This window comes from Acinetobacter sp. ABJ_C4_1, from assembly GCF_044538495.1.
Taxonomy (GTDB): Bacteria; Pseudomonadota; Gammaproteobacteria; order Pseudomonadales; family Moraxellaceae; genus Acinetobacter; species Acinetobacter nosocomialis_A.
This window is the reverse complement of record NZ_JBIUCQ010000003.1, coordinates 230,687-340,709: the sequence shown is the minus strand read 5'-3', so window position 1 is coordinate 340,709 and position 110,023 is coordinate 230,687. Positions and strand designations below refer to the sequence as shown.

The following is a 110,023-nucleotide window of genomic DNA, read 5'->3' as shown; positions in this document are numbered from 1 at the left end:
AAATTACTCTGTATAACTTGAGTGAGATATAACTCGGTTTAACTTAAACTTTCTTTTTGAATTCGAAATTAGAATAAAAGCTAATTTTTATCACAACACATATTCTTTATTTTTTTGCTATTTATCTTAGCAAAACTATTAAAAAATTATGTAAAACAAGAAAGAATATGGATTATAAATTTTCTTGTATGTGTCGGTACTTTTAGTACAGGTGTTTATTAGCTTCTGGTTTTTTTACTATTGTTTTATAGTGGGGATAGTTGTGATTTATAAACTTAAAATGTGGATCTCTAGGGAAGTGGTTGATCCATTTTTTTCATTATATTCGTATATTTATAAAAATTTTGTTCTTGTCCTTTCCTTAAGTTTGTGTGTGATTGTACTGCTTTGTGCTCTTAACCCAAGTATAGTTTTTACTCCTAGAAAAGAGAGTTTTGTTGTTTATGAGCCTGAATTTCATTTTAAAAATAGACGTATAAGGTCGTTAGTCGTAGAAAGAGATAATAAAAATTTTCTTATTAATTGTGCATATTTTAGAAATAAAAATGGTTCATTTTGTGACTTATATAAACCTAGAAGATTGCTTAAATTAGAAGGAAGTTTTTTTCCTTATCCTTCAATATTCCTTGATGGTAATAAAATTGTAGCTAGTAATGTTCGTTTTGAAGATGAAAAGGGGAGAGTAATTAATTTTTCAACAAGTGACGAGGAAGTTGCTTCTTGGTGGATTTAGGTTATGTTCCCCACCTTATTGATGAGGTATTTAATTTTAATTTGGTTAGTGGTGGTTGTTTCAATATTATGTTTAAAATTAGTTAAGCATAAGAAATAAACCTAATTTTATTTAAAAATAGTTTTACCTTTATATCGAGTTGAGAGATAGATATGAAAAAGGGCTGCTATTAGCAACCCTTTTGATCTAAGTAATATATTGTGGATTACTGAAACTGCTCTAAAGCCTCTTTTGCGGGTTCATATCCATTATCAGCAGCTTTTTTGAACCAAAATTTTGCATTTTCATAATCTGAGTAAACATTAGCATACATATAAGCTAGATTGTTCTGAGCCGCAGGTATACCTTTCTCAGCTACTTTTGTGTATAGCTCCAGAGCTTTTTTATTATCTTGTTTAACTAAGCTACCATCTGAATAAATATTTGCTAAGTTATATTGAGCTTCTGAAAGATTTTGATCCGCAGCTTTTTTATACAACTCTAAAGCTAAATTAATATCTTTTTGTACGCCATTTCCCGAAAGATAAGCATTTGCCAAATTATATTGAGCTTTAGCATAACCTTGGTGAGCTGCTAATTTGTAAAACTCTAAGGCTTTAGATCTGTTTTTGCTTACATAATAGCCATTATCATACATGAGCCCCATATTATATTGGGCCTCCGGAAAGTCATTTTTCGCAGCTTTCTCATACCAATAGTAAGCTTTTTCTTCACTTTTTTGCGTCCCGATTCCCTTAAGGTACATTCCTGCTAAATCATTTTGTGCAATGGGCAGTCCTTTTTCGGCTGCCTTTTTAAAATATGAAAAAGCTTTTGAATAATCCTTAGGTACTTCTTTACCTAAGAAGTATTTCCCGCCTTGCTCATATATTTTACTTAATTCACTTTGAGTATTATTTTGTGGTGAAAGTGGTTTTGAGCAACATATAGTACTTAAAGTCGATAAACTTATGACGCTAGAAATTATTAAATATCTTATATTCATAATGTATCTCTTATAAATTAATCTACTGCAATTCATACTAATAGTTATCTTAAATAAATATAAAAAATCCGACATATAGTCGGATTTTTTATAGCCTCAAATTACATTGAGGAAGAATGCTTAAACTTACCAGCTTAACGCACCACCAGTTTGGTAGTCAGTTACGCGAGTTTCAAAGAAGTTCTTCTCTTTACGTAAGTCCATCATCTCAGACATCCACGCAAATGGATTCGTTACACCAGCAAATTGCTCTGGTAAACCTAACTGAGATAAACGACGGTTACAGATGAATTTCAAATATTCTTCCATCATGCTTGCATTCATACCCAATACACCACGTGGCATTGTGTCACGAGCATATTCGATTTCAAGCATAGTACCTTCAAGAATCATTTGAATGACTTCTTGTTGGAACTCGGCAGTCCAAAGGTGAGGGTTCTCAATCTTGATTTGGTTAATCATGTCGATACCAAAGTTCAAGTGCATAGACTCATCACGCAAGATGTATTGGAACTGCTCAGCAACACCGTTCATCTTGTTACGACGGCCCATACTCAAAATTTGAGTAAAGCCACAGTAGAAGAAGATCCCTTCAAGTACGCAGTAGAATGCGATCAAGTTACGAAGTAAACGTTGGTCGTTTTCAGGAGTACCAGTGTGGAAAGTAGGGTCACTTAAAGATTGAGTGTACTTAAGGCCCCAAGATGCTTTACGCGCAACAGAAGGAATCTCGCGGTACATGTTGAAGACTTCGCCTTCGTCCATACCTAAAGATTCGATACAGTATTGGTAAGCGTGAGTGTGAATCGCTTCTTCAAACGCTTGACGCAAGATGTACTGACGGCATTCAGGGTTAGTAATGTGACGGTAAATCGCCAATACCAAGTTGTTTGCAACCAAAGAGTCTGCAGTCGAGAAGAAACCTAAAGAACGCATAACAATAGTACGCTCATCTTCGGTTAAGCCATTTTCAGACTTCCAAAGTGCGATGTCATGGTTCATGTTCACTTCTTGCGGCATCCAGTGGTTTGCACACCCGTCAAGATACTTCTGCCAAGCCCATTCGTATTTAAATGGCACAAGCTGGTTCAAGTCAGCGCGACAGTTAATCATGGCTTTGTCGTCAACCTGAACGCGTTGCGCGCCCATTTCTAACTCTTCAAGGCCAGGAGCAACATCCAAATGTTCTAAGGCTGCAGATGCTCGAGCCATTGAATCGGTTGGATTTGTTGATCGCACGGAATGGGTTCCAGCGGATTGTGGAGCTGCCACGCTCTGCGATGATGGCTGCGCAGCAGATACATTCTGCGAATCAGACGTTTTTTCCGGTTGGATGGGCGCAGACTTGTGTTCAGGTGCAGCCGGTTTTTGCGAATCATCTTCAAAATCGTCCCAACTAAGGATAGACATTGTTGTTCTCTCTTCGTTGTATATATCTATGTTCGACATCTCTAAACGAAGATGTCACTACTATACGCTTATAATGTGTAAACAAAATTAAGTTTTATCGATGTATGACCAAATTTTGGGCCTTTGGTCCATCATCCCTACAACTTATTTTGCTTACGCTTTTGTTCACGGATTTTAAAAAAGGCGTAAACCATAGGCGTATAAAAGAAAATAAAGGCAAAGATTAAGATTCCAACACCAAGCATATAGTTATGGCTGAGATGAAAAAACATAATCTTTACCTCATTTAAAGTTGCTCTTTTGTTTAAAGAGCAACTTTATTGAATGTTATTGGCAAGCTTCGCAATCTGGGTTGTCGATTGAACAAGCCATAGGAACCGGAGCTGCTTGAGTGAAGCCGTCTTCTTCAACTGCTTCAGGTTTTTTCGCTTCTACGACCGGAGCCGCTGCAGGGGCTGCTGCTTCTACAGTTGCAGGTTTAACCGCGTTTAACGCACCTGTGTTAATTGTAGATTTTTCAGCAGAAGTTGCACCTAAAGCTCGGAGGTAATAAGTCGTCTTAAGACCACGTAACCATGCCATCTTATAAGTGATGTCAAGTTTCTTACCATTTGCACCAGAGATGTAAAGGTTAAGAGACTGTGCTTGATCAATCCATTTTTGACGGCGTGATGCAGCATCAACAATCCAGCGTGGCTCAACTTCAAACGCAGTAGCAAATATTGCTTTTAATTCTTCAGGAATACGAGCAATTTTTTGTACTGAACCTTCAAAGTGTTTAAGATCGTTAACCATTACTGTGTCCCAAAGACCACGGTCTTTCAATGCACGAACAAGGTAAGGGTTAATAACAGTGAACTCACCAGACAAGTTAGATTTCACATATAAGTTTTGGAATGTTGGCTCAATAGACTGAGAAACACCACAAATGTTCGAAATGGTTGCAGTTGGAGCAATCGCCATTACGTTTGAGTTACGCATACCGTCTTTTTGAACTTTGGCACGTAAACTGTCCCAGTCTAAACGTTGAGTACGGTCAACTTCGAACATACGTTCTGGACGAGATTTAGCAACAATTTCAATAGAATCGATTGGAAGGATACCTTGATCCCACAATGAACCTTTGAATGTTGAGTAAGCACCACGTTCAACAGCCAAGTCGCTTGAAGTTTGGATTGCATAGTAGCTAATCACTTCCATTGACTCGTCAGCAAAGTTCACAGCTTCATCAGAACCGTAAGCCATACCCATTTCGTAAAGCGCATCTTGGAAGCCCATGATACCCATACCAACAGGACGGTGTTTCAAGTTAGAGTTTTTCGCTTGTGGTACAGCATAGTAGTTAATGTCGATAACGTTATCGAGCATACGAACTGCTGTTTTAACCGTACGCGCTAACTTTTCACGGTCTAATACGCCGCCTTTAACGTGTTGAACAAGGTTGATTGAACCTAGGTTACATACTGCAATTTCGTCTTGGTTTGTGTTTAACGTAATTTCAGTACATAGGTTAGATGAGTGAACTACGCCAACGTGTTGTTGTGGTGAACGTAAGTTACATACATCTTTAAACGTGATCCAAGGGTGACCAGTTTCGAACAACATAGAAAGCATTTTGCGCCATAAGTCTTTAGCACGTACTTTCTTGTGCAACATGTTCTGTTCTTTCGCAACAGACTCATAGTATGCATAGCGTTCAGCAAACTCAGCACCAGTTAAATCGTGTAGGTCTGGAGTTTCAGACGGCGTAAATAGTGTCCAATCGCCATCTTCAAATACACGTTGCATAAATAGGTCAGGAACCCAGTTTGCAGTGTTCATGTCGTGAGTACGACGACGGTCATCACCCGTGTTTTTACGAAGTTCTAAGAATTCTTCGATGTCTAAGTGCCAAGTTTCTAAGTACGCACATACCGCACCTTTACGCTTACCACCTTGGTTTACTGCAACGGCTGTATCGTTCGCAACTTTAAGGAACGGAACAACACCCTGAGATTTACCGTTTGTACCTTTAATATAAGAGTTCAAGGCACGTACAGGAGTCCAGTCATTACCTAAACCACCTGCCCATTTAGAGAGCATCGCGTTGTCACGCATTGCACCATAAATGTCATAAAGGTCATCACCAATCGTTGTTAAGTAACAACTTGAAAGCTGTGGACGTAATGTACCTGAGTTAAACAGGGTAGGCGTAGACGCCATGTAGTCAAAGCTAGACAACAGGTTATAGAACTCGATTGCACGCTCTTCTTTATCTTGCTCATTAAGTGCAAGACCCATAGACACACGCATGAAGAATAATTGTGGTAATTCGAAGCGAACGCCATTTGAGTGAATGAAGTAACGGTCAAATAGAGTCTGTAAACCTAAGTAGGTAAACTGGTTAGAACGTTCAGGCTGAATTGCTGCAGCTAGTTTTTCTAAATCGAACTTAAGCAAGTCTGGTGAAAGCAAATCAAGCTCTACACCTTTTTTCAAGAATGCTTCAAGTGCATTGTTTTCAGCTGTATCTGCCGGTAAACCTAAGAATGCTAGACCAGTGCTGACCAACTCATCACGAAGCAAACGCGCAGTTACGTATGTATAGTTAGGTTCTTGTTCGATACGCGTACGTGTTGCCATCATCATGGTGGTAGCAATATCGCTTTCTTTTACGCCGTTATATAAGTTTTTAACGGTCTCATCGATAATTGCTTGAACCTCAATACCTTCTAAGCCTTCAGCAGCTCTATTTACAGTGGCTTGTAACGCACTTAAATCAAGTGGTTGAAGCTGACCGTTTGCATCAGTAACTTGCAAGGTAGGGTGGTGGTTTGAATTTGTTTGCTGACGAGCGCTAGCACGTTGTTCGCGGTAAATTACATAAGCGCGGGCAACTTTTTGTTCCCCAGTACGCATTAAAGCAAGTTCTACTTGATCTTGAATTTCTTCAATATGGATCGTACCGCCCGATGGTAAACGGCGAGTAAAAGTATTTAATACCATTTCCGTCAACTGGGTAATACGGTCATGAATACGGCTTGAATCCGAACTCTGTTGACCTTCCACAGCAAGAAAAGCTTTACCAATCGCAACAGAAATTTTCTCTGCATCAAATGCAGCAACATCTCCAGTACGCTTAATCACCTGAATTTGACCAGGAGTCGAAGTAATTACGCTCATGCCAGCATAGCTCCATTGTCACTTTTGTTATGTTCATAGACCGTTTGAACCGAGCAAAAAACATGCCACGATATTTGAGGGATAAACACAAGACTTAGTAGTTAAAGTTTATTTTCAACACAAGATACGGGATTTTTTAAGCTAGATCAATCTTGACTTTTTAGTAATTTTTTATCTGTATGATTTGTCGGGAGATAGCATACCAAAGCTATGAAAAAACACTTATAGATAACTTTGTGGATAACTCAAAAAACAAGCACTTGAGTGAATTTAAATTCATCAAAGAAATAATTTGTTTAATATTCATACATAGGAAATATGAATAGATTATGACATATAAGAATAATAAACAGATATCAAAAACACTTGAAAATTCAAAGGTTAATAAAATGCAACAAAACATGGTTGTCATGTATCAGTTTGGTGAACGCCTACTTGTTTACAATGTAAACGTGTGTATATTGCAAATGATAAACGAATGTATCTGCAAGATTTTTAAGATGCATGTAATGAGATTTATAGGGGCAATGATATGAGCCAAGAAGAAAAGTTACCAAAGATTCTGATCGTTGAAGACGACGAGCGTTTAGCGCGATTAACTCAAGAGTATTTAATCCGCAACGGTTTGGAAGTTGGTGTAGAAACTGATGGTAACCGTGCAATTCGTCGTATTATTAGTGAGCAACCAGATCTTGTGGTCTTGGATGTCATGTTGCCGGGTGCAGATGGTTTAACCGTTTGTCGTGAAGTTCGCCCACACTACCATCAACCTATTTTGATGTTGACTGCGCGTACTGAAGACATGGACCAAGTACTTGGTCTAGAAATGGGTGCAGACGATTATGTCGCTAAACCAGTTCAACCACGTGTATTATTAGCGCGTATTCGTGCACTATTACGTCGCACAGATAAAACTGTTGAAGATGAAGTTGCTCAACGTATTGAGTTTGACGACCTTGTGATCGACAACGGTGGCCGCTCTGTAACCTTAAATGGTGAGCTTGTTGACTTTACAAGTGCTGAATATGACTTGTTATGGTTGCTTGCTTCAAACGCTGGTCGCATTTTATCGCGTGAAGATATCTTCGAACGTTTACGTGGTATCGAATACGATGGTCAAGACCGTTCAATCGACGTACGTATTTCACGTATTCGTCCAAAAATTGGCGATGATCCTGAAAATCCAAAACGTATTAAAACTGTACGTAGTAAAGGTTACTTGTTTGTTAAAGAAACCAATGGATTGTAAAATCTGATTAAACTTCCTATAAGGTTGGTCGAGTGTTTAAACACAGTATATTCCTGCGAATATATGCGGGGCTGGTAATTCTTGTTGTTTTGGTAGCTGTTTTTGGGTATTTACTGGTACAAATTATCAACTACCAACGCGCACAAGAATACCGAGAATCTTTAACTGATGGTATTTCTTATGTCATTAGTGAAGGGGTCGCTCGACAACCTGGGAAGCAGCAAAAGATAGATTGGATTTCTGACGCATCTGATTTGCTCGAACTTCCAATTTACTATACCGATGCAAGTAAGGTTGAATTGTCTCGAACTGAGAAAAAGCGGATCGAAGCACAAAAATCTGTTGTTCGTTACGATGCCAGTAATAGCATTGCATATGTGATTATTGGTTTGCGTGACGACCCACAACATTATCTATCTATAAAAGTCGACAAAATTAGTGAACGTCAAATGAAGGCTCTTCCTATTTTTGTACTCGACTATTTAATGTTTTATCCGGGGCAGGAACAAGAGTACCTTGCCAAGATACAAAAACATTTCTCATATCCAATCAATATTCAAAACATTCAAGATGTAAATCTGGACTCTGAACAGATTGGACGTTTACGCCAAGACCAAAGTGTCATGTTGTACAAAGATAGTGCAACAGTACGTGGTACAACCATTTCGATTGTTTCTCCAATCCCGAATCATCCTGCACAAGTGTTAGTGTTGGGTCCTGTTCCAATGTTTAACTGGATGCCTTTACAGCTTTCTGCGGGTATTACCTTATTTAGCCTATTCTTATTAAGTTTAGGTGTTTACGGTTTGATTTTGCCGTTAGAGCGCAAAATTCGACAAGTGCGTTATGCATTAAACCGTATGAAATCGGGTGATTTGTCATTGCGTGTTCCGATTGAAGGAAGTGACGAAATGGCAAACTTGGCTTCAAGTTATAACAATATGTCTGATCATATTCAGCGTTTGATTGAAGCTCAACGTGAGTTAATGAGAGCGGTATCTCATGAACTCAGAACGCCTGTGGCACGTATTCGCTTTGGTACAGAAATGTTAGCCGAAGAAGATGACTACAATCACCGTATGCATCAGGTCGACATGATTGATAAAGATATTGAAGCACTCAATACCTTAATTGATGAAATTATGACTTACGCAAAGCTAGAGCAGGGCACACCTTCGTTAGATTTTGCAGAAATTGTACTTTTTGAAGTGTTAGATCAGGTTGCTGTTGAAACCGAAGCTTTAAAAACACAGAAAGAAATTGAGCTCATTCCACCACCTTTATATGTCAAAGTGGATGCAGAGCGCCGTTACCTTCACCGTGTTGTACAAAACTTGGTAGGTAATGCTGTTCGCTATTGTGATAACAAAGTGCGTATCACAGGCGGTATTCACAGCGATGGTATGGCTTTTGTTTGTGTTGAAGATGATGGGCCGGGTATTCCTGAGCAAGACCGCAAACGCGTATTCGAAGCCTTTGCACGTTTAGATGATAGCCGTACACGTGCATCTGGCGGTTATGGTTTGGGGCTTTCCATTGTAAGTCGTATTGCTTACTGGTTTGGTGGTGAGATTAAAGTAGATGAAAGTCCAAGTTTGGGTGGGGCACGCTTTATTATGACGTGGCCAGCACATCGCTTTAAACAACCGCCATTAAAGGCAAATAAAAAAGCACCTGCATAAGGTGCTTTTTATTGGTTTATTTATAACTGAGTGGCATCAGGCTCTAAAATCGGTTTTCCACTTCTTAGACTGTTTAGCGCATCTATATTAAAGTCAATTAACAGCGAATTGTTTTTAGCATCGATTTGATATTTTTGAATAAGAGGTTGGTCTCCATTCAATGTTTCAACTCTATATGAATCCGCAATATGTAAAATGCCTTCTAGGTTTGTTGTGGTTGACGCGAAATCTTGTCTAAAAATTTCATAGACATCACGCAAGTCAAAAATGGCATTATCTGCATCTGGATGTTTTTGAATATAGCTTTCTATGTGTCGCACGAGTAATTGTGCAAACAAGTAATAGTCTGGTTTATGCGTATATTCTAGATTCATACATTTTTCTCCTTATTATCTGTTATTAGCATACATGGCAAAACAGAAGTTATTGTATAAAATTCATTACACTAGATGATGACTTGAAAATATTACAAAGAAATAAAAACTCGGTTACGTCCTTGGCGCTTTGCTTGATAGAGTGCGTCATCTGCTTCTTTAAACAAGCTTTCAATAGGGCGATGGTAGTTTGGAGAATATAAACTAATGCCAATACTGACCTGTACAAAAATAGGTAATTTGCCATAAACATAAATCGGTTGCTGACTAATTTTAATGCGTATTCTTTCAGCAAGTTCAAAAGCAGCTTCTTTAGTTGTGTCTGGAATAAAAATTGCGAATTCTTCACCTCCAAAACGGCCGAGTAAGTCATGAGGATGCAGAATATTTTGTATGGTGGTCACACAGGTTTGTAAGGCTCTATCACCAATCAAATGACCATAACTATCATTCACTTTTTTAAAGTGATCGACATCCAACATAAAAAATGCAGAGGTCTTATTTTCCTTTTGTACTTTTTCCTGGAGTAGACGAACTGATTGTAAAAATTGACGTCTGGTTAAACTCGAAGTGAGTTCATCATGGGCAATTGCATGTTGTAATTTTTGAATTAAATCAGAATGAAGCGCACTAATACTAGAGACTGTCAGCGGCGCAATGGTCATCATAATTAAGCCAATACGAAATGAAATGGTGTTATTAAAATACTCATTTGGGTACAGCATTAAATAATGACTAGAAACATGATAAATAATATATGCACTGGCAAAGGATGTAATGAGGGCAACAATAATCGGTTTGTAGCGAATAGCACACCAGATGAGTGCAGCAATCGGGTAGAGTAAAGAACCCGGACCCGAGTCATAACAACTAACCCCAATCGAAAGTAAAACTGCTAAAAATGGTAGCAAGTCAGCAGTTTTAATATGGTTAGGATTTCTCTTTAGGTAGTTTTTTATTTTAGGGTAGGGAGGAATATTTAAAATAATGGGTAATAACAGTAATGCATTTTGAAGCTCCGATGTTACCCAATAACCAAACTCCGCCCAAAAGTTTCCGACCATAAATTTGGTATTAAACATAGGCATAAACGTTGCTACGAAAAAAGCACCGATTATGCTGCCAACACCGCATAACGCAAATAAAAGTAAGTAAGAATAGCCTCGATAAGCAGCCTTTATGTGGCGACTAAACAACATTGCAAGTGCTAATGTCATTACGACATAAACAAAGTTTGAAGCAGTTAAAATCAGGGTAAGAAATAGAGGAGTGCCGTTAATTAAATCGGCAATCATATAACCGGTAAAAGCACCTGCAAAACTACCTATTTGTCGCGTTTGTGGAAATCGAATCAGTAGGCCTAAAAGCACAGAGTTAGCGGGCCAGAAAAATGCAAGAAAACTAAGGGGGCGAGATGCAATTCCAATAAAGCAAGATATTGAAATAATGAGGGTAAATAGTAGAAAAAACTTCAGGGAGGAAGAAAATGAAAATTCACGAAGTGAGTATGGCATCAGCTGCCCTTAATGATAAACACTCTTATCCAAGAGTAATAAAATATTAATGCATGATTAAACATTCATCATAATTCAGAGGGGAAGATGAATACAATAAAAAACCGCCTAATATTATAAAAAAGTAAGGTGTTTAATTTGACCGATTGAGCAATTGTGCAAATAATATTAAAAATCAAAAAATGAAAAAAATCATTACAAGTGCGAAAACTATCAAATAAACCGATTATAAGCGGTGAAACCCCCTCTACAAGACATAGATCAATACTTTTGATTGGAAAATCATCCAAAAGACTAAGACGCTTCAACTAGCATGCGAAATTAGAAATCAGGTACAATTGGCGGGATTAATTTTGTGTTTGGTGTATTCAAAGGCCAATACATACATTCTTTGTTAAATAATAGGCCTGCCAGGAGTTATCCCCGCATGAGTGCCATTACTCCATACGACTGGGCGATTATCGCCTTCGTGATCGGCGTTACATTTCTTTGCGTCTTTATGCTCACAGTTCCCTTACTCCTCGGGGGAAAATCGTGGGGACGTGCTAAGCAAGAGCAGTTTGAATCAGGTGTCGTGAGTGCTGGTGGCGCTCGCATTCGCTTGTCTGCAAAGTTCTATCTAGTTGCAATTTTCTTCGTTGTTTTCGACTTAGAGGCACTTTACCTCTATGCATGGTCTACTTCGGTGCGTGAAGTAGGGTGGTTGGGATATACCACTGTTGTGATCTTTGTCGTTGACCTGTTAATTGCGCTTGTTTACGCCTTCTCTGTAGGTGCCTTAAGTTGGTCACCGGCAGATCGTCGTAAATCAGCTGGTGAGAAGATTAAAGTCGGTTCACCATCAATGAACATTGCTGAAATCACACGCTTTAACTCTATTGAAGAGCTCGTAACTGACCCTACAGGCCAGATTCCAGCCCAATCATCAGGTCGTGTTAAGTCAAAAACTACACCTGCATTGTCATCTGAAAAGGAGTAAGTCGGGATGAAATATACTCTGACCCGCGCGAATCCGGATGCTGATCAATACCCATTGCAAGAACGTCAAATTGTGACTGATCCGCTAGAAGAGGAAGTGAATAAAAACGTATTCATGACTCGCTTAGAGGATGTCTTGCATACAGCAGTAAACTGGGGACGTAAAAACTCTTTGTGGCCATTTAACTTTGGTACATCATGTTGTTACGTTGAATATGCAACGACTTTAACAGGCGTGCATGACTTGTCCCGTTTCGGTGCAGAGGTTATTCGTGCTTCACCTCGTCAGGCTGACTTGATGATTGTTGCAGGTACCTGCTTTGTAAAAATGGCTCCGGTTATTCAACGTTTGTATGAACAAATGTTAGAACCTAAATGGGTTATTTCGATGGGTGCTTGTGCAAACTCTGGAGGTATGTACGACATCTATTCAGTAGTACAAGGTGTAGACAAAATTATTCCTGTTGACGTGTACGTCCCAGGTTGTCCGCCTCGTCCTGAAGCATTAATCCAAGCGTTAATGCTTTTGCAAGACCAGATTCAATTAGAGCGACGCCCGCTTTCTGCCGTGATCGGTGATGATCTTCAGCCAGTGTATAAGCCAAAGATGATGCCAGAACGTGATCGTAAGAATGCGCAGCGTATTGCCGTTAAAAACTTACGCTCTATGGATGAGATTAAATAATTTTTTGACGGTGTTTTGACATATCTAACCGATATGTTCATCGAGAAAATTGACAGAATTTGTATTAAATAGGAAGCCAAGCCAATGGCTGAAACTGACATTGCTATGCCAGAATCAACACCAGTTGATTCACGCCCAGCATTTGCAATCGTAGAAGAGCTCAAAACCAAGTTTGGTGAGAACTTCTATGTGCAGGCGACTTTTGAAGAGTTTCCAACAGTCTGGGTTGAGCGCGCACGCGTGCAAGAAGTCCTCATGTTCCTGCGTAAAGTGGAACGTCCTTATGTAATGCTGTTTGACTTATCAGCGATGGATGAGCGTTTACGTCAACATCGTGATGGTTTACCAGCATCTGACTTCACTGTGTTCTATCATTTATTATCGCTTGAGCGTAATAGTGACATTCGTATCAAGGTTGCCTTGAACGAAAATGATCTTAACCTCCCGACAGCGACAAATATCTGGCCAAATGCCAACTGGTATGAACGTGAAGCTTACGATATGTTCGGGATCAATTTCGAAGGGCATCCAATGCTCCGTCGTATCTTGTTGCCAACGTATTGGGAAGGTCACCCGCTTCGTAAAGAATATTCAGCACGTGCGACAGAATATACGCCGTATATGCAAGACAAAGCGAAGCAAGATTTCGAACAGGAACACTTACGCTTTGTGCCTGAAGATTGGGGTCTTAAGCGTGGTAACGCTGACGAAGACTTCATGTTCTTGAACTTGGGTCCTAACCATCCATCTGCACACGGTGCGTTCCGTGTTGTATTGCAGTTAGATGGCGAAGAAGTGAAGGACTGTGTGCCAGATATTGGTTATCACCACCGTGGTGTGGAAAAGATGGCTGAACGTCAGACATGGCATTCTTTCATTCCTTATACTGACCGCGTGGACTACTTAGGTGGTTGTGCTCAGAACATGCCTTATGTCATGGCTGTAGAGCAAATGGCAGGTATTAAAGTTCCTGAACGTGCACAAGTGATTCGTGTCATGTTGAACGAATTGTTCCGTATCAATAACCACTTGTTATTCTGTGGTACGGCAATTCAGGATGCTGGTGGTATGACACCTGTATTCTATATGTTCGCAGACCGTCAAAAAGTTTACGACATTGTTGAAGCAATCACGGGTTACCGTATGCACCCAGCATGGTTCCGTATTGGCGGTACAGCACATGACCTTCCAAACAACTGGCAAAAACTTGTTAAAGACTTGCTAGAGTGGATGCCAAAACGTTTGAACGAATACTACACAGCTGCACTTAAAAACTCTGTGTTTATTGGTCGTACACGTAATGTTGCTCAATACGATGCAAAATCTGCGCTTGCTTGGGGTGTAACTGGTACTGGTTTACGTGCAACAGGTATTGATTTTGACGTACGTAAATATCGTCCATACAGTGGTTATGAAAACTTCGATTTTGATGTGCCAGTTGAGTATGAAGGCGATGCATACGCTCGTGTGCTTGTTCACTTCCGTGAAATTACTGAGTCACTCAAAATTATCAAACAGTGTTTGGATAACATGCCTTCTGGTCCATATAAAGCGGATCACCCATTGGCTGTGCCACCACCAAAAGATAAGACGTTACAAGATATTGAAACCTTGATTACGCACTTCTTGAGCGTGTCATGGGGTCCTGTCATGCCTGCTGGTGAATCATCATTCATGACTGAAGTTGTGAAAGGTGCGAGTACTTACTACTTGACTTCAGATAAATCGACTATGAGTTATCGTACTCGTATTCGTACACCGACGTTTACTCACTTACAGCAAATGCCTTCAGTGATTAACGGCAGTTTGGTATCTGACTTAATCATTTATCTGGCGACCATTGACGTGGTTATGGCTGACGTGGATCGCTAAGGGGTAACGCAAAATGATGATTCTGACTGATAAAAAACCACGTGTGAATGTTGAAGGGATTTTGACTGCTGAAGAAATCCATGAAATTGAACATCACATTGGTCACTATCCATACCCACGTGCAGCTTCTTTAGATGCACTAAAGTGCGTACAGCGCCGTAATGGTTGGGTAGATGATGCTCAAATGAATGCCATCGCACAATTATTGACGATTAGTGTGGCAGATTTAGAGGGTGTAGCAACGTTCTACAACCGTATCTATCGCCAACCTGTAGGTCGTCACGTAATTTTGCTTTGTGACTCAATTGCTTGCTTCTTAATGGGTGCTGAAACACTAGCTGAAGCATTCCAGCGCGAATTAGGTATTCAGTTTGGTCAAACGACACAAGATGGTCGTTTTACACTGCTCCCAATTTGCTGCCTAGGCAACTGTGACAAAGGCCCAACGTTAATGATTGATGAAGATACTCACGGTTTAGTTGAAGTGACATCAGTCAAACAGTTATTGGAGAAGTATGTATGAATACTGAACCAAAACCAATTTATGGCGACGGTAATCCGGAAACTCATCCACTGACTTGGCGTTTAAGCAAACAAGAAGCAGTACGTAGCGCTGACGACTATGAAGCACTTGAAGGTTATGCAGGCTTTAAAAAAGCATTAGGCATGAAACCTGCTGAAGTGTTAGACGTCATTAAGGCTGCAACTGTAAAAGGTCGTGGTGGTGCAGGCTTCCCAGCAGGGATCAAATGGTCTCTTATGGCGCCAAATGATGGTGGTCCACGTTACTTAATCTGTAACGCCGATGAGATGGAACCAGGTACCTTTAAAGACCGTTTGTTGATGGAAAAACTTCCTCACCAATTGATCGAAGGTATGTTGATTGCAGGTTATACCCTAGAAGCAACTCAAGGTTATATCTTCATTCGTGGTGAATACATCGAGGCTGCTCAATACCTAAATGAAGCGCTTGAGCAAATTCGCGCTAAAGGTTACTTAGGTGACAACATTTTAGGTTCTGGCTGGAACTTCGAGTTGCACGTGCACACTGGTGCAGGTCGTTATATCTGCGGTGAAGAAACTGCATTGATTAACTCGCTTGAAGGTCGCCGTGCTAACCCACGTACTAAACCACCATTCCCGCAAGTTGCTGGTGCATGGGGTCGTCCTACGATTGTGAACAACGTTGAAACTTATAACAACTTGCCAGCAATCATGCTTCGTGGTCCAGAGTGGTATATCGGTTTATCAGCTGGTAAATCAAAAGATCCAGGCACTAAGATTTATGGTGCGTCAGGTAAAGTCAAATTCCCTGGTCTTTGGGAACTACCATTTGGTACGACTGCACGTGAAGTGATTGAAGATCATGCCGGTGGTATGCGTGAAGGCTTAAAGCTTAAAGCATGGTTACCAGGTGGTGCGTCAACTGACTTTTTACCTGCAGATACCATTGATTTACCAATGGATGCTGAAACCATTATGAAAGCAGGTTCTCGTTTAGGAACATGTTTATTGATGGTGGTAGACGAAACCCAATGTATGGTGTCGTTGACCCGTAATCTTGAAGAATTCTTTGCGCGTGAATCATGCGGTTTCTGTACACCGTGCCGTGATGGTTTGCCATGGGCTGTTAAAGCGCTTAAAGCACTTGAGACAGGTGAAGGTAAGAAAGAAGATATCGACCATTTACAAGAACTTACTCGTAAATTATGGATTGGTAAAACTTTCTGTGCCCACGCACCAGGTGCGATGGAGCCGCTTATGGGCGCACTCAAACATTTCCGTAGCGAGTTTGAAGCGAAAGTGACGAATCGTCCTGTCGTGCAAACTAGCAACGTAGAACAAGCTTAAGGGATTCGACTATGGCTACAATTCATGTCGATGGAAAATCGTACGAAGTCAATGGATCAGAAAACTTGCTACAAGCATGTTTATCCCTTGGCATTGATATTCCGTATTTTTGTTGGCACCCATCCTTAGGTTCTGTTGGTTCATGTCGTCAATGTGCCGTAACTCAGTATGCAAATCCTGAAGATACGCGTGGACGTCTTGTGATGTCATGTATGACACCAGCATCTGACAATACCTATATCTCGATTGAAGACAAAGAAGCAACGGATTTTCGTGAATCTATCGTTGAGTTCTTAATGACCAACCACCCACACGACTGTCCAGTGTGTGAAGAAGGTGGTCACTGTCATTTACAAGATATGACTGTAATGACTGGTCATGACCGTCGTCGCTACCGTTTTACGAAGCGTACACATTACAACCAAGAACTAGGCTCATTCATTGCGCATGAAATGAACCGTTGTATTGCTTGTTACCGTTGTGTTCGTTACTACAAAGACTATGCGGGCGGTACAGACTTTGGTGTGTTTGCCAATGCATCGCGTGTTTACTTTGGTCGTCCAGAATCAGGTACTTTAGAGTCTGAATTCTCTGGTAACTTGACTGAAGTATGTCCAACAGGTGTATTTACCGACAAGACTCATTCAGAGCGCTATAACCGTAAATGGGACATGCAATATGCACCAAGCGTGTGTCATGGCTGTTCTTCAGGTTGTAACATCTCTCCGGGTGAGCGTTATGGCGAAATCCGTCGTGTAGAAAACCGTTTCAATGGTTCGGTTAACCAATACTTCCTTTGTGACAAAGGCCGTTTTGGCACAGGTTATGTAAACCGTGCAGATCGTCCACGTCAACCTCAATTCCGTAATGGTGAAACAGTAGCAACTGTTTCTGTTGACCAAGCTTTAGATCAAGCAATTGCGAAACTTGAAGGTAAAAAAGTTTTAGGTATCGGTTCACCACGTGCAAGCTTAGAATCAAACTATGCATTACGTGAACTTGTAGGCCAAGCAAACTACTCAACAGGTGTTGCACAAAAAGAGCAAAGTCTTGTTGAACTTGCTGCTTCAATCATGCAAACAGAGGGTATTTACAACCCGAACATGCGTGAAATTGAAAGCTATGATGCAGTATTAATTTTGGGTGAAGATTTAACTCAAACTGCACCACGTATGGCTTTGTCAGTTCGTCAAGCTGCGAAAAACAAAGCTCGCGAAATGGCTGCAAAAACACGTACGCCAGATTGGTTGGCTGAGCCTGTACAACGTATTGGTCAGGAAGCGAAATCTCCGATCTATATTTTGGCTGCAACTCAAACTCGTCTTGCCGATGTTGCAACTGGTGAAGTTGTTGCATCTCCAAATGACATCGCGCGTTTAGGTTTTGCAGTTGCTGCGGCAGTTAAAGGTGAAACAGTTAATGGTTTAGATGACGATGCAAAAGCATTTGCTCAAACTATTGCAGACACTTTAAAAGCAGCAAACAAACCATTAATTATTGCGGGTACGAGCTTGCAAGATGCTTCAATTATGGAAGCGGCAGCAGAGTTAACGCAAAACCTTGGTTCAAAAGCTGGTTTAAGTCTTGTAGTTCCTGAAGTGAACTCTATGGGCTTAGCATTGTTTGGCGGTTTAAGCCTTGAACAAGCATTTGCTCAAGACTACGACACACTTGTTATTGTTGAAAATGACTTGTTCCGTCGTTTACCAGCTGCTCAAGTTAAAGCAGCACTTGATAAAGCTGAAACGGTAATCGTGCTTGATCACAGCGAAACAGAAACTGTGAAACAGGCTGATATTGTGCTTTCAGCAGCAAGCTTTGCCGAAGGTGATGGTACTGTTGTAAGCCAAGAAGGTCGTGCACAACGCTTCTATCAAGTTTACGATCCAAGCTACTACAAGCCTGAATACGCGATTAAAGAGTCTTGGCGCTGGTTGCATGCCATTGAAACTGGTCTTAAAGGTAAGCCAGTTGATTGGACATTGCTTGATGACGTGATTGAAACTATCGTTAAAAATGTTCCGGTACTTGAAGCAATTCAAGATGTTGCACCAGATGCAGGCTACCGTGTACATGGCTTGAAAATTGCGCGTGAACCACGTCGTTATTCTGGTCGTACAGCAATTCGTGCACCTTTATCGGTTCATGAACCTAAGCAACCAACAGATCCAGACTCAGCACTAACATTCTCTATGGAAGGTTATGTAGGTCCACAAAAAGCATCTTCACTTGTACCATTTGCGTGGGCTCCGGGTTGGAACTCTCCACAATCTTGGAACAAATACCAAGATGAAGTGGGCGGTCACTTAAAAGGTGGTGATTCAGGCGTTCGTTTATTCGATCGTTTAGCAAAACGTCCAGCACGTAGCTATGTGGCTCCAACTGCGGTAGTTGCAAACCCTGAAAGCTTCCGTCTTGTACCAATGCACCACATTTTTGGTTCTGGTGAATTCACGATTAAAACACCTGCAATGGAAACTCGTATTCCTGAAGCTGTATTTGCTGTGGGCGAACAAGATGCAACGCGTTTGAATCTACAAGAAGGCCAACGTATTACAGTTAAAGCAGGCGAAACTACAGTGAGCTTACCTGTGCAAGTAATTGAATATTTACCTACAGGTTATATCGGTTACCCAGTTGGTTTAGCGCCGACAGTATCCTTAGCTGAGCCTGTTTCAGTGGCATTAGGAGTGTAATTCATGAATCAAGAAATTATACGTCAAACGCCACTTTGGGCTGAGAACTGGCCAATTGCTTACGCAGTTGTTCAAGCAGTTGTGATTTTGCTTGTTGTAGTTTTAGTTGCAGCGTTGATGTCTTTTATTGAGCGTCGTTTGCTTGCATTGTGGCAAGACCGTTATGGTCCAAACCGTGTTGGTCCTGGTGGTATGTTCCAGATCGTTGCCGACATGCTTAAGATCATGTTCAAAGAAGACTGGACACCAAAATTTGCTGATAAATTAACTTTCCGTTTAGCTCCGGCAGTTGCGATGGCAACTGCGGTGCTTTCGTTCATGGTTATTCCTGTAAGTCCTGCATTGGGTGTTGCAGACATGAGCATCGGTCTGTTGTTCTTTATGGCAATGGCAGGTATTGCGGTTTATGCAGTGTTATTCGGTGGTTGGGCATCAAATAACAAATATTCATTACTCGGCGGTTTACGTTCAGCTGCTCAAACCATTTCTTATGAAGTGTTCTTGGGTATCTCATTAATGGGCGTGGTTGCAATTGCTGGTTCATTTAACCTTCGTGAAATTGTTGAAGCACAACGTGATGTTTGGTTTATCATTCCACAGTTCTTAGGTTTCTTGATTTTCGTTGTTGCAGGTGTTGCGGTAACTCACCGTCACCCATTTGACCAACCTGAAGCAGAACAAGAATTGGCTGAAGGTTACCATGTTGAATATGGCGGTATGAAATGGGGTATGTTCTTCGTTGCTGAATATGTAAACGTTGTACTTATCTCTGCATTAATCGTGACTTTATTCTTTGGTGGCTGGTTAGCGCCATTCAATTTAGAAATTCCATTTATTCCACCAGTATTCTGGTTCGTGATTAAAACAGCATTCTTCGTAATGATGTTTGTATTGGCACGTGGTTCTTTAATGCGTCCACGTTATGACCAAGTCATGAACTTTGGTTGGAAAATTTGTTTGCCATTGGCGTTGGTCAACTTGTTAGTGACTGGTGCTGTGATTCTGATGAATCAGGCCTAGGACAGCAGGGAGTACAAAATGTATAAATTTCTAGCTGGATTCGGATCGATTGTACGTTCGTTGTTTATGGTATTTAGCCATGCAACGCGTAAACGTGACACGATTTTATATCCAGAAGTACCGGCTGAACAGATTGTGCCACCACGCTTTCGTGGTCGTATTGTGTTGACGCGTGACCCAGATGGGGAAGAGCGTTGTGTGGCATGTAACCTTTGTGCGGTTGCATGTCCAGTTGGCTGTATTTCATTACAAAAAGCTGAAAAAGAAGATGGTCGTTGGTATCCGGAGTTTTTCCGTATCAACTTCTCTCGTTGTATTTTCTGCGGTATGTGTGAAGAAGCATGTCCAACCACAGCGATTCAAATGACTCCAGATTTCGAGTTAGGCGAATACGTACGTCAAGACCTTGTTTATGAGAAAGAAAACTTACTCATTTCAGGTCCAGGTAAATACCCAGACTACAACTTCTACCGCGTAACCGGTATGGCAATTAACGGTAAAGAGAAAGGTCAAGCACAAAAAGAAAGTGCACCAATCGATGTACGGAGTCTATTACCATGATGTGGCCGTTTTATTTGATGGCGCTCGTGGCCATCGTTTCTACGGTTCGTGTAGTGACTAACACGAACCCTGTACATGCATTGCTTAGTCTGATTGTTTCATTACTTGCTGTTGCTGGTATTTTCATGATCGTAGGTGCGCCGTTTGCCGGCGCCCTCGAAATCATTGTTTATGCTGGTGCAATTATGGTCTTGTTCGTATTCGTTGTGATGATGCTTAACTTAGGGCAACACACTGTAGAACAAGAGCGTAAATGGCTTTCTTCAGATGCTTGGGCATATCCGGCACTCATGAGCTTTTTACTTGGCTTACTTTTAGTTTGGATGCTCGGTGGTGAATATACAACCATCTCTGCACCACTTGGAGCACAAGTAATTGGACCAAAAGTTGTTGGTCAAGCGCTCTTTACACACTACTTATTATTGGTTGAAGTTGCCGCGATGTTATTGCTAGCAGCCCTTGTTGCAGCATATCACTTAGGTAAACGTGAACCAGGTGCAGAAGAGGAAAAAGAATAATGGGCCAGATCCCTTTAGAACATGGTTTGATTGTTGCAACCATTCTTTTTGCACTCGGTTTTTACGGTGTAATGGTGCGACGCAACCTTTTATTTATGTTAATGAGCCTTGAGATCATGATGAATGCTGCAGCGTTAGCATTCGTTCTTGCGGGTAGCGTATGGGCACAACCAGATGGACAAGTCATGTTCATTCTGATTTTAACCCTTGCTGCTGCAGAGGCGTGTATCGGTCTTGCGATTGTCCTTCAGTTCTATCATCGCTTCCATCATTTGGATGTGGATGCTGCTAGTGAGATGCGCGGATGAGTTATTTATATCTAACAGTATTATTTCCGCTAATCGGTTTTATTTTATTGGCGGCAGGGCGTGATAAGCTCTCTGAAAATGTTGCAGCAATTATTGGTGTAGGTTCTGTAGGTTTATCTGCATTATTTGCATTGATTGCTGGTATGGCATTTACCAATAGCGGTCAGCAGGTTTTTATTCAAAACCTTTGGACATGGTTCAATGTTGGTGGTTTCGCTCCTGGCATTAGCTTACATTTAGATGGCTTATCTTTACTCATGATGGGCATGATCACTGGTGTTGGTTTCCTAATCCACATCTTTGCATCATGGTACATGCGTGGTGAAGAAGGTTATGCGCGTTTCTTCTCTTATTTCAACCTATTCGTTGCAAGCATGCTTGTGCTTGTATTGGGTGACAACTTAGCGTTGTTATTCTTAGGTTGGGAAGGCGTAGGTCTTTGCTCTTACTTGCTCATCGGTTTCTACTATGCAAACCCTGCAAATGGTTGGGCAGCGATCAAAGCATTTACAGTTACCCGCGTAGGTGACGTATTTTTACTTATCGCTTTATTCTTGCTTTACCAACAATTTGGTACGCTGAATACTCAGTACATCGTTGAACACGCAGCAGAAGTAATGACGAAGAGCTCGTCACTTACCATCTGGACTGCATTAATGTTGTTCTTGGGTGCTGCTGGTAAATCTGCTCAAATTCCATTGCAAACATGGTTGGCAGATGCGATGGCTGGTCCAACACCTGTTTCTGCATTAATCCACGCAGCAACAATGGTAACGGCTGGTGTGTACTTATGCTGCCGTCTATTTAGCGTATTTGAGCTTGCACCTGAAGTGATGCAATTCATTTCAGTAACAGGTGCTGTAACTTTATTAGTTGCAGGCTTTGCTGCTCTTGTGCAAACAGACATCAAACGTATTTTGGCTTACTCAACAATGAGTCAGCTCGGTTATATGTTTATGGCTGTCGGTGCAGAAGCGTATCAAGCTGGCTTGTTCCACATGTTGGCTCACGCATTCTTCAAAGCATTATTATTCTTGTCTTCTGGTGCGGTTATTCTTGCTTACCATCACGAACAAAATATTTTCAAAATGGGTGGTTTGTTCTACAAAAACAAATTCCTATTTGCATGTTTCGCGATTGGTGGTGGTGCATTAGCAGCGATTCCATTCTTAACAATCGGCTTCTTCTCAAAAGATGCGATTCTTGGTGAAGTTTGGGTACAAGGTCAATCAATTGCTCTATACCACACCTTATATTGGGCTGGTGTAGCAGGTGCGTTCCTGACTTCAATTTATACCTTCCGTTTAATCTGGGTTGTATTCTTCGGTAAAGAAAATACACATTACCATGAGATTAAAGGTGCAACTTACTGGGCTCCATTAGGTATTTTAGCTGTATTGTCTACTTTTGTAGGCGCTGCACTAAAAGGTCCGGTCGCTGGTATTTTAAATACAGCAAAAATTCCTGAATTCCATGTTGCTGAACAATTTGTAGAAGGCATGCATGGGGCAGAGCATTTAGCAGTAGGTATCGCGCTTGCTGGTTTAGCAGTTGGTATTGGTCTGTTTGCATTTGCTTACGGTGCAGTGAAGTCGTTTGCTCAAACAAGTCTTGGTGCTGGCTTAGCTCATATTTGTCGTACTGCATTTGGTTTCGATGCATTGTATGACATCGTTTTTGTTAAACCTTATTTATTCTTCGCCAAACTATTTGGTCGTGATCCAATTGATAGCTTGTGGCTTGTGCTTCCTGCGCTTGTTAAAGGCGGAAACAGTTTTACAAGCTCACGTCAAACAGGTTCATTGCGTGAATACGCATCAAGCATGTCACTCGGTGTAGTGGTGTTATTGATGATCTTGATCGTTATTCAGGTAGTGGGGAAATAAAATGGAAAACAATTTAATTTTACCCGCGCTGATCCTTGTTCCGTTCATTGCAGGTTTTACTTGTTGGTTAGTCGATAAACTCGACAAAACTTTGCCACGCTGGATTGCCTTAATTGGTATGCTCATTACATTGGGCTTAGGTCTTGCACTTTGGCAAAGTGGTACTTATACCTACGAGTTGGGCTCAAAAGTCCCAACTTGGTCAGCTGAGTTCTATTTACCGTGGATTAAATCTCTCGGTATTGGCATTCACTTAGCAGTGGATGGCTTGTCTTTACTCATGGTGTTGTTAACAGCTTTACTGGGTGTACTTGCTGTTTGTTGTTCATGGGGTGAGATTCAAAAGAACGTTGGTTTCTTCCACTTAAACTTATTATGGAGTTTAGGTGGCGTTATTGGCGTGTTCTTGGCAATCGATTTGTTCCTATTCTTCTTCTTCTGGGAGATGATGCTTGTACCAATCTACTTCTTGATTGCGTTATGGGGTCATAAAGGTTCAAACGGCCGTTCACGTGTTTACGCTGCAACTAAGTTCTTCTTATATACGCAAATCGCTGGTTTAGTGATGTTAATCGGTATCCTTGGCCTTGTGGTCTATGGTTACATGATGACTGGTATGATCGGTTTTGATTACAACTATTTATTAGCTGTAGCGAATCGTTTACCTGCTGGCTTCGCATATGGTTTCATGATCTGCTTCTTTATTGGTTTTGCAGTGAAGTTACCAGTTTTCCCATTGCATGGCTGGTTACCAGATGCCCATGCTCAAGCTCCTACAGCAGGTTCTGTAGACTTGGCTGGTATCTTGATTAAAACAGCAGCATACGGTTTGCTCCGTTTTGTAATTCCATTCTTCCCAGCAGCTTCTGCACAGTTTGCAGATATTGCGATTATTTTCGGTTTGATTGGTATTTTCTACGGCGCTTGGTGTGCTTACCAGCAAACTGACATGAAACGTTTACTTGCGTATACGTCGATTTCACACATGGGTTTCATCTTACTTGCAATCTATGCAGGTAATATTTTGACCTTCCAAGGTCTAATGATCATGATGTTGGCACATGGTTTGTCATCTGCTGCGTTGTTCATTATGTCTGGTCAAATCTACGAGCGCTTGCATACACGTGATTTGCGTTTGATGGGTGGTCTTCGTGGTCAACTCCAATACTTACCATTCTTCTTAATGTTCTTCGTAGCTGCTCTTGTTGGTGTGCCAGGTTTAGGTAACTTTATTGGTGAATTCCTGATTTTGATGGGTTCATTTAATAAATATCCTGCCTTCACGATTCTTGCTTCTATCAGCCTTGTATTTGCAGGTTTATATGGCTTGATCTTGATTCACCGTGCTTTATTTGGTGAGCCAAACCCTGAACAAAAGCAACACTACACTAGTCCATTAAAAGACTTATCTGCTCGTGAAGTTGTTATTTTGATGATTTGTGCGATTGGTCTCGTTTGGCTTGGTATCTTCCCACAAACATTCTTGGATGTATCTCATTCAAGTATGCAGTGGTTGGTCAATAGTTATGTGCCAGTACAAGAAGTCGTTGAAACTGTTCAGCAAACAGCTACTCAACTTGACCATGTGGAGATCCAATAATCATGAACTTCACAGTATCATTCTCTACGCTCATGCCATTAGCACCTGTGATGATTGTTGCGTTGACAACAGTCGTCGTCATGCTGCTCATTTCAATTAAGCGTAACCATAATTTAATCGCAACAACTTCTGTTGTCGGTTTAAACCTTGCTGCACTTTATATCTTGTTAGAACTATTTGGCGGTAAATTTGTACCGGCAAATGTGATGGGCATGTTTATGGTTGATCCATTTACTTTGTTCTATCAGTTCATGATTTTAGTTGCATCATTGGCTTGTTGTACTTTGTCTCATGCTTACATCGAGACTTATAAAGACAACCGTGAAGAACTCTATCTTTTGTTACTTGCTTCTGTAGCAGGTGCAATGTTGATGGTTGCAAGTTCTCATTATGCATCTTTCTTCATTAGCCTTGAGTTAATGTCGATTCCTGTATACGGCTTACTTGCTTATACATATCAACGTAGCCAATCGCTTGAAGCGGGTATTAAGTACCTTGTACTTTCTGCAACAGCTTCTGCGATGTTGTTGATGGGTATGGCGTATATCTACGCTTACACTGGTTCACTTTCATTCTACGATTCTGTTCAAGCTTTATTTGGCGCAATCAAACAGCCAATGGTGTTATTAGGTTTAGCACTTATTATTTTCGCTGTTGCATTCAAATTATCGCTTGCACCGTTCCACAAATGGACACCAGACGTATATGCAGGTGCTCCAGCGCCAATGGCCACTTTCTTAGCAACTGCTGCTAAGGTTGCGACTATTGGTTTGTTCGTACGTTATTTGCTTGCTTCTGGCGCAATCATGGTGAACTCGCTAGTGACTGTTTTGACAATCATTGCTGTATTGTCAATTTTAGTCGGTAACTTGCTCGCTGTTCGTCAAGTGAACTTAAAACGTATTTTGGGTTATTCATCTATTGCTCACTTTGGTTATTTGTTAATTGCTTTAATCAGCATGACATATGCGAGCTTAGGTAGCGTAACTGTGTATGTGGTGACTTATGTATTAACAACTATTGGTGCCTTTGGTGCAGTAGCGTTAATGTCTAGCCCATATAACAACGTAGATGAAGCTCAAAGCCTTGCAGACTACCGTGGTTTGTTCTGGCGTCGTCCAGTACTTACAGCAACACTAACAGTCATGATGTTATCTTTGGCTGGTATTCCATTAACAGCAGGCTTCATTGGTAAGTTCTTGGTTGTTATGGCTGCTGTAACGACTCAACACTGGTTCTTAGCTGCAATGATTATTGTAGGTAGTGGTATTGGTTTGTATTACTACTTACGTGTGATGGTTGTGATGTATATGACTCCACCTGAAACTCCTCGTATTGATGCTGATGCACATTGGGGACAAAAAGTGGGTGGTTTGATGGTATTAGCTGCTGCTGCATTAGTTATTATTTTGGGTGTATATCCAGATCCAATGATTAATTTGGCATTAAAAGCAGAAATTTTATCTCCATTACATTTCATGCTTTCGCAACAACAATAATTCTTGTGTACAAAAAAGCCTCCAAATATGGAGGCTTTTTTTTATTGATAGTTAAAAAAAGATTATAATAAATACGTTTTTATATTTTTAGGTAACATCTGTGGCCATTCAAGAAATTCGTCACCCACTTATTCGTCATAAATTAGGTTTATTACGTCGTGCTGACATCAGTACTAAGAATTTCCGTGAGCTTGCTCAAGAAGTGACTATGTTGTTGACATATGAAGCAACGAAAGATTTACCAGTTGTGGATTGCGAAATTGATGGATGGGCTGGAACTGTTACTACTCAGCGTATTGCTGGTAAAAAAATAACGATTGTACCGATTTTACGTGCTGGTATCGGTATGCTTGATGGCGTACTTAATCTGATTCCAAGTGCAAAAGTAAGTGTGTTAGGTCTTGAGCGCGATGAAGCCACTCTTGAAGTACGTACTTACTATAAAAAGTTAGTTCCAGATGTTGCTAACCGTATTGCAATGATTATTGATCCAATGCTTGCAACAGGTAACTCTTTGGTTGCTGCAATTGATGTGTTAAAGGCAAGTGGATGTAAAGATATCCGTGTTATGGTATTGGTTGCAGCTCCTGAAGGAATTGCAAAGGTAGAAGCAGCGCATCCTGATATTGAGCTTTATACTGCATCTATTGATGATGGCTTAAATGAGCAAGGCTATATTGTTCCTGGTTTAGGCGATGCCGGTGACAAGATTTTTGGTAGTGTTCAAAAAGATTAATTTTTGACATAACGATAAAAAGAGACTTCATCAAACCGTATGTTTTTAAGGGCGGAATTGAAAGTCTCTTTTTATTTAGTGTGATGACTGGATTGGAAAAGTAGGGGAAAGATCATGAAACAAGAGTTTTATATTGGAAGGGTAAAACAATATAACCCCGATAAGGGTTTTGGTTTTATTTCAACCACTGAAGGAGATATTTTCTTTCATATTTCTGATTTCCCTGTATCAGAAGGTGAACCGAAAAGAAATGAAAAAGTGAGATTTCTTGCGGCAGACAATCAGGGAAAATTTAAAGCGATCAAAATTGAACGTGTTGATCCAAACCCTGCGAAAACCAAGAAGAATAAAATTGCGGATCACAATAAAGCGATCACAAGTGAGTTATTGTCAAATTTCCGACGTTAATAATGAACTAAATGTTATAGATGTAAAGTACCTACGCAATGCATTAGGAAACTACTTTGCTAGCATTTAGAAAGATTAAATGGTTTAAAATTAAGGGAGATATAAATTTCCCTTAATTTTCTTAAAAATGAATAATAAGATTAAAAAAATGAGGAAGTATGATTCAACGGGGAAAAATTAAACGCAGCAAATTCAAGCTGAATTCAAGTGAATACATCAGTATATTTATCGTTGGCATCTTGGTTATAGTTGCATGTGTGAGTTTCACGGTATTGCACTATCGTCAGCAGGCCCAGCAACGTGCATCACATGAAAAAGTGCAGTTATTAATACAGCAACAGAAGACGATTATTGAAGCACAGCGCGCAGCTTTGGGTAAATTACCGGATGTTCAGCTTTCTGAAAAAACGAAAAAGGCTTTAGCACTTACATCAGAAAAACTTCCAGAACGGGTAAATGATGAAACATCAGCTTTTCATTGTGATGGACGTGAGCATTGTTCGCAAATGCATTCTTTAGAAGAAGCACGTTGGTTTGTAAGAAATTGCCCGAACACTAAAATGGATGGTGACCTTGACGGTGAGCCATGTAAAAATGACTCTAGATGGCATTAGAAGATCAGACTTTATGCCTGATCTTCATCACAGAATTTTAAAAATGCTTTAAGCCCTGGCCCTTGATATTTTTGGCGATGTACCAGCATATAAAGCGGACGAGTCAGTTGCCAAAATGGTGTATCTAAAATAACGAGCTGACCTTTTTCACTTAAAGGTTCAATTGCTAATCTAGAAATACAAGACATTCCTAAACCACCCGCCACTATTTTTAAGATTGCTTCATTGTGACCAAGCGTTAAACGAATGTTGGCATCTGGTAGATCTTGCAAAATTGCATTATCAAAGACTTCACGCGTACCTGAACCTTCTTCACGTAAGATCCATTCTACTTCGTGAAAATCTTGAGGAGTAAGGGGGCGATTTAAACGTGTTAAAGGATGGTCTGGTGAACAGCACACTGCCAGCTCATCATCACGCCAATGGATACATTGGAGTTGAGGTAAGTGACAAGAACCTTCAATTAAAGCTAAATCTAATTGGAACTGATTTACAGCTTCAATCATTTGGCGGGTGTTACCCACTTGAAGTTGTAAATGTGCTTGCGGATGACGTTGTAAAAAGCTGGCCATTAAATCAGGCATTAAATAGTCACTGATGGTTAAGGTCGCCCCAATACGAAGGTCAATACTTTGTAATTCACCTTTTGCAGCTTGTTCAAACGCTTCACAACGCCCCAAGATTTCTAATGCTTGTGGAAGTAAAAAACGTCCAAGATCATTAAGCTGTAAGCGCTTACCTAAACGATCAAATAAAGGAGCACCTAAGCCGTCTTCTAAATCGGCTAAAGCCATACTTGCTGCACTTTGCGTCAGTCTGACCGCATCACTGGCTTTAGTAACGGTTCCTTCTTGGGCGACTGCTACAAAAACAGCCAACTGGCGTAATGTCATCCGCATGTTTAAAAAGCCTTAACGTTTAAAAGTATTCATTATTTCGGCTGTCATGCTAACATGAGCGCACTATTTCATGCCACGTTGAAATCATGTCAATTGAAAAATTTAGCGTAGAAAAAGTTTTATCAGTTCATCGTTGGACCCCAACACTTTTCAGCTTTACCATGACTCGCCCTTCGCATTTTAAATTTACCGCAGGTCAGTTTGCGCGTATAGGTTTAAAGGTAGGTGACGAACTGGTTGTCCGTGCTTATTCGGTGGTGTCTTCTCCATTTGATGAAACGCTAGAGTTCTTCTCAATTGTTGTACCAGACGGTGCCTTCACTTCGAATTTACAGCATTTGAAAGTCGGCGATGAGCTATATTTAGAAAAAATTCCATATGGCTACCTGACTTTGGCACGTTATCAACAACCTTTGCCGCATGATTTATGGTTGTTGGCAACAGGTACTGGCTTGGCTCCATTTTTGTCGATGCTACAAGACTTTGAAACTTGGTCTAATTATCAAAAGATTAATTTGGTCTATAGTGTCCGTACAGCAGATGAATTGGCTTATGTCGATCGTATTCAAGAGATTGCTGAAATGTTTGGGGAAGGGCATAGCGGTTTTAAATTTATTCCGATTATTACCCGAGATCCATCTGCGCCGTTGCATGAGCGCTTACCTGTATTAATCGAAAATGGTGAGTTAGAAAAAGCAGCAGGTTTGGAACTTAACTCAGCAACTAGTCACGTCATGTTATGTGGAAACCCACAAATGGTTGACGATACCAAAGAAGCTTTAAAACGCCGTGGTTTGACGATGAATCGTCGTGGTGAGGGAAATATTGCTGTAGAGAATTATTGGTAAAACTGAAAGTAAAAATATTTTAAGAAAGTTTTTTATGGATATGTTTATTAATGGACAAACATATCCATAAATTCACGAATTTCTGAAATCGCACTGTCGACATCTGTTGAAAGCCAAGTTGGTTCAAACAGACCTGCATAATATTCAAGACGATCTTGAGGAACAACCAAGCGGACAGGGCAGTCTTCTTCAAGTAAACGCCAAGGTAAAATAGGGACTTCATTGTCCAGAAATACATTGATATTACGAATATCAACAATCATCGCATTAACACATTCAGGGAATGGCATAACCGAGAACTCTTCGGTACGGCGACGGAAATACTCAAGATCACCCCATTTGAGCTCATAGCTTGGCTTATTAAATTCAATAATACCAATGAGATGGTCATCTCTTGTCTGATGCAAATAACATTGATGTGTGACGTCAGTGTCGAGATCAAGAGTTACGCTTTGCTGACGATACATCATAAAATTGAGTAGCTTTAAAACAAGGGGGCTTATTATAGCCTATTTTATAAAAAGTAAGCGCTAAAACATATTGTATTACAAATCGAACTTCGAAGAAGTTTATGAATAAAGTGAGATTATATTTTTAATAGTCAAAATTAATGTGGCTAAATTTTATACTAAATTTATTATTTTAAAAGTAGAGTTTTGCAACCATAGTCACCTTCGCATAATGCTTTTTCACACAATGCAACAAATCAAATTGTTATGATGAATATATAGTTAATGATAATAGAAGAGGGGAAAGAAGATGCATGATTTTTCAAAACCACCTCATGTGACGAGTCCTGAAGAGACTGCAAAAAAAAGAAGATTGCCAGTTTATATTTTAATTATTGTAGGGCTTTTTCTTCTTGCGCTTATTGTTTATATGGTTTCTGAACATAACCAATCGCCAAAACAAGAAGGGGCTTTTCAACATGAGACTACACCACATGTGATGATGGGTACTTCTGATCTGAAAACTTACAAAGGATAGTAAGCCCAACAGTATATCTCGATAGAAAGCCTTTAGGATGTGTCCTGAAGGCTTTTTTTGCAATCTTTTGCATCAATTTGTTGTATTTATGCAGAAGGATGTTGATTGAAAAATATTCAAAACATAAGGTGACATAGACCGCATTTATCGTCATTTTTTTACAACGAACTGGTGTTTTTCATTTACTGATAACACTGAAAAGAACATAACAATTGAGGACATAACAATATGAATGAATTTTTTAATGGGCCTCGCGGCGCTCAGTTTGATGCGATGTATTACTGGGATCAGTTTCATCCTATTTTAGCTGCAATTGTCATCTTACTGGTTGGCTGGATAATCGCTTTATTAGTTGCAGCAGGAGTAAAAAAACTTCTGCAAAAGTTAAATACAAATGCCAAATTATCTTCAGCTACAGGACGTACTCCTAATATAGAAGGCCTCGTCTCCAAAGTCATATTCTGGTTTATTCTGATTCTTGCTGTGGTTGCCGCTTTAAATGTGCTCAACATTAGTGGAGTGAGTGGACCATTTAGCAATATGGTGAATCAGGTACTCGTCTATATTCCAAATATTATTGCTGCCGTGGTGGTGGGTTTCATTGGTTGGATCGTTGCTCGACTGGTGCGGGCGGGAATTACCAATGTGCTATCCAGAACGCAACTTGATGACAAATTAAGTAGTGAAGTAGGGGTAGGGGGAATTAGTCAGAATATTGGTGAAATTCTTTACTGGCTTGTATTATTACTTTTCCTTCCTATTGTACTCTCAATCTTAGGGTTAACAGGTTTACTTATTCCTGTTCAAAATATGGTAAATGAGGCAATAGCCTTCTTACCAAATATCTTTATTGCTGGCGTTATCGTTTTTGTTGGATATATCTTGGCAAAAATTGTACGCGGTATTGTTGAAGGCTTAATCAATAGCTTAGGTGTTCAGACTCAAGCTGAAAAAATTGGTCTTTTCAAAAGCTCTAACGTAGGCAAATTTTTAGGTTCTTTTGTTTTTGCCATTATCATCATTACCACATTGATTGTGGCATTTGAAGCTTTAGGTATTGAGACAATTTCTCAGCCAGCGACAGCAATGCTCAATGAAATCTTGCAAGCGATTCCAAACATTATTGCTGCTGGTTTAATTTTACTGGTTGCTTATATTGTTTCTCGTTTTGTTGGACGCCTAGTTGCCGAACTCATTGCAGGAACAGGTGTTGATGAAATCCCAGCAAAATTAGATGTACAACGCTTTTTCGGTCAAACTAAAGTTTCTGGTGCTGTTGGCTGGTTAATCGTGTTCTTTACCATGTTGTTTGCAGTTTCAGAAGCTGCTGACCGTCTTGGCTTTGAACAGATTAGTGGTCTAATCGCAATGTTTATCCACTTCGGTGCAAACATTCTATTGGGCGCTGTGATTTTGGTTATTGGTTTCTGGCTTGCCAATGTTGTGGCAAATGTGGTGCAACGCGGTGAATATAACAGTTCGCGTTGGTTAGGTAGTTTGGTTCGTGTCTTAATTATTGGCTTAGTCCTTGCGCTTGGTTTAAAAGCGATGGGTATTGCTGATTCGATTGTGAACCTAGCATTTGGTTTAACTCTAGGTGCAGTTGCAGTGGCTTTTGCGCTTGCATTTGGCTTAGGCGGTCGTCAACCAGCGGAAAGACTGTTGTCTGACTTGCTCGATAAAGCGAAAAAAGAAGCAAATCAACCAAATCCTTTATATCAACCACCTTCTACTACAACAGCAAGTACGTCTTCGGCTTCAACTTCGCCAACGGCTACAACTTCATCATCAACTGTTTCATCTGATGCAAAACCAGCAGATTCTGCCCAAGTAAATCCATCACAACCACCAGTAAATAAACCGTTTGGTTCTACTGGCGAAAATGATGAAATTTAGTAGGTGTAACTAAATTTCAGATAAACAGTACAAAAAATCTTTGATTTTTGTGATAAGTTCGACCACTCTATATTGAGTGGTCGTTCTGTCTTTGACAGCTATAAAAACAAATAAGTGAGGAAAATACCATGAAAAAGCCTGGTCGTTTTTTAGCACCTGTTGTAATTGCTGGGATTACCGTTGGTTTTTTAGCAAGTGCTTATAAATTTGTGTTTAACAAATCTGATTCATCAAAACAGGCAACAACGCATACACGTGACGCTGAAAAATCATCAAGTGAAGCGAAAGCAGCAAATTAGCTTATTCAGCATTTAAACATATTGCGCTGCTGCATAAGCAGAAGACCAAGCCCATTGAAAGTTATAACCGCCTAAATGGCCGGTCACATCCAGTACTTCTCCAATAAAGAATAGTCCTTTCTGTTTTTTGCTTTCGAGTGTTTTAGATGAAACTTCAGTTGTATCAATTCCACCTAAGGTCACTTCGGCAGTACGATATCCTTCAGTGCCTGATGGTTTAACCGAAAAACCATGTAATTGCTCGGCAATATGCTCTAGCTGTGCATCACTGATATTACCAATTGCCGTTTCGCTATGCTCTGGCCATATGAGTTGTTGTAGCTCTTGTACAATACTTTTCGCTGTAAACTCATTCAGAAGGGTGCGCAATAAAACTTTAGGCTGTGCTTTCTTTTTATCTTTTAAATAAGCTGCCAAATCTTGGCTTGGGAAAAAGTCAATTTTAAAACTTTCCCCAGTATTCCAATAGTTAGAAAGCTGTAAAGAACTTGGCCCACTTAATCCACGATGAGTAAATAATAACGCTTCAGTAAAGCTATTTTTTGAGTTGCTTAACGTAACATCTAAAGCATTACCACTTAAGCGTGTGGTGACTTCTTTAATATGATCTGAAAAAGTAAATGGAACTAAACCAGCACGGGTTGGGAAAACTGTATGTCCAAATTTTTGTGCCAGCTCATAGCCAAACCCAGAACCGCCCAAAGTTGGAATGGATAAACCACCTGTAGCAACCACTAATGACTCACAGCTAAATCGGCCTTGGTTGGTGTGTACAGTAAAACCACCTTTTTCTAATGGATCAATCTGTACAGCTTCACATTGAGTTTGGATATCAACGTTATTGGTTTTATCACATTCACTCACTAGCATCTCTAAAATTTCTTTAGCGCCGTTTAGCGTAAATAATTGTCCGTGTTTTCGTTCTTCATAGGCAATTTTGTAGTCACATACCAAACCAATAAAGTCCCAGTTGCTATAGCGTGACAGGGCAGAAATGACAAAGTGTGGATTATGAGAAATATAGTTGTCAGGCTCTACATAGAGGTTGGTAAAGTTACATTTACCTCCGCCCGACATTAAAATCTTTTTACCAATTTTGTTGGCTTTTTCTAAAATTAAAACCGAGCGCCCTCGTTTAGCAGCATGTGCAGCCAACATGAGTCCAGAAGCGCCTGCACCTAAGACAATGACATCGACATGACTGTTAGACATAAGAGATTCTCGATTAATCGTGAAAATTAAAAAGGGGCATATACTATCATGTCAGCACTTACTCGTGCTAAAGACATTTATTGCGGTAGAGAAAACGTTAACTAAAAGTGAGTGAATTATTGGTGTGATTTATTTCTTATATCTGCCTGTAAACCACCAGAATGAATAGCCAAAATACGAGTTCCTTCAGAAAAGTAATTATTCTTTATAAGGTCAAACAGACCGAACATCATTTTTCCCGTATAGATCGGTTCAAGAGGCACGGCATATTGCTCTTCAAAACTCTCAATAAATGCAAATAGTTCAGGTGACGTTTTGACATAACCGCCACAGCAATAAGCATCTGTCAGCGACCAATTCTGTTTTTTAGTCCACTGCTGAATCTCTTGTTGTAAGAAGTCACCTTTTAACGCCGAAAACCCTAAAACTTTTTGATGTGCTGAACTTTTTTCAATAAGACCCGAAATCGTTCCGCCAGTTCCAACCGCACTGCAAATTACATCGTATTGCTCTAAGTCATATTGGCTCAGGATTTCCTGACAACCTTGAACTGCCAGTTCATTGGTTCCACCTTCGGGAATGATATAGGTCTGCGGAAATTGTTGCTGTAATTGTTTAAGGTAATTTGCATCATCCCTCAAGCGATATTCAGTGCGCGAGACAAAATATAGCTCCATTCCCAAACTTTGAGCTTTTGCCAAGGTGGGGTTAAGAGGCTTACTCGCTAACTCTTCACCGCGAATAATTCCAATACTATGTAAACCAAAAAGATGAGCTGCATAAGCAGTTGCAGCAATATGGTTTGAATAAGCCCCACCAAAAGTCAAAATAGTTGATAAGCCTTGTTGTTTTGCGGCAAGCAGATTGTATTTTAGTTTGAAAAATTTATTGCCCGAAATTTGAGGATGAATTAGATCTATCCGTTTAATGTCGAGATGAATAGATGAGGGGAGTTCAATGTGCTGATAGGAAATAGGCTTGGCAATGTGATCAAACATTAGAAATTGAGAAAAATAATGAATGATCACATTGTAACTTTTTAAAGAGAATTTTAAAAAGCTGATTAAGAGCTTGTATCGACAGAAGTAATCACTGACATGCCAGGGCGTAAGTGTTCCATTCCTTTCTGATTTGGGTCTATGGTGATACGTACGGCAATACGTTGCACAACTTTGGTAAAGTTACCTGTCGCATTGTCTGGCTTTAACACACTGAACTCGGAACCCGCAGCAGGCGAGATTTGTTCAACATGTCCTGTAAATTTTTTATGATTCATTGCATCGACTGTAAACCATGCTTTTTGCCCAATTCGCATATTGGCAATTTGGGTTTCTTTAAAGTTAGCAATCACCCAAGTTTGCTGTGGAATTAAGTAGAGTAATTGTGAGCCTGCTGCTACATATTGCCCAACGCGAGGGTTTACTTCACCAAGTTGACCATCCATTGGAGCCACAATAACGCTATAGTCTTTGGTGGTTTGCGCTTGGTCTAACTGTGCTTTAGCACTTGAAACTTGTGCTTCTAAGCCAGCTTCTGCGACCTGTGCGGTTTTTAAAGCCTCTTTTGCAACTAAGACATTTGCTTCTGCTTGCTTAAGTGCTGCAAGGTTATTTTCAGCATCTGCCGCGGCCTTATCTTGCTCAGATTTGGAAGCGGCTCCACTATTTCCTAACTGTTGATAACGTCTAAGCTGTGCCAAAGAGAGTTCGTATTGAGCTTTCACTTGATCTACTTTGGCTTGCGCTGCAACAATATCAGCCTGTTTTTGAGCGATGGATTGGGTTTGGTTGGCTAAAGTATTTTTAGCTTGTTCAACTCCAGAAGCCGCTTGAGTTACTTTTTGGTCATAAGTAGTCGCATCAATATGCATGAGCACTTGACCCTTTTTAACGTGGTCAAAGTCTTTTACCAATACATCTTTTACATAGCCATTAATTTGTGATGATAAAACAGTGGTTTTACCTTTGACATAACTATTGTCAGTTTGCTGGACACTCGTGGCAAAAGGCCCGATTCTCCATGCCCATAAAATCACTAAAATACCGATAATAAGCACACCCAACATCCATAATAGGGTTGAACGTTTGGTCGGAATCAGTTTACTTGCAGGTGCAGGTGCAGGTGCAGGTGCAGGTGTTGGCTCGTTGGCAGGTGCCTGAGCAGGTGTTTGTTCCGGTTTGTTTTGATCATCTGACATATATCAATCTCAATTTCTATTTCATCAATAACAAAAGTCTTTAAGGACGGTTAATTCCTCTACGTTGTAGATATTTACTACGCGCAATATTAAATCCACCCCATAAGAGCAGTGCGATAGCAAAAATACCGTTTAACGCAATAACATCATTGTAGGCACGCACTTGTGCTTCACGGGTGACCACTTGATTGAGTGTGCGCATAGCCTGAGTCGTTTGTAATGCTGGGTCATTTGTTGTGATGGCTGCACTACGTTGATAGGTAGAGAGTCTCTGAGAAACTAACGGGTCGGATTGTTCTAAATCTTTAATAATCTCGACTTGATAGTTTTGCGTGCGGTGTTGTTGATAGGTCGAGAAGAAAGAAGACCCGACCAAGCCACCAAAGGTTTGAGTTGCAGAGAACAGCACAATAAAAGTCACTACATACGAAGGACCTTTAGCCAAAGTTTGGGCAAAGCCAATAAGCAGTAAAGGTCCAATAAATAAACCACCAGCAAAACCGACTAAAAACTGACTTGCAAAGAAATTCACAGGTCGGACATCACTGGTTAGGTGATAATCTAGTCCACAAGCAACCAGAATGAGGAACTCTGCAAAAAGTAAGTGAAAGATAATTCGTTCACGTGAAAAAGTCAGTGCACTAAATAAGGTTCCACCTAAAATCCCGATGAATATCACAACATAAAGTGGTACAAACTGATCAGGCCCCATTCCCATGGCTTTTAAGAAATTAACAGCAGCATAGCTTTGCTCTGACATTAGAAGTCGAATAGCAAAAGCACCAAAAATGAAACGTAAGGTTGAAGAAGCGCCTAACCAGCGTGTCATAATTAATGGATTGGCACGATAGTGTTCATAGAGCAAACCAAGAACAACTAAGCTAAAGCCAGCAATTAAAACGTAAGCAAGCCATTCACTGTTGAACCACCAGAGAATTGGGCCTTGCGTGAGCACAATACATAAGCATGCAAAACCAGGTGCCAGTAAAGCAAAGGTAAAGAAATCCTGCTTCTCAAAAACATAGATTCGTAAGCTACGCGGTAATTTCAATGAAACAACCATCGCTAAACAACAAAGTGCTAAACCTAGCTCAAAGGTATATAGAACAGACCAACTGTCTGTACTGACAAGAAATGGAGAAATAATCCAAGCGAGGGGAACCCCTAACTGCTGAAAACCGAAGGCAATATATATACCTTTTGCCATATCTGCTTTTTTAAAAGCCTGCATGGTGTAATACATACCTAAAGAGCTGAGAGGTGCTCCCGCTAAACCTGCCACAACCCGTGCAAATAAGGCCATTTCATAGGTATGCACAAAAATATGTAAAACCAGCACGGCAATAAAAATAACTAGCCCTATTTCCGAAAATACTCTTAAGCCATACTGTTGTCGGGCTTTAAACAAAATCAGGTTTGAGCTGACATTTGCCATGACATAAGCCGCAGGGAGCCAAGCAGCTTCGGAAGGCGTCAGTCCATATTCACCTTGAATTAAAGGTAAATTTGCCGTAATAAAACCATTACTTAAGCTTGCCGAAAGGGCGATAAATAAACCAATAAAAAAGTAAATAAATCGCTTAGGTACAGAGTGAGCAATAGCTGCCGGTGAACCAGGTAGAGTCGGTTGCTCTTCTGGTGTCCAGTCGGGTGGTGTTTCTAAATAACGAGGCGTTTTACTCATTCTATCCCTCGAATTTTTTGTACTTGAATACCATGAATTAGTAATTCAATTGCTCGTTTTGCTAAGCGAGTTTGTTCTTCTGGCTCATGTCCTTGAAATGAAGAACCCAACATTGCAGTGATCATTGCATAGTCATTGGCAGTGAGATCAGCTCGGCACAGTTTTTGTTCTATCGCATTCTCAATCAGTGGGTTAAGTGCATTATTTCGCCGTTCATAAATTTTTAACATAATTGGATCTTGTCGATCAATCACTCTCCAAAAATCTTGCAAAATTGCAAGTTTAGGAAGTTGTGCAATATGTCCTTCAATTAAACGAAATAAACCATCCTCGAATTGTTGAAAATGAGCAGCTTTTTGCTCTAGCTGTGTAATCGCGCGTTCTAAAAGCGCGCTAATTAAAGCCTTGCGGTCACAAAAGTTACGGTAAAAAGTTGCTCTGCCTACACCTGCATGGTCAATCACAACTTGTAAGGGGACATTAATGCCATGAATACGAAAACATTCTTCGGCTGCATTGAGTAATTCATCCCGATTATGGGCAGCAATTTTTTGACGTTTACTCATGTCATTGGTTTGGGAGTTCTAAAGACCGATATATTTAACGGACATTTTTGTCCGTTGTGAAGATATAAATTGTAAAAAACATGAAAATTCAATTTTCATCATTTATATGTTTTCCGTTTTTATATGTGTCATAAAAAGCTGTTAGAATATCGCGCAATTGCATGATGCTAGGTCAATACAATGTTTGAGTCCCTTATTCCTCTTTTTTCAATTGCGATGGCATTGATGCTTGGAGCAATAAGCCCTGGGCCGAGCTTTATTTATGTAGCACAAAATTCAATTTCTAAATCACGTAAACATGGTTTGTTTACAGCTTTAGGCACAGGTACAGGTGCAGCTCTTTTTGGTTTTCTAGCTGTTATGGGGTTGCAGGCAGTTTTACTAGCAGTACCTTCAGCATATTTAATCTTAAAAATTGGTGGTGGGCTGTATTTGCTTTGGCTGGCTTTTAAAATTATTAAACATGCCAAAGAACCAATTGCTATGGAAAATGATGGCAAATCAAAAATGACCTATAAACAGGCATATCGTTATGGCCTTATTACCCAGTTAAGCAACCCGAAAATTGCAGTTGTTCTAGCGAGTGTATTTACTGCTTTATTGCCAAAAGAAATCCCAAGTTACTACTATGTCGCATTACCAGTGATTTGTTTTATGATCGATGCAGGGTGGTATTCATGTGTTGCAATGCTGCTCTCTTCAGAGAAGCCTAGAACAATGTACTTAAAAGCAAAAACTGGCGTTGATCGAGTAGCTGGAAGTATTGTGAGTGTCTTAGGCTTAAAGTTAATTTTCTTCAAATGATAAGTCTTTAATTAAAATATCTAAAAAATCCAAAGCCAGCTATTTATAGTCTGGCTTTATTTTTGAGTAAAATATATACAAATTGAAATATCTTTTTTAGTACTTAAACATTTAAAAAGTGGTAACTTAATAAATAAAACAAAAAGAAATGAGGGTCACGTTATGAAAAAACTAATGGTGAGCATTTCTGTAGTTTTTCTCATCTTAACTACAGGATGTGAGATGAGAACCATGAGCAAGCAACAGTCAGCAAATGAGCGAACTATGAGCATTGTTGGTACACCTGTTCATGAAAAAGATTACAAAATTTCTGATTTACAAGCCAATAATCATGAGCAATCCAACTATTAAGTTACTCACAGCTTGCATCACTTACTGCATTTTAAATGTAGTAAGTGCATGTGAGCCTGCATCTTTGGATTGGAAGCTTTTTCAGGAAAAATATGATGTAAATCATGATGGCTTGTACAGCTTAAAAGAGTTTCAACAGGTACAAGATTTCTATCCTTATCGTTGGCCTACGAATAAGCGTTTTCAGGGAGAGAATAAGCAAATAGAGCTATTTCATTATTTAGATAAAAATAAGAATGGCTATTTAACCAATGAGGAGTTGGGGAATATACACGTTTTACTTTGTAACCCTTGTGAAGGGCGGTCATGGACATAAATTAAATCTTCTTATAGATATTTCTTGAAAATTTATAGTTAAAAAAAGCTCCCAATTTAGGGAGCTTTTTTATATGCAGGCGGATTAAGACACTTTATCGCCAGGTTTCGCACCGCTATCTGGTGAAATAATGAAAATACCTTCACCATTTCCGGCAGCAAGTACCATACCATTTGAAATACCAAAACGCATTTTACGTGGTGCAAGGTTAGCCACCATAACAACCAATTTACCTTTTAGGTCTTCTGGTGCATATTGACTACGAATACCACTAAATACGTTACGTGGTTCAGCTTCACCCACGTCTAACGTCAATTGAAGTAATTTATCTGAACCTTCAACTGTACCTGCTTCAAGTACTTGAGCAACACGTAAGTCAACTTTTAAGAAATCTTCAATACCGATAATTTCAGCTTCACCAACTGCCGGAGTAGGCACTGCTTTTTTCTCGGCAGATTTCTCTTTTTTCGCTGCCGCTTTTGTTGCTTCTGGAGCAGGAGCACCTAAAGACTCTTTAGAAGCATCAACCATAGCTGCAACAGCTTTTGGATCAACACGTTGCATAAGTGGCTGGAACTGCGCAATCTCATGGCTTACAAGAATTTGTTTGCGTGACTCGAAATCGAAGCTTTCAAGTTTTAAGAAATCTTGAACTTGTTGAGCTAAAGTTGGCAGAACTGGAGCCAAGTACACCGCTAATTGACGGAATAAGTTGATACCCACAGAACATACATCAAGAACCTGTTGCTCTTGACCTTCTTGTTTAGCAAGAGCCCAAGGTTTTTTCTCATCAATATATTGGTTTGCACGGTCAGCTAGCGCCATGATTTCACGAATAGCAGTAGAAAATTCACGTGCTTCATATGCTTTAGCAATTGAATCGCCTGCATCAATAAAGCTTTGTACTAACTCAGGTTCTGCACATTCAGCAGATAAAGTATTGTTGAAGCTACTATTGACGAATTTTGCACAGCGGCTAGCAATATTAACGACTTTACCGACTAAGTCTGAATTTACTTTTTGAACAAAGTCATCAAGGTTTAAGTCAGAGTCTTCAACTTTATCTGAAAGCTTAGAAGCAAAGTAGTAACGTAAATACTCTGGGTTTAAATGCTGTAAATACGTCTCGGCCTTAATGAAAGTACCACGTGACTTAGACATTTTTTGTCCATTTACAGTCAAGAAACCATTTACAAACAAGCCTGTTGGAGTGCGATAGTTCGCACCTTCAAGCATTGCAGGCCAGAATAAAGCATGGAAATAAACAATGTCTTTACCAATAAAATGATAAACATCGTTTTGGCTGTCTTTTTTCCAGAAATCATCAAAGTTTAAATCTGGGCGTTTAATTTTGATGTAGTTTTCAAAACTAGACATATAACCAATTGGGGCATCTACCCATACGTAGAAATATTTATTTGGTGCGTCTGGAATTTCAAAACCAAAATAAGGAGCATCACGAGAAATGTCCCAGTCTGCTAAACCAGCTTCAAACCATTCATCTAACTTGTTCGCAATTGAAAGAGGTAAACGACCTTCATCACGCGTCCATTTTTGTAAATATTCAGAGAAGTTTGGAAGCTTGAAGAAATAGTGATCTGATGATTTTTCAACTGGTGTTGCACCACTTAAAGTTGAACGTGGGTTAAGTAACTCAGTCGCATTATAAGTTGTACCACACACTTCACATGAGTCGCCGTATTGATCTTCTGATTTACATTTCGGGCATGTACCCTTAATGAAACGGTCAGACAAGAACATACCTTTTTCTGGGTCAAATAATTGAGTTACAGGGCGAACTGCAATATTTCCAGCTTCACGGTTTTTAATGTAGATATCTGTTGAGCGTGCTTTGTTTGCATCGCTATGTGTTGAATCGTAATGATCGAAATGTACGCCAAAACCGTCAAAATCACGAATGTGCTCTTTTTGAACATTCGCAATTTGTTCTTCTGGGCTAATACCATTCGCTTCGGCACGTAGCATAATCGCTGTACCGTGAGCATCATCCGCACATACATAAGTCACATCATGACCCATTGCTCGCATGGCACGAACCCAGATATCTGCCTGGATGTAACCGAGTAAATGACCCATATGAATTGGACCATTCGCATAAGGGAGGGCATTGGTGACTAAAATTTTACGCACGGATCTCATTCTCTCATTCGTATTTATAAGGTGGAAGATTTTAACTGATGCAGGGAGATAAGCAAAGATTAATAATCTTTAGCTAAACATAAGAGGCATCTATAAAAATGGATGTGAAGTTAAAAGCTGTTTCTCTTTAGAACAGATAAACAAATCAAAAAATATTTGAATCTTCCTGTATTGTCTTTGTTTCAAATTGCAGTTACGGTCAGAAAATAAACCATAACGATGTATAACTAATAACTTATTCAGGTAATTTTTTAATTAACGATGAGGATAACAACGATGACTACTGAAAATAAATTAGACGAATTAAAGGCAAAAGCGGCAGATGTAAAAGTACAAGGCGAAAAAGCTTTGGACGATTTAAAAGAAAATGTAAAAGAGAAACAGGCTGCTGGTAAAGAAGCAGTTGAAAATACAGTAGATGAGTTAAAGGCAAAAGCAGCAGACGCAAAAGCACAGGGCGAAAAAGCCTTGGATGATTTGAAGGACAATGTAAAAGAGAAACAAGCTGCTGCAAAAGAAGCAGTTGAAGATAAAGCCAGTGATTTGAAAGGTAAACTTGACGACGCTCAGCATAGTCTGCAAGATAAATTTGATCACTTGCGTACCGAAGCCGCCCATAAACTGGATGATGCTAAAGCCAAAGCAGCAGAATTAAAGGAAGAGGCCGCCTCAAAACTTGATGAGTTAAAAACTCAGGCAACTGCAAAGTTTGATGAATTGAAGAAGACAGCAACCGATAAACTCAATAAATTAAAAAATCACGACTCTGCTGAATAAGCTGATTTAAACCAAAATCTGTACTCCTCACTCAAATGATGAGGCTTTAAAATTAGCAATTATTCATTTCGAGTTGAGCGAGTGCGGATCAATACTGTTACACTAGCTCCAACAAGCTGTAATGATCTGTTTTTGGAGTAAACAATATGTCTTGGCTTTCTTCATTAAAGTCCGTTTTTTCACCTGCACAAGAAGTGAAAGAAGATGAAATCCAAACTGTACTCCAAAATTATTTACTACCGCATTCAAAAGATGCCTTAAAAGAGCGCATTAGCCAGCTTCAGGTACAAGGTCGAGTTTTACAACTCACCATTAACACGTTCCCGGATGAAAAAGAGCATTTGCAGCAAATTCATGATGATTTGGCTAGTGCATTAGAAAAGTGTGGTATTGAAGAACTGAACTTACATGTAGTTCAACAAAAGCGTCCTGCACCAGAAAGTTCAGGTCATGCTTGTTCATCTAAAGCACCGAAAGAAAATTCAAATTTACCTCCTGTGCTTGATGCCTCACCTAAATCTGAGCCAGATCCAAACAATCCACCGATTCAGAAAGCCGCTCCGCAACAAAGAGATGTGCCGCTTCATCCTCGAATTAAGAATGTTATTTTAGTTTCATCTGGTAAAGGTGGAGTTGGTAAATCGACAACGACTGTCAATTTAGCACTTGCCTTACAAAAAATGGGACTTAAGGTGGGGGTGTTGGACGCTGATATCTATGGCCCAAGTATTCCAACCATGCTAGGCAATGCTGGCAAAACGCCTCTTATTGAAAGTGAAAATTTTGTACCTTTAGAGGCATACGGTATGGCTGTGCTTTCTATTGGACATTTAACAGGGGATAACAATACTCCTGTCGCATGGCGTGGACCAAAAGCAACTGGTGCTTTAATGCAATTGTTTAACCAAACACTTTGGCCAGATTTAGATGTATTGATGATTGATATGCCGCCGGGTACAGGCGATATTCAACTTACGCTTGCACAGCGTATTCCAGTAACTGGCTCAATCATTGTGACGACTCCGCAAAATGTTGCTTTGTTAGATGCCACCAAAGGAATTGAGTTGTTTAATAAAGTTGGCATACCAGTATTGGGTGTTGTTGAAAACATGTCGACTCATATTTGCTCTAACTGTGGGCACGAAGAACAAATTTTTGGTATTGGTGGCGGTGATAAGCTTTCCGAGCAATACCATATTCCATTGTTAGGACGTTTGCCTTTAAATGCTCAAATCCGTGAACATGCAGATCAGGGTAAACCGAGTGTTGTAGCAATGGATGACGCAGCGGATAGCTACATCGATATTGCTAAAGCAGTATGGCAACAGATTGAAAAAATCCCTCAACGCACGCGTGATGATAAACGAATCTTTTGATTCATCCGACCCGGCTTTAAGCCGGGTTTTTTATTGTTTGGTTAAAAGAAAAATTTAAATCACTGAATCTAAATAACAAAGCTAAACTTGAAATTGGCATGTAGATTGCTAATTTACGCTTTTAAAAAGAAATAGGTGAGAAATGCAATTTAAATATACTTTTGGCGTTATCAGTTTATGTAGCGCTTTATTTTTGGTTGGATGTAACGACGACCATTCAACAGTGTCCCAAACAACGACAGTTGAAGAGCAAAAACAGAAATTACAGCCGATTATTATTCAAGGTGCCTTACCTGTAGAGTCAAAACAGATGGCTTCTAAATTACAGAATGTGACTGTTGAAACAGTAGGTGGGTGGACTTTCTGGAAAGGAACTCACAATGGCTATCCAATGATTATTTCTAAAACACGGATGGGTATGAGTAACTCTGCTGCTGCAACAGCTCTAGCCATTGAACGTTATAAACCGATTGCGATTATTAATCAGGGAACAGCAGGCGGTCATGACCCAGATCTACACGTTTACGATATTGTTTTAGGAAAATATGCGACCAATATTGGTGCGTTTAGAACGCCTAAACAACCATTAGGAGCTGGATCAAATTCACTCACTTGGGTTGAAGCATTTGACGTGTTGCCAACAGATGAGTCAGACCCAGAACCTATTGCAATTCGCAAATTTGAAGGCGATAAAGAATTATTAATGGCGGCACATAAAGTTCGTTATGACAAAGGTGAAGTAGTCGAGGGAACGATTGGATCGGCAGATGTTTGGAATAATGAGCTTGATCGTATTCAATTTTTCCATCAACGTTACGATACCTCTGTTGAGGAAATGGAAGCAGCATCGGTTGCACAAATCGCAAGTCAGTTTAATGTTCCTTTCTTAGGAATTCGAATTTTATCTAATAATATTACCAATAATGGAGCGTATGACCCAGGTACTGGAGAGGCTTGCCAAGATTATGTGCTTAATGTCGCTGAAGAATATATGAAATCTAAACTAGCAAAATAATAGTTTAACTATAGGCAAGAAGATGGGTTCTTATAGGACATCTTCTTGTTTTTTATAACCAGCTCTACTTTTCCAATTTCGAATGACCATCCAACGCCAGAAAACTTCGGTCACTACATACAGTATGATTGCAAATACAAATGCTTCAACTATAAGCCCAGACATTAAAATTTTAGCGAGACTAAAATCTATATGCCCATGACCAAAATGGGTAATCCACCTAGAAATCTGATGAAGTACACCTAAGAGCATCTTTTTATTGATCATATGTACATGATAAATATGCGAACCAAACCAGAAACCAGTATATAAAATGGGAACTAATGTGAGTGGGTTGCTGAGCCAAGCGAGCATTAGGCTAATAGGCAAATTCACTTCAAACAGCAATACCGCCATCACAATAAAAACACTATGAAATGGAATAGGCAGTAAACCAAAAAAAGTTCCTACAAAAACTGCTCTTGTAATCGATTTACGGTTGACATACCAAAGCACTGGATTAAGGGTTTTTTTCCCAAAAATCCTTAAAAATTTCATATTTGAAACTTTCTCTGGAGAAGGAAGCCAAGACTGAAAAAATTGCTTTGCCATAATCATAGGATAGTAGAGTCTGGTGACTCATATAAACACAAAAAAACAATATATTAATTGAAACTTATTAAAAGCTTAAAAATTAAACTTACTGCTGTAATAATTCATTATAGATCTTTTCGACCTAAAAATAGATTTAAAATAAAAATACTTATATTACTTAATACAATTTGGCACGCAAAGCGCGACAACTGACTCTAAAGTTTTTTAGCTTAAATTTTTTAAAAATCACGTATCTATTTGTTTATTATTTATTTTTCAATTTTATTGATTAATATTTTAAAAAATTGTCTTACAATTAGATTTTGCCATCCCAAAAGATATCTATTAATCTGAGATGACTACATTGTGAGGTCATTCAATGATTTCATGGCTATTTATTGGCTTAGTTGCCACAATTTTACTTACCCCAGGCCCAACCAATACTTTACTCGCATCTTCAGGAGTACAAGTAGGTCTTAAGAAGTCTGCGAAATTAATTCCGGCAGAAGTTATTGGATATGTAATTTCCATTTCAGCTTGGGGCATGTTAATTGGGAAAGTTTCTGCAACGCTTCCTTTCTTGCCTCCTATGCTTAAATTGCTAAGCGCTTGTTACATTATTTTTTTAGCAATTAAGTTATGGCACACAGCCAATCAGCAACTTGAGTTAGATCAGCCAACGATTTGTCCGCGTGAATTGTTCTGTGCAACTTTACTGAACCCTAAAGCATTACTTTTTGCTTCAGCGATTTTCCCTGTTGCAGCATGGACTGATTTTCATATTTATCTCATTCATATGCTGGCTTATTTAGCGTTAATTACACCGATTGCTTTATTCTGGATTTTCTTGGGCTCGATTTTGGCAGGCAATAAAGTACGTTGGTTAAATCAATCGAATTTACAAAAAACAGCCTCACTAGTTTTAGTTAGTTTCTCAATTCCGATTAGCTATTCTGCGTTATTAAACCTTTAAAACTCTTGCTGAGCTATTCTTATCGAGAAGAGTAGCTCAAGCGTTGTTTTCATAATTGCTTTTTTACGTTAAAGTACGTCGCAATCAATGAAATTAACTTTTGGATAGAAAATACATGGCTATTAAGTCTGATCGTTGGATTCGCGAAATGAGCGAAAAACACGGCATGATTGAACCTTATGCAGAGAATCAAGTCCGTTTTGATAAGAATGGTGAAAAATTGATTTCCTACGGGGTCTCTAGCTATGGTTATGACGTACGCTGTGCCCGCGAATTTAAAGTTTTCACTAACGTACATTCTGCAATTGTTGATCCGAAAAATTTTGATGATAAAAGTTTTATCGACATTGAGTCTGACGTTTGTATTATTCCGCCAAACTCATTTGCTCTAGCGCGTACCATTGAATATTTCCGTATTCCGCGTAATGTTTTAACTGTATGTTTGGGTAAATCAACTTATGCGCGCTGCGGTATTATTGTAAATGTGACTCCTTTAGAACCAGAATGGGAAGGTCACGTTACTTTAGAGTTTTCAAATACTACGAACTTACCTGCACGTATTTATGCAGGTGAAGGTGTAGCACAAATGCTTTTCTTTGAAAGCGATGAAGTTTGTGAAACGTCTTATAAAGACCGTGGTGGTAAATACCAGGGACAAACTGGCGTTACACTTCCTAAAACCTAAGTTGTTTTAAATTAGATTAAATTCTAAAAATGGGTCACTTGAAGTGGCCCATTTTTGTTGAAAAATAAAGAAAGTGGCATTCATCGGAATATTTATAAATGAACGTTTTCTTTTGTAAAAAATGATATAAAATGATCAATAATTGATTTGTTTCTTTGAGTTGTATCACACAATTTAAAAGGACTTAAATCATAAAAATCAGATATCGGCATTTCTTTGTTTATTCAATTTAAGATTAGATTAAAGAAAGGGAAGCCAAATAAAAAGAAATTAAATTAGATTATGCCCCCAAGGATACGGAGGTCGGTCATGCGACAGTTTACGTCTCTTCATGTAGCTATTCTAGCACTTGGAAGTTTATGCCTTTCTTCAGCTTATGCTGGTTCTACCTTAGTTCCAATGTCAGATGCTGAGTTGTCAGCTACTCGTGGCCAAGCCTTGATGAGTATGTCTTATATCGCACCTACCGATGCTGCAAGTAACTCAAGTACTAACGGAAACATGGGCTTTTATCGACTTGCCCTAGATGCCCAGTTAGAACTGAATGCCAACATTAAAAAATTACAATTAGGTTGTGGTGGTGTTAATGGAGCAGGGGCTTGTGATATTGATATCGATTATTTGAGCCTAAGTGGGGGCACTGTCGATAGTACTAGTGCGGAACGAGCTGCGTCCTCCGCCGTTATTACAAACCCATTTTTAGAGTTTGCCGTTAAAAACCCGAATTCTGCATCTACACGTGAAATACAAGGTTTCCGATTAAGTGCTAAATCTCTTTCTGGCCTACTCACTTTTGGTTTACAAAATGGCGATGCTGTAAGTGGTATTAACTCTTTGAGTGGATACATGGTAACTAAACCAACAGGAGGTACGGTAACTACCAATCCTTACTATGGTATTACCCAAGATGAGACAGGAACAGCAATTACGGGACGAGCACAATTTATAGGTAATGTAGCAACTCTTCCATTTACATCTACTGATTATAATCTAAACCTGGGGGCAGGCAGTGGAACTCTATCTATGGGACAGCAAATTATTACGGGTAAACGTATAAATACAGCCAATTTAAATGCGACTGCAAGAGTCGGAGGACTTGCTGTTACTGGAACTTTAGATGCAACTGCTTCATTACTCGGTATTCCTGTTCCCATTTCGGGTAATGTAACTGGAACAGTAAATAATTTAGATGTAAATGTAGCAATCAAACAAAGCTTGGGTTATTTCCATGCTGCCCAATTAAATGGATCTGCTGGTTATTTGTCTGTGCAGGGGGTGAATATTCTGTGGCCTGAGGCTGCATCAACTGCCCAAACAGGATGGTGGTTAGAGCTTACAAACCCGATTGATATTGGTCAAATTACTCCTACAGGGAGCGTCGATATTGCTTTAGCTACTATTAATGATGCTTTAGGGCAGGTCAGCTCTTATTTAAACAGTAATCCGGTTCCATGTGGGCCACTGGCATTAAGTTGCTTAGCTGGTAATCTTCCTATTGGAAATGTTGATTTAGCAGGTAAAACACCAGCTTCTATGAGCTTAACTAATGTGGTTTTACAAAAACAAAATTTCTCAGCTAACTGTTATGGTTCTCTAAAATTCTGCTGATTAAGATCATTATTTGAATCATTTTTCATTCATCGGAAAAATGTATTTTTGCTGATTTAATTTTGCATTTGAGTAAATATTCAGCATAATGGAAATGTGGAAAGGTTGGCAATTTTTTAAAAGTTTGCCTTCGTGAGATGAAAAAGGAAATTATTTTATCTCACATCAAGGACTGTTAAAGAAAAATAAATATGGTGCGCGGCATCGTATAAAACAGGAAGGTCACGATGACTACACTTAATTATACGGTCGGTTTTCGAAAAACCGTTTTAGCAAGTTTAATTGGCCTCTGTTTAAGTCAATCGAGCTTTGCTCTTGAAGAGCTTTCTGATGCTGGTTTAAGTGAAACTACAGGCGAAGGTATTGCAATATTACCCCAAAACGCATTTATGGTATTCCGTGGTGCTGGTCCCAATGAATCTGTAAATCAAATTATTACTGACCGTAGTAAAGATACAGGTTACATTAACTATGTACCTGTAGGCCCCTTAAGTGTTGCAGCTGCTGATACTAGTGGTAATGGTACTGTTGGGCCAGAAGATAAAGCAGTAGGTAAAGCTGATATCTTTCTTTATGGTTTAGCACTTTCCAAATCGGATGGTGATGCAAACTCACGTATTACTAATACTGCAACAGCAGCAGCGATTTCAAGCTGGGGAACAGGTGCGAACCCATGGGTATTCAAAGTAAAAACTGCGAACAATGTTCCTAACTTTAGTACTACAGATAGCGGTGGTTATCCTGTTACGTATTTATCTTTAGAGGCTCCTTTATATCAACCTACTATTGATGGTGCAGAGGGTGCAGATGCATATAATTTAAAATTAGGTTTATGGGCGGATGCATTTGTACGGAATCCTAATATTGTAGCAACGACAAATGGCTCTTTAGCACAATTCCAATATGGCGATAGTAATGGATTAATTGGTACCAGTATTGATACAAGTCGTGCTAACCGTTTGCGATTACAAGGTATTCTAAATGGCTTTAGTCTGAATGGTAGCCAGATTAGTATGTTTCAAACACTAGGTGGGGCAACCTCTGCTGGTGGAATGAGTCCTTTTTATAACAATACTTTGGGGATGTCAGGTTTAGTACGTTTAAATACTGGTGATAGTAAAGATACAGGTATTGTGACTGAGAATGTTACGAGCCAAACCCAAACCTATGCGTCGAGCACCAATAATGGTTGGCAAACAGTACATGCGGGTGCAAATTCAACATTAAGTACAAGCAGTAGTGGCGACTGTGGTAATAGCAGTACAGGAAGTTTCAGTACATCACGTGGCTGTCGCTATTATGTAGAAAATCGTACTAGAACAGATACAAAGACATCAAGTAAGACTCGAAGCGCCTTTAACGATACAAGTAAAGTTTTACGATTGAGTACTCGTGAAACCTCTGACTCACCTAATGCGTCAAACAATTTATATACGCCCGCATTAGATGCTACTGGTGCTATAGCACCGAAGTTCGCAGATACTGAAGGTTTATATTTATACAATCCAAATATTAACTTAGTGTTAGGTAATTTATATCAACCACTTATTTTGGGTTCTGATGGTAAAAACTTTAGTATAGAAATTGCGCGAATTGCCAATAAGCCAGAAATATATAAGCAGATTTATACGGACTACACTGGTGCCGACACGACTTACAAAGGATCTACCTGTAACGTTTATTCATGTGCTAATCCAACACACAGCAGTATCGCAATTGGGACAGTTTACAGCCCTGATAATGGAAAAACTTTGTTAGCAAATACAAGTGAAGGCGCAATTGGGGTTTCCTTTGGTCGTTTAATTTCAACAGGAACACAAGTTTCTGGAACTTCCGCTGGTAGTCTAGTTTCACTGACCAACTCTGTATCTGGAACGACCTCGGCATCTATGACAGAAGTCCGTTTTAAACAAAGACAACAAAATACTCAAATATGGAACCAAGAATATAGTTGTGGTTTGTTTAATTCCAACTGTGGTTATAAAACATTAGGATATTTATATCAGTGGGAATATAACCAAGGTACAGGTACTTGGGTGATTACAAACCCAACAGCAAAACCTGCTGATGCAGCGAAGTGTTCTGGCGCATTAGGATGTACGAGTACATCAGGTTCAACCCCAATGTATGGAACGGTTTCAAACCGTGACTGGAGTAATTCTGCTATTCCATGGCTCACATCAAGAAATGCTGTGGTCAACGATTTAATTGGTAGTAGTAACGGTACCACAGGCTATGTGATTCCAACTGCTAATCAGGCACCAGCATTAACGAATATTAGTCCTCTAAACAATTTAGGTTCTGCTGTGGTGGATGGTTTGCTCATCCAACATTTAAAACTCACCACAAAAGGTCTATAAGAGGAGGATAATGCGATGAAAAAAATAACTGCTTTACTCCTTACTCTTTGTGCAACTGCGACTCATGCAGAATTACAGACTTTGGACAACGACGCTTTACAAGCCATTAATGGCCAAGCAGGTGCTGATTTATCACTCATGCTCAATTTAAACCAAACCAGTAACAGCATATTTGATAATAGCAGTGGCGGCGTTTGTGAAAACGTAGAGTTCTGTCATATTGGTTTAGCGATTAATAAACGTTTTGTGCAAGCAGATGCAACTAAGCCAAGTGGGTGGGCTGAAAATAGTGATAGCGGTAATAAGCTTTGGTTAGTGTTTAAAGGTGTTCAAGGAACTTTAAACATTCAAAAAATGGGTTTGGATGGTGCTGATTTGAAGTATCTTGATAAATCTAATACCGAAATTATAAAACCTGCTATTCAACTTAGTTTTAGTGCAGCACAACCAATTTTAATACGTAACTTTGGTTTTAATGCTTTATCCATTGAGCAAGATAACTTTACAAGTTCAACAACGACCCAAGGCTCGAGTACGAATATGTATGATTATGCATATTTCAAAAAACCAACGTATGCGGCGACTGCAAACAGTGCAACTCAGCAAGTGGCTACGGCGACACCTTCAGCCTACGACTATGGGCGTGAAACAGGTTTTATGGGTTTAATGATGAACGGCAACTTGGCTATTCAAGGAAAAGTCATGGTGTTTAGCTGTGATGGTAGCCATCCCCGTTGTTAACGGTTAATGTAGATTTCAAAGGAACTGAAGTGATGAACAAAAATAAAGAAAGTCACGGCTCAAAGTTTATTTTAAATACATTAACAGCCAGCATGTTGTTAGTGAGTGGACAAGTTTTTGCTTTAGAAGCTTTAACCGATGCCGATTTGAGTGCGGTCAATGGTCAAGATGGAATCTCGATTCAAACGACTTTCAACGAGATCAATGTTGATAATGCTTACTGGGATGACCATGCGGGAACGCCAACAAATGCTGATCAAGTTTTAAGAGCTCAAGCGAGCGGTGTAAAAATACAAAAAAGTAATGCATCTACACAAGCTTTAGGAACGAACTACCGTTTAGATGTGGGAAGTAATACGACTACAGGTAAAGCTGGGGTCGATTTTTCTATGCAAAGTAGTCCATCCCTCATTACGGTAAATAGCGTTAAGGTTTGTAATAGTTCCGCTACATGTTCACCTACGTTAGGGCAGTTGGCTATCCAAACAACTTCACCTTTAAATTTAGCATTGACTACTCAAGACGGTTTATTTAGCCCAAATAGCCAGTCAAATATGACATTGGGGATAAATAACGCAAATATTTATTTAGGACAGTTAGATGCTCGTAGTCAGCTCAACCAACTAATTTTAAAGAATTTTAACTTTAATTTTGTGGGTAAAGGGGTCATGTTTATTGACCCTATCCGTGGTGTGGTTTTACAAACGAATACTGGAACAAATGTGGCTGCGGTTGGGCAAACCCCAAATAGTACTTATGGCTATGTCGATTTTAATCGGGTAGCCGACTCAGCTTCTGGTTTAACAGCGGGTACTTATGTTGATAGCAATGGTAAAGTGACTAATTCGGGTCTAAACATTGAAGTAATGCTTAGTTCCAATGTAGATAAAACCAATCCTTATGGGTTGGATGCGACCAATACACCGCAAAATTCAAAAGGTTTAATCCGACTTGGTGCAAGCGGACGTATGGTAAATAGTTATTTACAAGTCCGTGGTATGGATGGCTCTTCGGACACGACAACCTTAGGTACAGCAAATACTGCCTCAGGCACCACCTCAAGTAATAGTATTTTGGGTAATACGGGAATTGCCTTTCGTATGAAAGGTGAGTTCACTAAAGATAACGATTCTATGCTAGGCGCCGATGGCAAAGCCACGACTTTAGAAATTGGTGGGGCAGGGCTGAACGCCTATGGTTTCGAGTTTGGTAATTTAACGGGACTTAACTCGGCGACGCGTGGTTATTTTGATAGCGGGAATATTTATTTAAATCTTGCCGATACAAAAAACTTATTAATGCCAAATAACGCGACATTAAATAGTATTCGTTTAGGATCTGGTACTTTAACAACCGCTGCCGATTATCAACATAATATTCACCGTGATACGGTGACTAATCCATTTAGTTTAATTCTTGCGATGCGTGGAGCGGAGTTTCAAGCATTTTCAAGACGAGGTCGTTTCACCACAAGTGCGAATGTCGCTGCTGCTAATCAATTTGCAGATAATGGTTTAAGTAACCAGTGGGGCTTGGCTTTACCTTTTTATAATTTAAATGCCAATGCAGCAGTTTATGGGGTAGATGCACCTGCGAATAGCGCTTTTTACTATACAAAAGATGCTAATGGTAGACCCGTTCAGAATGCTGTAGGTACCTCAGGAACGACTTCGCGTTTAGGATTTGGTGTTGCTGTTGGCACAACAGGACGTGATGCAGGCGGTACAAAAACAACTTCAATTTTATTAATTGATGGTTCTCCAAATGCCAATAATGCGGGTAATCCTACCGACTATTACATGGGCTTACGTAATATCGATATGTTCCTCAAAGGTAATGGCACTATCGGTTTAGAAAATGGCAGTTTAAATATCGGTTTAAAAGATATGTTACTGGCCTTATCAACTGAAATTGCAGCGGGTTATTTACCAGGTGCTAAATATAAAACTTGTCCGGCAACAGGATCTTGTACTTCACCAATTGATAACTTTGCCAGAAATAATGATGTCTTATTTGGTCTTAAACTACGCTTAGGCGGTGATTTAAATTTATCGATAGTGCCAAATAGTTCAATTGCTGATGGTAGTGCACTCACTGTTTTGGGTGATTTTACGATGCCTGCCACAGCAACTGGAAACTCAGTCCAAATTAGTGATCCGATTGATGGTTCTGCAATTGGTTTTGAGAATATGACTGGTAAGCTTGCGTTTAACACGGCATTAGTTGTTGGAAAAGACAGTGCGAGCGGTTTGGGTAAAGTAGGTGTAAATACCGCAGTGTACTTTAACCCTGATAAGAACATTGATGGTGCTTTGCGTGTTAAAGATATTAATTTCTATCCACCTTCAACAGGGGCAGGCGCACGTTTAGGTGAACTTGCAATTACTGGTGGACGTTTAAATAGTAGCTTCAGTATTGTGCCGAGAAATGGTGCTTTTAACTAATAAAGAAAAGTGGCGATATCGCCACTTTTTATAAAAAATTTATTTTGAATGTGATTGGATTTGCATTCGTCGGGTTATAGGGATAATTGTTTTGTACTCATCTATTATTCTGATAATCTGAACAAATAATAAACGTTTGTCTCTTAAGGATTAGAGCAACATGAAAAATAAAAATATAGTCTGCTGGTTATTATTTGCCAGTAGTTCAAGTGTTTTTGCGATGCAGCCATTAGATGATCAAAGTCTTTCAGCAACGACGGGTCAAAATGGTTTAACGCTAGGCATTCAGGCCGATAAAGTTAAATTTAATCAAGTCGCCTTGATTGATACCAATGGTATTGCCTCTACCTCTTACAATAGTAAAGCTGGTCTCGTCATTGCGGGGAACTCTACTAATCCCGTTCCAAGTATAGAATTTATTAAAGCGGCTGTATCGACCAATCCTTCTTTCAATATTGCTATAGATACCGATGCAGGTGCGGGTAAGCCTTTTGTTAACTTGGCTGTCACGATGGGAAGTGACGTCAATGGTATTCGGCTTACACCATTTTCAGTTTATTTGGCCCCCAATACATCAGTCTCTAGCCCTTCTGACTATGCAGTAACCAGTTATGCACCAAAATCAATTTTTAGTTCGGGAACAACAGTAAATACAGGAGTGAAAGAGCTGATTCGCTCTACTGGAAATTTAGATATTAACTTTGTACAGACCAATAAACCTCGTTTAAACATTCAATTGGGTCATGCAGCCCAGTCTATCATGGTCAAATTTGGTGGAGCCATTCAATCGATTTGTTCTGCGGCATCTGGTTGCCCAATTACTTTAGTATCTGATAATACTGGCGCTAACTTTGGGTTTAAATTTGCAGGAACAAATTCATCTACAGGATTTGTTCTTGATGGGTTTTATGCTGGAGTTGACCCGACGGGGCTTACTTTTGGCAATACAGGTGTCTCAAGTAAATTTGATGCGTCACTTAACAATATAACTTTAGGAAATGCGGGAATACAAAGTCCAACAACGTTTAATAATTTACCTAATGGGTCTATGGGGAGTTTTGGAGTCACGGGTGCTTCGGTAACCGACTTTAAAATGAAAGTAAGCGGTTTTTAAAAAATAATCACTGAACTTGAAATAAAAAAAGAGGATGGTTGTATAAACAGCCACCCTCTTTTATAAATTTTAAGTAACTAGCTATGTGATGAACTGGTTTGTTCTAACTTTTGAACAATATCATCTAAAGCTTTAATGCGTTTAACTTGGTCCCATAGTTCTTTGGCTTGAGGGTAGGCTTTGGTCATCATGCCTAACCATTGCTTATAACGACCCACCATACCAATTTCTGTTTTTGCTTGACCATTTAAAAAACGGATTTGCAAATCAACCAGTTGTTCCCAACTAAATAATGCCTCATCCATATTATTACGAATGCACTGCGTTAAATCGGGAGTCGTCACAGCACCACGACCAATCATTAAATCTTCACAACCAGATTGCTGTTGGCAAGCTTTAGCATCGGCATTGGTCCAGATTTCGCCGTTAGCAATGACATTAATTTTTAAAGCTTCTTTAATCGGTAGAATTTTTTCCCAGTAGGCAGGAGGCGTATAGCCATCTGCTTTCGTTCGCGCATGTACTGTTAGCCAGCTTGCGCCAGCATCTTCGACCGCATGGGCATTTTCTATGGTGTGGTTTTCATCGAGATAACCCAAACGCATTTTTGCTGAAACAGGAATATGCGCTGGTACAGCATCGCGGACTGCTTTAATGAGCATATGTACCACGTCTGGTTCATCGAGAAGTACGGAACCACCGCGATGTCTATTTACTGTTTTTGCAGGGCAACCAAAATTAAGGTCGATTGCAGGAGCACCTAGTTCAACCACTTTTGCAGCATTTGCTGCCAGCATATCTGGGTTGTTCCCTAAGAACTGAACATGCACGGGTGTTCCAGCAGCTGTTTTACCGTCGTTCTTTAACTCAGGACAAAAACTATAATAAATATGGTCGGGTAAAATGCTGTCTGTAACTCGAATAAACTCGGTTACACACCAGTCGAAATGACCAACAGATGTGAGCGTATCCCGCATGATCGGGTCAGTTAAACCTTCCATTGGAGCGAGTATGAGTTTCACAGTCTGAGTCACCTGATTAAAACAAAACAGCGTTATACGGGATATGTATAACGCTGTCTAGTAGTGCTGAAATTTTAATTGTTTTATCGGCCTAATATCATTTCGAGTACAAATTTACTGCCAATAAAACCAATCGCTAAAAGGGCAAAACCAATTAGGGTAAAACGAATCGCTTTTTGACCGCGCCATCCGAGTTTGTAATGGCCAATGAGTAATGAACCATAAATAATCCATGAAATAATACTAAATACGGTTTTATGAGCGAGATGCTGAGCAAAGAAGCTATCAACTGTTAAGAAGCCAAATGCAAGAGCAATGGTTAATAAAATAAAACCAGTAATGATTAAGTCAAATAACAATGACTCCATGGCCTGAATAGGCGGGAGTAAGTTGACCCAAAAACGTTTTTTTTGTTTCTTTTTGAGTTCACGATTTTGGAACCATATTAAGATGGCATGTATGGTTGCCATGAGTAGAACTGCATAGGCAGAAAGTGAAAGAATAATATGAGTATCTAGGCCTAACGAATGCTGCTCAATAAACTGATTTGGTTTGCTAAATGCAAAACCCAAAATAAGGCCAATAGCCGCTACAGGAATACCGAGTAAGTTTAAAGGTACAATTGGACGAAAAGTACTAAAAATTAAACTTAACAACAACATAAGCCATGATGTAAAAGAGACTAAATTAAAAACATCATAGTTAATTCCTAAAGGCGTCAGCATGGCATGGCATAAAACTGTACCGTGCAGCAGCAGTGCCAAGGTCGTAACAAGAGCAAATAACCATGGGTTTGGTTCACGTTTTGACATTAAACGTATGAACAGATACCAGAAAGAAGTGGTATATGCGATGAGTGCCAAAATTGTGTAAACCAAGGGGAGGCTAATCATGTCAAACCTTTTTCAGGATTAATTCATCTAGATAAGATATAAATTCGCTGCGAACTAAAGTATCCTATAGCATTCTATGCATAAATTTTCTATTTCGAGAAAGATTTTTTTGCAACTAGCCATTTTAAGCGGATTTTGCAATGTTTGATACCTTAACAGAACGACTCACGCAGAGTTTAAGAAATGTTACTGGCTCAGGGCAGCTGACCGAAGACAATATTAAAGATACCTTACGTGAAGTACGTATGGCTCTTCTTGAAGCCGATGTCGCGTTACCTGTAACTCGTGAATTTATCGCGAAAGTTAAGGAAGAGGCATTGGGCCAAGAAGTGATGACCCAGTTATCTCCAGGCCAGGCATTTGTAAAAATTGTCTATGACGAACTCACCAAGATGATGGGTGAGGCAAATGAAACACTGGATTTAAGTGCTAAGCCTCCAGTTGTTGTATTGCTTGCTGGTTTACAAGGTGCAGGTAAAACTACAACTGCTGCCAAGCTGGCACGTTTCTTAAAAGAACGTCAAAAGAAAAAAGTAATGACCGTTTCTGCCGACGTTTACCGTCCAGCAGCGATCAAACAGTTAGAAACTGTGTCAGCAGAAGTTGGCGCAGGCTTTATTCCATCAGATCCTTCTGAAAAGCCAATTGATATTGTTAATCGTGCAATTGAGCAGGCAAAAATCCAGTTTGCTGATGTGTTGATTGTCGATACAGCGGGTCGTTTACATGTCGATGAAGACATGATGGATGAAATTAAAGAATTGCATGCAGCAGTTAAGCCAACTGAAACTCTGTTCGTGGTTGATGCCATGACAGGTCAGGATGCTGCAAATACTGCTAAAGCATTTAACGATGCTTTGGCACTTACAGGTGTGATTCTTACTAAAACTGACGGTGATGCGCGTGGTGGTGCGGCACTTTCTGTACGTGCTATTACCGGTAAGCCAATCAAGTTCTTGGGTATGGGCGAAAAGCTGGATGCCTTAGAGCCATTCCATCCGGATCGTGTTGCTCAACGTATTTTAGGTATGGGTGACGTACTTTCTTTAGTCGAAGAAGTTGAACGTAAAATCGACAAAGAAAAAGCCGAGAAAATGGCGAAAAAATTGCAAAAAGGCGGTAGCTTCAACTTTGAAGATATGCTGATGCAATTTGAGCAAATGAAAAAGATGGGCGGCATGATGGGCTTCTTAGACAAGTTGCCTGGTATGAGCGGTGCGGGAATTCAGCAAGCGATTGAGCAAGCGAACCCTGAAAAACAAGTCAAAAAGATGGAAGCTATTATCCAGTCAATGACTGTTAAAGAACGCCGTAACCCAGACCTGATGAACCCAAGTCGTAAAAAACGTATTGCGGCAGGTTGTGGTATGGATGTTGCTGAAGTGAATAAGCTCATTAAGCAACAAGCGCAAATGGCTAAAATGATGAAGAAGTTTGCGAATCCATCTGGTATGAGCAAAATGATGCGTTCATTAGGCAATATGCAAAAACAATTTGGCGGTGGTGGCGGTATGGGACCACTGTTTGGTAACAACGACCAAAAGAAATAAAACCATAAAATAAAAGGCGCCTAGAGCGCCTTTTATTTTGTTCTGTATTTTAGTCTTTAGGATAATGAGCAATATATTGCTGTAACCCTTTAAGCAAAAGATCTTTTTCAACAGTTGGCTGGTACTTCTGCAGAAATTTAGCAAAAAGAGGAGCATCTCCACCTGTGAGGAGCAGCTTTTTAGGAGATTGCTGCATGATGCTTTCAATTGTACTAATCAGGCCTAACAAAATACCGTGGTGTACAGCATCTACTGTGTTATTTCCCGGGTTTAGATTATCAAAAGCCGAATCGGGAATTTTAATACCTTTAGTATTTTGAATCAGCGCATCGCGCTGCAAATAAAGGTTTGGCAGAATATAACCGCCTAAATGCTGTTTGCCCTTGGTTAAATCAATAGTAAGCGCTGTTCCGCAACCAATAATACAATAATTTTCTTGTTCCTCTGCCACAGCCAATACTTGTAACCAGCGGTCAATCCCGAGTTGACTCGGTACTTCATAGCCACATTGTAGGCCTGCATATTCCGAATGGACTTTGGCAAAAACAACAGGGATTTCAAGCCATTTTAAAATCTGCTGAATACGTTGGTTGTTTTCAGTATCGAGTACTGAAGAAATTCCAATGCGATGCAGACCCTGATGTTTAAAGTGTTGGATTAATCCAAGTAATAAATCGGCAGGAGACTGCAAATGTAGTTCAGCTGCATGTTCAATAATTTTCTGATTTTCAGTAATCCAGTATTTTAAACGTGTGTTTCCGATATCAAGCCATAAACTTTTCATGGGGAAAATACCTGATTACTGAGTTGTCTGTGGTCTTAAACGACCTTGATAAAACTGCTGTGGCTCTGGAGTTTCAAGAATTACTGCACCTTCATTAGAAATTCCAACAAAACGGCCATGTACCAATCCTTGACTATGTTCGAATTGAACTAACTGATTCAACCAAGCTGCATGATGGTTAAAACGACCTGCTAAGTTATAACAACCATGATCAAACCAGCGAGCTGCATTTTGAATTGCAATATAGAGTTCTGAAATCAGCTCAAGCCTACTCATTTGCTCTAGACCTAAATCTTCTAAAGAGGTGATTGGCTGATCACTATCAGTCACTGGTGGTGTTTTTAAATTAATCCCTACGCCTACAATAGCCTGATGCTGAGAAAGTGGTTCGACCAAAATTCCCCCCCATTTCCCATGCGCACTATACAAATCATTTGGCCATTTCACTTGCAAGCTCAAAGCTTGCAACTGCGGGATTTGCAAAATATTTAGAGCAACTTCAAGTGCTAAGCGACCATCTAAGGGTGTTCGAGTTTGCACCAATGTGCTTAAATAAATGTTTCCTTCAGGTGAAATCCACTGCCGTTGATGTTGACCTCGCCCTTGAGTTTGTTGAGCACTGCAAACCAAGCCTGTTGTAATGCCTTTCTGGGCAATTTCACGAATATCATCATTGGTCGAAGTTGTGGTTGCTTTTAATAAAACCACTTCTGGAAGCTGGTTTTTTGCGCTTAAAAGTTGTTGTAGTTGGCGAGTCTCTAAATCCATGTTGAATATGAGCAGAGTGGTAAAACATTTATGGAGTTAATCATATATTTACTCATTGGCGCAATTGCTGGTTTTACTGCCGGATTGTTTGGGGTTGGTGGTGGACTAATTATTGTACCAATCCTCTATGTCGTTTTTACCCAGTTGCACTATGACCCTGCGGTAATCATGCATATTGCAGTAGGAACATCGCTTGCAACCATTATTGTGACGTCGTTTAGTTCAGTTTCTGCCCATCATAAAAAAGGTGCAGTACTTTGGCCTGTTTTTCGTAATTTGGCACCTGGGCTAGTGATTGGTTCATTCTTAGGGGCGGGGATTGCCGATTTGATGTCTGGTCAGCATTTACAGCTCCTTATTGGGGTTTTTGCAGTTGTGATGGCCTATCGCATGTTTAAAGGCGCAAATGTTGTTGTTGACCCAACACGTCAGCTCCCTTCAACACCTATGCAATTTATGGCAGGTGGTGGCATTGGTATTGCCTCTGCAATTTTTGGTATTGGAGGCGGTAGCTTAACCGTTCCGTATTTAAACCGTCATGGCGTAGTCATGCAAAAAGCAGTTGCGACTTCTGCCGCTTGTGGTTTACCTATTGCTGTAGCGGGTGCAATTGGCTTTATGTGGTTTGGTGCTAAAGAGCACATTTCTGTACCTAATACGATTGGTTATGTGCATATCTATGCGTTTATTGGTATTAGTGTCATGAGTTTTGTGACGGCTAAACTTGGGGCTAAGGTTGCACATGCTTTATCACCACAAATGTTGAAAAAATGCTTTGCTTGTTTGCTCGTGGTAGTTGGCAGTTACTTTATTTATAAAGGTTTTATGAATTAAAAAGCGCATTTAGTTAGAAAAATATAGAAAAAGAAGCTTAGACTCACATGGTTTAAGCTTTTTTTATTTGAAGATTTAAACAGACTAAAGATAAGTTTTTTCATCCGATTTCTGTATGGATTTTGGGCGGGTTGGCTTAAAATGCAATAAAATTGTCAGACAATGACATAGTTTTTAATGGATGGGATCAGTTAAAAACAAGGATGCGAAAGAAAAGCATGGATTAATGCATATAAAAAGTAGCGGGTGATTTATGAATCTCGAAGAGACAGAAAGTCTTTCTGAGCAAATTGTAAAATATATTAGCGAACAGATTATTAGCGGCGAATTGGTAGAAGGCGAACGCATACAAGAGCTTCGTATTGCGAAAGAGCTTGATGTAAGTAGGGGGTCGGTTCGTGAAGCATTATTATTACTTGAACGTACGCATTTAATTGAAATTTTTCCGCGTCGGGGCGCAATTGTCTCAGAAATGTCTGCACAACAAGTGAAAGCACTGTTTGATACAAACGTGATGCTATTAGGACATATCGTGCAACGCATCAGTGAAACATGGCGTGCGCACGAAGCTGATCAATTACAGCTCTTATTAGAACAACTTCTTGAGCATGTAAAAGCAGGCGATATCGAAAAATTCTACGATGCCATTTTCCAATATCTGGCTGAACAGCAAGATATGGTCGGTAATCCTTACTTAATGAAATTTTATAAAGAATTATTACCTTCTTTACGTCGTAGTTATTTTTTGACCCTAAATACCTCTAAAAGGGAACTGCAAGAAGCGTTTGCATTATTTAAACTCGTGACTGATGCAATTTTAATCCGAAAATCACAACAAGCCGCTTTATTTATGGAAGATTTTTGTCGACACTTACGTAACCTTGTGTTGGAATCGCTGACACGAATGAAACAGATTGAATTGGCTTGGGCGAGACGCTCACGCCGTTAGTTAGGGCATTATGCGTTTAAGCAGTTTAAAACTTTCCGGCTTTAAATCTTTTGCAGATAGTACAACTTTAAATTTCAAGGCTAACCGCACAGCAGTGGTTGGTCCAAATGGTTGTGGCAAATCCAATGTTATTGATGCGATCCGCTGGGTGATGGGTGAGTCAAACGCTCGTCAGCTTCGTGGTGGTAGCATGCAAGATGTTATTTTTACCGGAACATCCAAGCGTAAGCCAGTGGGTGTTGCCAGTGTGGAACTGCGTTTTGACAATACCTACGGCAAATTGGGTGGAGCCTATAACGCTTATAACGAGCTCGCTGTTCGTCGTCAGGTGACCCGTGAAGGTAAGTCTGAATATTTCTTAAATGGTACACGTTGCCGCCGCCGTGATATTACCGACATTTTCTTGGGAACGGGTTTAGGGCCACGCTCTTATGCTGTGATTGAACAGGGCATGATTAACCGTTTAGTTGATGCTAAACCTGAAGAAATGCGTATTTTTATTGAAGAAGCAGCGGGCGTCTCTCGTTATCAGGCGCGTCGCCGCGAAACCTTGCAGCATCTTGAACATACTGAGCAAAACCTTTCACGTTTAGAAGATATTGCGCTTGAGTTAAAATCACAGCTTAAAACGCTAAAACGCCAGTCAGAAGCTGCAGTTCAATATAAAACCTTAGAAAGTCAGATTCGTACCCTAAAAATTGAAATTTTGTCTTTTCAGGCAGATAAAAGTGTACGTCTACAAGAAGAATATACAGTTCAAATGAATGAACTGGGCGAAACTTTTAAGTTAGTCCGCTCTGAGTTAAGTACAATTGAACATGATTTAGAATCGACCAGTGCTTTATTTCAGCGACTTATTCAGCAATCTTCACCATTACAACAAGAGTGGCAGCAAGCTGAAAAGAAACTGTCTGAACTAAAAATGACTCTAGAACAAAAACAGAGTTTATTTCAGCAAAATAGTACGACACTGGTTCAATTAGAACAGCAAAAAGCTCAGACGAAAGAGCGTTTACAACTTTCCGAGCTACAGCTTGAAACGTTAAGTAATCAGCTAGAAGAACAAACTGAAGCTTTAACGACGGTTGAACATACCGCAGCCGAAGCAGAGCAAAACTTTGCTGCTTTACAAGCACAGCAGCGTCAAGCACAGCAACAGTTTGAACAAGTAAAAGCTCAAGTTGAAAAACAACAGCAGCAAAAAATGCAAATGTCTGCGCAAATTGAGCAGCTAGGCAAAAATGTTCAGCGCATTGAGCAGCAAAAAGAAACGCTGCAACATCAGGCAAGTCAGATTCAATCGCAAGTACACGAAGATGAACAAGGTGAGCTTGAGCAACTACAACAGCAGCTTTGTCGTGAAATCTCAACGTTAGAGGCTGATATTGAGCAGTATGTGCAACAGATTGAACAGTCTCAACAAGCGCATCAGGCAACTAAAAATCAGCAACAAACACTGAAAACAGAAATACAGGTTTTATTATCTGAGCAGAAAAACTTAAGCCAGCTTGTTGCTAAACAAAGTCCAAAGCAAAACCAAGATACGCTACGTTTAATGCAGGCTCTAGAGTTAACGGAGCAGGGTAAGCCACACGCGCAGATTGTTGAAAAGTTTTTAGCAAAATGGTTGCAGGCGCATATTGTTGAAACCGAACAAGTCTTTCAGGAAGGAATTGCTCGCCAGTTAAAACCGTCAGAACAAACAAGCAAATTTAAAGGAAATTTGGCCTGTTTAAATGACTGGATTGCGTCACCACAGCTTTCAATATTTTCAAATGTAGCGATTGCGCAAAATTTATCTGATGCTTTAAATGAGCAAAAGCAACTACAACATGGCCAGTCTATTTTGACTTTAGATGGTTATCATGTCGGGCAAGATTGGGTCATTGCTCTTATGTATGATGACGAAAGTCAAAGTGCACAAGGTATGCTCAGTCATCGTATTCGTCTAGATGAAATTGAACAAGTTCTTCAAAAGCAGCAACCTGAACTACAAGCATTAGATCAAGTTACTGTTCAGCAAAAAGAAAAACTTGCACAGGTACAAGCTGACTTACAGCAGAAACAACAAGTTATTAAACAACAACAAAAAGACTTGCAGCAGCTAGACGTGCAAATTGCTAAACAGCAAACTGCGGCACAAGCATTTTTACTGCAAAAACAGCAATTGAAAGATCAGTTAGCTCAGTTAGACCTGCAACTTGAAGAAGATGCAATGCAAAAAGACGATCTTGAAATTGATTTGCATGCGCTTGCGATGAAGCTAGAAACCATTTTACCTGACTATAAAACTTTGCAATTTCGGGTAGAAGAATTAACAGAACAACTCGAAGAGCAACAACAAGTTTTACAACAGCAGCAGCAAGAACGCGAGATTTTACGTCGTAACAGCACGCAGACGACTCAACAAATCGAGCTGCTTGAAAAAGATATTTCATTCTTGCAGAGTCAATATCAACAAATTGCAGCGCAAATGGAACAGGCGAAAAAGTTTGTTGACCCTATTCAGTTAGAGTTACCAAACCTTGAATCAGAGTTTCAGCAACAATTTGCTCAGACTGAAAAGTTGCAAAAGACTTGGAATGACTGGCAGCTTGAGCTTAATAGTGTGCAAGAGAAGCAACAAACACTCACAGACCAACGCCATCAGTACCAACAGCAAGATGAAAAGCTTAGAGAGCAGCTTGAAGTCAAACGTTTAGCATGGCAAGCAGCTAAATCAGACCGCGAGCACTATCAAGAGCAGCTAAAAGAGCTAAATGCTGAGCTTCAAACAGGCTTAAAAATAGATTTAACCGAGCACCAGCAAAAACTGGAAAAGGTACAAAAGCAGTTTGAAAAAATCGGTGCGGTTAACTTGGCAGCCTCACAAGAGTTTGAAGAAGTTTCTCAGCGTTTTGATGAGTTGAGCCACCAAATTCAAGACTTGGAAAATACGGTAACTCAGTTAAAAGATGCGATGAAAAGCATTGACCAAGAAACCCGTAAACTCTTTATGACGACTTTTGACCAGATCAATCAAGAGTTGCAAAACCTGTTTCCAAAGGTTTTTAATGGTGGTGAGGCAAGTTTAAGTCTGGAAGATGACTGGCAATCTGGGGTTAAGCTCATGGCGAGACCACCTGGAAAGAAAAATAGTTCTCTAGCATTACTTTCCGGTGGAGAAAAAGCGTTAACGGCGTTAGCATTAGTATTTGCCATTTTCAGGTTAAACCCGGCACCGTTTTGTGTACTTGATGAAGTGGACGCACCACTCGATGATGCGAATGTACAGAGATATTGTAATTTGGTAAAAGAGCTTTCTGAACATGTACAATTCATTTACATTACACATAATAAGCTGGCGATGACCATGGCAACTGACTTGTTGGGTGTAACCATGCCTGAACCGGGCACATCAAAATTAGTCACTGTCAATTTAGAACAGGCAAAAGAATACGGGTTAGTTTCGGAGTCATAGAATGGAAATCAATACGATTATTGGCATCGTTGTTGCCATTATTATCATGCTAGTTGGCTTAAGAATGATTTTAAAAAAGCCGAACCATGCTGAACCCTCGCTAGACAGTGATTTACATATTAATCCTGAAAGTAATCAACCGGTTATTCCTCGTCATGTACGAGACCAACTTGAACAGGCAGAAGCAGCTGTAGCATCATCAGCTGTTGCTGAACGTGTAGAACCGACTTTAAGCGAGCAGGCGCAGCCAAAAGAACAGGAAACAAAAGAAGTAGAACAAGCTTCACAAACTCAAACAGACCAGACACAAGCACCCGTTGAAAATACTCCAGTAGAAGAAGTTAAAGCTGAAGAAAATACTGTTAGTCCAACTGTAAGTGAAAATAGTTCAGTTGAGTTAACTGATACCGTTTCTGCTGCAACAGAAGCTACAAGCTCATCAGAAGAAAAAGTGGCAGAAGAGCATTCTAAAGCAGAACCTGAATTAAGCTTAAATCCGAACATTGAAACGGCTGAAATTGCCGAGTTTGAAGGTGAAAGTAATATTCTGGATGTACATTTGCATGAGCAACAGCGTTTTGACGACGAAAGTGCGTTAGCAATGGCTGAGCAGATTATTGCACTAAATGTTTATCCAAATCCGCGCCGTGCGTTATCGGGTGATAAGGCACTGAAAGTACTTTTAAAATACGGTCTACGTTACGGTGAAATGTCTTGTTTCCACCGTTATGAAAATACCGATGAACCAAGTGCACTCATGTTCTCTGTACTTCGTATGACAGATAACGGTCCAGCTGGTTTTGATTTGGAAACTTTATCTGCGGAACAAGTTCAAGGCTTGGCATTTTTCCTTGCACTTCCAAACAGTAAGGCAGTTACTGGTTTTGACATGATGACCAGTATTGCAGGTCTTATTGCTCGTGAAATTGATGGTAAGGTTTATGATGAAAATAACCTTGAGTTTACGCCACAGTTAAAAGAACATTGGCGCCATCATGTGATTGATTATCGTCCTGCACAGGCAACAGCCTAGTTTAAATTTTTTGTATAGGTTGCGATAATTGCAACATATCTAGTCGCAGCTCAGGGTGGAGAAATTTCCACCCTTTTTTATGGTGAATAACATAATGGCAATAACTTCCGTGATCGAACAGATGCGTCAGCTTATTCAACTGATTGCAAAGCATAACCATGCCTACTATGTCATGGATCAGCCGACAATCTCGGACAGTGAATACGATCATTTATTTCATCAGCTAAAAGCTTTAGAAGAGCAATATCCTGAACTTGTACAAGCTGATTCACCAACAACGAAAGTAGGTGGACAAGCGCTTTCAAAGTTTGAAAGTGTGACTCATGTGGTGCCAATGCTTTCCCTGGGCAATGTATTTAACCAAGAAGATTTATTTGCATTTGCACGCCGTGTAGAAGAGCGACTACCAAACCAAAAAGTACAATATGAAGTTGAATTAAAACTCGATGGTCTTGCAATTTCACTATGGTATGAAAATGGAGTATTGGTTCGTGGTGTAACGCGTGGTGATGGTGAAACCGGTGAAGACATTACTCAAAATGTAAAAACCATTCGTAACTTACCTAAAGTTTTACACTCGGAAAAGTACGAAATTCCACGTTTGCTCGAAGTTCGTGGCGAAGTACTCATGCCAAAGTCTGGTTTTGAAAAACTCAATGCCGACCAAGAGGCAAAAGGCGAGAAAACCTTTGCTAACCCTCGAAACGCAGCAGCAGGAAGTTTAAGACAACTTGACCCAAATATTGCTGCTAGCCGACCTTTAGCATTTTATGCGTATGGTATTGCGCAGTGTGAACCAAATCATAACTTAACGACCATGCATGATAGCTTGCAATGGTTAACGGAACTTGGTTTTCAAATTGCGGAACGTCAGTACTTGTGTAACTCAATTCAAGAAGTACAGCAGCGCTACGAACAAATTCAGCAAGAACGTCCAAACCTACAAGTTGAAATTGATGGTATGGTCGTAAAGGTCGATGACCTAAAACAGCAACAGCAGCTTGGTTTCTTAAGCCGTGAACCACGCTGGGCAACTGCTTATAAATTCCCTGCGCAAGCCGCACTGACCACTGTTGAGCAGATTGACTGGCAAGTAGGCCGTACTGGGACTTTAACACCTGTAGCACGCTTAAACCCTGTTTTTGTGGGTGGTGTGACTGTTTCTAACGTGACTTTGCATAATATTGGTGAAATTCATCGTCTAGATGTACGCGTTGGAGATACGGTAAGTGTTTATCGTACTGGTGATGTTATTCCTAAAGTAGAAAAAGTTTGGCCAGAGTTCCGTCCTGCTGAAGCAGAGATTGTTCATTTACCTGAAAACTGTCCAGTATGTGCTTCTCCAGTGGTTATGCCTGAAGGTGAGGCTCTCGCACGTTGTTCTGGTGGATTATATTGTGCTGCACAGCGTATTGAGGCTATTCGTCACTTCGTATCGCGTAAAGCTCTGGATATTGAAGGTCTGGGAGATCGTTGGGTTGAGTCTTTATTACACCTCGATTTACTCAAAGATGTTGCTGATATTTACCATTTGCATGAACACAGAGAAACGCTGTTGGGCATCGAAAAAATGGGTGAAAAGTCAGTACAGAACCTTATTGATGCCATTGAAGCTAGTAAGAAAACAACTCTTGCGCGTTTTATTTATGCCTTAGGTATTCGTGGGGTAGGTGAAACAACAGCTAGAATGTTAGCCAATACATTCCAGACATTAGAAGCTCTTAAAGCTGCTGATATTGAAGCTTTGAAGAAAACTCCTGATGTAGGCGATATTACTGCTGAATGGATTGCTGATTTCTTCTTGGCACCGCATAACATTGAAGTACTCGATCGTTTAATTGCTGCGGGTATTCATTGGGATGCACCAACTGCGCCAACACGTCAGCCATTAAATGGTGAAAGCTGGGTACTTACAGGTACATTAGAGCAAATGACGCGTGATCAGGCGACTCAAATGCTCCAAGCATTAGGTGCGCGTGTAAGTGGTAGTGTATCGAGTAAAACTAAATGTGTGGTTGCGGGTGAAAAGGCTGGTTCAAAACTAGAAAAAGCAGCGAAATTAGGTATTCCTGTCATGAACGAAACAGACTTCTTATCACTCATGGCGGGTTATGGGCAGACTTTGAGCTAAAAGACTTAGCGAAATAAGAACCATTGATTTTAGTTACAAATTTATAAATTGATGGTTTATGCCATATTTGAACGCTTGTTTGAGCCTATAAATCGGACAAGCGTTTCTTTTTGCAGAGGAAATTTAAATAACTTAAACTGCAAATGCGTATGTTTCTCATTTTAATTTGATAAAAATCATAAACTTAACTATTTTTTATTTTGCAATCATTTTTAAGATTGCCCATAATAGTCTCATACGATAGGAGATTTATTATGCGTGGCAATCCAGAAGTCATAGACTATTTAAATATGCTCATTGGCGGAGAGTTGGCTGCCCGTGATCAGTATTTAATCCATTCTCGTATGTATGAAGATTGGGGCCTAAACAAGATTTATGAGCGTATTGACCATGAGATGCAAGAAGAAGCTTCTCATGCCGATGCAATTATTCGTCGTGTATTATTTTTAGGTGCCAAACCAAACATGCACCGTGAAGATATCAATGTTGGTACAGACGTTGTATCTTGCTTAAAAGCTGATTTAGCACTTGAATATCACGTACGTGAAAAATTAGCGACAGGTATTAAACTTTGTGAAGAAAAAGGCGACTACATTAGTCGTGACATGTTACGTCAACAATTATCAGATACTGAAGAAGACCATACTTATTGGCTCGAAAAACAGTTGCGTTTAATTGAACTGATTGGCCTACAAAATTATATTCAGTCTCAAATTTAATGATTTGAAAAACCCAGCTTAAGCTGGGTTTTTTATTCGCTCATTTTAATAAAATGAAGTCATTCCTTAGAGGTTAATATTGTCAAATTGAATATATTCAAAGCCTTACTATATAAGGCTTTGGCGGTTACAAAAAAGTCAGAAAAATTGTATCAGACCCCATGTTTTTTTTGTGGAATTGGATATAATTTCACCAACAAAAACCCTTGCCTGGAACTTAATAAGGCAGGGGTTTTTCTATGGGGAATCGGTTGGTATGGATCGCCAATGGTTTTATGGTGAGCTTCGCGTATATGTTATTTTCCAAACCTGCTGTTTTAGATACAGCTACTCTCTTAAGCACACAACGATTAGCAACTCGTCTTAGCTTTTTTAGCTTGGGCTTTGCGATATCTGCTTGGGCGCCACTTATTCCTTATGCACAGCAACGTTTAAACCTAAATCATGCAAATTTTGGTTTATTGCTGCTTTGTATGGGAATCGGCTCAATGATTGCTATGCCTGCGACAGGGGCTTTAGTTAAGCGTTGGGGATGTCGTCCTTTAATTGCTGTGGCGACTATACTCTTAACAGTATTACTACCAAGTTTGACAATCTGGCATAGTCTTGTATCGATGGCGGTGGCGTTATTTATTTTTGGTACGGCAGCAGGTAGTCTTGGCGTTGCTATCAATTTACAAGCAGTTGTGGTGGAAAAGAACAGCTTACGTGCACTCATGTCCAGTTTTCATGGTATGTGTAGCCTTGGTGGTTTAATAGGTGCCATGCTTGTTACTGCACTATTGGCAATTGGTCTTTCACCATTCATGAGTACGCTGTCTGTGGTCATGATTTTATTGGCTGTTAGTTTTGTTGCTATCCCATCTGCTTTAACAACCTTTGAGCAAGATGAAAAAGGTGCAGCAGAAATAACTGACGCACCGAAAAAATCTTCGCGTCCCAATGGTACTATTCTCTTAATTGGGATGATGTGTTTTATTGCCTTCTTGTCAGAAGGTGCCGCGATGGACTGGGGTGGTATTTATTTAACGAGTAAATATCAGCTGAATCCTGCTTTTGCGGGGCTGGCTTATACATTCTTTGCACTTAGTATGACAAGTGGTCGTTTTGCAGGACATCTCTTGTTAAAACAATGGGGCGAGAAAACCATTGTGACTTATAGTGCAATTGTTGCAGCTCTTGCTATGGTCACTATTGTGATGGCACCTGTTTGGCAGGTCGTGGTATTAGGTTACGCACTTTTAGGTTTAGGCTGCTCTAACATTGTGCCTGTTATGTTTTCACGTGTTGGCCGTCAAAATGATATGCCTAAAGCAGCAGCGCTTTCTTTGGTTTCAACCATTGCTTACACTGGCTCATTAAGTGGTCCAGCTTTAATCGGCTTAATTGGTCAGTGGACCAGTCTAACCACAGTGCTAACAGGTGTAGCAGTTTTATTAACTATGATTGCTCTACTCAATCGCTTTACCCTTGTGAAGGCAAAGTAACTTAAGCCAACTTACCCGCCGAAAGAACATCGAGAAAACTTCTCGATGTTCTATAAGCTTAAATCATTATAAGACATGGTAAGTAGGTTGATACTTGTCTTGTAATGACAGCTTAGACTTATTGAAAGTCGGAGCATTTTCTAAATCCTTCAAGAAAGTATTTCGCCAATCACTCAAGTCGGTGGCTGCCAAACCTTCTATTAATTGTTCATAACGATTAATACGTTCTGCTTTAGACATCTCTAGAGCAGTTTTTAGAGTATCCATCATGGCTGCTCTATCTAATGGGTCAACAATCAAGGCCTGAGTCATTTGTTCAGCAGCACCAGCATATTTAGATAAAATCAGCACACCTGGGTTCTCTGGATCTTGAGCCGCAATATATTCTTTTGCGACCAAGTTCATACCATCACGTAATGAGCTAATCCAGCAAATATCAGAACGACGATAAATATGCATTAGACTGTCATGTTGAACAGTATCGTAGCAGCAATCAATTGGACGCCAGTCTTCGTGTGCAAACTCTTCATTAATCAGCTCTAGTTTGGTTTTAAAACGTTGGTATAAACGTTGATAAGCTGGAATATCAGTACGTGAAGGCGTTGCAACTTGAAGGTGGCGTACCAGTCCATGATATTCAGGATTAGTTTCCAAGAAGGTCGCAAATGCATTGAAACGCTCAAGTAAACCTTTTGAATAATCAATCCGATCAACCCCAATAATAGTTTTTTGACGTGGAATATCTTCAAAGTTAAATACATATGGGGTATGAAATGCCTGTTGTGCTTGGCGCTGAATAAGTTCTGGTTGCACACCAATAGGGTAGGACTTAATCAACACCTGACGTTTTTTATAACTGATTCGGTCGCTTAGTATTTTTTGAGCTTCAAGTAAGCCCATACAGGTTTGCATACAGGTGTTTTGGTCAGCTTGGGTCTGTAGACCAACCACATCATATTGGCAAAGGTCTTGTATTAACTGTAGTGCAACTGGAATTTTGCGCCAAATATTTAAGCTTGCAAAAGGAATATGCAAAAAGAAACCGATTTTATTTTGCATACCTAATTCGCGGCAATGACGGGCTACACTAAAAAAGTGGTAGTCATGTACCCAAATAACATCATCTGGTTGAGCAATTTGCTTTAATTTTTCAGCAAATAAATGGTTAACCCTTTGGTAAGTCTTATATTCTTCAGCATCATATTCGATCAGATCATCTCGATCATGCATGGCAGGCCATAAAACTTTGTTAGCAAAACCACAGTAGTACTGTGCATATTGCTGATGTGTAAGAGGGCAGGTAATGTAGTCAATCCCATGAGAATATGCCTGATCGAACTCAGGTGCTTCAGTATCGGTAATTTGCTGACCATTCCAGCCTAACCAAATGCCGTTACTGTCATTTAATGCGTCTTGTACAGCTACTGCAAGGCCACCTGCTGAAGCCTTACCTGATGGCATACTTATTCGATTCGATAACACGATTAATTTAGACATATTTGTTCTCCATTCTGATCTTGACTATTTTTGACGTATAACTTTTTTATTTTTTCGAGAAAGAAAAAAAGAAAATTAGAAACGCTGTTAATATCTTTTAATCTATATTGAGCTTCTGTTTCACCAGAACCTACTTTAATTGAAGTGCCAAATTGTTGATTAATAAAAGTGAAACCCGATTCATCTGTTAAATCATCTCCTATAAATATTGGATGAATTACCGGTAAATTAAGATGATTTAATATAGTTTGAATTGCTTTACCTTTATCTGCCTGTTTAGGTATTAATTCAACTACAAATTTTCCTCTATTTAATTTTAGTTGAGGATAAAAATATTTAATCTGTTGCATAATATAAATTGCATTATTTTCTAATTCTGGATTTTTTCGATAATGCAAAGCAATAGAATATCCTTTATCCTCAATTAATAAATTGGGATATTTTTTACAAGATTTTATAATATCTTGTTTTAATTTGTTAAAATTAATATCACTTAAGTCTGGGTGAATATAAGTGTTAGAGTCAAAATAAATATCTAAACCATGTAGCCCAGCTATAGGAACTTCAATAGACTGAAGCAGCTTACTCGCTGTTTCAACATCACGACCTGTTACAGCAATCACTGGTATATTTAATTCAATAATTTTTTTTATAACTTCTAATGTCGTATTCGGAATAAAACTATGTTCAGGATGAATTTGAAATGGAGCTAATGTTCCATCAATATCCAGAAATAAACAATAATTTTTATCTGAAGGTAAGGTATTTATAATACCGTTGGGTGTAACAAAATATGTATCTTTTTCTCTCCCATTAGATATTATACTTTGACTATTCATATTAACCTGCCTAATATTTTGATCATTAATTAATCTTCTAGCATTAAAATGAATTGATGAGTCATTTTTTTTAATAAAAAAACATAAGTATTAACATTAATTACATTGCACAATGGATTTATGGGTGAAGTGTGGATTATGTTGTTTTTTGATTTGCTTCAATGTTTAGTTAATTAAAATTTTGTATGTTTCATATGAATAATTTAGGCCTTACTTATCAATATATTTCAGAATATTAAATACCTCTAAATGTCTGATTTTACTTTGTGAAATTTAATTTTTATGTTGATTTTAAAGGATATTTAAAATTGATATTAATATATAATCTTGCAAAAGTTGGCTGTGGGCAAGCATATGAAGTTACAAAATAAAATTTTATTGATTACAGGTTGGGGAGTAGGGATAGAACCTTTGCAATCACTTAAATTGCATTTGGAAAAAGCTGGTTTCGAAACACAACTAATTAATATTTTTGATATTTTAGAGAGTAACTATCAAGCACAGCTTGATTTAGTGGCCGAAATTGATGTGGTTATAGGCTGGTCTTTAGGCGGACAGTTAGCAACTCATCTCGTTGACTTTTTTTATAAACAAACTGGGCAAACTAAAATGTTAATTACGCTCGCGTCGAATCCATGTTTTGTTGCTAACGATAATTGGCAAATAGCAATGCCTACTGATGTATTTAGTCAATTTAAAGCGTCTTTTTTACAGAACCCGCAAGCCACTTTAAAGCGTTTTTATTATTTGATTACACTTGGCTCATCTCAAGCGAAACAAGATTGGATGAGTGTACAAAATATAGCAAATCCGCCGTCAAATGAACTTTTAATAGAAGGTTTGCAAATGCTTGAACAGTTAAATCTGGTAGATAACTTGAAAAACTATCCAGGTCTACAGCTTCATTTGTTTGCTGAGCAAGACAATGTCATTCCTTGCAAAATTATGGAGAATTTTAAGGATTTCGCTACAGAAAACATGACTTATAAGTTGCTAAAAGACGCTACACATGCTTTTCCCTACTTACAGGTGGAAAGAACAATTGAAGAAATCTGCCAATTTTTAACAATTCATCAGCAAAGTTCATAAGCTTTGGTTGATCTCGCAATTTTCTTTCATTCTTAACAGGTTTAACATGTGCTAAATGAAAGATTTGATTGCTGTAAAAGGGTATAGAGGATGACCGATAATTTTGATTTGGAACATATTTGGCATCCATATACTTCAATGACTCAACCGTTACCAACATTTAAAGTGAAACGTGCCTATGGCGCAACGATTGAACTAGATGATGGTAAAACTTTAATTGATGGCATGTCCTCTTGGTGGTGTGCAATTCATGGCTATAACCACCCTGAACTTAATCAAGCAGTGACCGATCAATTACAGAACATGTCACATATCATGTTTGGTGGGCTAACTCATGATCCTGCGATTGAGCTTGGGAAAGTTCTTTTAAAAATTACACCGCCAAGTCTCGATAAAATTTTCTATGCAGATTCAGGTTCGGTTGCCGTTGAAGTTGCTTTAAAAATGGCTGTGCAGTTCTGGACAGCACAGGGCCAACCACAAAAAACAAATTTTATTACAACGCGTTCTGGTTACCACGGAGATACATGGAATGCGATGTCTGTGTGTGATCCGGTTACAGGCATGCACCAAATTTTTGGTACAAGCTTACCCAACCGCCTTTTTGTGGCGGCACCACAAACCAAATTCCACGAAGAATGGAATCCTCAAGATATTGCCGAGCTAGAACAAGCTATTCAGCAAAATCATGAAAACCTTGCTGCACTCATTATTGAACCAATTGTTCAAGGTGCAGGGGGCATGCGTTTTTATCATCCTGAATATTTACGTCAGGCTAAAGCACTTTGTGAGAAATATCATCTCTTATTAATTTTTGATGAAATCGCGACTGGCTTTGGCCGTACAGGAAAGCTTTTTGCTTGGGAACATGCCCAAGTCGAGCCTGACATTATGTGTATAGGCAAAGGTTTAACAGGTGGTTATATGACGTTATCTGCGACTTTGACTACAAAGCATGTTGCAGAAACCATTAGTCGTGGTGAGGCTGGAGTATTTATGCACGGCCCAACCTTTATGGCCAATCCACTTGCTTGTGCCGTTGCCTTGAGAAGTACGCAACTTTTAATTGAGCAAGATTGGCAAGCCAATATTAAGCGAATTGAGCAACAGCTTAGCCAACATTTAGTGGCTTTAAATCAGCTGGATTATGTTGCTGATGTACGAGTGCTGGGTGCAATTGGTGTAGTAGAACTCACCTTTAATGTTGATATGAAAACTTTACAGCAACAATTTGTAGACCGTGGAATCTGGATTCGCCCTTTTGGCAAACTGGTTTATGTGATGCCACCTTATGTCATTACTCAACAAGAGCTAAGCGATTTGCTTGAACAATTAGTTGAAGTTGTTAAAACATTGCAGGGAGCGTATTAAGATGTCATTGCTTGATCATTTTGCTACAGAGTTAGATGAGTTAAAACAACAAGGTAATTTCAGACAATTTACCCAAAATGTACAGCATGGCCGTTTTATTACTATTCAAAATAAAACAATGCTCAACTTAGCCTCAAATGACTATCTTGGATTGGCGGCTGATCTTAATCTTCGCCAAGAGTTTTTAGATAGCTTGCCGTTAGAGCGCAGCTATTTTAGTTCTTCATCGGCCCGTTTATTGACGGGTAACTTTGATGAATATGAGCAGTTGGAAAATAGCCTAAGCAAAGCATTTGGTGGTCGGTCGGCTCTGTTATTTAATAGTGGCTATCACATGAATATTGGTATTTTGCCAGCTGTTTCTGATAACAAAACTTTAATTTTGGCTGATAAGTTAGTTCATGCGAGCATGATTGACGGTATACGTTTATCTGGTGCGCAGTATGTGCGTTATCGACATAATGATTTACAGCACTTAGAACAACTTCTGCAAAAATATCATGATGATGACAAAATTGAACGAATCATTGTAGTCACAGAAAGTATTTTTAGTATGGATGGTGATGAAACGGATTTAGCCGCATTAGTCCAGCTTAAAAAACGTTTTGCTAAAACCATGCTTTATGTCGATGAAGCACACTCAATTGGTGTACGTGGTCAGCAGGGTTTGGGATGTGCTGAACAATATAATGTGATTCAGGAAATTGATTTTCTAGTTGGTACCTTTGGTAAAGCATTGGCAGCAGTCGGTGGTTACATTATTTGCGATCCAATTATTAAAGACTATCTTATTAATAAAATGCGTCCGCTTATTTTTACGACCTCTCAACCTCCTATTATTGTAGCGTGGATAAACTTTATATTCCAAAAAGTATTAGTTGCTCAACCTCAGCGTGAACACTTAAAAAATATTAGCCAATATCTTCAACAAGCTGTTGTACAAAAGGGTTATGTAAGTCCGTCGACCAGTCATATTGTTCCAATTATTGTGGGAGAGAGTCAGGCTGCGATCGATAAGGCAAAACACGTTCAAGAAAGCGGCTTTTATGCCATGCCTGTACGCCCACCAACAGTACCTAAAAATAGTGCACGTTTGCGTATTTCTTTAACGTCAATGGTGCAGCAACATGAGCTTGAAGCACTGGTGAGTTTTCTGTGAGTCTGAATAAAAACTTAGTTGCCGAGCGTTTTGCTAAAGCAGGGCAAAGCTATTCAGAGCATGCGGTTGTTCAAAAACAAATTTGCCAAAATTTAACGGGCTTACTAAAGCAGTTTTGTCCAAGCACGATGTCACGTGTCTTTGAAATTGGTTGTGGTTCTGGCAACTTAACTCGTCTGCTTGTTGAATCTTTTCAAATTGAAGATTTAATTTTGAATGATCTGTATGCAGAGGTGCAACAGCACTTTAGTCATCAAGAACATTTGAAATGGTTAATTGGAGATGTTGAAACGTTAGAACTCCCTCAACAGCTCGATATGATTGTTTCTGGTTCTGCTTTGCAATGGATGCAAGATTTACCGCGTTTGCTTAAGCGTTGTAATGAAGCTTTAACTGACAGCGGTTGGTTATGCTTTTCAACATTTGGAGCTAAGAACTTAATTGAAATTAAAGAGCTAACTGGACAAGGCCTAAGTTACTGGTCGCTTGAAAATTGGACCAGTACCTTAACTCAGGCTGGTTTTGAGATTTTGCATTTGTCAGAGTCACAAACTCAACTCTATTTCAATTCACCTAAAGCGGTATTACAACATTTGAAAGCAACAGGTGTAACTGCTACAGCTCAGCATCGTTGGACTAAGCAAAGTTTACAGCAGTTTTATCAAAATTATGAGCGGTTTAAGCATGCTGAGGGATATGCCTTAACATATCATCCAATTTATTGTATTGCCTGGAGAATGAAGTAAATGAGTGGTCAGGTCTATTTTGTGAGTGGGATTGATACCGAAATTGGTAAAACCTACGCGACAGGCTTTTTAGCAAAATTATGGACTGAGCAGGGTAAAAAAGTAATTACCCAAAAACTCATTCAAACAGGTAATGCTGATATTTCTGAAGATATCGAGAAGCATCGTGAAATTATGGGGCAAGGTTGGTTTCAGGAAGATCACGATAAGCTGACTATGCCTGAAATCTTTAGTTATCCTGCTTCACCTCATTTGGCAACACGCTTAGATAATAGAGAAATTGATTTTCAAAAAATTGAAAATGCGACTCAAACATTGGCTGAGCGTTTTGAAATTGTATTGTTAGAAGGTGCAGGGGGCTTAATGGTGCCATTAACTACAAGTCTACTCACCATTGACTATGTGGCTCAGCATCAGTTTCCTGTTATTTTAGTGACTTCTGGTCGTTTAGGAAGTATTAACCATACTTTGCTTAGTCTTGAGGCACTTAAGTCACGCGGCCTGAAATTAAAAGCTTTGGTTTATAACTTAAAAGATGAATCAAAAGATCCATTAATTTCGCAAGATACTTCAAATTATTTGAAGGACTATTTAGCCATACATTTTCCTGAGGCTGAGTGGATTGAATTAGCAAAAATGAATTAAGTGCAAACCAGCAATAAAAAACCGCTCTAATGTGAGCGGTTTTTTGATTTAAAAGTTTTACTTAGAACTTTTTAAATCCACGGTTAAAACCCGTCGATTTGCGCTGATTGCCTGTGTTAGCTGGCGCTTCTTTTTCATCATCACGGCGCTGTTGGCGTAAGTAACCACCACGACGTGCTGCCATTGGCTTTTCAGTCATACGGTCAGTACGACGTTTTGCCATGCCAAATAAACCTGTACCTTGACGTGGCTTTAATTCAACAGATTTTGCCAAGTTGTCGATGTCAGTTTTGTCTAACTCCATCCAACGACCCGTACGTAACTCACGTGGTAAAATAACAGTACCGTAGCGAGTACGTAATAAGCGGCTTACTTTAAGACCTTGTGATTCGAAAATACGGCGAACCTCACGGTTACGACCTTCTTTCACTACAACTTGATACCAGCGGTTAATACCTTCACCACCAATTTCAGAGAAAGATTCGAACTTGGCTGGACCATCTTCAAGCTCTACACCATTGACCATGTTTTGACGTAATTGTGGAGTTACTTCACCCATTACACGTACAGCGTATTCACGTTCAATTTCATTAGATGGGTGCATTAAGCGGTTAGCAAGCTCACCATCATTTGTAAATAGTAATAAACCTGTACTGTTAATATCCAGACGACCTACCATTACCCAACGGTCATTTGCAATTTGTGGCAAATGATCAAATACGGTTGGGCGTTTTTCTGGGTCATTACGTGAACAGATCTCACCTTCAGGTTTATAATAAATCAGTACACGACGACGAATTTCGTCCTCGATTTGGAACTGAACTTTACGGCCATCAATGCGTAATTCATCGCCTGGTTCAATGCGCTCACCCACTTGGGCAACGCTGCCGTTTACACTCACGCGTCCTGCGGCAATAACCTCTTCCATATATCGACGGGAACCTAATCCGATTCGCGCTAATACTTTTTGCAATTTTTCACTCATGACAGCACAACCTTAGACATAATGATCAACAGTCCACCTCTTTATGATTTCGGTGCATTCGCATCGAGAGCCATAAATGCTTCCTTGGCGTTCTGTAGGGGAGGCAATTGGCCTAAAGAGGCTAGACCAAAAGCATTCAGAAATTGAGGCGTTGTAATTAGCAACGCAGGTCTTCCGGGTAAATCTCTAAAACCGGCTTCTTTAATCCAGTTCCAGTCAAATAGCGTTCTGAGAATCTGACTATTATTAGATACACCACGAATTTGTTCAATATCAGCACGCGTGACTGGTTGATGATACGCAATGACAGCCAACGTTTCTAGTAAAGATGGCGACAGTTTTGTTGGTCGCTCTGGCCAAATCTGCGCAATAATATTGCGATATTTGGATCTTACCTGAAAACGGAAGCCTTGCGCGGTTTCAATCAACTCAATAGAGCGGCCATGTTGTAAGAGGGCAAGCTGTTGTAAAAGCTGACGAAGCTGTTGTTTGTTATATTGATTATTAAAAGCTTCTTTTAAACGAGCAATTGAAACAGGTGCTTCACTGGCAAAAATAATCGCTTCAAGTTGCAATAAAACTTCGTGATGAATGTCAGCTAATGACAAATCGGTATTATTTTGTTCAAAACTCATGCCGCAGACCCTTGAATAGCTAATGGAGCTTCAACACCTGTCGCAATAATTTTAATCTTTTGTTGTCGGGTCAATTCTAAAACAGCCATAAAAGTTACAACCATTCCCATACGGCCTTGTTGGGGATTCAGTAATTCTTTAAAACTTAACACGTCGCCTGACTCTAATTTCTCTTCAATATAAGCAATACGTTCTTCTAACAGTACAGGCTCTTGTGCAATTGTGTGCGTTACAGGTTCTGGACGGTTAAATACGCAAAACAAAGCATCGTGTAATGCTGAAACATCATAACCTTCATAAACAGGCGCAATATGTCCTAAGCTTACATTGGCACTAAATGTATCACGGTCAAGAACTGGCATTTGACCTAAACGTTCAGCAGCTTGCTTAATGCGTAAATAAGTTTCTAGTCGATCAATAAGATCCTGCTTCGGATCTTTTTCAATACTAATAACAGTAGGTTTAGGTAAGAGTAAGCGAGACTTCAAATCAGCCAATAGAGCAGCCATCACCATATAGTCAGCAGTCAGCTCAATATTTAAGGATTTCATGCTATCCATATAAGCTAAATATTGAGTGGCAATAGGGGCGATATCTAGCTGAACTAAATCAAAACCGTTTTTCTGAATCAGATAAATTAAAAAGTCGAGTGGTCCTTCAAACTGTTCGAGTAAAATCTCGAAGGCAGCTGGAGGAATATAAAGATCTTCAGGAATCGTGTCGTGCCACTCATCTAAAACACGGATGTGTGGAACGTCTTCCATGGATTGATGAAGTGATTGGTTCATTACGATTATAAGCCACGCGAATTTTCAAAAGCATGAGACTTGTTTTCAAGTCAATAAGAGCTGTAGCAGAAGAACAGCAGATAGTGCAAAACATTCTAAAGGAATTGTGACTTTTAATAAATTGCTTAACGACTAAAGTGTAAAAAAAATCCAAACTAAATAAAGAGTATTTTTTTTCTTGATAATACTTTTTTTTTAACTGTTGGTAAAAAGGAGAATAAGTGCTTATTCGAAAGCACTTACATCTCCAGCGCCATGACGGATAATTTCTGGATGTTCACCCGATAAGTCAACAATACTGGTGGTTGTTAAAATACCGAACCCACCATCGATAAAGACATCAATACGTTTAGCCAACTGATTTTCAATATCGTAAGGATCATCTAGTGGGTCTTCTTGCCCGGGTAAAATCAATGTACTTGTCAGTAAAGGCTCACCAAGTTCTTTTAATAAAGCCTGACAAATCGGGTTACTTGGTATGCGTAAACCAATCGTTTTCTTTTTAGGATGCATTAACCTACGAGGAACTTCGCTGGTCGCAGGTAAAATGAAAGTCGTAATGGCAGGTGTATTTGCCTTTAATAATCTATAAGTCGCATTATCAACTTTTGCATAAGTCGCGATATCTGATAAATCGCAACACATAATTGCATATTGATGTTTAGGACCTAAATCACGAATCTGGGCAATACGTTCCATCGCATTTTTATTACCAATCTGGCATCCGATTGCATAGGCAGCATCGGTAGGGTAGACCACAACATCTCCTGCACGAATACGCTCAACAGCTTGATCAATGAGGCGTTGCTGTGGATTTTCAGGATGTACATGTAAATGCAGCATATTTTAGAGACTCCATCACGCCAGTATTAAAAATAGTATTAGACTTTTCAAACTTGGGAAGCAAGTCAATTACGTAGTTTTTTTGTCATTTAATCAAGGAGTTCACGTTTAAATTCATTTAATTGTAACGCTGCACCTGCTCGCGTACATAGGCAAATACATTCAATGAATCTTGCTGCATCAACAGGTAGTTTAGCTTCACCAGAAAAGTAACGTTGTACTTGGGCATAAACATTATCTTTAAACTTTTTGCCATCTCCGCTATCACCTGTCAGGTTATCTAGAGATACTCTAAATTTTCGGCCAAAAGACTGGGCAAATAGCCATTCTATGGCTTGAGGTTTGACTTCTACTTGTTCAAATAAATCCTGCTGTTCTTTAGTTCGGCCATCTGGCGCATACCAATAACCTAAATCGGGTAGTAGGCGTCTTTTTGCACCTGCAATTGTCCAATGGCTAATTTCATGCAAAGCACTATTAAAAAAACCATGGGCAAATTGAATTTTAGCTGGCTCATGTTCATTCGCTGGGAAATATTCTGGTTCAAATTCTCCACGAACTAATGTCACATTATGGTGGGAAAACCAGTGATTAAAGTGTAAAATAAGCCAATCAACTTGCTCAGACTCTAATTTTGAGCTTGGCCATGGTGAGAGTTGCACCACGTCAGGTAAAAGAGTGTTTTGGTGAGTTGAATGGGTGCAAACGAGTAATGAAGTGTTAACTTCAGGTTGCGGCTGCAACAGGTGCATTGCTTAATTTACCCCGAGTTCTGTCTAAAGAAGTACAAAATTGTATCTTAATCTTTGACAGAGTACCGATGAATTTGTAGAATTGCCGCCTTAATTATGTCAGCAAATACCTTTCCGGCACAGATTGAGCCGTTTAAATGGGCTGAACAAGGCTTTACATGGTCAGGTCAACTGCCATTGTCTCGTCTTGCTCGTATTGCTCGTGAAGCTGTTGGGTCAATTGATAACCAATTGATCAACATAGACTGTAAGCTATCAATGGATGCCTATCATCGCATTGTGTGGTTAGATGGTCATATGGAAACAAAAGTTCCGATGGAGTGCCAACGTTGTTTGGAATCTGTTGAAATGCCAATTGTTTCTGACTTTCATATTGCACTTGTAGATGATGAGTCACTGATAGAGCGCTTGGATGAGGATGCTGATTTCATCGTTTTAGGTGAAAGTGAGTCTTCGACAAAAGGTGATTTTGATACACCTGCTTCGATCAACTTACTCGCATTACTAGAAGATGAACTGTTATTGTTGATGCCTTTATCTCCCAAGCATGATGCTTGTGAACATAAACATCAACCTACCATTCAGAACGTTGTCGAAGAGAAACGGGATAACCCGTTTGATGTTTTGGCAGGTTTGAAGGGTAAACTTAACTCATAATTTGTGTTATGATTATGAGATAAGACAACTGAATTTGTTCTGATCCATTTTTTCGATCTTTGTAAGGAGCCATCATGGCCGTTCAGCAAAACCGTAAAAGTCGCTCTCGCCGTGACATGCGCCGTTCACATGACGCTTTAACCGAGAATGCATTAACAGTAGACCAAGCAACTGGTGAAACTCATCGTCGTCACCACGTGACTAAAGACGGTTTCTACCGTGGTCGTCAATTATTCGCTAAAGCAGCTGATGCTGAATAATTGCATGATATGCATTAAGCGTGATGCTTAAGTATAGAAAAAATGGGAGCGAAAGCTCCCTTTTTTTGTTGTTTTTCGCAATTATAAATATACAAATTAAATGTTAAATTTCCGCTCCAGAGAAATGAGTGAAAACCCAAAAAGGATTTCTTATGTCTGCTAAACGTCTTGAACAAGTAGCTTTAGCCACAAAAACTGCATTTGTGTTTCCGGGTCAAGGTTCACAAAAAGTTGGTATGCTCGCTGAACTCGCAGAACAGTTTAGTGGAGTTGGGCAAACTTTTGCTGAAGCTTCAGACGCGCTAGGATTTGATCTTTGGCACATTGCGCAAAGTGGTGAAGGTTTAGACCAAACAGAAAACACCCAACCTGTATTATTAACTGCCAGCATCGCTTTATGGCGTCTATGGTTAGATTTAGGTGGTTTAGCGCCTAAATACCTTGCAGGGCACTCTTTAGGTGAATACAGCGCTTTAGTTGCAGCGGGTTCAATGAGTTTGGCAGATGCAGTTAAATTAGTTAATTTGCGTGGAAAACTCATGCAAAGTGCTGTTCCTCAAGGGGAAGGCGCTATGGCTGCAATTCTTGGTTTGGCCGATGATAAAGTAGTTGAATTGTGCCAGAGCGTATCTGCATCAGGTCAAGGTTCAGTTGAAGCTGCAAATTATAATTCACAAGGTCAGGTTGTAATTGCTGGTAGTACTGCATCTGTACAGCAAGTTATGGCATTGGCAAAAGAACAATCTGCTAAAGCAATTGCTTTACCAGTTTCTGTACCTTCGCATTGTTCATTGATGAAACCTGCTGCAGAGAAATTTGCAGAAGCTTTGGAACAAACTGCCATTGAGCTACCTACCATTCCTGTAATACAAAATGTCAACGCGGGAATTGCTACCGATGTTGCTCAATTACGTCAGGCTTTAACGGCACAATTGTACCAGTCTGTACAATGGACTCGTACCATGCAGTCTCTACAAGACCAAGGTATTCAGTACATTGTTGAGTGTGGTCCAGGTACAGTATTGAGTAATCTCGCAAAGCGTTTACCAAATATTGAAAAAGCTTTTTCTATTGATAGTAAGAGCAAAATGGAAGATGCCCTAAATGCTGTTTTAGTGGCAGAAGGAAAAATTGCATGACACAAGAACGCAAAGTTGCATTAGTAACGGGCGCGAGTCGGGGCATTGGCGCTGCAATTGCCCAGCAACTTATTCAAGACGGTTATTTTGTCGTAGGTACTGCGACTTCTGAATCTGGTGCACAAAAGCTAACTGATAGCTTTGGTGAACAAGGTGCAGGTTTGGCGCTTGACGTGCGTAATCTCGATGAGATTGAAGCAGTCGTGTCTCATATTGAACAGAACTATGGTCCTGTACTTGTTCTTGTTAACAATGCAGGTATTACGAAAGACAATTTGTTGCTTCGTATGTCTGAAGATGATTGGGATGACATTCTCAATATCCACCTTAAAGCCGTTTATCGTTTATCTAAACGCGTACTTAAAGGTATGACGAAAGCACGTTTTGGTCGAATTATTAATATCAGTTCTGTTGTTGCTCATTTTGCAAACCCAGGCCAAGCAAACTACTCTGCTGCTAAAGCAGGTATTGAAGCATTCAGCCGTAGCCTTGCAAAAGAGATGGGTAGCCGCCAAATTACTGTAAACAGTGTGGCACCAGGTTTTATTGCAACAGAAATGACAGATGCACTTAGTGAAGACATTCGCAAAAAAATGAGTGATCAAGTGGCTTTAAATCGCTTAGGTGAGCCACAAGATATCGCAAATGCGGTGAGTTTCCTTGCAAGTGATAAAGCAGGTTACATTACCGGTACGGTATTACATGTAAATGGTGGTTTATACATGGCCTAACGCCGATGTATAAACTTTTAAAAATTTTTATATTCAATTAAACTAGTGGCAAATCAAACGCCACAAGCAATGAGGAGAATTCCTGTGAGCGATATCGAACAACGCGTTAAACAAGCGGTTGCAGAACAACTTGGTCTTAAAGCTGAAGAGATTAAAAACGAAGCATCTTTCATGGATGACTTGGGTGCTGACTCTTTAGATTTAGTTGAACTTGTTATGTCTTTCGAAAATGACTTCGACATCACTATCCCTGATGAAGATTCAAACGAAATCACTACAGTTCAATCTGCAATTGACTATGTAACTAAAAAACTTGGTTAATTCGCATATTGCTGATTAAAAAGAAGGCCACCGTAAGGTGGCTTTTTTTATTTGAGTAAAATAATGGAGAGAGATACATATTTTTACAAGATCAACCTTAATTGATAGCAGAGGTGTCTCTTTTTTCAAGTATAACAATAAGGGTCAGTTTAATGACTTTACTATAAACAATAAGATGAGGACTAAAAATGGGTCTTTTTGATTTTGTAAAAGGTATTGGTAAAAAAAATACCGCACCAGCAGAACCACAACCAGCTCCAGCAACTCCAGCAGAACCTTCTGCACAAGAAGTGGCGAATAAATTATTAGGATTAATTAAAAGTTTAGGCCTTGGGGTGGAAGGCTTATCTGTAACATATAATGGTTCAACTGATACTGCGACTATTAATGGTCAAGTACAAAGCCAAGCGGATAAAGAAAAGATTATTCTTATTGTTGGTAACATCGATCATGTTGCACATGTAGATGACCAGATGACTGTTGTGACTCCAGAGCCGGAAAGCAAATTTTATACAGTAAAATCTGGTGATAATCTTTCAAAAATTGCGAAAGAATTTTATGGTGATGCAAACCAGTATCCGAAAATCTTTGAAGCAAATAAACCAATGTTGAAAGATCCAGATGAGATTTTCCCTGGACAAGTTTTACGTATTCCACAGTAATTGGAATAAATAAAAAGGCGCTTTAAGCGCCTTTTTATTTGGTTGTTAAAATCGTTTTGGAATCTTTTGTCCATTAGGTACAGGTGTTTCGGCATTTTTTAAAACACCAAATAACCATGTTTCTGCATGTTGTACTGCAATTTTTAGAGAATCACCTAAAGCTAAGCGACCTGCAATAAAACTCGCTAATGAACAACCTGATCCATGATATTCACCTTCAAGGCGAGGACAACTACTACTCGCCGCAAGTTCACCATCGATATATAAACTATTTTTAATGAAGTCGGGAGTATCTTCGTGTCCACCTTTCACTAATAGAGCCTTGGCACCCATTTCAAATAACTTTTGTGTTGCTTGCTCTAAGTCATCAATACCTGTTAATGCTCGTAATTCAACTGTATTTGGGGTAATAAGAGTCGCTAGGGGAATCAGTTCAACAAATGCTTTAACTAGAGTTGCTTGGTCTCCTAACGAACCGCCACTGTTTGCAACTAAAACAGGGTCAAGTACATATTGATAGTCAGGATGAGCACGTAAAAATTCAGCGAGTGCAGCAATATTATCTGTGGTGCCCAGCATACCTGACTTAACACATTTAATGGGTAAATCACCTACCACGGCATTAGCTTGAGCTAGTAATAGTTCTTTTGAGGTTGCTTCAAAGCCAAATACTTGTTGTGAGTTTTGAATGGTAAGAGCTGTACATGCAATTGCTGCATGGGCGCCACTTTGTCCAATCGCTTCAATATCGGCTTGTAAACCTGCACCACCTGAAGGGTCTAAACCCGAGAAACAAAGTACGGTTGGACGCACGGTTATTTCCTTTTCAATTTAAATTTACGTTAGTATAAGAGAGTTTGATTAAACTCTCGACTAATTGAATTAAATACTTTACTGGGTTAGTGATTGAATGGCTATAAAACATATTTTGATTGATTTAGATGGAACCTTAACAGACCCAAAAGTTGGTATCCATACTTCAATTCGCTATGCAATGGAAAAACTAGGCTATCCATTGGCTGCCGATTTAGATATTGATTGGACCATTGGTCCACCATTAAAGCCATCACTTGCAAAATTATTAGCTACTCAAGATGATGATTTAGCTGAACAAGCTTTAATGGCTTATCGTGAGCGTTTCTCGGTCATTGGTTTATTTGAAAATGAAGTATATCCATCTGTTGCAAAAACGCTTAGCGCTTTAAAAAAAGAAGGATATCGTTTATTTGTTGCTACTGCTAAACCAACAATTTATGCGAAACGAATTTTAGATCATTTTGAATTAAGCCAATATTTTGTACATATTTATGGCAGTGAATTAACGGGTGAGAGGACCAATAAAGCTGAGCTTATTCATTATATTCTTGAGCATGAGCAATTAAACCCAGAAGAATGTTTAATGGTAGGTGACCGTCAATATGATGTTTTAGGTGCTCGCCACAATGGTATTGAGGCGGTAGCTGTGACTTACGGTTATGGAACACCAGAAGAACTTGCTCAAGCACAGCCAAAAGCAATGATTAATCAGTTCTCTGAACTTTTGGACTATGTTGAAGAACTGGCAGCACAAAAGAAAGTTTCTTAAATATAAATAAGTTTTAATTTATAGGTTTGGCTTTGGTCTAAAGCCAAACCTTTTTTATTTAAATACCGTGTTGTTGACGGTATTGAACAAGTTCTTCAATCGTAATCACAGTTAAGTGATGAGTTTGTGCATATGCTAAAACTTGAATGCCTGATGCCATTGTGCCATCTGGATTAGTCAATTCACATAACACACCAGCAGGTTTTAGACCGGCTAATCTTGCTAGATCAATTGTTCCCTCAGTATGACCACGTCGAGTAAGCACGCCACCATTACGTGCGCGTAATGGGAAAACGTGACCAGGACGATTTAAGTCACTTGCAACAGTACCATCTTTAATAGCAGTTTTAATCGTTGTTACACGGTCTTTAGCAGAAACACCAGTGGTAACGCCTTGAGCGGCTTCAATGGTCACTGTAAATGCAGTATGAAACTGACTTGAGTTTTGAGAAACCATTGGTGGAAGATCTAAGTGATCTGCTAATTCTTCTGTCAGGCATAAACATACAATACCTGAGCCGTCACGAATCATACGTGCCATGGTCTCAACAGTTAGAGTTTCTGCTGCAACAATTAAATCTGCTTCGTTTTCACGGTCAAAGTCATCCATAACCAAGACAGGTTTGCCTTGACGGATATCTTCTAATGCTTGTTGAATACGCTGCTCAGCAGGAGAGAGGGCTGAGAAAAAAAGTTCTGGTTGAATTAAGCTAGACATAATGAAACGCTCTCGTAAAAATACGGTTGAACATTTCAGGACTGATGTAAAAACAGGCTGGCACTGAAATAAAACGGATTTATCCCAGTTCGTCGTCTTCTTTCATCCGGACTATACCGTCGGCTTTGGAGTTTCACCAAATCTGCTCAAATTACACAATTTAAGCTCGTGGGCTTGTTAATCTATTCATAAAATTAACTTTACCACCGGTGGGGAATTACACCCCGCCCTGAAGCGATGGGTTTTATTATAGCGCGCTTGGCAAAATTGGCTAGATGCTTTTGTAGAATGCTAAGTCTCATTATGAATAAGTATTTTCATAAATCGAAATAGGTTTTTTAACAAGAGCTTACTTGTTGGTTTTAAAAGTGAATGCTATGTTTTTTATAGAAAATTATAAATAAAACAGGTTTTTCATGCAGATTAGAGACGATTATCCATTTAGGAATACTTTATTTATTCAGCATCTCCATATTTTCAGTTATGTATTTATGGCGCTCAGTATTCTTTATTTAATTGCTGCTAACTGGTTGATGCTTCCTAATAGCATTCAACTCATCATTCCACCTGTTATATTACTTGTCACTGCTTGGGTGAGCGTAAAAGATACTTTAAGCGAGGGGGTTCGGCAGACCTTACATGGTATTTGTGGCTTGATGGTCGGTTTGAGTCTGGCTGTAATAGGGCAAGTTTATCAAACTGGTGCAGACAGTTATTTATTGTTCTTGATTTGGACTTTGCTTTTATTACCTTGGTTATATCGACCTAATATCGGTATTTTTGCTTTAGTTTGTATTACAGGCCAACTTACACTTTTTTTATTTTTTAGACAGACTTTTTTGGCAGAGAAATTTCCCTATCTGTATCTTTTTGCTCTAAATCTATTAAGCCTTGTGCTATTTTGGGTCTGCCAAAAAAAATATACGGCTTTACGTTTTATTTTTATTGCTTGGTTTGCTGTTATTTCAATAATAGGGATGATCCAATTTTTATCGAATAAAAATTTACCGTATCTGATCTCGGCTTTCTTTCTAGGCGTTATTGCTTTCTATTATTTCTTTAAAAAGAATGATCAGCTATGTGCCAGTTTGATGGCTGCTGTTCTCGGTGTAACCGCAACAATATGGCTTGTAGATGGTATTAATCATTTATTTAAAGATTCTAATGAGTTTATTTTTTTATTGATTGCGGGCATTATTTTTATTTGGTTTGCACTCATTAGTTACTTCTTAATAAGAATTTTTCGCCAAAGTCGTTTTTATGTCATTCCTTTAGCAATTGGTGCTTGGCTTGCTGGTTTAGCACTTGCAGCATTTACACTCGTATTTTGGGAGACTATTTCTTTAATTATTGGAATCATTTTTGTTGTTATAGCTATAACATTACTGACAAAATCTCAAAGCTATTTCATTCGGCAATTTGTATATTGTTTATTTGTGAGTGGGCAGACTGCTTTTTTATTCCATCTTGGTTCTGAGACAAATCAAATTTTATGGGTGTTGATTGCCCAGATTTTTATGCTATGTATCAGTTATTTTCTTAAGCCTCATTGGTTCTTTATTTTAATTCAAATGCTCGCAACTTATGGCATAGCATTTATCTACATACTGCAACTAGACCATTCATTGTGGTCAGTACATCCGACTCAAACTTACTTCAATTTAACTTTACTTAACTATTTAATTTTTAGCTTAGTACTACTAATAGGGAGTAAGGCAGCTATATTGTATGAGCGGAGTATCTTTTTATGCGTACTTGCTGTGATTTTGGTGAACTCATTCTTTGATAATTTTATAGGGTTAGCATTGCTTGATTCGGCTGATCAGTCATCATGGTTTTTCTATGTTTTACCAAGTCTATGGTTATTGTGCTTTAGTTTTTTCTATCTCTATAGGCAACTTCACGCTATAACTTTTTTTGCCTTTTTAATTTTTGGCATAGTACTTATTGCACTCGGCTATTTTGATGTATTCATTCTATTTATAATTTTGACATGGGCCTTAAAAAATAAAGATCGCGTTGTTTACGGTATTACACTTCTTGTGTTTGCTATTGTACTTTGGCAACTTTATTACAGTCTACAATTAAGTTTTCTAGCTAAAAGTGCATCAATCCTAGTGTCAGGAATTATATTGTTGGCCGTATATGGATTGCTCCTACAAGAAGCTAAGAACAATTTTGTTGAGGGAGAAAAGTAATGAAAAAGTATTTCTCTCTTATACTTGCAATAGTCACTGTATTAGTTTTTGCAGGTTTGGTAGCGAAAAATGAATGGCGCCTGCATCAGAGTAAAAGTATTTTTATTAAGCTTAAGCCCGTTGACCCTCGCTCCATATTACAAGGGGACTACATGGCGCTGGCGTATGAATTAAATTTACAATCTCTTAAAGCACTTTCAGGAAGCGAAGGTGAAGCTTTAGATCAAGTGATTCTTAATCATGCCAATATTCCAGCAAAAGTTATTTTGGATTCACAAAATCGAGTAGTTCGTACAATTTTAGATACTCACAATTCATTTGCTGGGCAAAGTTTAATTTTAAAAAATCCTGAAAATCGTTTGCAGGCTTTATATCCAGCTTCTCGAAGTTTTTTATTTGCCGAAGGTCTAGCTCAATGCTATGAAAAAGCAAAGTATGCTGAATTTAAGGTAAATACAAAAGGCGAGGCGACTTTATTTGATTTAAGAGGAGAAGAACTACAGCCTTTAAACTGTAAGCAGCAGCGAAGCTGGTGGAAGGGGACTGCTAGGAATTTGTAAAGTCAAATAAAAAAGCCCGTATTTACGGGCTTTTTTATTTTTAAATCTTTAATTAAGCAACTTGTACAGGAATGCAATTCGCTGTGTGGTTGACTGTATTATCTGGGTTTGCATATACCAAACGTGGTTTATGAGCATTTGCTTCAACTTCTGTGAAATCACCAAATGTAGCAATAATAACTAAATCGCCTACATCTGCTTGGTGAGCAGCACCACCGTTTACTGAAATAATGCCAGAGTTGTCTTCACCACGAATCGCGTAAGTTGTGAAGCGCTTGCCATTAGTTACGTTCCAAACGTGGATTTCTTCGTATTCACGAATACCAGCTAAATCCATCAATACGCCATCAATTGCACAAGAACCTTCATAGTGAAGTTCAGCATGGGTTACAACTGCACGGTGAATTTTGCATTTTAATAAACGAGATAGCATGGCTAGCGTCTCCTGAGTAGACCTAAGAAGATCTTATAGTGAAATCTTTTGCCTTTGCCATTCGGGCAAGATGGCTGATGCGCATTTTGCTCCTAAAAAAGCAAGATAGCAAGCTTGATTGTTCAACAATTTAAGCTGGTTTATACGCATTAATTTGGTTCATGGCCTGTGATACCTGTCCTTGAACAAGTAGCTTTACTTTAGAAAGAGCATGATCAATTGCTCCATCCATCAGGCTTTGTTCACTACTTGGTGCTTTTCCGAGTACATGCCCAGAAACTCTTTCTTTTGAACCTGGATGTCCAATACCAATTCGTAAACGATGAAAATTTGGACCAATATGTGGGACAATATCACGTAAACCGTTATGACCACCGTGTCCACCGCCTGTTTTGAGACGAATTACACCAGGGTTCATATCAAGTTCATCATGAGCAATCAGAATTGCTTCTGGAGCAATTTGATAGAATTTTGAGAAAGGAACAACACTTTGTCCGGAACGATTCATGTAAGTCGTTGGTAGAAGTAAGCGAACATCATGTCCTTCTATATTACCACGACCACTGATTCCGTGAAATTTTGGATCATTTTTTAATGTAATGCCATATTTATCTGCAAGCTGTTCAACGAACCAGAAGCCTGCATTATGGCGGGTTTGGGCATATTCTGAACCAGGATTGCCCAAACCAACAATTAGCGAAATATTTGACACTAATTTACGCCTTTAAACACTTATGCGCGTTTGAAGTCAGCGTGCATAGGGGTGTTTTTAGATGGGTGACGTTGTAACGCTTGGATTTTAACGTTTTCAACTTTGTCGCCCACTTTGATTTCTACAACTTCTTCAAAGAAAGCATTGTTTTCTAAAGCTTTTACAAGCTCACGAAGTTCTAAAGTAACAGTTACAGGCTCAGCGTTACCACCGTAGATGATAGCTGGAACTAAAGATTCGCGACGAAGGCGGCGGCTCGCACCTTTCCCTTGTTTGTCTTCAGCACGCGCTTGAGCGTTGAATACGAAGTTTGCCATGAGATAAATCCTCATTAAAGATTAAATAAACTAAACTTGCGACCAGTTTAGTGATAGAAAACCCCAGCCAAAGCCAGGGTTAAGAAAAAGCTGCAATATTATAAACTATCGAACATCGCGCTGATAGACTCTTCGTTATTAATACGACGAATCGTTTCAGCAACCATGCTAGCAACAGAAACTTGACGGATTTTGCCCAAGGTCAATGCTTCTTCAGAAAGAGGAATTGTGTCAGTTACAACTAACTCATCAATGACTGAGTTGCGTAAGTTCTCAATTGCTTTACCTGAAAGTACAGGGTGAGTTGCATAAGCAACAACACGACGTGCACCAAATTGCTTAAGTGCATCAGCTGCTTTACACAATGTACCGGCTGTATCAACCATGTCATCTACAATAACGCAATCACGATCTTTTACATCACCAATCAAGTGCATAACTTGCGACTCATTGGCTTTTTGACGACGTTTGTCGATGATTGCTAAATCGATGTCACCCATCTGTTTGGCAACAGCACGTGCACGTACTACACCACCAACGTCAGGAGAAACCACCATAAGGTTATCATGTTGTTGTTGACGTAAGTCAGCAAGCAAAGCAGGAGTACCGTAGATGTTGTCGACTGGAATATCGAAGAAACCTTGGATTTGGTCAGCATGTAAGTCAATCATCACGACACGGTCAATACCAACAGTGGTAAGCATGTCTGCAACAACTTTAGCTGTAATCGGCACACGTGCAGAACGTGGACGACGGTCTTGGCGAGCATAACCAAAATAAGGAATAACAGCGGTAATACGGCCAGCACTTGCACGACGCAAAGCATCTGCCATCACCAAGATTTCCATAAGGTTATCATTGGTAGGAGCACAAGTAGGCTGAACGATAAATACGTCTTTACCACGAACATTTTCAGTAATTTCTACTGAAATTTCTCCATCAGAAAAGTGACCGACTGATGCAGCACCTAGAGGGATATGTAAGTGACTTACGACTTTTTGAGCGAACTGTGGATGAGCATTTCCACTAAAAACGACAAGATTGGGCATGAAGCACCCTTGGCGGTTGGTATGTAATAAAATAGATGGCAGGGGCGGCTGGATTCGAACCAACGGATGCCGAGATCAAAACCCGGTGCCTTACCACTTGGCGACGCCCCTAATGCGGCAGAACTTTAATATTTTTGCAATGCAATGTCAAGAATTATCAACAAAAAGCAAGGCAATTAAGTCTGTCTTTAAAATAAGAGAATGGCAGGGGCGGCTGGATTCGAACCAACGGATGCCGAGATCAAAACCCGGTGCCTTACCACTTGGCGACGCCCCTAAATTCGATGATATATATGATGGCAGGGGCGGCTGGATTCGAACCAACGGATGGCGAGATCAAAACCCGCTGCCTTACCACTTGGCGACGCCCCTAATATAATCATCATTACAGGTGAAATTGGCAGGGGCGGCTGGATTCGAACCAACGGATGGCGAGATCAAAACCCGCTGCCTTACCACTTGGCGACGCCCCTAACTTGCAACTTTAAAATGGTGTAGAGGAGATTCTTTTAAACTATGTACCAAGTAAGCTTTACATGGTGCATGTTTAAGAATGTCATCAACATTCATTTCATCGGTCACTTCAGTAAAAACACAAGCACCTGTACCTGTAAGCTTTGCATGACCAAATTGATCAAGATATTGCATCGCTTCTTCAACTTCGGGGTATAACTTTCTAGCCAAAGGCTCAAAGTTATTTCCAAAATTAGAAGGTTCTAACTGATAGGCGCAAAATTTAGTGGTCTTAGTGTCTCTTGTCAATGTTTTTTGTGAAAAAAGCAATTGAGTGCTGATAAAACAATCAGGTTTTAAAATAATGAACTGTTTTTGATCTAAGTCTATGAATGTTAAATGTTCACCAATACCTTCAGCCCATGCATTTTTACCATAAATAAAAATAGGAACATCTGCACCAAGTTTTACACCATAGTCTGCAAGCTCTGCCTGAGTCAGGCCACATTCCCATAATTGATTTAAAACGATAAGTGTTGTGGCAGCGTTCGAAGAACCTCCGCCTAGACCTGCACCCATTGGAATATTTTTTTCAATTTTGATGTGTAGACCACAAAGCTTTTTTGCATGCGGTTTTAGTATTTGAGCAGCCCGATAAATTAGGTTCTGCTCAAGTTGAACCTCACCTAAACCTTCAATTTGGATTTCATCTTTCTCAATAGGAGAAAAAGTCATCCAGTCATATAAATCAATGAGTTGGAAAATGGTTTGTAGTTCATGGTAACCATTTTCACGACGTCCTGTGATATGTAAAAACAGGTTGAGCTTGGCTGGGGAAGGAACTCGAATCATAGATTTATATAGTTAGGTTTAACGGTTTTGGATAACCATTGTAATACGGTTTTCTTTATCTTCAGCAAGAGGTTGCTTTAAAACCAATTTATTTGGCAAAGTTTGTTCACCATCATAACTAAAATTAACCGTCCAACCATCTTCGATGAGTTGGCTCACACGATTTGCATTATCTTTGCTAATTTGGGCATTTAAAGTTGCTGGCTTTGCTAAAATCCAACTGGTTAAATGAGTAATCGGCGCTTGCCAACCAGTAGCACGTTCTAAAAGTTCTTCAGGGGATGCCGCTGTAATAACGCCAGTTTTAGCACTGTTTAAAGTGACTTCACCCGGTTTTCCCTGAATTTGTGTTTTTCCAACACCTAAAATGCCACTTAACTCGATATCGAAATTATCTTGCTGTTGAACCCATGTGAAGAAGGCACTACCACTTTGTTGCGGAGTGCGTACCCCAATTTTACCTTGCAAATTGAAATGTTTTTCGTCTTGCACTTGGTGGGTAACTGCAGGTTTAGGCTGAGTAAAATGCTGACAACCGGTTAAAAATAACACACTTGATCCACAGATCGCTGTGCACAGTTGGGCAAGTTTGCTCATAAATTTAACTCTTTTTTGCAGATGTAGGTAAAATTAACGCATCAAGCTGGTGTAATTGTGGATCATTCGCGTGTTTTTGTTTCAGTTGTTGTAACACAGCACTAAATTCAGTTAATGATCCTTGCATATACAGTGCCTTAGCGTAACGAATCCCAATATTTATGTTATGACTAAGCTCATAAGCTTTGCCTAAAGCTTCCGCTGCGCCCTCATAATCATTTTGTAAAAATGCGATATAACCTAGCGTATCTAAAATCGAAGCTTGTTCTGGTGCATATTCCAATGCTTGTTCAGCATATTGTCGCGCTTCTTTTAATCTGCGGTTTTGTAAAGCCAGCGTATACGCATAGGCATTCAGATAGGTCGGGCTATTTGGTTCTAACTGCAATAATTGCTTGAGTGTTTTATCGAGTTTATCGCGGTCAGTATAAGGGTCTAATAATAAGACTTCTGCATAGATGAGTTCTGGGTCATCTGGTAAATTTTTGATTGCTTCATCTAATAAATTTAAGGCAGCCTTTTTATTGCCCATTTTCTTTAAAATTTCGGCTTGAGCTTGATAGAGAAAACTTGCATGCTGCGGATAATTAACTCGCTCTTGAGTTAAAAACCGTAAAGCATCATGTAAATTTTCTTGTTTATCATAGATCGCAATTAGATTACGCCTTGAAACGATGTAGAGACTACCATCTACTAAACGGTAATAGGCTTTGGCAGTCTCATAATGCTGTTTTCGTTCTGCATTAATGGCTAAGTAGTAATACGCTTCATTTTGATACTTTGCAGAGTTGCGTAAATCAACCAAATATTGTTCAGCTTTATCATATTGCTTCAGGTCAATACTGGTTAAGCCTGCAATGAACAGTGCCTCTTCAGCACGAGGATTACTCTCTATAATTTTTTCTAATTTTTCAAGAGCAAGCTGAGGTTGGTTAATTTGGATAAGATAACGCACTTCAGCTAAGCGAATATCTAGATTTTTCTTATATTTACGACTGGATTTTGCATACCATTTTAAAGCACCTTCTTGATCACTTAGGGCAATCAATAGGTTTGCTTTCATCAAGATAAAACTGGTTACTTTAGGGCGACGGCGTAGTGCACGGTTAATGGTATTTAGAGCAGGTTCTAATTGCCCATTTTGTGCTTCTAGGTTCGCGATAAGCGCTAAAATAGAAGGATTTTCCTTCTCTGCACTTGAACGTAAAGCAGTTAATAAAACTTCTCGATCTTGTGCATTTTCAGGTGCGATACTTGCCAAAATTTGTTCAAGATCGGCAGTTGGATCAATTTTTAAAATTTTATCTAAAGTTTCGGCAGCAAGCTGATATTCATGTGTTTTTAAAGCAATATGCGATAAATAAAACAAAGCAGGGACGTCTTTAGGCTCTTGAACCACCCAGTGTGTTGCAATATTCAGTGCAGCTTGTAAGTCGTTATATTCAAGTGCAACATCTAGGGCACGCTGTTTAATTGTTGTTGAGTTGCTTCTAATCGCAAGCACGGTGTAATTATGTAGTGCTGTAGGAATATCGTCGTAAGCTAAGGCAAATTCAGCGACCATACTCTGTTGTAGAGCCTGATCAAATGAATGCACGGCATAGGTCTCTTGCAACGGACGTGCATAGACATATGAGGACATGCTACCTAACAATAAGAATGTGGTAGAATACTGTCTTATCGAAGCACCGTTAAAATTTATACGGCTATTCATTTGACGCAATTTTTATTGATCCAAAGTAATGCTTTTTATGACACCGATGTTGCACAATAGCATAAATTTAGCGAAATGATGATCTGATATGTCTTTCTTTGCATTGGGTGTCAACCATCAAACAGCTTCTGTAGAACTCCGCGAGCAAATTGCTTTCAATGCAGAGCGATTAAGTAATTTGCTTGCCGAGCAACGTTATCACGAGTCTTTAAAAGACTTGGTGGTTGTCTCAACCTGTAACCGTACAGAAGTCTACGCCATGGCGGAAGATGCCGAAAGCCTTCTGAAATGGTTAGCCGATGCCAATAATATTGATGTAAAGCAGTTAATTCATCATGTTTATCGTTACGAGAATGCTCAAGCCATCACACATTTAATGCGTGTCGCAAGTGGTTTGGATTCACTCATGTTGGGTGAACCTCAAATTTTAGGGCAGGTGAAAAGTGCTCTAGCATTGTCTAAAGAGGCGCAAACGGTTTCTCCTGAATTAAATAGTGTATTTGAGTATGCTTTTTATGCAGCTAAGCGTGTGCGTTCAGAAACAGCTGTAGGTAGCCATGCGGTTTCAATGGGTTATGCGGTTGCACAATTGGCTTTACAGGTTTTTAGTAAACCTGAAAGACTCACAGTGATGGTGGTTGCAGCAGGTGAAATGAACAGTCTGGTTGCCAAACACTTAGCGGAAATGGGTGTAGCCAAGATTATTATCTGTAACCGTAGCCGTGAGCGTGCTGACCAGTTAGCACAAGAAATTGCCCATCGTGTTGAAGTTGAGATTATTGATTTTTCAGCGTTATCAGAAAATTTATATCGTGCTGATGTTGTTTCAAGCTGTACGGGGAGTTTGCATCAAGTTATTGCATATGCAGATGTCAAAAGTGCATTAAAAAAACGCCGTTATCAACAAATGTTGATGGTTGATTTGGCTGTACCGCGTGATATTGACCCTAAAGTGGAATCACTTGATGGGGTGTATTTATACGGTGTAGATGATCTACAAAGTGTAATTGATGAAAACTTGGCTCAACGTCGTCAAGCAGCTGTTGAAGCGGAAGTGATGGTGAATCAGTTAGCCACTCAACTGATCACACATCAAAAAGTCAAAGAAGCGGGTAGCACCATTCATGCTTATCGCCAACATAGTGAAGAAATTAGTCAACACGAGCTTGCTCATGCGTTAGAAGCTTTGCATCACGGTGGAGATCCAGAGCAAGTTCTACAGCAGTTAGCCCATCGTTTGACACAAAAGTTAATGCATCCAACATCTATGTTGCTACGTGAAGCTGCTAAAGCAGAAAACCCTGATCATTTCGAATGGCTACAACAGCATTTACAGGATGTATTTGATCATGAGCGAAAACCAAAACGTTAAGACAGTAGTCTTAAACTGATTTGTTTGGTGAGCTCATTGAGTTGTTGCCTTAAGTTTCTTGACTCAACTAATGAAATTTTAGATTTCAGTTTTTGACGTAAATATCTTTCTTGTAAGCCTAACGCATATTCTTTAGCGAGTTTATCGGCGACTTCAGGTGCTTGAGTTAATGCCTGAATATTGGTTCTTTGCATAATATCTGCAATTTCATGGCAATAACTGCTACATGCACCTAAAACATAATAAGTCGCTAGCTCTTGGTCATCAGGCAACTCATCAAATATACGGTTTAAAATTGCTAATATTTTAGCCAATAATTCATCTTGCGGAATATAAGCTCGCAATCCTTCAAAATGAATATAAAGAAATGGATGGTGCATCAAAATTGCGACAGCAAAGTCTTCATCTTTCGTTTGAATATTAAATGATAACGATGCATCGTGACTAACTTGTGGAGTAAAACGCTTACCTAAACCTAATTTTTCACGGAAAGATTGGGTTAATAGATAACGGAAGGAACCTTGTTTTGGTAATAACTCGGTGAGTTCCCTTAACTCACCCATAACAAGACTCTTGCCTTCAGGCGTACTAATGTCATGTTGACCCGTAAGATGGGCAAAAACAAAATCAGAGAGCAGGGGAGCTTGGTCTAACAGCCTTTGGAAGTTTTCGAGACCTTCACGTCGGATCAGGGAGTCTGGGTCGTGGTCATTTGGCAATACAAAGAACTTAAGCTCACGGCCATCATTTAGGAGGGGTAATGCAATTTCTAAAGTTCGACGTGCTGCTTTTTGACCTGCGATATCGCCATCAAAGGCAATGGTAATTCGATTATTTTGCTTAAATAAAATATTAAGGTGTTCAGTATTACTCGCCGTTCCCAAAGTCGCGACAGCGCCTGTAATGCCATATTGCTGTAAAGCAATGACATCCATATAACCTTCAACCATTAACCAGTCATTAGACTTTAATTTTCGACCTTCATAGAGACCATAAAGTAATTGGTTTTTATGGAAAACTTCTGAGTCTGGCGAGTTAATGTATTTAGGTTTAATTTCATCATTGAGCGCACGACCACCAAAACCAACTACACGGCCTTTAGGGTCTCGAATTGGAAAAATGACGCGATCACGTAAAAGGTCAAAGTCACGACCACTATCACTTGAACGGATGAGTCCAAGTTGTTTTAAACCATCAATGTCGTAAGGAAACGCTTTTTCTAAATGTTGCCAGTCTTCTGGGGCATAACCTAAACGCCAGAATTGAATAGTCTGGTCAGTTAAACCACGCTGTTTGAAGTAATTTTTAGCTTTCTGACTTGTTGGTAATTGATGTTCATAAAACTGAGCAACATTTTCCAGTAAGTCATATAAATTACCTTCTTGTACAGGTTCATCAAAACTAAATGGCTGTTCAAACTGTGCAAATGGATCGTCAAAATATACTGGTTCAAGCGTATTGTACTGATCATCTATAGGCGCTTGGGTACTTGGTTCTACAACCGTTTTTTGCGGAACAGGTGGCTTCGTAACTTGGCGGGTATAAGACAGTTTTTTATTATCAGTATTATCTTTGGGTAATTCGATCCCCGCATTACTCGATAACTCTTTCATGACATCGATAAAGTTTCGGTTATCAATGTCCATTAAGAAGCGGATAGCATTTCCGTTTGCCTGACAGCCGAAGCAGTGATAGTACTGTTTATCGCGATAAACATGGAAAGAGGGGGTTTTCTCTTGATGAAAAGGGCAACAACCAGAATATGTTCGTCCGGTCTTTTTCAATTTCACACGTTGACCAATTAGATCGACAATATCTGTCCGATCTAGAATCTGATCAATCGTATGCTGTGGAATTGCCATAATTCAGATAACCGTGTTTAAACTAATGATGCGATAGGTCAGATTATTCTGACATGATGAACCGAGATATGCCCGATAAATATTTTACTATTTTATAAAAACAAACAGGCAAGTGATATCACTTGCCTGTTTGTTGGTTATTTTTAAGCTGTTATTGCTTATTGAGCAGCGTCATCTGGTTCAGACGAAGATGCTGCAGGTGCAGTGGTTGCACCTTCTGCTGCTTTTTCTGGTTTATCAAGTAAACCGAAGCTTAAACGGTTAGTCCAACTACGTTCAGTTTTTGGAGTTTCAACTGGTGCTTTTGTTGTTTCTTGAGTTTCTTCTTTACCAGAATTACCAATTAAACCAAAGCTTACACGGTTAAGTAGACTACGTTTAGGTTCTGTTTCAGTAGTCGTAGTATCTGGTGTTGTAGACTTAGATTCACGGCCGAGAATACCCAAGGTAGCACGGTTAATCCAGTTGCCTTCTTTACGGGCAGCACGCATGTTTACTGTGCCATTTTTATTAACCAGACTAGGATAATTAAGCTTTAAAACTTCGATATATTGTTGTGAAGTTGCCTTATCGCCCAGCTGGTCATAGCTGTATGCCAAAGTTGCTAGTGCTTCTGGTACTTGAGGTGTTTGTGGGTAGTGTTCAATTACCCATTGTGAACGCTCAGCTGCAGCAACCCATGCTTTACGCTTAACGTTAAAACGTGCTGTATTCATTTCACTTTCAGCAAGCTCTTGGCCAATAAACTTCATACGCTGTGCTGCATCGACAGAGTATTGGCTACTTGGGAAGCGACGAATCAAATCAACGAAGTTTTGATAAGCAAGTTTTAAATAACTGATGTCACGGTGTGATTGTTGCAAAGATGTGTAACGCAATAAGCTGTCGTAGTTCATCTCCATATTAGATACGCCGCGTACATAGTAGGCATAATCTACATTTGGATGCTGAGGATTTAAACGAATAAAGCGTTCAGCTAGAGCAATCGCCCCTTCATAATCTTTTTGTTTAAATTTTGAATAGAGAAGTTCAAGTTGTGCTTGTTGTGCGTATTGTCCAGTTGGATAATAGGTATCAATCGCCTCTAAAGATTTGGTCGCGTCAAGATATTGACCACGGTCAAGCGACTTTTGGGCCTTTTCAAAATATGCTTGTTCGCTAGATTGAGGGCCAGTATCGACCACATCTTTTTTACTTGGATTGCTGCTACAGCCCACAAATGCAGACGCTACACCTAGAGATAAGGCAAGCATCGTAATTTTATAACGTGGTAGCGACATAAAAACTCCTCTGTTATGTTGGGCAATGAGCTACAATTGCGCTATTAAACCACTTTTATCTCAATGATCAAATGACTTCAGCACAATCTTCAAACACAAACTTCTCTGAAACCGACTTCAATTTACTTGAAGATTCTGAGGATGCAGATAACCATACTTCTGATACAACTGCAACACGTTTATCGTTGCAAGTTCAGCTAGATGAAAGCTACTTAGGGCAACGCATCGACCAAGTTGCAGCTATGGTGTGGAGTGAGTTTTCGCGTGAAAAGCTCAAGCAATGGTTGAAGGATGGCCATCTGTTGGTGAATGGTAACATTGTCAAACCTAAGCACCGTTGTGAAGGCACAGAGCTGCTTACACTCGAAGTTGAGCTTGAAGCTCAGACGACGAGTCAACCTGAAAACATTCCACTCAACATTGTTTATGAAGATGACGATATTTTAGTCATTAATAAACCAGTAGGGATGGTGGTACATCCTGGAGCAGGTAATACTTCTGGAACTTTAGTAAATGCTTTGCTTTACCATTCTCCAAAATTGGCGGAACTTTCTCGTGCTGGTTTAGTACATCGTATCGATAAAGATACCAGCGGTTTACTGGTTGTTGCTAAAACGTTAGAAGCGCAATTTTCTTTAAGTAAACAATTGGCAAATAAGTCGGTTTATCGTGTATATGACTTGGTTGTTTATGGAAATATTATTGCTGGCGGTACAATTGATGAGCCAATTAAACGCCACCCAGTTGACCGTGTAAAAATGGCAATTTTGCCGGGCGGGCGTGATGCGGTGACTCACTACAATGTAAAAGAGCGTTTTAAAGATTTTACTCGTGTGCAAGCGCGTCTAGAAACAGGCCGAACACATCAGATCCGTGTGCATTTTAGTTATATTGGCTACGGCTTAATTGGTGATCAGGTTTATATGAATCGTGTACGTGTGCCTGCTGGTGCATCTGAATTGCTGATTGAAACTTTACGTGGTTTTAAACGCCAAGCATTGCATGCAGCTAAGTTGGGCTTAAAACATCCGCGTACTGGTGAAGAAATGTTATTTGAAGCACCATGGCCTGAAGATTTTACTCAGTTGGTTAATGTGTTACGTTCAGAAAACGCTGCATATTAAGGACATGTATATGGAATTTGTTCAAGGTTTACCTCAAGGCGTATTTGTAGGGCAGACACGTATTCAACATCCTTTGGCTTTGCCAACGGATCAAAACGAATTAACAGGCTTTAATCTTGCTTTACATGTTAAAGATGAAGCTGGTCGCGTTCAGCAGCATCGAATGATGCTGCTAGAAGAGTTTGCTCAGTTTGGCGTTAAGAAAATGACGTGGATGACCCAAACGCATAGTACAATTTGTCATACGGTAAATGAACAAATTCCCTTTACAGCTTTAATTGGCGATGGCTTGGTTACGCAAACCAAAGGTCATGCATTAATGATGATGACAGCCGATTGTTTACCTGTAGTCCTTGGTAATGCTGAGGGCACTGAGGTTGCCAACTTGCATGCAGGATGGCGTGGTTTGGCGGGTGGTATTATTGAAAATACAGTTACTGCGATGCAGAGCCCTCCAACTTGGGCGTGGTTAGGAGCTGCGATTAGTCAACCTTGTTTTGAAATTGGAGCCGAAGTAAAAACTGCTTTTTGTAGTAAATATCCTGAATTGGAAACTGCATTTATTGATGGAGCGGCTCCAAATAAATTTCACGCAGATTTATATGCGATTGCTCGTTTTATTTTACAAAGACTTGGTGTTAAGCAAGTTTTAGGTGGCGATCAATGCTCATATCAGCAGCAAGATGAGTACTTTTCTTATCGCCGTGATGCTAAAACGGGACGTATGGCAACTTTTGTTTTTATTTAGTTTATAAAAATCGTATTTCATTTTAGAAGTACGATTGTTGTGTTATCACTCTCTTATGTTATTTAGATTTTAAAATGGCATAAGAGAGTTTTTTATTTTTGTATTTTCAGTACTTACTAAAATAATTCGTTAAAAAGCTAGTCTTTGATATTTATAGATCATGGTTTAGCAAGTTTTAATAAAATGATAAAATACAAAAAATCGCTCAAAAAATTAAGCTTATGTCTTTGCCTGAAAAACATCTCGCTATTGTCTATCACAGCCCCTATGGTCATACCGCAAAGGTAGCGTTTGCTATTGCTGCTGGTGCAGAGGTAATGGGTGTTAAAGTACATGTGATGAATATTGAGCACATTGACTGGAATGTTTTAGATGCCTCACAGGGTATTATTTTTGGCTCGCCAACGTATATGGGAAGCGTAACTGCCGATTTTAAAAAGTTTATGGATAGTACATCTAAACGTTGGAAAAATCGTTTATGGCAAGGCAAGTTAGCAGCAGGTTTTGCAAATTCGGGTGGTTTGAGTGGTGATAAACTGGCGGTTTTGCAACAGCTTAATATTTTTGCGATGCAGCATGGCATGCTCTGGTCTGGTTTGCCTTTAATGACAACAGGCCATACCGAAACTGATTTAAACCGTTTATCGAGCTGTTTAGGTTTAATGACTCAGTCAGATAATGCACCTGTTGAAATTACTCCACCGCAAGGTGATTTAGATACTGCAAAATGGTTTGGTGAGTATATTGCCGGGCTTTTATATAGATTAAATTAAATAAATCATGCGATATAAAAAAAGCCTCTAACAGAGGCTTTTTTTATTAAATTATTTATGAAATATACGAGCTTTATCACGTTGCCAGTCACGATCTTTTTCAGTCGCACGTTTGTCGTGAAGCTGTTTACCTTTCACAAGCGCAATTTCAAGTTTAACCAGATGACCTTTCCAGTAACATGCTAATGGAACGCATGAATAACCTTTTTGGTTTACTGAACCTGTTAGCTTTTCAAGTTCACGGCGAGATAATAATAATTTACGTGTACGTGTAGCTTCTGGCACGATATGTGTAGATGCAGAAAGGAGCGGTTGAATTTGTGCACCAAATAAGAATGCTTCACCGTTTTTAAAAATGACATAACTTTCTGTCAAACTCATACGACCAGCACGTAAAGACTTTACTTCCCAGCCGAGTAAAGACATGCCAGCTTCAAATTTTTCTTCGATAAAATAATCATGACGGGCACGTTTATTTTGTGCGATGGTTCCGCCATTATGTTTCTTTACTACTGTTGCTTTCGCCATAATTCAAACTTCCACAATTGTCCCTATTGTGCCGTAAACTGATGCCAAGGTGAAGTTTTTTCCCACATATCAATATTTCGCCTCATGTATAACTTTTGCTAAAATAGGCGCACAATACAATTAGAGTACTAGCGGATGTCTAAAACGCGTGTAATTTATCCTGGAACATTTGACCCTATCACAAATGGGCACGTTGATTTAGTTACTAGAGCATCAAGAATGTTTGATGAGGTCGTAGTAGCGATTGCAATTGGACATCATAAAAATCCTTTGTTCAGTCTAGAAGAAAGAGTTGCACTGGCACAGTCATCATTAGGCCATCTATCAAATGTTGAGTTTGTAGGTTTTGATGGTTTATTGGTTAATTTTTTCAAAGAGCAAAAGGCTACAGCAGTACTTCGCGGTTTAAGAGCAGTATCTGATTTTGAATATGAGTTTCAATTGGCTAATATGAACCGCCAGTTGGACCCACATTTTGAAGCAGTGTTTTTAACACCTTCTGAACAGTATTCTTTTATTTCTTCGACGTTGATTCGAGAAATTGCACGCTTAAAAGGTGATGTAACCAAGTTTGTTCCGCAAGCTGTGGTTGAAGCTTTTGAACGTAAACATCAACAAGGTTGGTAAAGTGTCGTTATATATCACCGATGAGTGCATAAACTGTGATGTTTGTGAACCAGTTTGCCCAAATGAAGCTATTTTTATGGGTGAAGTGATTTATGAAATTCATCCAGATTTATGTACAGAGTGCGTTGGTCACCATGACCAGCCACAATGTCAATTATTTTGTCCAGTAGACTGTATTCCTAAAGATCCGCAGCATGAGGAAACGGAAGAACAGCTATTAGACAAATATAAAAGATTAATTGCTCAAAAAAGCACAAGCAATTAGTCAATAAATTTGTTAATATGCGCCCCTGAAGTGAGCTGGATGGTCGCTGCTGTGGAGGTCTTCGTGACTGAAGCAGGAGAGGAAAGTCCGGGCTTCATAGGGCAGGGTGCCAGGTAACGCCTGGGCGGTGAAAGCCGACGGAAAGTGCAGCAGAGAGTAGACCGCCTCATTCGTGAGGTAAGGGTGAAAGGGTGCGGTAAGAGCGCACCGCGTGTCTGGTAACAGTTCACGGCATGGCAAACCCCACCAGAAGCAAGACCAAATAGGAATCCTAGGTGCGGCCCGTACTGGATTCGGGTAGGTCGCTTGAGCGTATGAGTGATTGTACGCCTAGAGGAATGACCATCCTCGACAGAACCCGGCTTATAGGCTCACTTCACCTCATTTTATTTAAAATTTTTCTTGACGCGCGGTAAAGAAGCTAAGATAATGCGCGCACAGTTTACGGCTATGTAGCTCAGTTGGTTAGAGCACCGCACTCATAATGCGGGGGTCACAAGTTCAAGTCTCGTCATAGCCACCATTTTACAGACCACGCTCCTGCGTGGTCTTTTTTTATGCTTATTTTTTGATTAAACACAGTTTGTAAAGACCGACTTTATAGTTCTGGCATTGTTTGTCTAACTCAATTTCTTCATGTTCTTATAACACTTAACAAGGATGTTGAAGACATGAAAAGGTCATTATTATTTTTAGGAATTCTAAGTTTAACTGCTGGAACACAAGTCTCTGCAGCTGATTTGAGTTGGGGTGATCCAACTTTAGATTCGGGTCAATTTAAAGTGTCTGGTGCAATACGTTCTCGTTATTTACATAAAGATTATGTGGTCGGGGCAAATGAAGGTTCCCAAAATGATGACTGGCGACTTACTGATATTAAATTAGTGTTGGGTTATGAAAACCCAAACTGGATTGCAGGAGCAGATGCTCGCTGTTATCAATATGATCGCTTGTGTGATGCGATTTTTCTAAAAAAAGCTTGGATAGGGTATAAGTTATCTGACCAACAAAGAGTCACGGCAGGTTTGCAGCCTGTTGATTTTGGCTTTGGTGAATTTTGGGGGAGTAGTTATTACGAAACGCTTTTAAATACTGTTGGTTTAGAGGATATCGATAATCTGGGGATTAAATATAAATTTGCAGATGATAAATATAATTTGACCTTAGGATTTTATCCAACTGATGGTGGAAATTATAAGGGAACTTCAAAAGACTCAAGCCGTTACAGTGGTAACTTTGTTGAAGCTGATGATTTGGCTACTGGGACTAATATCAAAGAAAAGAATATGTGGATTGCTCGAGCATCTAGAAAATTTGAACTAGATAAGTCTCAAAACTTTTCGACTGAGCTAGGTGGGTCAGCTTGGTACTCCGATTTAGAAAATAAGAGAACAAATGTAGATGGGCATCGTAAAACATGGAACGTTTTTGCTCAAACGCAATATCAAGCTTGGCAATGGATGTTCTTGGCAGGTAAGCAAGATGTCACGAATGGGGATGATTTATTTCCAAATAGCTCAACGATTGGTGCATTTGATTATCCGTATCAAGTCGCCAATAAAGGTAAATATTTGGTCAATGAAATTAATTACACCTTTGCTCAGCCATTCCATCAACTTACCAATATTAAGCCTTATATCTCTCATAGCCGCTTTTTCAAAGACGAGGATGGCTATAAAGACTCTGAACGTTTAATTGCAGGGGTTTATTTTAATTACAAAGCCATTGGTATTCAGGGTGAATATATTATGAGCAAGAATGATCCAATGGTAGGTGGCGGGGCAAATGGCCTTGCACAAGGCAGCAGTAATGACTGGGATAAATTATTTTATCTTTCAATTGGATATTACTTCTAAAATTTAAAAGCAAACTACTGCCCTAAGTGAATAGGCTCACTTAGGGCTTTTTTTATAGAAAAACTTTTTCAGGTGGCGGTTCTCGGTTGACGGCTGGTGAAATGAGTTGCCCCCGGTTTAGGTTTTGCACATGTTGCAAGCGATTAAGGAGCTCATTTTGAATGAACAAAATACAGGTTTGCAGTTTGGAGGAGCTTTTGAGTCGTGATGGATAAACTGCCCAGACGTCTGCATCTTGCCAATATTCAGGCAAAATATGTTGAAGTTGGCCTGTAATTAGTTCATCTGCAACGTCCCAAATTGATCGGAAAATAATACCGTGGCCTTCTATGGCAAGCTGATGAATAATTTCGCCGTTATTAGAAACAAAGCGTGGTTTGACATGAACCGAGACATCTTCAGAAGCATGTCTAAATTTCCATAGCACAGATGATTGATCACGCTCACTAATCGTCAAACAATCATGTGTTTGCAAATCTTCAATGCTGTCTGGTACGCCGTGTTTAAGTAAATAGCTTGGTGCTGCACATAAAATTCGAAAATTAGAAGCTAACTTCTTCGCAATCATGTTTGGCGCAATTTCATTACCAATTCTGATGTCTAAATCAATACTGTGTTGAATCAGGTCTTTAGTATTGTCGATGGTGTCAAAATGAATTTGAAGCTTTGGATAAAGCATCATTAATTTAGACAGAATTGGTGCGATATGCTTTCTGCCAAAACCAAAGCTACTAATAATATCCATACGACCTGTGGGCGTACTAAGCGGGTTATTGACCAGTTCACAGACTTCATCAAATTCTTCAAGAATATTTGAAACTCTCTCAAGAATGAGTTTGCCATCTTCCGTCAGGCTGACATGACGCGTGCTGCGATGAAAAAGTTTGCAGCTTAAGGTGTTTTCTAAAATATTAATTCGCTTGCTAATAAAAGCTGGCGATGTTCCGAGTTCCTCAGCAGATTCGACAAAACTTTTTAGTTTGGCGACTGTGCAAAAAACCTTTAAATCCGATAGGTTAGGTAGATTATTCACGATCCGTGTCCATTGGAGTGATAGTTCCGTTATTGATCATTTTTGCTTAAAACATCATGTTTAAGCCATACAAGGATATTAGTCGAAGGTGTGAAGGAAGCTTATGGCAAAAAGATATAAAGTTGCCACGATTGCAGGCGATGGCATTGGTTTAGAAGTTCTACCAGAAGGCATTAAGGTTGTAAAGGCAGCGGCAGAGAAGCATGGTATTGAGCTTCAACTCGATGCTTTTGATTGGGCAAGCTGCGATTACTATCTTGAGCACGGCAAAATGATGCCAGATGACTGGTTTGAAACTTTGCAGGGCTACGATGCAATTTATTTTGGCGCTGTAGGCTGGCCAGATAAAGTGCCTGACCATATCTCGCTTTGGGGTTCGCTACTTCAGTTCC

105 protein-coding genes, 5 tRNA genes, 1 other RNA gene, 1 pseudogene and 1 riboswitch (1 of these 113 only partly in view) are annotated in these 110,023 nt (G+C 39.5%); of the genes and pseudogenes, 69 read left to right on the top strand and 43 right to left on the bottom strand.

The genetic code is table 11. The annotated features are described in order from the left end of the window. The first annotated feature begins 262 nt into the window (after positions 1–262). Positions 263–848 (top strand): annotated as a pseudogene (locus ACIF8R_RS06880) (hypothetical protein). 90 nt (positions 849–938) lie between these two features. Here ACIF8R_RS06880 and ACIF8R_RS06875 read toward each other — a convergent pair. From ACIF8R_RS06875 to ACIF8R_RS06860, 4 genes are all read right to left on the bottom strand, one after another. Next, positions 939–1,718, bottom strand: a complete 780-nt coding sequence (locus ACIF8R_RS06875; protein WP_343570244.1) for a tetratricopeptide repeat protein — start codon at positions 1,716–1,718, stop codon at positions 939–941. 126 nt (positions 1,719–1,844) lie between these two features. Further along, entirely contained in the window at positions 1,845–3,128 is a 1,284-nt protein-coding gene (locus ACIF8R_RS06870; RefSeq protein WP_016804659.1) for a ribonucleotide-diphosphate reductase subunit beta, read from the bottom strand. Between the two features lie 137 nt (positions 3,129–3,265). Next, entirely contained in the window at positions 3,266–3,400 is a 135-nt protein-coding gene (locus ACIF8R_RS06865; protein ID WP_263613010.1) for a preprotein translocase subunit YajC, read from the bottom strand. A 55-nt stretch (positions 3,401–3,455) separates the two neighbouring features. Then, positions 3,456–6,290, bottom strand: a complete 2,835-nt coding sequence (locus ACIF8R_RS06860) for a ribonucleoside-diphosphate reductase subunit alpha (RefSeq protein ID WP_396479867.1) — start codon at positions 6,288–6,290, stop codon at positions 3,456–3,458. Positions 6,291–6,619: 329 nt separating this feature from the next. Between ACIF8R_RS06860 and ACIF8R_RS06855 the strand changes: the two genes are divergently transcribed. Genes ACIF8R_RS06855 through bfmS form a run of 3 tightly spaced genes read left to right on the top strand, consistent with a single transcriptional unit; the run spans position 6,620 to position 9,221 of the window. Beyond that, positions 6,620–6,826 carry a hypothetical protein gene (locus ACIF8R_RS06855; protein ID WP_263613012.1) on the top strand — a complete coding sequence of 69 codons (207 nt, stop codon included), beginning with the start codon at positions 6,620–6,622 and terminating at the stop codon, positions 6,824–6,826. Continuing rightward, positions 6,823–7,539, top strand: a complete 717-nt coding sequence (bfmR, locus tag ACIF8R_RS06850; RefSeq protein WP_000076440.1) for a response regulator transcription factor BfmR — start codon at positions 6,823–6,825, stop codon at positions 7,537–7,539. Before ACIF8R_RS06855 ends, bfmR begins: the two co-directional genes overlap by 4 nt. A 32-nt stretch (positions 7,540–7,571) precedes the next feature. Beyond that, positions 7,572–9,221, top strand: coding sequence for a sensor histidine kinase BfmS (bfmS, locus tag ACIF8R_RS06845; RefSeq protein ID WP_004710386.1), 1,650 nt, complete (start codon positions 7,572–7,574; stop codon positions 9,219–9,221). Between the two features lie 20 nt (positions 9,222–9,241). Here bfmS and ACIF8R_RS06840 read toward each other — a convergent pair whose 3' ends face one another. Together ACIF8R_RS06840 and ACIF8R_RS06835 are read right to left on the bottom strand one after the other, a co-directional pair. Beyond that, positions 9,242–9,595 carry a hypothetical protein gene (locus ACIF8R_RS06840; protein ID WP_263613013.1) on the bottom strand — a complete coding sequence of 118 codons (354 nt, stop codon included), beginning with the start codon at positions 9,593–9,595 and terminating at the stop codon, positions 9,242–9,244. Positions 9,596–9,687: 92 nt separating this feature from the next. Then, positions 9,688–11,109 carry a GGDEF domain-containing protein gene (locus tag ACIF8R_RS06835; RefSeq protein ID WP_396479865.1) on the bottom strand — a complete coding sequence of 474 codons (1,422 nt, stop codon included), beginning with the start codon at positions 11,107–11,109 and terminating at the stop codon, positions 9,688–9,690. Between the two features lie 427 nt (positions 11,110–11,536). On the opposite strand from ACIF8R_RS06835, the gene ndhC reads away from it, so the two are divergent. From ndhC to ACIF8R_RS06755, 16 genes are all read left to right on the top strand, one after another. Then, entirely contained in the window at positions 11,537–12,088 is a 552-nt protein-coding gene (gene ndhC, locus ACIF8R_RS06830) for an NADH-quinone oxidoreductase subunit A (protein ID WP_263613015.1), read from the top strand. A gap of 6 nt (positions 12,089–12,094) precedes the next feature. After that, positions 12,095–12,772 (top strand): NADH-quinone oxidoreductase subunit B family protein, encoded by a 678-nt coding sequence (locus tag ACIF8R_RS06825; protein WP_002050353.1) that lies wholly within the window; start codon positions 12,095–12,097, stop codon positions 12,770–12,772. An 84-nt stretch (positions 12,773–12,856) separates the two neighbouring features. Continuing rightward, entirely contained in the window at positions 12,857–14,644 is a 1,788-nt protein-coding gene (nuoC, locus tag ACIF8R_RS06820; protein WP_396462956.1) for an NADH-quinone oxidoreductase subunit C/D, read from the top strand. Positions 14,645–14,657: 13 nt separating this feature from the next. Then, the gene (gene nuoE, locus ACIF8R_RS06815) at positions 14,658–15,167 is read left to right on the top strand and encodes an NADH-quinone oxidoreductase subunit NuoE (protein WP_002050341.1); all 510 of its coding nucleotides are present in this window, start codon (positions 14,658–14,660) and stop codon (positions 15,165–15,167) included. Then, entirely contained in the window at positions 15,164–16,495 is a 1,332-nt protein-coding gene (gene nuoF / locus ACIF8R_RS06810; protein ID WP_263613016.1) for an NADH-quinone oxidoreductase subunit NuoF, read from the top strand. The genes nuoE and nuoF overlap by 4 nt, the downstream gene beginning before the upstream one ends. An 11-nt stretch (positions 16,496–16,506) precedes the next feature. Beyond that, a complete protein-coding gene (gene nuoG, locus ACIF8R_RS06805; protein WP_263613017.1) occupies positions 16,507–19,191 on the top strand; it encodes an NADH-quinone oxidoreductase subunit NuoG in 2,685 nt (894 codons plus the stop codon). 3 nt (positions 19,192–19,194) lie between these two features. Next, positions 19,195–20,211: an NADH-quinone oxidoreductase subunit NuoH gene (nuoH, locus tag ACIF8R_RS06800; RefSeq protein ID WP_396462955.1), complete on the top strand. Its 1,017-nt coding sequence runs from the start codon at positions 19,195–19,197 to the stop codon at positions 20,209–20,211. Positions 20,212–20,229: 18 nt separating this feature from the next. Next, a complete protein-coding gene (gene nuoI / locus ACIF8R_RS06795) occupies positions 20,230–20,772 on the top strand; it encodes an NADH-quinone oxidoreductase subunit NuoI (protein ID WP_263613019.1) in 543 nt (180 codons plus the stop codon). Beyond that, entirely contained in the window at positions 20,772–21,290 is a 519-nt protein-coding gene (gene nuoJ, locus ACIF8R_RS06790; protein ID WP_014205902.1) for an NADH-quinone oxidoreductase subunit J, read from the top strand. Before nuoI ends, nuoJ begins: the two co-directional genes overlap by 1 nt. Further along, on the top strand, positions 21,290–21,598 hold the full coding sequence (gene nuoK, locus ACIF8R_RS06785; RefSeq protein ID WP_000529822.1) for an NADH-quinone oxidoreductase subunit NuoK: 309 nt from the start codon (positions 21,290–21,292) through the stop codon (positions 21,596–21,598). The genes nuoJ and nuoK overlap by 1 nt, the downstream gene beginning before the upstream one ends. Continuing rightward, positions 21,595–23,484: an NADH-quinone oxidoreductase subunit L gene (gene nuoL, locus ACIF8R_RS06780; protein ID WP_396479863.1), complete on the top strand. Its 1,890-nt coding sequence runs from the start codon at positions 21,595–21,597 to the stop codon at positions 23,482–23,484. Before nuoK ends, nuoL begins: the two co-directional genes overlap by 4 nt. A gap of 1 nt (position 23,485) precedes the next feature. Then, a complete protein-coding gene (gene nuoM, locus ACIF8R_RS06775; RefSeq protein WP_396479861.1) occupies positions 23,486–25,084 on the top strand; it encodes an NADH-quinone oxidoreductase subunit M in 1,599 nt (532 codons plus the stop codon). Positions 25,085–25,086: 2 nt separating this feature from the next. Then, positions 25,087–26,583: an NADH-quinone oxidoreductase subunit NuoN gene (gene nuoN / locus ACIF8R_RS06770; protein WP_002050422.1), complete on the top strand. Its 1,497-nt coding sequence runs from the start codon at positions 25,087–25,089 to the stop codon at positions 26,581–26,583. Between the two features lie 100 nt (positions 26,584–26,683). After that, the gene (gene upp / locus ACIF8R_RS06765; protein ID WP_019457078.1) at positions 26,684–27,319 is read left to right on the top strand and encodes a uracil phosphoribosyltransferase; all 636 of its coding nucleotides are present in this window, start codon (positions 26,684–26,686) and stop codon (positions 27,317–27,319) included. A gap of 114 nt (positions 27,320–27,433) precedes the next feature. Further along, a complete protein-coding gene (locus tag ACIF8R_RS06760; RefSeq protein ID WP_396479859.1) occupies positions 27,434–27,727 on the top strand; it encodes a cold shock domain-containing protein in 294 nt (97 codons plus the stop codon). Between the two features lie 158 nt (positions 27,728–27,885). Next, a complete protein-coding gene (locus ACIF8R_RS06755; RefSeq protein WP_396479857.1) occupies positions 27,886–28,341 on the top strand; it encodes an excalibur calcium-binding domain-containing protein in 456 nt (151 codons plus the stop codon). Positions 28,342–28,352: 11 nt separating this feature from the next. Here ACIF8R_RS06755 and gigC read toward each other — a convergent pair whose 3' ends face one another. Further along, positions 28,353–29,240 (bottom strand): LysR family transcriptional regulator GigC, encoded by an 888-nt coding sequence (gene gigC / locus ACIF8R_RS06750; protein WP_151739721.1) that lies wholly within the window; start codon positions 29,238–29,240, stop codon positions 28,353–28,355. 86 nt (positions 29,241–29,326) lie between these two features. Between gigC and ACIF8R_RS06745 the strand changes: the two genes are divergently transcribed. After that, positions 29,327–30,088 (top strand): ferredoxin--NADP reductase, encoded by a 762-nt coding sequence (locus tag ACIF8R_RS06745; RefSeq protein ID WP_396479855.1) that lies wholly within the window; start codon positions 29,327–29,329, stop codon positions 30,086–30,088. A 47-nt stretch (positions 30,089–30,135) separates the two neighbouring features. Here the strand turns inward: ACIF8R_RS06745 and ACIF8R_RS06740 are convergent, their stop codons facing one another. After that, a complete protein-coding gene (locus tag ACIF8R_RS06740; protein ID WP_170318166.1) occupies positions 30,136–30,555 on the bottom strand; it encodes a hypothetical protein in 420 nt (139 codons plus the stop codon). A 292-nt stretch (positions 30,556–30,847) separates the two neighbouring features. Here ACIF8R_RS06740 and ACIF8R_RS06735 point away from each other — a divergent pair, with 292 nt between their 5' ends. The 3 genes from ACIF8R_RS06735 to ACIF8R_RS06725 all read left to right on the top strand — a co-directional run bounded on the left by ACIF8R_RS06735 (position 30,848) and on the right by ACIF8R_RS06725 (position 33,270). Next, on the top strand, positions 30,848–31,075 hold the full coding sequence (locus tag ACIF8R_RS06735; protein ID WP_263613023.1) for a hypothetical protein: 228 nt from the start codon (positions 30,848–30,850) through the stop codon (positions 31,073–31,075). Positions 31,076–31,303: 228 nt separating this feature from the next. Next, complete coding sequence (locus ACIF8R_RS06730) at positions 31,304–32,971, top strand: mechanosensitive ion channel (protein ID WP_396479853.1); 1,668 nt, start codon at positions 31,304–31,306, stop codon at positions 32,969–32,971. A gap of 128 nt (positions 32,972–33,099) precedes the next feature. Then, positions 33,100–33,270 (top strand): hypothetical protein, encoded by a 171-nt coding sequence (locus ACIF8R_RS06725; RefSeq protein WP_396479851.1) that lies wholly within the window; start codon positions 33,100–33,102, stop codon positions 33,268–33,270. Between the two features lie 12 nt (positions 33,271–33,282). Here the strand turns inward: ACIF8R_RS06725 and ACIF8R_RS06720 are convergent, their stop codons facing one another. From ACIF8R_RS06720 to ACIF8R_RS06700, 5 genes are all read right to left on the bottom strand, one after another. Beyond that, complete coding sequence (locus ACIF8R_RS06720; RefSeq protein WP_396479849.1) at positions 33,283–34,482, bottom strand: NAD(P)/FAD-dependent oxidoreductase; 1,200 nt, start codon at positions 34,480–34,482, stop codon at positions 33,283–33,285. 116 nt (positions 34,483–34,598) lie between these two features. Further along, a complete protein-coding gene (locus tag ACIF8R_RS06715; RefSeq protein WP_396479847.1) occupies positions 34,599–35,480 on the bottom strand; it encodes a 1-aminocyclopropane-1-carboxylate deaminase/D-cysteine desulfhydrase in 882 nt (293 codons plus the stop codon). 65 nt (positions 35,481–35,545) lie between these two features. Then, entirely contained in the window at positions 35,546–36,679 is a 1,134-nt protein-coding gene (locus ACIF8R_RS06710) for an HlyD family secretion protein (RefSeq protein WP_396479845.1), read from the bottom strand. A gap of 40 nt (positions 36,680–36,719) precedes the next feature. After that, on the bottom strand, positions 36,720–38,363 hold the full coding sequence (locus ACIF8R_RS06705; RefSeq protein ID WP_396479843.1) for an MFS transporter: 1,644 nt from the start codon (positions 38,361–38,363) through the stop codon (positions 36,720–36,722). Next, positions 38,360–38,929 carry a TetR/AcrR family transcriptional regulator gene (locus ACIF8R_RS06700; RefSeq protein WP_068936156.1) on the bottom strand — a complete coding sequence of 190 codons (570 nt, stop codon included), beginning with the start codon at positions 38,927–38,929 and terminating at the stop codon, positions 38,360–38,362. Before ACIF8R_RS06700 ends, ACIF8R_RS06705 begins: the two co-directional genes overlap by 4 nt. 180 nt (positions 38,930–39,109) lie before the next feature. Between ACIF8R_RS06700 and ACIF8R_RS06695 the strand changes: the two genes are divergently transcribed. The 3 genes from ACIF8R_RS06695 to ACIF8R_RS06685 all read left to right on the top strand — a co-directional run bounded on the left by ACIF8R_RS06695 (position 39,110) and on the right by ACIF8R_RS06685 (position 40,400). Further along, positions 39,110–39,733 carry a LysE family translocator gene (locus ACIF8R_RS06695; protein WP_068936154.1) on the top strand — a complete coding sequence of 208 codons (624 nt, stop codon included), beginning with the start codon at positions 39,110–39,112 and terminating at the stop codon, positions 39,731–39,733. A gap of 162 nt (positions 39,734–39,895) precedes the next feature. Then, entirely contained in the window at positions 39,896–40,084 is a 189-nt protein-coding gene (locus ACIF8R_RS06690) for an NF038215 family lipoprotein (protein WP_396479841.1), read from the top strand. Continuing rightward, positions 40,065–40,400, top strand: a complete 336-nt coding sequence (locus ACIF8R_RS06685) for a calcium-binding protein (RefSeq protein ID WP_396479839.1) — start codon at positions 40,065–40,067, stop codon at positions 40,398–40,400. The genes ACIF8R_RS06690 and ACIF8R_RS06685 overlap by 20 nt, the downstream gene beginning before the upstream one ends. Positions 40,401–40,484: 84 nt before the next feature. Here the strand turns inward: ACIF8R_RS06685 and metG are convergent, their stop codons facing one another. Next, positions 40,485–42,551 (bottom strand): methionine--tRNA ligase, encoded by a 2,067-nt coding sequence (gene metG, locus ACIF8R_RS06680; RefSeq protein WP_396479837.1) that lies wholly within the window; start codon positions 42,549–42,551, stop codon positions 40,485–40,487. A 285-nt stretch (positions 42,552–42,836) separates the two neighbouring features. Here metG and ACIF8R_RS06675 point away from each other — a divergent pair, with 285 nt between their 5' ends. The 3 genes from ACIF8R_RS06675 (at position 42,837) to ACIF8R_RS06665 (ending at position 45,728) form a co-directional block, all read left to right on the top strand. Then, positions 42,837–43,337: a hypothetical protein gene (locus tag ACIF8R_RS06675; protein ID WP_263613031.1), complete on the top strand. Its 501-nt coding sequence runs from the start codon at positions 42,837–42,839 to the stop codon at positions 43,335–43,337. 146 nt (positions 43,338–43,483) lie between these two features. After that, positions 43,484–44,713, top strand: a complete 1,230-nt coding sequence (gene apbC, locus ACIF8R_RS06670) for an iron-sulfur cluster carrier protein ApbC (RefSeq protein ID WP_263613032.1) — start codon at positions 43,484–43,486, stop codon at positions 44,711–44,713. Between the two features lie 142 nt (positions 44,714–44,855). After that, a complete protein-coding gene (locus ACIF8R_RS06665; protein ID WP_396479835.1) occupies positions 44,856–45,728 on the top strand; it encodes a 5'-methylthioadenosine/S-adenosylhomocysteine nucleosidase in 873 nt (290 codons plus the stop codon). Between the two features lie 30 nt (positions 45,729–45,758). Here the strand turns inward: ACIF8R_RS06665 and ACIF8R_RS06660 are convergent, their stop codons facing one another. After that, positions 45,759–46,325, bottom strand: coding sequence for a DUF2062 domain-containing protein (locus ACIF8R_RS06660; RefSeq protein ID WP_396479833.1), 567 nt, complete (start codon positions 46,323–46,325; stop codon positions 45,759–45,761). A gap of 355 nt (positions 46,326–46,680) precedes the next feature. Here ACIF8R_RS06660 and ACIF8R_RS06655 point away from each other — a divergent pair, with 355 nt between their 5' ends. From ACIF8R_RS06655 to ACIF8R_RS06625, 7 genes are all read left to right on the top strand, one after another. Next, entirely contained in the window at positions 46,681–47,274 is a 594-nt protein-coding gene (locus tag ACIF8R_RS06655; RefSeq protein ID WP_396479831.1) for a LysE family translocator, read from the top strand. 115 nt (positions 47,275–47,389) lie between these two features. Beyond that, the gene (gene dcd, locus ACIF8R_RS06650) at positions 47,390–47,959 is read left to right on the top strand and encodes a dCTP deaminase (RefSeq protein WP_002120290.1); all 570 of its coding nucleotides are present in this window, start codon (positions 47,390–47,392) and stop codon (positions 47,957–47,959) included. 309 nt (positions 47,960–48,268) lie between these two features. After that, a complete protein-coding gene (locus ACIF8R_RS06645) occupies positions 48,269–49,567 on the top strand; it encodes a hypothetical protein (RefSeq protein WP_396479829.1) in 1,299 nt (432 codons plus the stop codon). Positions 49,568–49,794: 227 nt separating this feature from the next. Then, positions 49,795–51,927, top strand: coding sequence for a hypothetical protein (locus ACIF8R_RS06640; RefSeq protein WP_396479827.1), 2,133 nt, complete (start codon positions 49,795–49,797; stop codon positions 51,925–51,927). A gap of 15 nt (positions 51,928–51,942) precedes the next feature. After that, positions 51,943–52,668, top strand: a complete 726-nt coding sequence (locus ACIF8R_RS06635; RefSeq protein WP_396479825.1) for a DUF6160 family protein — start codon at positions 51,943–51,945, stop codon at positions 52,666–52,668. A gap of 32 nt (positions 52,669–52,700) precedes the next feature. Next, a complete protein-coding gene (locus tag ACIF8R_RS06630) occupies positions 52,701–55,112 on the top strand; it encodes a DUF6160 family protein (RefSeq protein ID WP_396479823.1) in 2,412 nt (803 codons plus the stop codon). Between the two features lie 160 nt (positions 55,113–55,272). Next, complete coding sequence (locus ACIF8R_RS06625) at positions 55,273–56,226, top strand: DUF6160 family protein (protein ID WP_396479821.1); 954 nt, start codon at positions 55,273–55,275, stop codon at positions 56,224–56,226. Between the two features lie 77 nt (positions 56,227–56,303). Here ACIF8R_RS06625 and ACIF8R_RS06620 read toward each other — a convergent pair whose 3' ends face one another. After that, positions 56,304–57,248, bottom strand: coding sequence for a tRNA dihydrouridine synthase (locus tag ACIF8R_RS06620; RefSeq protein ID WP_396479819.1), 945 nt, complete (start codon positions 57,246–57,248; stop codon positions 56,304–56,306). 83 nt (positions 57,249–57,331) lie between these two features. Beyond that, the gene (locus tag ACIF8R_RS06615) at positions 57,332–58,141 is read right to left on the bottom strand and encodes an inner membrane protein YpjD (protein WP_000624644.1); all 810 of its coding nucleotides are present in this window, start codon (positions 58,139–58,141) and stop codon (positions 57,332–57,334) included. Positions 58,142–58,281: 140 nt separating this feature from the next. Here ACIF8R_RS06615 and ffh point away from each other — a divergent pair, with 140 nt between their 5' ends. Beyond that, on the top strand, positions 58,282–59,691 hold the full coding sequence (gene ffh / locus ACIF8R_RS06610) for a signal recognition particle protein (RefSeq protein ID WP_000460622.1): 1,410 nt from the start codon (positions 58,282–58,284) through the stop codon (positions 59,689–59,691). 49 nt (positions 59,692–59,740) lie between these two features. Here ffh and ACIF8R_RS06605 read toward each other — a convergent pair whose 3' ends face one another. Both ACIF8R_RS06605 and ACIF8R_RS06600 read right to left on the bottom strand, forming a co-directional pair. Next, positions 59,741–60,475: a pantothenate kinase gene (locus ACIF8R_RS06605; RefSeq protein WP_396479817.1), complete on the bottom strand. Its 735-nt coding sequence runs from the start codon at positions 60,473–60,475 to the stop codon at positions 59,741–59,743. 15 nt (positions 60,476–60,490) lie between these two features. Beyond that, complete coding sequence (locus ACIF8R_RS06600; RefSeq protein WP_396479815.1) at positions 60,491–61,243, bottom strand: biotin--[acetyl-CoA-carboxylase] ligase; 753 nt, start codon at positions 61,241–61,243, stop codon at positions 60,491–60,493. A gap of 30 nt (positions 61,244–61,273) precedes the next feature. Between ACIF8R_RS06600 and ACIF8R_RS06595 the strand changes: the two genes are divergently transcribed. The 7 genes from ACIF8R_RS06595 (at position 61,274) to ACIF8R_RS06565 (ending at position 71,856) form a co-directional block, all read left to right on the top strand. Then, positions 61,274–62,077, top strand: coding sequence for a sulfite exporter TauE/SafE family protein (locus tag ACIF8R_RS06595; RefSeq protein WP_022575885.1), 804 nt, complete (start codon positions 61,274–61,276; stop codon positions 62,075–62,077). Positions 62,078–62,330: 253 nt separating this feature from the next. After that, positions 62,331–63,026, top strand: coding sequence for a GntR family transcriptional regulator (locus ACIF8R_RS06590; protein WP_022575884.1), 696 nt, complete (start codon positions 62,331–62,333; stop codon positions 63,024–63,026). Between the two features lie 10 nt (positions 63,027–63,036). Further along, entirely contained in the window at positions 63,037–66,486 is a 3,450-nt protein-coding gene (smc, locus tag ACIF8R_RS06585) for a chromosome segregation protein SMC (RefSeq protein ID WP_396479813.1), read from the top strand. A gap of 1 nt (position 66,487) precedes the next feature. Next, on the top strand, positions 66,488–67,519 hold the full coding sequence (locus ACIF8R_RS06580; RefSeq protein ID WP_396479811.1) for a cell division protein ZipA C-terminal FtsZ-binding domain-containing protein: 1,032 nt from the start codon (positions 66,488–66,490) through the stop codon (positions 67,517–67,519). A gap of 94 nt (positions 67,520–67,613) precedes the next feature. Then, on the top strand, positions 67,614–69,650 hold the full coding sequence (gene ligA / locus ACIF8R_RS06575; RefSeq protein WP_396462941.1) for an NAD-dependent DNA ligase LigA: 2,037 nt from the start codon (positions 67,614–67,616) through the stop codon (positions 69,648–69,650). Positions 69,651–69,904: 254 nt separating this feature from the next. Next, positions 69,905–70,369, top strand: coding sequence for a bacterioferritin (bfr, locus tag ACIF8R_RS06570; protein WP_001214863.1), 465 nt, complete (start codon positions 69,905–69,907; stop codon positions 70,367–70,369). A 293-nt stretch (positions 70,370–70,662) separates the two neighbouring features. Beyond that, positions 70,663–71,856, top strand: coding sequence for an MFS transporter (locus tag ACIF8R_RS06565; RefSeq protein ID WP_396479871.1), 1,194 nt, complete (start codon positions 70,663–70,665; stop codon positions 71,854–71,856). Between the two features lie 66 nt (positions 71,857–71,922). Here the strand turns inward: ACIF8R_RS06565 and ACIF8R_RS06560 are convergent, their stop codons facing one another. Together ACIF8R_RS06560 and otsB are read right to left on the bottom strand one after the other, a co-directional pair. After that, a complete protein-coding gene (locus ACIF8R_RS06560; protein WP_396479809.1) occupies positions 71,923–73,353 on the bottom strand; it encodes a trehalose-6-phosphate synthase in 1,431 nt (476 codons plus the stop codon). After that, on the bottom strand, positions 73,341–74,192 hold the full coding sequence (gene otsB / locus ACIF8R_RS06555; RefSeq protein ID WP_396479807.1) for a trehalose-phosphatase: 852 nt from the start codon (positions 74,190–74,192) through the stop codon (positions 73,341–73,343). The genes ACIF8R_RS06560 and otsB overlap by 13 nt, the downstream gene beginning before the upstream one ends. Positions 74,193–74,546: 354 nt before the next feature. Here otsB and ACIF8R_RS06550 point away from each other — a divergent pair, with 354 nt between their 5' ends. The 5 genes from ACIF8R_RS06550 to bioD all read left to right on the top strand — a co-directional run bounded on the left by ACIF8R_RS06550 (position 74,547) and on the right by bioD (position 79,202). Then, the gene (locus ACIF8R_RS06550) at positions 74,547–75,281 is read left to right on the top strand and encodes a hydrolase (protein WP_396479805.1); all 735 of its coding nucleotides are present in this window, start codon (positions 74,547–74,549) and stop codon (positions 75,279–75,281) included. 90 nt (positions 75,282–75,371) lie between these two features. Further along, a complete protein-coding gene (gene bioA, locus ACIF8R_RS06545) occupies positions 75,372–76,652 on the top strand; it encodes an adenosylmethionine--8-amino-7-oxononanoate transaminase (RefSeq protein ID WP_396479803.1) in 1,281 nt (426 codons plus the stop codon). Between the two features lies 1 nt (position 76,653). Beyond that, complete coding sequence (locus tag ACIF8R_RS06540; RefSeq protein ID WP_396479801.1) at positions 76,654–77,811, top strand: 8-amino-7-oxononanoate synthase; 1,158 nt, start codon at positions 76,654–76,656, stop codon at positions 77,809–77,811. After that, positions 77,808–78,557 (top strand): malonyl-ACP O-methyltransferase BioC, encoded by a 750-nt coding sequence (gene bioC, locus ACIF8R_RS06535; protein ID WP_396479799.1) that lies wholly within the window; start codon positions 77,808–77,810, stop codon positions 78,555–78,557. Before ACIF8R_RS06540 ends, bioC begins: the two co-directional genes overlap by 4 nt. Continuing rightward, complete coding sequence (gene bioD / locus ACIF8R_RS06530) at positions 78,558–79,202, top strand: dethiobiotin synthase (protein WP_216985618.1); 645 nt, start codon at positions 78,558–78,560, stop codon at positions 79,200–79,202. 61 nt (positions 79,203–79,263) lie between these two features. Here bioD and rluB read toward each other — a convergent pair whose 3' ends face one another. From rluB to ACIF8R_RS06505, 5 genes are all read right to left on the bottom strand, one after another. After that, on the bottom strand, positions 79,264–80,187 hold the full coding sequence (gene rluB / locus ACIF8R_RS06525; RefSeq protein WP_263613051.1) for a 23S rRNA pseudouridine(2605) synthase RluB: 924 nt from the start codon (positions 80,185–80,187) through the stop codon (positions 79,264–79,266). Between the two features lie 41 nt (positions 80,188–80,228). Next, positions 80,229–80,822 carry an SMC-Scp complex subunit ScpB gene (scpB, locus tag ACIF8R_RS06520; protein WP_004703403.1) on the bottom strand — a complete coding sequence of 198 codons (594 nt, stop codon included), beginning with the start codon at positions 80,820–80,822 and terminating at the stop codon, positions 80,229–80,231. Continuing rightward, entirely contained in the window at positions 80,819–81,610 is a 792-nt protein-coding gene (locus ACIF8R_RS06515; protein ID WP_031944538.1) for a ScpA family protein, read from the bottom strand. The genes scpB and ACIF8R_RS06515 overlap by 4 nt, the downstream gene beginning before the upstream one ends. Before the next feature lie 225 nt (positions 81,611–81,835). Next, positions 81,836–82,453 carry an L-threonylcarbamoyladenylate synthase gene (locus tag ACIF8R_RS06510; protein WP_396479797.1) on the bottom strand — a complete coding sequence of 206 codons (618 nt, stop codon included), beginning with the start codon at positions 82,451–82,453 and terminating at the stop codon, positions 81,836–81,838. A gap of 89 nt (positions 82,454–82,542) precedes the next feature. Then, entirely contained in the window at positions 82,543–83,205 is a 663-nt protein-coding gene (locus ACIF8R_RS06505) for an elongation factor P hydroxylase (RefSeq protein WP_396479795.1), read from the bottom strand. A 96-nt stretch (positions 83,206–83,301) separates the two neighbouring features. Here ACIF8R_RS06505 and ACIF8R_RS06500 point away from each other — a divergent pair, with 96 nt between their 5' ends. From ACIF8R_RS06500 to lysM, 6 genes are all read left to right on the top strand, one after another. Beyond that, positions 83,302–83,862 (top strand): YceD family protein, encoded by a 561-nt coding sequence (locus ACIF8R_RS06500; RefSeq protein ID WP_396479793.1) that lies wholly within the window; start codon positions 83,302–83,304, stop codon positions 83,860–83,862. Between the two features lie 74 nt (positions 83,863–83,936). Next, the gene (gene rpmF / locus ACIF8R_RS06495) at positions 83,937–84,122 is read left to right on the top strand and encodes a 50S ribosomal protein L32 (protein WP_000290730.1); all 186 of its coding nucleotides are present in this window, start codon (positions 83,937–83,939) and stop codon (positions 84,120–84,122) included. Between the two features lie 152 nt (positions 84,123–84,274). Further along, a complete protein-coding gene (fabD, locus tag ACIF8R_RS06490; protein WP_396479791.1) occupies positions 84,275–85,261 on the top strand; it encodes an ACP S-malonyltransferase in 987 nt (328 codons plus the stop codon). Beyond that, entirely contained in the window at positions 85,258–85,992 is a 735-nt protein-coding gene (fabG, locus tag ACIF8R_RS06485) for a 3-oxoacyl-ACP reductase FabG (protein ID WP_000191300.1), read from the top strand. Before fabD ends, fabG begins: the two co-directional genes overlap by 4 nt. Before the next feature lie 84 nt (positions 85,993–86,076). After that, positions 86,077–86,313, top strand: a complete 237-nt coding sequence (gene acpP, locus ACIF8R_RS06480; protein WP_001279871.1) for an acyl carrier protein — start codon at positions 86,077–86,079, stop codon at positions 86,311–86,313. A 188-nt stretch (positions 86,314–86,501) separates the two neighbouring features. Further along, positions 86,502–86,975: a peptidoglycan-binding protein LysM gene (gene lysM / locus ACIF8R_RS06475; protein ID WP_263613054.1), complete on the top strand. Its 474-nt coding sequence runs from the start codon at positions 86,502–86,504 to the stop codon at positions 86,973–86,975. Positions 86,976–87,020: 45 nt separating this feature from the next. Here lysM and ACIF8R_RS06470 read toward each other — a convergent pair whose 3' ends face one another. Then, positions 87,021–87,788 (bottom strand): hydroxymethylpyrimidine/phosphomethylpyrimidine kinase, encoded by a 768-nt coding sequence (locus tag ACIF8R_RS06470; RefSeq protein ID WP_396479789.1) that lies wholly within the window; start codon positions 87,786–87,788, stop codon positions 87,021–87,023. Positions 87,789–87,885: 97 nt separating this feature from the next. Between ACIF8R_RS06470 and ACIF8R_RS06465 the strand changes: the two genes are divergently transcribed. Further along, a complete protein-coding gene (locus ACIF8R_RS06465) occupies positions 87,886–88,560 on the top strand; it encodes an HAD-IA family hydrolase (protein ID WP_263613056.1) in 675 nt (224 codons plus the stop codon). A gap of 58 nt (positions 88,561–88,618) precedes the next feature. Here the strand turns inward: ACIF8R_RS06465 and ribB are convergent, their stop codons facing one another. Next, a complete protein-coding gene (gene ribB / locus ACIF8R_RS06460; protein ID WP_396479787.1) occupies positions 88,619–89,278 on the bottom strand; it encodes a 3,4-dihydroxy-2-butanone-4-phosphate synthase in 660 nt (219 codons plus the stop codon). A gap of 90 nt (positions 89,279–89,368) precedes the next feature. Further along, positions 89,369–89,518, bottom strand: a riboswitch (FMN riboswitch). 176 nt (positions 89,519–89,694) lie between these two features. Here ribB and ACIF8R_RS06455 point away from each other — a divergent pair. Beyond that, positions 89,695–91,476 (top strand): DUF2157 domain-containing protein, encoded by a 1,782-nt coding sequence (locus ACIF8R_RS06455; RefSeq protein WP_396479785.1) that lies wholly within the window; start codon positions 89,695–89,697, stop codon positions 91,474–91,476. After that, complete coding sequence (locus ACIF8R_RS06450; RefSeq protein WP_311070141.1) at positions 91,476–92,036, top strand: GDYXXLXY domain-containing protein; 561 nt, start codon at positions 91,476–91,478, stop codon at positions 92,034–92,036. The genes ACIF8R_RS06455 and ACIF8R_RS06450 overlap by 1 nt, the downstream gene beginning before the upstream one ends. A gap of 52 nt (positions 92,037–92,088) precedes the next feature. Here the strand turns inward: ACIF8R_RS06450 and panD are convergent, their stop codons facing one another. The 11 genes from panD to ACIF8R_RS06395 all read right to left on the bottom strand — a co-directional run bounded on the left by panD (position 92,089) and on the right by ACIF8R_RS06395 (position 98,163). Continuing rightward, positions 92,089–92,469 (bottom strand): aspartate 1-decarboxylase, encoded by a 381-nt coding sequence (gene panD, locus ACIF8R_RS06445; RefSeq protein ID WP_016142035.1) that lies wholly within the window; start codon positions 92,467–92,469, stop codon positions 92,089–92,091. A gap of 130 nt (positions 92,470–92,599) precedes the next feature. Further along, positions 92,600–93,181, bottom strand: a complete 582-nt coding sequence (gene pth, locus ACIF8R_RS06440) for an aminoacyl-tRNA hydrolase (RefSeq protein ID WP_002050315.1) — start codon at positions 93,179–93,181, stop codon at positions 92,600–92,602. Positions 93,182–93,201: 20 nt separating this feature from the next. Beyond that, entirely contained in the window at positions 93,202–93,498 is a 297-nt protein-coding gene (rplY, locus tag ACIF8R_RS06435) for a 50S ribosomal protein L25 (RefSeq protein WP_263613059.1), read from the bottom strand. Between the two features lie 98 nt (positions 93,499–93,596). Next, positions 93,597–94,547 carry a ribose-phosphate pyrophosphokinase gene (locus tag ACIF8R_RS06430; protein WP_002120445.1) on the bottom strand — a complete coding sequence of 317 codons (951 nt, stop codon included), beginning with the start codon at positions 94,545–94,547 and terminating at the stop codon, positions 93,597–93,599. A 36-nt stretch (positions 94,548–94,583) separates the two neighbouring features. Beyond that, positions 94,584–94,658: transfer RNA gene (locus ACIF8R_RS06425), tRNA-Gln, on the bottom strand. A gap of 91 nt (positions 94,659–94,749) precedes the next feature. Then, positions 94,750–94,824, bottom strand: a tRNA-Gln gene (locus ACIF8R_RS06420). 20 nt (positions 94,825–94,844) lie between these two features. Continuing rightward, positions 94,845–94,919: transfer RNA gene (locus ACIF8R_RS06415), tRNA-Gln, on the bottom strand. Positions 94,920–94,945: 26 nt separating this feature from the next. Continuing rightward, positions 94,946–95,020, bottom strand: a tRNA-Gln gene (locus ACIF8R_RS06410). Beyond that, on the bottom strand, positions 95,019–95,852 hold the full coding sequence (gene ispE, locus ACIF8R_RS06405; RefSeq protein WP_396479782.1) for a 4-(cytidine 5'-diphospho)-2-C-methyl-D-erythritol kinase: 834 nt from the start codon (positions 95,850–95,852) through the stop codon (positions 95,019–95,021). Before ispE ends, ACIF8R_RS06410 begins: the two co-directional genes overlap by 2 nt. Positions 95,853–95,870: 18 nt before the next feature. Next, complete coding sequence (gene lolB / locus ACIF8R_RS06400; RefSeq protein WP_304591776.1) at positions 95,871–96,449, bottom strand: lipoprotein insertase outer membrane protein LolB; 579 nt, start codon at positions 96,447–96,449, stop codon at positions 95,871–95,873. A gap of 4 nt (positions 96,450–96,453) precedes the next feature. After that, positions 96,454–98,163, bottom strand: a complete 1,710-nt coding sequence (locus ACIF8R_RS06395) for a tetratricopeptide repeat protein (protein ID WP_263613062.1) — start codon at positions 98,161–98,163, stop codon at positions 96,454–96,456. 88 nt (positions 98,164–98,251) lie between these two features. Here ACIF8R_RS06395 and hemA point away from each other — a divergent pair, with 88 nt between their 5' ends. Beyond that, entirely contained in the window at positions 98,252–99,535 is a 1,284-nt protein-coding gene (hemA, locus tag ACIF8R_RS06390; RefSeq protein ID WP_396479780.1) for a glutamyl-tRNA reductase, read from the top strand. On the opposite strand, the gene ACIF8R_RS06385 is transcribed toward hemA, so the two are convergent. Both ACIF8R_RS06385 and ACIF8R_RS06380 read right to left on the bottom strand, forming a co-directional pair. Then, positions 99,532–101,397, bottom strand: coding sequence for a DNA primase (locus ACIF8R_RS06385; protein WP_396463610.1), 1,866 nt, complete (start codon positions 101,395–101,397; stop codon positions 99,532–99,534). The genes hemA and ACIF8R_RS06385 overlap by 4 nt on opposite strands. 158 nt (positions 101,398–101,555) lie before the next feature. Beyond that, positions 101,556–102,677, bottom strand: coding sequence for an outer membrane protein assembly factor BamD (locus ACIF8R_RS06380; RefSeq protein ID WP_396479778.1), 1,122 nt, complete (start codon positions 102,675–102,677; stop codon positions 101,556–101,558). Between the two features lie 71 nt (positions 102,678–102,748). Between ACIF8R_RS06380 and rluD the strand changes: the two genes are divergently transcribed. The 3 genes from rluD (at position 102,749) to ACIF8R_RS06365 (ending at position 105,322) form a co-directional block, all read left to right on the top strand. After that, on the top strand, positions 102,749–103,801 hold the full coding sequence (rluD, locus tag ACIF8R_RS06375; RefSeq protein WP_311070476.1) for a 23S rRNA pseudouridine(1911/1915/1917) synthase RluD: 1,053 nt from the start codon (positions 102,749–102,751) through the stop codon (positions 103,799–103,801). A gap of 10 nt (positions 103,802–103,811) precedes the next feature. Continuing rightward, positions 103,812–104,549: a peptidoglycan editing factor PgeF gene (gene pgeF / locus ACIF8R_RS06370; protein WP_396479776.1), complete on the top strand. Its 738-nt coding sequence runs from the start codon at positions 103,812–103,814 to the stop codon at positions 104,547–104,549. Positions 104,550–104,770: 221 nt separating this feature from the next. Then, positions 104,771–105,322: a flavodoxin family protein gene (locus ACIF8R_RS06365; RefSeq protein ID WP_396479774.1), complete on the top strand. Its 552-nt coding sequence runs from the start codon at positions 104,771–104,773 to the stop codon at positions 105,320–105,322. 51 nt (positions 105,323–105,373) lie between these two features. Here the strand turns inward: ACIF8R_RS06365 and smpB are convergent, their stop codons facing one another. After that, positions 105,374–105,850 (bottom strand): SsrA-binding protein SmpB, encoded by a 477-nt coding sequence (gene smpB, locus ACIF8R_RS06360; RefSeq protein ID WP_263613070.1) that lies wholly within the window; start codon positions 105,848–105,850, stop codon positions 105,374–105,376. 135 nt (positions 105,851–105,985) lie between these two features. On the opposite strand from smpB, the gene coaD reads away from it, so the two are divergent. The 5 genes from coaD to ACIF8R_RS06335 all read left to right on the top strand — a co-directional run bounded on the left by coaD (position 105,986) and on the right by ACIF8R_RS06335 (position 108,598). Then, entirely contained in the window at positions 105,986–106,477 is a 492-nt protein-coding gene (coaD, locus tag ACIF8R_RS06355) for a pantetheine-phosphate adenylyltransferase (RefSeq protein WP_000047853.1), read from the top strand. A gap of 1 nt (position 106,478) precedes the next feature. Next, entirely contained in the window at positions 106,479–106,742 is a 264-nt protein-coding gene (locus ACIF8R_RS06350) for a YfhL family 4Fe-4S dicluster ferredoxin (protein WP_004703368.1), read from the top strand. Positions 106,743–106,769: 27 nt separating this feature from the next. Further along, an RNA gene (gene rnpB, locus ACIF8R_RS06345) (RNase P RNA component class A) lies at positions 106,770–107,124 on the top strand. Between the two features lie 64 nt (positions 107,125–107,188). Beyond that, positions 107,189–107,265, top strand: a tRNA-Met gene (locus tag ACIF8R_RS06340). Positions 107,266–107,413: 148 nt separating this feature from the next. Next, complete coding sequence (locus tag ACIF8R_RS06335) at positions 107,414–108,598, top strand: porin (protein ID WP_396479772.1); 1,185 nt, start codon at positions 107,414–107,416, stop codon at positions 108,596–108,598. A 52-nt stretch (positions 108,599–108,650) separates the two neighbouring features. On the opposite strand, the gene ACIF8R_RS06330 is transcribed toward ACIF8R_RS06335, so the two are convergent. After that, on the bottom strand, positions 108,651–109,631 hold the full coding sequence (locus tag ACIF8R_RS06330) for a LysR family transcriptional regulator (protein ID WP_396479770.1): 981 nt from the start codon (positions 109,629–109,631) through the stop codon (positions 108,651–108,653). 103 nt (positions 109,632–109,734) lie between these two features. On the opposite strand from ACIF8R_RS06330, the gene ACIF8R_RS06325 reads away from it, so the two are divergent. Next, on the top strand, positions 109,735–110,023 hold the start of the coding sequence (locus ACIF8R_RS06325; RefSeq protein WP_396479768.1) for a tartrate dehydrogenase. It continues 824 nt past the right edge of the window; the window shows 289 of its 1,113 coding nt (coding positions 1–289); the start codon lies at positions 109,735–109,737; the stop codon falls past the right edge of the window.

Excerpts from the sequence above, each read along its gene's own strand:
- lysM (WP_263613054.1), top strand. The coding sequence starts at position 86,502 with ATGGGTCTTTTTGATTTTGTAAAAGGTATTGGTAAAAAAAATACCGCA.
- fabG (WP_000191300.1), top strand. The coding sequence starts at position 85,258 with ATGACACAAGAACGCAAAGTTGCATTAGTAACGGGCGCGAGTCGGGGC.
- ACIF8R_RS06835 (WP_396479865.1), bottom strand. The coding sequence starts at position 11,109 with ATGCCATACTCACTTCGTGAATTTTCATTTTCTTCCTCCCTGAAGTTT.
- ispE (WP_396479782.1), bottom strand. The coding sequence starts at position 95,852 with ATGATTCGAGTTCCTTCCCCAGCCAAGCTCAACCTGTTTTTACATATC.
- ACIF8R_RS06640 (WP_396479827.1), top strand. The coding sequence starts at position 49,795 with ATGACTACACTTAATTATACGGTCGGTTTTCGAAAAACCGTTTTAGCA.
- ACIF8R_RS06710 (WP_396479845.1), bottom strand. The coding sequence starts at position 36,679 with ATGTCAGATGATCAAAACAAACCGGAACAAACACCTGCTCAGGCACCT.
- ACIF8R_RS06825 (WP_002050353.1), top strand. The coding sequence starts at position 12,095 with ATGAAATATACTCTGACCCGCGCGAATCCGGATGCTGATCAATACCCA.
- ACIF8R_RS06605 (WP_396479817.1), bottom strand. The coding sequence starts at position 60,475 with ATGAAAAGTTTATGGCTTGATATCGGAAACACACGTTTAAAATACTGG.
- ACIF8R_RS06725 (WP_396479851.1), top strand. The coding sequence starts at position 33,100 with ATGAAAAAGCCTGGTCGTTTTTTAGCACCTGTTGTAATTGCTGGGATT.
- nuoN (WP_002050422.1), top strand. The coding sequence starts at position 25,087 with ATGAACTTCACAGTATCATTCTCTACGCTCATGCCATTAGCACCTGTG.
- ACIF8R_RS06840 (WP_263613013.1), bottom strand. The coding sequence starts at position 9,595 with ATGAATCTAGAATATACGCATAAACCAGACTATTACTTGTTTGCACAA.
- ACIF8R_RS06365 (WP_396479774.1), top strand. The coding sequence starts at position 104,771 with ATGTCTTTGCCTGAAAAACATCTCGCTATTGTCTATCACAGCCCCTAT.
- ACIF8R_RS06695 (WP_068936154.1), top strand. The coding sequence starts at position 39,110 with ATGTTTGAGTCCCTTATTCCTCTTTTTTCAATTGCGATGGCATTGATG.
- ACIF8R_RS06395 (WP_263613062.1), bottom strand. The coding sequence starts at position 98,163 with ATGAATAGCCGTATAAATTTTAACGGTGCTTCGATAAGACAGTATTCT.
- ACIF8R_RS06705 (WP_396479843.1), bottom strand. The coding sequence starts at position 38,363 with ATGAGTAAAACGCCTCGTTATTTAGAAACACCACCCGACTGGACACCA.
- rluD (WP_311070476.1), top strand. The coding sequence starts at position 102,749 with ATGACTTCAGCACAATCTTCAAACACAAACTTCTCTGAAACCGACTTC.
- ACIF8R_RS06595 (WP_022575885.1), top strand. The coding sequence starts at position 61,274 with ATGGAGTTAATCATATATTTACTCATTGGCGCAATTGCTGGTTTTACT.
- ACIF8R_RS06865 (WP_263613010.1), bottom strand. The coding sequence starts at position 3,400 with ATGTTTTTTCATCTCAGCCATAACTATATGCTTGGTGTTGGAATCTTA.
- ACIF8R_RS06665 (WP_396479835.1), top strand. The coding sequence starts at position 44,856 with ATGCAATTTAAATATACTTTTGGCGTTATCAGTTTATGTAGCGCTTTA.
- ACIF8R_RS06560 (WP_396479809.1), bottom strand. The coding sequence starts at position 73,353 with ATGTCTAAATTAATCGTGTTATCGAATCGAATAAGTATGCCATCAGGT.
- nuoE (WP_002050341.1), top strand. The coding sequence starts at position 14,658 with ATGATGATTCTGACTGATAAAAAACCACGTGTGAATGTTGAAGGGATT.
- ACIF8R_RS06660 (WP_396479833.1), bottom strand. The coding sequence starts at position 46,325 with ATGATTATGGCAAAGCAATTTTTTCAGTCTTGGCTTCCTTCTCCAGAG.
- bioD (WP_216985618.1), top strand. The coding sequence starts at position 78,558 with ATGAGTGGTCAGGTCTATTTTGTGAGTGGGATTGATACCGAAATTGGT.
- ACIF8R_RS06740 (WP_170318166.1), bottom strand. The coding sequence starts at position 30,555 with ATGTATCGTCAGCAAAGCGTAACTCTTGATCTCGACACTGACGTCACA.
- ACIF8R_RS06515 (WP_031944538.1), bottom strand. The coding sequence starts at position 81,610 with ATGAACCAATCACTTCATCAATCCATGGAAGACGTTCCACACATCCGT.
- fabD (WP_396479791.1), top strand. The coding sequence starts at position 84,275 with ATGTCTGCTAAACGTCTTGAACAAGTAGCTTTAGCCACAAAAACTGCA.
- ligA (WP_396462941.1), top strand. The coding sequence starts at position 67,614 with ATGGCAATAACTTCCGTGATCGAACAGATGCGTCAGCTTATTCAACTG.
- ACIF8R_RS06505 (WP_396479795.1), bottom strand. The coding sequence starts at position 83,205 with ATGCACCTGTTGCAGCCGCAACCTGAAGTTAACACTTCATTACTCGTT.
- dcd (WP_002120290.1), top strand. The coding sequence starts at position 47,390 with ATGGCTATTAAGTCTGATCGTTGGATTCGCGAAATGAGCGAAAAACAC.
- otsB (WP_396479807.1), bottom strand. The coding sequence starts at position 74,192 with ATGAATAGTCAAAGTATAATATCTAATGGGAGAGAAAAAGATACATAT.
- bfr (WP_001214863.1), top strand. The coding sequence starts at position 69,905 with ATGCGTGGCAATCCAGAAGTCATAGACTATTTAAATATGCTCATTGGC.
- ACIF8R_RS06625 (WP_396479821.1), top strand. The coding sequence starts at position 55,273 with ATGAAAAATAAAAATATAGTCTGCTGGTTATTATTTGCCAGTAGTTCA.
- ACIF8R_RS06335 (WP_396479772.1), top strand. The coding sequence starts at position 107,414 with ATGAAAAGGTCATTATTATTTTTAGGAATTCTAAGTTTAACTGCTGGA.
- ACIF8R_RS06615 (WP_000624644.1), bottom strand. The coding sequence starts at position 58,141 with ATGATTAGCCTCCCCTTGGTTTACACAATTTTGGCACTCATCGCATAT.
- ACIF8R_RS06565 (WP_396479871.1), top strand. The coding sequence starts at position 70,663 with ATGTTATTTTCCAAACCTGCTGTTTTAGATACAGCTACTCTCTTAAGC.
- ndhC (WP_263613015.1), top strand. The coding sequence starts at position 11,537 with ATGAGTGCCATTACTCCATACGACTGGGCGATTATCGCCTTCGTGATC.
- nuoF (WP_263613016.1), top strand. The coding sequence starts at position 15,164 with ATGAATACTGAACCAAAACCAATTTATGGCGACGGTAATCCGGAAACT.
- ACIF8R_RS06630 (WP_396479823.1), top strand. The coding sequence starts at position 52,701 with ATGAACAAAAATAAAGAAAGTCACGGCTCAAAGTTTATTTTAAATACA.
- nuoI (WP_263613019.1), top strand. The coding sequence starts at position 20,230 with ATGTATAAATTTCTAGCTGGATTCGGATCGATTGTACGTTCGTTGTTT.
- ACIF8R_RS06510 (WP_396479797.1), bottom strand. The coding sequence starts at position 82,453 with ATGCTGCATTTACATGTACATCCTGAAAATCCACAGCAACGCCTCATT.
- ACIF8R_RS06655 (WP_396479831.1), top strand. The coding sequence starts at position 46,681 with ATGATTTCATGGCTATTTATTGGCTTAGTTGCCACAATTTTACTTACC.
- ffh (WP_000460622.1), top strand. The coding sequence starts at position 58,282 with ATGTTTGATACCTTAACAGAACGACTCACGCAGAGTTTAAGAAATGTT.
- smc (WP_396479813.1), top strand. The coding sequence starts at position 63,037 with ATGCGTTTAAGCAGTTTAAAACTTTCCGGCTTTAAATCTTTTGCAGAT.
- ACIF8R_RS06745 (WP_396479855.1), top strand. The coding sequence starts at position 29,327 with ATGTCAATTGAAAAATTTAGCGTAGAAAAAGTTTTATCAGTTCATCGT.
- ACIF8R_RS06685 (WP_396479839.1), top strand. The coding sequence starts at position 40,065 with ATGAGCAATCCAACTATTAAGTTACTCACAGCTTGCATCACTTACTGC.
- ACIF8R_RS06385 (WP_396463610.1), bottom strand. The coding sequence starts at position 101,397 with ATGGCAATTCCACAGCATACGATTGATCAGATTCTAGATCGGACAGAT.
- ACIF8R_RS06690 (WP_396479841.1), top strand. The coding sequence starts at position 39,896 with ATGAAAAAACTAATGGTGAGCATTTCTGTAGTTTTTCTCATCTTAACT.
- ACIF8R_RS06700 (WP_068936156.1), bottom strand. The coding sequence starts at position 38,929 with ATGAGTAAACGTCAAAAAATTGCTGCCCATAATCGGGATGAATTACTC.
- nuoM (WP_396479861.1), top strand. The coding sequence starts at position 23,486 with ATGGAAAACAATTTAATTTTACCCGCGCTGATCCTTGTTCCGTTCATT.
- nuoH (WP_396462955.1), top strand. The coding sequence starts at position 19,195 with ATGAATCAAGAAATTATACGTCAAACGCCACTTTGGGCTGAGAACTGG.
- ACIF8R_RS06635 (WP_396479825.1), top strand. The coding sequence starts at position 51,943 with ATGAAAAAAATAACTGCTTTACTCCTTACTCTTTGTGCAACTGCGACT.
- ACIF8R_RS06760 (WP_396479859.1), top strand. The coding sequence starts at position 27,434 with ATGAAACAAGAGTTTTATATTGGAAGGGTAAAACAATATAACCCCGAT.
- ACIF8R_RS06720 (WP_396479849.1), bottom strand. The coding sequence starts at position 34,482 with ATGTCTAACAGTCATGTCGATGTCATTGTCTTAGGTGCAGGCGCTTCT.
- ACIF8R_RS06580 (WP_396479811.1), top strand. The coding sequence starts at position 66,488 with ATGGAAATCAATACGATTATTGGCATCGTTGTTGCCATTATTATCATG.
- lolB (WP_304591776.1), bottom strand. The coding sequence starts at position 96,449 with ATGAGCAAACTTGCCCAACTGTGCACAGCGATCTGTGGATCAAGTGTG.
- hemA (WP_396479780.1), top strand. The coding sequence starts at position 98,252 with ATGTCTTTCTTTGCATTGGGTGTCAACCATCAAACAGCTTCTGTAGAA.
- gigC (WP_151739721.1), bottom strand. The coding sequence starts at position 29,240 with ATGCGGATGACATTACGCCAGTTGGCTGTTTTTGTAGCAGTCGCCCAA.
- ACIF8R_RS06755 (WP_396479857.1), top strand. The coding sequence starts at position 27,886 with ATGATTCAACGGGGAAAAATTAAACGCAGCAAATTCAAGCTGAATTCA.
- nuoL (WP_396479863.1), top strand. The coding sequence starts at position 21,595 with ATGAGTTATTTATATCTAACAGTATTATTTCCGCTAATCGGTTTTATT.
- ACIF8R_RS06875 (WP_343570244.1), bottom strand. The coding sequence starts at position 1,718 with ATGAATATAAGATATTTAATAATTTCTAGCGTCATAAGTTTATCGACT.
- smpB (WP_263613070.1), bottom strand. The coding sequence starts at position 105,850 with ATGGCGAAAGCAACAGTAGTAAAGAAACATAATGGCGGAACCATCGCA.
- ACIF8R_RS06645 (WP_396479829.1), top strand. The coding sequence starts at position 48,269 with ATGCGACAGTTTACGTCTCTTCATGTAGCTATTCTAGCACTTGGAAGT.
- bfmR (WP_000076440.1), top strand. The coding sequence starts at position 6,823 with ATGAGCCAAGAAGAAAAGTTACCAAAGATTCTGATCGTTGAAGACGAC.
- pgeF (WP_396479776.1), top strand. The coding sequence starts at position 103,812 with ATGGAATTTGTTCAAGGTTTACCTCAAGGCGTATTTGTAGGGCAGACA.
- rplY (WP_263613059.1), bottom strand. The coding sequence starts at position 93,498 with ATGGCAAACTTCGTATTCAACGCTCAAGCGCGTGCTGAAGACAAACAA.
- ACIF8R_RS06730 (WP_396479853.1), top strand. The coding sequence starts at position 31,304 with ATGAATGAATTTTTTAATGGGCCTCGCGGCGCTCAGTTTGATGCGATG.
- nuoG (WP_263613017.1), top strand. The coding sequence starts at position 16,507 with ATGGCTACAATTCATGTCGATGGAAAATCGTACGAAGTCAATGGATCA.
- ACIF8R_RS06675 (WP_263613031.1), top strand. The coding sequence starts at position 42,837 with ATGACTACTGAAAATAAATTAGACGAATTAAAGGCAAAAGCGGCAGAT.
- coaD (WP_000047853.1), top strand. The coding sequence starts at position 105,986 with ATGTCTAAAACGCGTGTAATTTATCCTGGAACATTTGACCCTATCACA.
- panD (WP_016142035.1), bottom strand. The coding sequence starts at position 92,469 with ATGCTATCTCGTTTATTAAAATGCAAAATTCACCGTGCAGTTGTAACC.
- ACIF8R_RS06715 (WP_396479847.1), bottom strand. The coding sequence starts at position 35,480 with ATGTTTGATCACATTGCCAAGCCTATTTCCTATCAGCACATTGAACTC.
- ACIF8R_RS06860 (WP_396479867.1), bottom strand. The coding sequence starts at position 6,290 with ATGAGCGTAATTACTTCGACTCCTGGTCAAATTCAGGTGATTAAGCGT.
- rpmF (WP_000290730.1), top strand. The coding sequence starts at position 83,937 with ATGGCCGTTCAGCAAAACCGTAAAAGTCGCTCTCGCCGTGACATGCGC.
- ACIF8R_RS06465 (WP_263613056.1), top strand. The coding sequence starts at position 87,886 with ATGGCTATAAAACATATTTTGATTGATTTAGATGGAACCTTAACAGAC.
- apbC (WP_263613032.1), top strand. The coding sequence starts at position 43,484 with ATGTCTTGGCTTTCTTCATTAAAGTCCGTTTTTTCACCTGCACAAGAA.
- ACIF8R_RS06430 (WP_002120445.1), bottom strand. The coding sequence starts at position 94,547 with ATGCCCAATCTTGTCGTTTTTAGTGGAAATGCTCATCCACAGTTCGCT.
- nuoJ (WP_014205902.1), top strand. The coding sequence starts at position 20,772 with ATGTGGCCGTTTTATTTGATGGCGCTCGTGGCCATCGTTTCTACGGTT.
- ACIF8R_RS06870 (WP_016804659.1), bottom strand. The coding sequence starts at position 3,128 with ATGTCTATCCTTAGTTGGGACGATTTTGAAGATGATTCGCAAAAACCG.
- ACIF8R_RS06550 (WP_396479805.1), top strand. The coding sequence starts at position 74,547 with ATGAAGTTACAAAATAAAATTTTATTGATTACAGGTTGGGGAGTAGGG.
- ACIF8R_RS06855 (WP_263613012.1), top strand. The coding sequence starts at position 6,620 with ATGACATATAAGAATAATAAACAGATATCAAAAACACTTGAAAATTCA.
- ACIF8R_RS06500 (WP_396479793.1), top strand. The coding sequence starts at position 83,302 with ATGTCAGCAAATACCTTTCCGGCACAGATTGAGCCGTTTAAATGGGCT.
- ribB (WP_396479787.1), bottom strand. The coding sequence starts at position 89,278 with ATGTCTAGCTTAATTCAACCAGAACTTTTTTTCTCAGCCCTCTCTCCT.
- ACIF8R_RS06455 (WP_396479785.1), top strand. The coding sequence starts at position 89,695 with ATGCAGATTAGAGACGATTATCCATTTAGGAATACTTTATTTATTCAG.
- ACIF8R_RS06590 (WP_022575884.1), top strand. The coding sequence starts at position 62,331 with ATGAATCTCGAAGAGACAGAAAGTCTTTCTGAGCAAATTGTAAAATAT.
- ACIF8R_RS06735 (WP_263613023.1), top strand. The coding sequence starts at position 30,848 with ATGCATGATTTTTCAAAACCACCTCATGTGACGAGTCCTGAAGAGACT.
- scpB (WP_004703403.1), bottom strand. The coding sequence starts at position 80,822 with ATGAGTTTTGAACAAAATAATACCGATTTGTCATTAGCTGACATTCAT.
- bioA (WP_396479803.1), top strand. The coding sequence starts at position 75,372 with ATGACCGATAATTTTGATTTGGAACATATTTGGCATCCATATACTTCA.
- rluB (WP_263613051.1), bottom strand. The coding sequence starts at position 80,187 with ATGAGTGAAAAATTGCAAAAAGTATTAGCGCGAATCGGATTAGGTTCC.
- ACIF8R_RS06600 (WP_396479815.1), bottom strand. The coding sequence starts at position 61,243 with ATGGATTTAGAGACTCGCCAACTACAACAACTTTTAAGCGCAAAAAAC.
- nuoK (WP_000529822.1), top strand. The coding sequence starts at position 21,290 with ATGGGCCAGATCCCTTTAGAACATGGTTTGATTGTTGCAACCATTCTT.
- ACIF8R_RS06540 (WP_396479801.1), top strand. The coding sequence starts at position 76,654 with ATGTCATTGCTTGATCATTTTGCTACAGAGTTAGATGAGTTAAAACAA.
- nuoC (WP_396462956.1), top strand. The coding sequence starts at position 12,857 with ATGGCTGAAACTGACATTGCTATGCCAGAATCAACACCAGTTGATTCA.
- ACIF8R_RS06380 (WP_396479778.1), bottom strand. The coding sequence starts at position 102,677 with ATGTCGCTACCACGTTATAAAATTACGATGCTTGCCTTATCTCTAGGT.
- ACIF8R_RS06450 (WP_311070141.1), top strand. The coding sequence starts at position 91,476 with ATGAAAAAGTATTTCTCTCTTATACTTGCAATAGTCACTGTATTAGTT.